Genomic DNA, 115,343 nt, shown 5'->3' with positions numbered 1-115,343 from the left:
TCAGCAAATAGCTTTGCCTTGGTATATCGGCTTATATCGTTTGTTACTGTAAATGTTCCAAACGCACCCCATCCCTTAGCATGAACGGTACGTTCTGGAATACGCTCTCTATTTTGATGCGCCAGTTTTTCGATTAACTGGTAATCTTCAACCAATAAGGGGCCTCTAGGACCTGCTGTAAGGCTATTTTGATTATCGGCGATTGGATTACCAGCTGTGGTGGTTAATGGACACTTGGTCATTGCTCGTTTCCTTCAAATAAAATTTAGAAACTAACAGCAAGAATTAAACCAAAGAAAAAATTCAATTTAAACAATTGGTTGAGTAATAGCTTAGTGGTGGGTGTGATTTTTACAGAGCAAAGTTTTCAAAAGCGTTGTAAGAGCTACGTAAGTGTGAGCTAGGATATTGCTCACCACTTACTCATCTTAGTTACTGAGATTCGGCAAATGCATCAAGTTCACTTTCCATTTGCTCTCGCATTTTGAACTTTTGTAGTTTGCCTGTGACCGTCATCGGATAATTTTCAACGAGCTTGATATGTTTTGGTACTTTGAAATAGGCGAGTTTATCTTTTAAAAAGATACGAATATCTTCCTCCGAAATATAATGATTGGGCTTAAGTTGAACCCAAGCACATACCTCTTCACCGTATTTGTCATCTTTAATCCCAAATACCGCAGCATCTTGAATATCATCATGATGATAAAGCACCTCTTCAATTTCTCTAGGATAAATATTCTCGCCACCGCGAATGATCATGTCTTTTATGCGGCCGACGATGCTAACGAAACCTTCGTCGTCCATTACCCCTAAATCGCCAGAATGTAGCCAGCCATCGTCATCAATGGTTGCTGCTGTTTTTTTAGGGTCTTGCCAATATCCTTTCATTACGCAATATCCACGGGCACATACTTCACCAGGCGTACCTATTGGGGCAATATGTCCGAGCTCATCAATAATTTTTACCTCGGTATGTGGCATAGCGCGACCAACTGTCTGTACGCGTTTCTCAACAGGCGAGTCTATTTCGGTAATATTGTTGATTGGGCTGCACTCGGTTTGCCCATAACCAATGAGTACATCGGTCATATGCATTTGGGTTTGAACTTGGCGCATGACCTTTTCTGGACAGGTCGAACCTGCCATCACTCCAGTGCGCAGCGAAGACAAATCAAACTGCGTAAAGTCTGGGTGTTCTAATTGTGCGATAAACATCGTCGGCACACCGTGAAGTCCGGTGCATTTTTCGCGTTCAACAACTTGCAAAGTGATAAGAGGATCAAAGCTATCGTTAGGGAATACAGCGCACGCTCCTTTACTGATACAAACGAGATTACCTAGCACCATGCCAAAACAATGATAAAGTGGTACGGGAATACAAAGCTTGTCTTGCTCCGTGAGCTTCATGGCATTGGCGACGAGTAATCCGTTATTGAGGATATTATTGTGGGTGAGGGTGGCGCCTTTTGGGTTACCAGTGGTACCTGAAGTAAATTGAATATTGATAGCGTCACTGGCTCTGAGGTTGGCAGCAATTGCAGTTGCCTCAAGATGGTGGGCATCGTTTGCTTTAGATAACAAGGTGCTGAAATTCATTAGACCGGGCTCACTATCCTCGTCAATCAGCACAATCTGCTTGAGCGATGGTAGACGCTTTGAACATAGTTCGCCAAACATGCTGTCATAGGACTCTGGAGCCAGCTCTCTTATCATGTCTACATAATGACTGTGTTTAAATGATTTCGCCATGATTAGCATTTTACATTCAACATTATTTAGCACGTATTCAAGCTCGCTCGGGCGGTAGGCGGGGTTAATGCACACCATGACCGCGCCAATTTTTGCGGTTGCGAATTGCACAAGACTCCATTCGAAATTGTTTGGTGACCAAATTCCAACTCTATCCCCTGGTTTTATTCCCACAGCTAAAAGGCTTGCGGCAAGTTGGTTGATTTTTTCGAGGTACTCACGATAATTTAAGCGAACTGATTGATGAGAAACAACTATGGCTTCTTTTTCAGGATAATTGTCGACAATGCGCTCTAAATATTGCCCTATAGTGAGTTGAGTTAATTGTTCTGCTTGGGGGCCTTTGAAGTAACTCTTTGTAAGTGTACTTGCATTTATTAATTGGCTCTCGGTTGTCATATCTTGTCCTTGCTGTTGATCTCTAGTTTTTATCATTATGCTTTATCAGTGATAACCTAATTGTCGACAAAATCAAGTGCGATTGGACGAAAAGCATGAAATTACGACTAATGGCTAGTGATAAAGTGTGTGATGGCAAGATAGTGGAAAGGCAGCAGTCGATTTATCTGAAATATAAAAAAACGCCTGAAAATTCAGGCGTTTTGTGGTTTAACTTAAGGGATGTTGTTAAGCTAATCCTTCATCTGTATCGACATGCTCATCTTTATGATGCTTCGCGATTTCATCTGAAAGTTCTTGCTTAGAACGCTTCTCTGACATCCGTCTTGCCATTAGCCAATAGAAGAATAGTGGCAAGAAGAATACTGCGAGGAAGGTAGCCGAGAGCATACCACCCATTACGCCAGTACCCACACTGTGTCTTGCTCCTGCGCCAGCTCCAGAGCTCATCACCAGTGGAACTACACCGAGTATGAAAGCAAGTGAAGTCATGATAATAGGTCTAAAACGCAGTCTTGCCGCTTCAAGAGCTGCGGTTGCCGGACTCCACCCTTCTTGATACTTCATGAGTGCGTACTCGACAATAAGAATGGCATTTTTACTGGCAAGGCCAAGTAGGGTAACCAAACCGATTTGGAAGTAAACGTCGTTGGTTAGCCCAGCGATCCAGATTGAGACCAATGCACCAAAAGTACCAAACGGCAGCGCTAACATAACTGAGAATGGCAATGACCAGCGCTCATAGAGTGCTGCAAGGATCAAAAATACCATGATCACAGCCATACCTAGAGCAATACCGGTTGTGCCAGAGTTTTGCTTTTCTTGGAATGCAGAACCCGTCCACTCGTACGTCATGTCTGGTGGTAGCACTTTGTTGGCGATACGCTCAAATTCTGCGATAGCTTGACCTGAGCTATAACCAGGTGCAGCTTCGCCCATTAGCTTCACAGCCGATAGGTTATTGTAACGATTCATGGTTTCTGGACCGCGACTATACTCAACATCCGTAAATGCCGAAATTGGTACCATTTCGCCGCGATTGTTTTTCACGTATATACGTCCAACATCTTCCGGTGTCATTCTAAACTCGGCTTCTGCTGACATAATCACCTGCCATGCACGACCAAACTTATTGAAGTCGTTGACGTAGTAGTTACCTAAATTGGCTGCAAGTGCGTTAAACGCAGAATTAATATTAACCCCCATGGCACGCGCTTGTTCACGATCCATATGCACCTTTAGCTGTGGTGCATCAGGACGCCATAGCGTTTGAATGCCAGTAAGGATAGGGCTCTTTTGCGCCTCTGCCATGATCATCTGCATACCTTGCTTCAATTTAGCGGGATCAGAGCCGCCTTTATTTTGCAAGAAGACTTCAAATCCGCCTGTTGTACCCAAGCCGAAAATTGGTGGTGGGTTAAACGCTAGCACTAGTGCTTCATTAATATGCGCAGTTTTCATAAATAACTCACCAACAAGTTCTTTCGCCGACACATCACGTTCATCCCAATGTGTCTGCGTCACGAACATAGTCGCAGCGCTATTTTTGAAGCCACCACCGATGAAATCCATCCCCGTAAACGCCACGACGTTTTCGTTAGCTGGGTTTGATTTTGCAGCAGCAATTACTTCATCTGCCACTTTAGCGGTGCGCTCTAGTGAAGAACCATCAGGCAAGAACACAGCAATCATGTAGTAACCTTGATCTTCATCAGGTACTAAAGAGCTTGGCGTTTTTTGCCATAAGAATACCGTAGCACCAATCATGGCTGCCATTAGTGTTAGGCCCACAAAACCACGGCGGACCATAAAGCTAACCGCGCCAACATAGCGTCCGGTTACACGATGGAACCAGTCATTGAACCACAAGAAAAACTTGGCATCTTGTTTGTGCTCGTGCTTAAGCAGCAATACACAAAGTGCTGGTGTCATCGTCAATGCAACCACACCGGATAAACTTACAGAGATGGAGATTGTGATCGCAAATTGGCGGAATAGTTCGCCTGTTAACCCGCCTAGGAAAGCGATAGGTACAAACACTGAACACAATACCAATACAATCGCGACTACGGGGCCGCTTACTTCCTGCATCGCTTTAACCGCTGCTTCTCTAGCCTGCAAGCCTTGCTCATGCATGATCCGTTCGACATTCTCAAGTACTACAATGGCGTCATCTACCACGATACCAATCGATAACACCATGCCGAACAGCGTAAGGGTGTTAATCGAGTAACCGAGCATATAGAGACCTGCAAATGTACCAAGTAACGAGACCGGAACTGCAAGCGTTGGAATTAGCGTTGCGCGCCAGTTTTGCAAGAACAGGTAAACCACTAAGAATACCAAGATCATTGCTTCACCAAGCGTTTTTAACACCTCTCGAATTGAGACTTCTACAAAGCGTGTGGTGTCGTAAGAGTTTACGTGAGCAAGACCAGTAGGGAACTGAGGTTTGATCTGTTCAATTTCAGCCTCTACTGCTTTAGCTACGTCAAGCGCATTCGCGCCCGGTTGCAAGAATACACCGAGTAATACCGCTTCCTTACCGTTAATAGTACCTTGGAAGTTATAGTCTTTTGAGCCAAGCTCTACGCGAGCAACATCCTTAAGGCGCAGTGTTGAGCCATCAGGGTTTGCACGAACGATGATATTTTCGAACTCTTCAGCCGTCGATAAACGTCCTTTTGCAGTAACACTGTAAACTAGCGATTGCGCGTCTTGAGAAGTTGGAGTGGCACCAATACTACCCGCCGCATATTGAGAGTTTTGCTCTCTAATTGCGCCTGAAATTTCATCTGCTGTGACTTGCAGTTGACTCATAATATCCGGACGTAGCCAAATACGCATGGCGTAGTCTTTGGCACCAAAGATTTGCACGTTAGTCGTCCCTGGAATACGCTTGACGCGGTCAAGAATATTCATGGTGACATAGTTAGATGTCCAGAGACTATCTCGAGTTCCATCTGGGGAATAAAACGCATGCACTTGCAAGAAGTTAGAAGAGGTCTTTTGAACCACCACGCCTTGGCGTCTTGTTTCTTCAGGGAGACGAGCTTCTACTTGCTTCACACGGTTATTAACATCGACAGCGGCCTGATCAACATCTGTTCCTATCTCAAAAGTTACTGCAATAGTTGTTACGCCTGAGTTAGTACTGGTTGATGTCATATACATCATACCTTCAACACCGGTAATCGCGTTCTCGATGGGGGTTGCAACAGTTTGTTCCAATACATCTGCTGATGCTCCTGGGTATACCGCACGTACTTCAACTTGAGGTGGTGCGATTTCGGGATACTGTGCAACTGGTAAACTGCGCATTGCAGCAAGACCTGCGAGCACTATCACGATAGAAATAACAAAGGCGAAAATAGGCCTGTTAATGAAGTATTTGGAGAACATCAGATTATTCCCCTTGCTCGCTCACAGACACCGGCATGCCAGGAAAAAAGATCCTCGCCATACCTTCAACAATAACGGGTTGTCCTTCTTTTAGGCCTTCGCGAATAACCCACATATTTTCACCATTAAGCTTGACCCATTCACCAACTTTGACAGGTGCGGGCAGAGCGACTGTTGTGCCTTGTTCATTTTTAGTGGCAATATACACAAATTTACCCGTGCCATTATCTAGTACCGCTCTTTGCGGCAGAACAATAGCGTTATTGCGTACTGCACCTGAGAGCTTAACTCGCACAAATTGGCCAGGCCTTAGTTCGCCGTTTTCATTAGGGATACGAGCTTGTAACTCACTGGTACCCGTAAAGCGGTTTACGCGAACGTCGCTAAAGTTTACTTTACCCGCTTGTCCGTAAAGCGAACCATCTTGCAGAATAATTGTGGTATCAAACTCATTATGTTCTGGCAGGGCTAAGGAGCCGTTTTCCACATCTTGGCGCATTGTCAATTGCTCACGCTCGGAAAAGCCAAATCGAGCGCGAATCGTGCTGATATCGGTAAGTTCGGTTAAAAGTACACTTGGACCAGAAACGTAGCTACCTTCTGACATCAGTTCGCGACCGACAATCCCAGATACTGGCGCTTCAACTTTGGCATATTCAAGATCCAGCTTAGCTTCACTCAACGCGACTTTTGCAGATTCTAAATTCGCAACTGCAATATCGTAAGCAGACACTGAATTGTCAAAGTCGCGCTTTGACACTGAACGTTCGTTCTTTAAACGCTCAAGTCTCTCACTTTCTCGCTTAGTTTGGTCAACGTTTGCTTTCGCTGCCTGAAGTGCTGCTTGCGCTTTATCTACAGCTAATTCAAATGGTTTAAGCTCAATGGTAAATAGCGAATGACCAGCTTTTACAAACTGACCTTCCTCAAAGTTGCGAGATTCGATGATCCCAGAAACCCGAGAACGAATTTCTACTTCTTTATCACCCGCGAGAGTGGCTGGAAGTTCGATATCGAAAGGCACTGATTGAGTAGTAACTTGTTGTACACTCACTTGCGCAGGTGGCATTGCTTGCCCTCCTTGCTGTGGTGCTTCTGAACACGCAGACAAAGTGCCTAACGTGAGCATTAAAAAAGATAGGTGTTTAACACGACTGCGTATTGATGCTGGATACATGAACACTCCAATTCCTATATTATCATTTTATGCTGCCCCGACTTTGACGGGGAACTACCTTGCAATTTGCCTTTTATAACGCACACTCAACTGGATGCAATCAGTCAAGTGAGTTCATTTCATACCTTAACCACACCAAAGTAAAGGCTATTTGTTCGACAATTAAACAAGTAAACGGTAGTGTATACTTAAAGAAATAAAAGGTAAACGGTTGCGTGTACTTTTCTTCGGTTTAGGTATACGATCATGTGTACTTTTTATTAACGACTTTATTGATTAAAATAAAGGGAATGTTGATTTATTACGAAGAAGGCTTATCTAGAGATAGAGAAGTAGTTCTTGGTATGCAACTGACCATGTGAGTAGCAGCTATCGATGGCTCGCTTTTCCCACTATTAATTAAAGACAGAATAAGTAGATGACGCAACTTTCACCAAAACAGCAGTCAATTTTATGTGCGGCGATAGAAGAATTCGCTCAAAAAGGCCTGCAGGCTACGACGATGGAGTCGATCAGTCAATCTGCAGAAGTTTCTAAGCGAACGCTGTACAAACATTACTCAACCAAAGACGAGCTATTTGATGCCGTCGTCGAGTTGTTGATTGAGCGGATAAAACCCATCACTGCGATACAGTTTATTCCAAACTATGACTTTGCAGTTCAGCTGCAACACCTTGCGAAAAGTGCAATGACTTTACTGAACGATGAGGATTATATGCGTTTATCGCGCATTGTGATGATTGAGTCGATGCGCAGCTTTGAGCAAGCACAAAACCTTAATGAGAAGTTTAGTAACTGCGAAGCTGCAATGAACCAGTGGTTTGAAGATGCGGCGAGGTCAGGCTGTTTGGGAAGTTTCAAAGGGGACTTTGCTGCTGCTTATTTCTGGGGAGCACTGAAGAAGCTAGGCTATTGGGAGCGTGCAATAAAATGGCAAGCTCCGCTTCCAGAAGCAGAGCTTGACATATTGGTTGAAAAAGCGGTCGCGCTATTTTGTAACGGTGTTACTCAACCCCAATAAACCCACCGGTTTGATGAGACCACAGTTTGGCGTATATACCATCTAAGGCTAGCAAGGATTGATGGCTTCCTTCTTCTACGATCCGACCTTCATCCATTACGATTAGCCTGTCCATTTGCGCAATTGTAGATAATCTATGGGCAATCGCAATAACGGTTTTATCTTCCATTAATGCATCTAAGCTCTCTTGGATAGCTTGTTCGACCTCTGAATCTAGAGCTGATGTAGCTTCGTCTAAAATTAAAATTGGCGCATTTTTTAATAATACACGGGCTATGGCGATACGTTGTCGTTGGCCACCTGATAATTTCACACCGCGCTCACCCACTTGAGCGTCAAACCCAGTATTACCGTGGCTGTCTTCCAAGTCTTGGATAAAATCATAAGCCTGCGCTTCTTTTGTTGCGGCAATTAGCTCGTCTTCTGATGCATCAGGGCGACCATAAAGAATATTATCACGCACGCTGCGATGGAGCAAAGAAGTATCTTGCGTCACCATGGCGATATGACGTCGTAAGCTTTCCTGTTTTACTTTAGCAATATTTTGACCATCAATTTCGATGCTGCCGTCGTCGGTATCGTAGAATCTCAGTAATAAGTTCACTAAGGTCGACTTGCCCGCACCTGAGCGGCCAACTACGCCAATTTTCTCACCGGGTTTGATATGCAGGTTAAGGTTGTCGATGACATTATGTTGTTTCGCCGCATCTTTACGCTTATAAGCAAAGGTCGTGTTACAAAAGTCGATTTTTCCGGCTTTAAAATCTAACTGCGGCGCTGTTTGTTGATCAACAATATCAAGCGGTCTTGAGAGCGTATTCATGCCGTCTGCAACTGTACCAATATTTTCGAATAGGCCGCTAATTTCCCACATTATCCACTGTGCCATACCATTTAAGCGTAAGGCTAATCCCACAGTAATTGCGATTGCACCAGCGGTTATCGCATTAAAAGACCATAAGTAGATTGAAAGTGCTGCGACGGAAAATACCAAAAGATAATTTAGGGCTTGAATGCTAACGTTTAAGCTAGTTGCTAGGCGCATTTGTTTATATACAGGTTGAATAAACACATCCATGCTGTCTTTGGCATATTCTTCTTCTCGTTTAGTGTAAGAGAAAAGCTTTACAGTTGAAATATTGGTGTAACTATCAACGATCCTTCCTGTCATTTCTGAGCGTGCGTCAGCCTGCTCACTAGAAACACGTTTTAGTTTAGGAACGAAATAGAATTGAAAACAGATATAGCAGCCAAGCCAGACAACCAGCGGGATCATCAAACGTATATCACTGCTTGCGACAAGCGCGAGCATTGCGGTGAAGTACACTAAAATATAAACCAGCACATCGAGTAACTTCATGACTGATTCTCGCACGGCTAGGGCGGTTTGCATCACTTTAGTTGCAATTCGTCCAGCAAACTCGTCTTGATAGAATGTCATAGACTGCTTTAGCAAGTAGCGGTGTGCCTGCCAACGAATAGCCATTGGGTAATTACCCAATAAACTCTGATGTAAAATGGCGCTGTGAAAAAAGACTAATAGTGGCAGCGCCACTAACGTGATCACAGACATTCTAATTAGCTCGGCTTGTTTGGCTTCAAATAGAGTTTGCGGTGTGTAAGTGGAGAGCCAGTCAACTAAATCACCCATAAAGCCAAATAATGTTACTTCCAAAATTGCGAGGATTGCAGCACTTAGCGACATAAATAATAAGGGTAATTCCATTCCCTTAGTATAGAAGCGACAGAAAGCCAACAAACCTTGTGGTGGCTGACCAACTTCTTGCTCGGGAAACGGTTTGGTAAAGCGTTCAAATACTCGATACATGGATGATCCCTAAATTTGTTCAGCAGCTAGTCTACCTTGATAGTATGAAATTCGCGAGTCACAGATTGGTGCTTAAATTGCACGAGTAATTATAATTGTTTTTTATTGAGTCGCTTTTGGGCGATTAGCTCACCTGTAATTGCATTGTAGCTAGTGAGCGTTAACGGGGCTGAGTAATGTTTTAAATGGACTTGCTCAAGCGGTTTTTCTATCGTTATTTTATCAATAGGAACGAGCTTATTAGATTCCTTAGTAAAAAAAGCCAGCTCTAGATAGCAAGGAAAAGTTTGTTTACAGATACTCAGTGGCTGTTTTTTCAGCCTAAAAGTAGATGATATCCAGCTTGGGCGGTTCTCGACATGAATGGTTTTTGGCCAAGTAACGGATAAATCAAAGCGTTCAGGATCAGAAGAGTAGTGTTGTGAAGTACTAGTTACTCGTTCAAGCAATAATGGTCCATCGCCAGTTTCAGAATGAACTTCAGATAGTCTAACTTGGTCTATCGTCAGTGGGTTGACCTGCAACTGCTGTTTTAACTCACTCGCTAATTGTTTTTGCTCGTCCAATTGTGAGAAACCAAGGTGGATCAGTAGCTTTGCATCGGGATTGCTATTAAATACTTTTTCCTGTAATTCTAACGCGGCAACTTTAGCTCTATTGTCTTGCGATTCTCTATCATAGCTAATAATTTCATAGCCAATTGTTTTTGCCTCAAATATTAAGCTGGCGAATGTCGCTTCCATCGTGTAGATACCATGGTCGTATGTGGTAAAGCCATGTTTATTTACCTGCTGCTCAACATCAGTTTGGGAGGACAATGCCTCTAACGCGAGGTAGCGATAACCTTGATCGTATAAAGGTTGAAGCAGGGCGATTGTTAACGCACGATGCTTGGCATTATGGTACGCTTCATTCACCATAGTGATACGAGTTTTCATCGATTTTTGCTTGATGACTTCCAGAGCAGGAACCAAGCGATAGTCATTTAATAACATGTCAGGGCTAATCACACCTGAAATGAGCTTTTCCGCTTCAAAATAGTTACCAACTATAGAATGGTAAGTCGCTGCATATTGAATACTGGCTGAGCTACTGTCTAAACTCCCACGGATAGGTAACTGAGCCTCAAGAGACTGTGTATTTTCGTACACACGTTTGTCTGTGTTGACGGCAAATATTAATGATGCTGGATTGCTATCTGAATTGGCAATTAGTTTTGTACTTAACAGGGAACATGCCAAAAAAATGGCTACCGTTGAACACTTTATACGTAACACCTGAATCCACTCCTTGCGGTTTATTACGGTTATATTAATAGCATAAAAGCGCGCAGGGCTGAATCAAATCAAAGCAAAATTTTTACAACAATTTTATATTTGAATTATTTACATAGTGGAGAGAAGTTGAAGCTAATAAAAAGGCCAGTAGCTAAGTAGCTGCTGGCCCTTGATATGATTATTCTTCTTTGCCGTATGTTTTACGAAGAATATAAACATAGGCATTAATGAAAGCTTGCTCTTGAAACTTTTTCAACCCAGTGTCTTCAAAGTCAACAGGAATTGGGTTTCTTTTTAATTGCTCTTTAACTTCAGTACCAGATAGTAACTGCACGTCCACGCCTGAAATTAACTGGATTGCTGCTTCCATTTTAAAACCTGCCGCACTACCTGCGAACTTACCTTTATGTGGGCGCTGACGAATGGCGATAGAATCTACGCCGTAATCTTCTACTAGTTTTGCAAAGTCGAATTGGAACTTGCGCATTTCATCAAGTTCTGTCCCTTGGTTACTTAACGTAAAGCGGCGCTGACGAATGTCTCTGATATCAAAAACGTCATCTTCTTTCGTTAGCATACAAAGCAGAGCTTCGCTGCCTGAAATTTCAACCCCAAGTGTTCTCATTTTCGTGTCCAGATTATGCAAAAATTGAATTATCTCACAGTGTTATTTCTATTGCTATCGCTGCATGGTCAGAATAGCAAATATCTTCGTCCATACGCTTTGGATCAAGGTGAGCATCGTAACTGTAGTAATGTAACGACTTCACCCTAGGCGCTTCTCGGTTGGGATTGAATTCTTTTGAACAAAGAATGTAATCAAGTACATTACCCTCACCTTGATAGTAATGACTGGCGGGCTTTTCTTTGTGGTTGTTGTCGGCATAAAGAAAACTGTCGAACAACCCGACACTGTCAAAGCCATTACTGGCAAGTACGGGTGGAAAGGCTTGCGTCATAAAAGATAGTGCCGGGCTGTCTAACGCATCATTGAAGTCGCCCATCACCAATGTTGCAGCCTGTTTCTCTCTTTGTGTCTTTAATGCATCGTAATAAATGATGGAAGCTTCGAGTGAACGTGAGATCTGCGACTGCATCGTACCTACGGTTTCGTGGAGCAATGTAAGTAGCGGATCGTCTTGATTGGAATCTCCTAGCATGTGGGCCATTGAATGCACGCGTTGAGACTTAAAGTGGACGGCATAACACGCCAGTAACCCAAAGCCTGGAATATCGAACTTACATTTTATCGGGGTACGATTGAATTTAAATTGATGTTGATTATTAAGGTATTCGAGTAATTCGGGGCAGGGCTCTAACGGTGCAAAAGATTTAAATGGTAGCTTCGATGCGATAGCGACTACTGGTTTAAACAGTACTGATGGATATACGTGATCAGGACTTGGCGCATCGACAGTGGCAAAGTGAACAAGGCCCAAGTCTTCGCACAGCATCTGTAAGCTATCAGGAGAGAAGACCTCTTGAAACACAATGACGTCGGGGTTTATATGCTGAATGAGTCCCGTGATGAACTGAGTTTTGGTTTGCCACTGTGTTTCATTATAGTGCTCATGAAGCTGATAAAAGGAATAAGGTGGTGCTGCAAAATTTAGTAGATTAAAGGTTGCAAACCGATAACGCTTTTTGGCCACGAATAATCCCAAAATAGTTTTTGTAAATTAATAGATTAATTTTAGCTCTAGGCTTGCACTTAGCCAAGTAACACGCGAGAATAGTGGCTCTTATTCGGAAGTCCTCGGATGAGCCGCGATAATTCGCGCAAGACAATGCTTATTCGTAAAAGCGTTGATAGGCACACTTTAAAATTAATTAAATACATGTGATGCATTGTAGGTGTCACCACTGTAAATAGGATTTATCATGCCAGTTATTACTCTCCCTGACGGCAGTCAGCGTATTTTTGAAAACCCTGTCACTACTTTAGAAGTCGCTCAAGACATCGGTCCTGGCCTTGCGAAAGCAACGATTGCTGGCCGTGTAAATGGCGTTCGTGTTGACGCTTGTGACCTCATCGAAAATGATTCAGCACTTGAAATCATCACTGCAAAAGACGACGACGGTCTTGAGATTATTCGTCACTCGTGTGCGCACTTGATTGGTCACGCTGTAAAACAATTGTTCCCAGAAGCTAAAATGGCGATTGGTCCTACCATCGACAACGGTTTTTATTACGATGTTGACCTAGAGCATTCGCTTACTCAAGAAGACCTTGAAGCGATTGAAAAGCGTATGTTGGAGTTGGCAAAGACCGACTACGATGTAGTAAAGAAAAAGGTGAGCTGGCAAGAAGCGCGCGATGCATTTGAAGCACGCGGTGAAACCTATAAGATGGAAATCTTGGACGAGAATATCGCGAAAGATGATCGCCCAGGTTTATATCACCACCAAGAATATGTTGATATGTGTCGTGGTCCGCACGTACCAAATATGAAGTTCTGTCACCACTTTAAGATTATGAAAGTGGCAGGTGCATACTGGCGCGGTAACTCAGAAAATAAGATGTTACAGCGTATCTACGGTACAGCTTGGGCTGACAAGAAGCAGCTAAAGGCTTACCTTAAGCGTTTAGAAGAAGCTGAAAAGCGCGATCACCGCAAAATTGGTAAAGCACTCGATCTGTGGCACTGGCAAGAAGAAGCACCAGGCATGGTATTCTGGCATAATGATGGCTGGAGCATTTATCGCGAGCTTGAAGATTTTGTTCGTGAAAAACTACGCGAATATCAGTACGAAGAAGTAAAAGGTCCGTTGATGATGGACCGTGGCTTGTGGGAAAAATCAGGTCACTGGGATAAGTATTCAGATGCCATGTTCACGACTGAGTCAGAGAAACGTGAGTATGCTATTAAACCAATGAACTGCCCGGGTCACGTGCAGATCTTTAACCAAGGTCTAAAGTCATACCGTGATTTGCCATTACGTATGGCTGAGTTTGGTTGTTGTCACCGGAATGAGCCATCAGGCGCATTACATGGCTTGATGCGCGTTCGTGGCTTTACTCAAGATGATGCGCATATCTTCTGTACAGAAGAGCAAATCATGGATGAAGTATCTGCCTGTATCAAAATGGTATACGACACATACTCGACATTTGGCTTTGAAAAGATTGTTGTAAAGCTTTCTACTCGTCCAGAAAAGCGCATTGGTGAAGACGAAATGTGGGACAAAGCGGAAGAAGCATTGGCCGAAGCGTTGAAAGTCAACAACATTGAGTTTGAATATCTGCCGGGTGAAGGGGCGTTTTATGGTCCTAAAATTGAATTTACGCTATACGATTGTTTAGAACGTGCGTGGCAATGTGGTACAGTGCAGTTAGACTTCGCATTACCTGGTCGTTTAGGTGCAACTTATGTTGCGGAAAATAACGAGCGTAAAACGCCGGTTATGATCCACCGTGCTATTCTGGGTTCACTAGAGCGCTTTATTGGTATCCTAACGGAAGAATATGCTGGTCAATTCCCAACTTGGCTTGCGCCGAAACAAGTTGTGATCATGAATATCACGGATAAACAAGCGGATTATGTCCACGAAGTTGTACAAAAGTTGAATAAACTTGGAATAAGAGCTTGTGCCGACTTGAGAAATGAGAAGATTGGTTTTAAAATCCGCGAGCATACTTTAAAACGTATACCTTATTTGCTAGTGGTGGGTGATAAAGAAGTCGAGCAACAAGAAGTTGCAGTAAGAACCCGTACTGGTGAAGATTTAGGTAAATTCTCGATTGATGATTTCATCGCGAAAGTTAGCGAAGAGATTAAAAATCGACTATAAATATAAACTTGCGTGTACTTCACTTTTTCTGGTGCACGCAATTACTTTTGAATTTTTTGGAGGAACGTACCATTAGAGGCGGCAAAAAAGGGCAAAATAACGCTCAGAAAAATCGTATTAACGAAGAGATTACAGCGAAAGAGGTTCGCTTAATTGACGCTGAAGGCGAGCAAGCTGGCATTGTCTCAACAAGAGACGCACAAAACATGGCGGATGAAGCAGGTCTAGATCTAGTTGAGATCAGTCCAAATGCTGAACCACCAGTTTGTAAAGTGATGGACTACGGTAAGTTCCTTTTTGAAAAAGCAAAAATCCAAAAAGAACAAAAGAAAAAGCAAAAGCAAATTCAGGTTAAGGAAGTTAAATTCCGTCCTGGTACTGATATTGGTGATTACCAAGTCAAGCTACGTAGCCTTCGCAAGTTTCTTGAGGGTGGCGATAAAGCTAAAGTCACAATTCGCTTCCGCGGTCGTGAGATGGCGCACCAAGAGATTGGTATTGATCTACTAGAACGTATCAAGACTGAATTGGAAGATATCGCATCAGTTGAGTCTTTCCCGAAAAAAGTAGAAGGTCGTCAGATGATAATGATGATGGCACCTATTGCTAAAAAGTCTTAATCTCGGCATAATACGCATCGAATTTAACGCAGGTCTCAAGTGCTAACGCCACCTGCGTTATCCGGTCTTAAAGTAAGGTATTGATCCTTCACCGGTTTTAGGTAGTAAGCTAGGCCTACAAGTGAGTTTATCTCCGCCTACTTACATTGTGTTAAAGCAATATCATTCGGAGTTATTGCAAATGGCTTATAAGCTAAAATCACACAGAGGTGCTGCTAAGCGCTTCAAAAAGACTGCTTCTGGCGGTTACAAGCGTAAACAGTCGCATCTTCGTCACATTCTGACTAAGAAATCTTCAAAGCGTAAATTACACCTTCGTGCTAAGTCTATGGTTCATAAGAATGACCTAGGCCTAATCGATCGTATGTTACCATTCGCTTAATAGAGGATATCAGAAATGGCAAGAGTTAAACGCGGCGTAGTTGCACGTGCACGTCACAAAAAAGTATTAAAGCAAGCTAAAGGTTACTATGGAGCGCGTTCACGCGTTTACCGCGTAGCTTTCCAAGCGGTAACTAAAGCTGGTCAATATGCTTACCGTGACCGTCGTGCTAAGAAACGTACTTTCCGTCAACTATGGATTGCTCGTATCAACGCAGCTGCACGTCAAAATGGTCTTTCTTACAGCCGTTTCATCAATGGCCTTAAAAAGTCATCGATTGAAATCGATCGTAAGATCCTAGCTGATATCGCAGTATACGACCAAGTAGCTTTCGCAGCACTAGTTGCTAAAGCAAAAGATGGTCTAGCTGCTTAATAAGCGGAACTAGAATTAGTCTTAGGACTAAAGCTGGTATTGAAAAGGAGCCTTTGGCTCCTTTTTTAGTTTTGTATTCGTTATAAATTCTAACGTTAGCGGTTTTTTATTAAGATTTTATCCAGCATCTTACTACTCAATATTCGTTTTAAGTATCCCATCAAATAGGTCGGAAACGTAACGTAATATCTCGGCTTTGCAATCTTCGCACTCAGTGCGTGTTGCAGCGCTTTATAAACAGCTTCTGGTCCTAAGGTAAATTTTTGCGGTGCTTCTTCTGAGCCTAAGCGGTTAAGCTGCGCTTGATATGCTTTGTGATGTACACTATTTTCGTGATCGATATTCGTTAAAAAGGCCAGTTTCGCGTTTTCTCTAAACTTAGATACGATTGGACCTGGCTCGATTAGACTAACTTGAATATTGCTACCGGAAAGCTCCATGCGCAGGGTATCGGTAAGTCCTTCAAGTGCAAACTTACTCGCGTTATAGGCGCCACGATATGGTAGGGCGACCAATCCTAACACGGATGAGTTATGAATAATGCGGCCAGCGCCTTGCTTACGCATTTGCTCAACTGCAAGACAGGTGAGCGTATGCCAGCCGAAAAAGTTAACTTCAAATTGTTGCCGTAACACGTCTGTAGGCAAGTCTTCTACCGCGCCTGGTTGCCCATAGGCTCCGTTATTAAATAGCGCGTCTAGCTGACCATTTGCGACAGTCAAAGCTTGGTTAAAACCATCTCTTATACTTTGCTCACATGCTAAATCTAACAAAATACATTGGATGTCTGTGCCTTCAAATATATTCAAGTCTTTTGCATTTCTAACCGAAGCAATGACTTGATATCCTGCTTTTGACAATTGCACTGCGCAGTAATAACCGATCCCGCTAGAACAACCAGTGATTAAAATTGATTTTTGTACGCTCATTTGATCCCTAAAGTAATGGTTAACTGCGATTAACTGCAAATTTTTGTTGAATCACCGCACATTGTAAGCTGATATCTAAAATATTGATATAATTGGCGGATAAAAGCAGAGGAATAGAGAAATATGATGAGTTCCAGCATTATTATGCTTACTGCAATGCTAGGTTTAGATGGTCATTTACCTCCTTTGATGGAGTGGCAAGGCAAAAGCGAACAACTATTACAACAACAAGGCCCATTGACGACTGATTTTGAGCTAAGCGGTGCGATAGATTCCCCTAATTATGCAGATACAATGGCGTTTGTTGATCGCCTTGTGGCCGCCAATCCTACCCAATTTAAGCTAGAGACAATTGGATTTAGTAATAGCAACCGTGCAATTAAGATGATTGTTGCTACCGAGCAAGGCGGCAATAAGTCAAACGTTATCAATAATGGCAAGCCAACAATTTTGGTGCAAGCTGGGATTCACGCCGGTGAAATTGATGGTAAAGATGCCATGTTTATGTTGCTTCGCGATGTTGCAACTGGTAAGCGCCGTGATATTTTAACGAAAGTAAATTTACTTTTTATTCCTATCTTAAACGTCGATGGGCATGAGAGGCGCAGTGAGTTTAACCGCATCAATCAACGCGGGCCGACCATTATGGGTTTTAGAACTAATGCCAATAACTTAAACCTTAATCGTGATTACACTAAATTGGATACGCCGGGAGTTAAGGCGGTCATGCAGGTGATTAATGACTATAACCCAGATCTCTATATTGATGTCCATGTAACGGATGGTGCAGACTACCAATATGATGTTACTTATGGTTTTAACCCCAGATTTGCAAGTGAATCTCCAGCGATAGCTGAGGTATTAGAGAGTCAGATTTCGCCACAAATTAATGCAGCGCTAGCCGGCCAAGGGCATATCCCTGGTCCGTTAGTATTTGCAATGGATAAGCGAGATTTTAAAAAAGGCTTAGCGGGCTGGGTGGCAACGCCTCGATTTTCGAATGGTTGGGGAGATTTAAAAGGATTACCAACAATATTGGTAGAAAATCACTCATTGAAGCCCTATAAGCAGCGCGTTCTAGGCACTTATGTGTTTATGGATGGTGTTATCAATGGCCTTTCAAGTAATATTCAGGCACTGCGAGAAGCGGTTCAAAAAGAGGCTGAATTCACACCTAAACAACTGGTTGTTGAACGAAGCTACGCAAAAGAGCCTGACTATATTCAATTCAAAGGCATCAAATACAAGCAGTTTGAAAGTGCATTATCTGGACACCTAGAAGCTAAGTATTTAGGTGAGCCACAAGAGTATGATAAGTTGCCTATTTATTGGCAAAAGGAAGTAAAAACAACGGTTAATGTACCTGAACAATTTTACATTCCACCTACATATCCGGAAGTGGTTGAAAAATTAAAACTGCACGGAGTAGCTGTTTCTAAACTACCAGCCGAGTCGATACTGGAAAAAGTAAGTCAAGCTTCAGTAAAAGACTACCAATTTGCTACTGCTCCTTTTGAAGGACGCTTTAGAGTGAGCGCGACTTTTGACATTAAGGAGCTATCAGATAAAGTGGACTTAAGTGGTTGGTATAAAGTCGCAACAGCGCAAAAATCTGGAGAGTTGGCGACCCACTTATTGCACCCGGCGGCACCAGATTCATTCTTTGCTTGGGGAGATTTTAATACTATCTTCCAACGTACAGAATATGTTGAAAATTATGCACTTGAACCTTTTGCGCGAAAAATGCTAAAACAAAATCCAGCGATGGCCTTGGCTTTTGATAAAAAAATACGTGAGGATAAGCAGTTTGCAAACGATCCAAAGGCGAGAATGGAGTGGCTTTATGCACGAACTCCGTTTTATGATAATGCGTATCTTAAATATCCCATTTTGATGTCGTTTGGAGCAAATTAACAATGCAAGTGTTCACTATTCCCGTTACCCCATTTATGCAAAATTGTCGTGTGATTGTGTGCCCAGAGACACAAACCGCGGCAATTGTAGACCCAGGTGGTGAACCGGAAAAAATTATTTCGCAGTTGAACACATTGGGGTTAGTACCAAGCATGATTCTGCTTACTCATGCGCACCTTGATCATGTGGGTGCGAGTACAGCATTAAGTGAGCATTTTAATATCGAGATAATCGGACCTCACCAAGACGACCAATTTTGGTTGGATGCTTTGCCTATGCAATCGCAAATGTTTGGCTTTCCAAATCATGCTGCTTTTTTACCATCACAGTGGTTAAAAGGTGGTGATAACATATGTTTAGGAAATCTAGAGCTCGAAGTCAGACATTGTCCGGGGCATACTCCGGGGCACGTAGTATTTTATGAGCCAAGTTCAAAGCAGGTCTTAGTGGGCGATGTGTTGTTCAAAGGTTCTGTTGGCCGTACTGACTTTCCAAAAGGCGATGCGACTGAGCTAAAACAGTCTATTGAAGATAAGCTGTTTACTTTGCCCGATGAGGTCATAGTACATTCGGGACATGGTGAAAATACCTCAATTGGCTTCGAAAAGGCGACAAATCCTTTTATGAGTGGCCGATTTGGCTAAATTATAGTGGAAGTGGCATAGTAGTGATGTGCATTTTTACCTACTATGCTTCAGGGAATAACAATCAGCATCGGTTAACTGACTGATGTGCTAATTAAACTAGAATTGATATGTCATTAAACCAAGTAGATCGCCAGATTCTGGCATTGTTACAGCAAGACGCAAGTCTTTCTACCGCAGAAATCGCTGATAAAGTGGGGCTATCTCAGTCACCTTGTTGGCGTCGCATCGCTAAATTAGAGCAAGATGGCTACATTAAAGGCAAAGTTGCATTGCTAGATGAGAAAAAGCTCGGGTTTGATATGTTGGTTTATGCGCATGTTAGACTCTCAAATCATGGCCGTAACAATCTCGCTGAATTTGAAAAACTGATCCTAAGCTATGATGAAGTGACAGAATGTTACTCTATGGCAGGTACAATGGACTTTATGCTGCGTATTATTTCGAAAGGCATTGAAGGCTATGAGCAATTTGTTCGCGACAACTTACTTAATTTAGAGTTCGTTCAAGAAGTACACTCAAATGTTACAATGACGTGCGTTAAGCGCAGTACTTCTTTACCTCTTTAATACAACCTGTTGCCCTGCTCCGTTGGGTAGGGCGTCCCGTCATCTTTTCTCCATTGTTCTATACTAAAATAGTGGCTTCTTTACCAAGCCGAGTATAGAAATGAGTTTTCAAAACAAGCTTGTATCTTATTTGTTAAAGGCGCTGCTTTTTGCTAAAATCCGCCGCCTTTGTGTTCATAGTCAATTCACACCAGAGGATATTGATGTTTAATCTTATCAGCAAAGCGCCTAGCTCTGCTAAAAACGATGTACTGTCTGGGCTGACAGTTGCTTTGGCACTTGTGCCAGAGGCTGTGGCTTTCGCTTTTGTCGCACAAGTAGATCCGTTAGTTGGTTTATATGCGGCATTTATTGTCGGTCTTGTGACCTCAATCTTTGGTGGTAGACCGGGTATGATATCCGGCGCAACTGGCGCATTAGCCGTAGTAATGGTGAGTCTCGTCATTGATCATGGTGTTGAGTACCTCTTCGCGACTGTTTTACTTATGGGCTTTTTACAGATCCTAGCAGGTATATTTAGGCTGGGTAAGTTTATCCGCATGGTGCCGCATCCTGTTATGCTAGGCTTTGTGAATGGTTTAGCCATCGTTATCTTTCTTGCACAACTTGGTCAGTTTAAAGTACTTAATGGTGAAGGTGAGTTGACTTGGATGCAAGGAGAAACTCTTTATGTGATGGTGGGTTTGGTAGCATTGACTATGGCCATCATTCACTTTTTGCCGAAGCTAACAACTGCAGTTCCATCTAGCCTTGCGGCAATTTTAGTGGTAACCGGCATTGTTATTGGTTTAGATCTGGATGCTCGTAATGTGCTCGATTATCTGAAAGATATGTCAGGTAACGCAGATGCAACGATTGCCGGTGGTTTTCCTGCTTTCCATATTCCAGAAGTACCTTGGACATTTGAAACATTTAAAATCATTTTCCCGTATGCGCTTATCCTAGCCGCGATTGGTTTGATTGAATCTTTATTAACCCTCACGTTAATCGACGAAATCACCGAAACACGTGGTCACAGTAACCGCGAATGTATTGGCCAAGGCGCAGCGAACGTAACTTGTGGCGTATTCGGTGCGATGGGGGGCTGTGCGATGATTGGGCAATCAATGATCAATATTAATTCTGGTGGTCGTAGCCGTTTGTCAGGTATCACAGCTGCATTATTACTACTTGTATTTATTCTGTTTGCAGCAAGCCTTATCGAGATGATCCCACTTGCTGCGTTAGTCGGTGTGATGTTTATGGTGGTATTAGGAACTTTTGAGTGGTCAAGCTTTAGATTAATTAGAAAGATCCCTAAATCAGATGCTTTTGTAATTGTCTTGGTATCGGGTGTCACCGTTCTCACGGACTTGGCTATAGCGGTTTGCGTTGGTGTCATCGTTTCTGCGCTTGTATTTGCGTGGGAGCATGCGAAACACATATACACTAATAACTATATTGACGAGCAAGGCTCAAAAGTATACGAATTACACGGACCACTATTTTTTGGATCGGTGAAAAATTTTGCCGAACTATTTGATGTTAACAATGACCCGGACGATGTTATTGTTGAGTTTAAACACAGTCGTGTAGCCGATCACAGTGCAATTGAAGCGATAGATGCGTTGGCTGAACGTTATAAAAAGACTGGTAAAACGCTACATCTTCGCCATTTAAGCCATGATTGCAAAGTATTGCTAAGTAAAGCTAAAGATTTAGTTGAACTAGACGGACAAGCAGATCCGACTTATAAAGTGGCATCTGACAAACTAGCTTAATAGCGATAGTTTGAATCGATGAATATAAATTAACGGGTTAATTTATTTCAAAAAAAGGCACTAAGGTGCCTTTTTTATTTGCGGCAAGGTGTGTAAAAACTGAGACCACCGGCAGTGAATAGAGACGACATGCTGAGATATAATCCAGTTAAGATAGAAGAGGTATGATCATTTTGAAGTGGCAATCACTGGTTGATAACAGGCAGAGATTTTTCTGGGTATTACAAATAGCTGGTTGGTTAGGCTACGCGTTAGTTAACTATATTGGCTCAAAAGTCTTTGAAATGCGTGACATTTATGTATTTGTCATCGCGTTAAATGCCTATGCAGGTTGCTTGATGACCGTACCGCTACGCTACCTCTATCGTAAAATTTGGAATGCAACGCCCTTGGTGTTGATATTCGCTGTGTTTACGGCGTCATATGTTACTGGGACATTATGGGCGGTAGTGCAGAAATTCAATCATTGGGAGATATATCGTCACGGGTATCGGCCGGATGAATGGTTTTATTACTTACAGCAGGGATTAGATTCTGTCTATATTATACTTTGCTGGAGCGGGTTGTATTTTGGTATTAAGTATTATCAGTTGTTGCAGAGCGAGCGTCAAAAGGCATTGAAAGCCAATACTATGGCCCATGAAGCGCAATTAAAAATGTTACGCTATCAGCTAAATCCGCATTTTCTATTCAACACTCTTAATGCAATTTCGACGCTTATATTGGTTGAAGAAAACAAAGATGCGAATCAAATGGTTTCAAGGCTCAGTGATTTCTTGCGTCATACATTAAATACAGATCCGATAAAAAAGGTACCGCTTGAGCAAGAGCTACACGCGTTAAAGTTGTACTTAGAAATTGAGAAAGTCCGTTTTGATGAACGCTTATCCATTGAGCTTGATGTGACAGAAGAAGCAGAGCAGGCGTTAGTACCAAGCTTGATTTTACAGCCACTCATTGAAAATAGTATTAAATACGCAATTGCCCATATAGAGCATGGCGGCAAAATTGAAATAAAAGCGCAGGTGTTTGCCAATGAACTACTCTTGGAAGTAGGAGACAATGGTCCTGGCGCCGAGCTAGAAGATGGGCAACTGAAAAGTGCACAGGGAGTGGGTTTAGCGAATACCAAAGACCGTTTAAAAACCTTGTACGAAAATAACTATTCATTTGTGCTCTCGGATAATGAGCCATCAGGGTTGAAGGTAAACATTCGCGTTCCATATGAAAGGGCGAAGAAGTAATGAGCAAAATTAGAACACTAATCGTAGATGATGAGCCGTTAGCGAGAAAAGGACTAGCGGTAAGATTAAGAGATTTTTCTGAAATCGAAGTTGTAGAATTGTGTGGCAGTGGTCAACAAGCAATCGATCTATGCAAATCTGAGGATATAGATCTGGTCTTTCTCGATATTCAAATGCCGAACATGAACGGTTTTGAAGTAGCGAGAGCGTTAAGTGAAAGTGTTAAACCATTGCCTGCTATCGTATTTGTAACTGCGTTTGATCAATATGCTGTAAAGGCATTTGAGATCCATGCGCTTGATTACATCTTAAAACCCGTTGATGACAACAGATTAAAACAGGCGGTGGAGAAAGTGCAAAGCTATTTAAAAACACAACAAGACAATGCGCATAAGAAAAAGCTAGCCAGCTTTGTTGCAGGGATCACTGGTAACAACTGTGAAGAAATCCTAAAAAAACTTGCAACAGGAGATACAATTGAAGATAAAAAATTCCCAGAGTCTTTAGCGGTAAAAGAGCAGGGTGAGATTATTCGAGTATCTACATCGTCAATTCAGTGGATTGATGCAGCTGGTGACTACATGTGCTTACATTGTAGCGATGGTCAGACTCATATTTTACGTAAAACAATGAAAGATCTAGAGCAAGAATTAGATCCAACGTTATTTGTACGTGTTCATCGCTCTGCAATCGTAAATACTAAGCAGATCAGTAAACTAGTTACACAAAGCAGTGGTGAGTATTTATTGGTGCTTGAGAATGGTCAAGAGCTTAAAGTAAGTCGTAGTTACCGTGACAAAGTAAAGGCCGCACTCGCAAGCTAATCCACTGAAAAAGCGAATACAATCGCGAGCTAAAGTGATTTGCACCGTGTTTAGCCTACGGTGACGTAGTGTATTTTATGTGCTTGTACACTTTAGGATATTCTAAGGAGAGATGAACTAGGCAGCAAGGCTACCTAGTTCAATGCTGTTACACAGTGACGATTTTCAGCGTGTTACTGGCGCCGATAGTTTCCATCTTATCACCGTGTGTGATGATCACTGTGTCGCCTTTTTCTAATGAGCCTGCTGCAACTAGCGTATCAAGCGCTTCGCGAACAGTTGAGTCGTCTGAGCATTGTGTCGAGTCAAATCTCACCGGATAAACACCGCGATAGAGCGACGCCTGCCCAAGTGTTGATTGATGACGAGACAGTGCGTAAATAGGTAACCCTGAACTGATACGGGACATTAATTTTGCGGTGTTACCTGATTCAGTTAGCGCAACAATCGCTTTTACTGAGTCCAAATGGTTTGCTGCGTACATTGCTGACAAGGCAATAGTTTCACAGGTATCAGCAAAACGGCTGTCTAAGCGATGTTTAGATATATGGATCTGCGGTTGAGACTCAGCACCTAAACACACACGTGCCATTGCTGCCACCGTTTGCTCTGGATAATCACCAGCAGCGGTTTCTGCTGAAAGCATTACCGCATCTGTGCCATCTAGCACTGCGTTGGCGACATCCATAACTTCAGCACGAGTTGGCATTGGGTTGTCAATCATTGACTCCATCATTTGGGTGGCAGTGATCACCGTACGATTTAGTGAGCGAGCACGGCTGATAATTTGCTTCTGTTTACCAACAAGAGCGGCATCGCCAATTTCTACGCCTAAATCACCACGGGCAACCATCACCGCATCAGAAGCCAGTACAATATCGTCAATCGCTTCTACGGTTTCCACCGCTTCTGCACGTTCGATTTTTGCAAGTAACTGCGCATTAGACCCCGCTTTTTCTGCCAGCCCCCTAACGTAGCGCATGTCGTCACCACTGCGAGGGAACGAAACTGCAATATAGTCCACGCCAATTTCTGTCGCTGTGATCAAATCTTCTCTGTCTTTGTCAGTAAATGCAGGTGCTGTTAAGCCACCGCCTAAGCGGTTGATCCCTTTATTGTTCGACAATACACCGCCAACTTTAACACTGGTGTGAACCAAGTGATCTTGTACTTCTTCAACAACAAGCTGAATAAGTCCATCGTTTAATAACAGTAAATCGCCTTGCTTCACGTCATTCGGTAATTCTTTATAGTCGATACCCACGGCTTCAACGTGACCTTGGCCTGGTTCCATTTTTGCGTCGAGCGTGAATTTTGCACCCACTTCTAGGAACACTTTGCCTTCTTTAAATGTTGAAACGCGAATTTTAGGACCCTGTAAATCTGCTAGGATCGCTACATTTACGCCTAAGCGTTTAGCAATTTCGCGAACGGCTTCGGCTCTATTTTTATGATCTTGAGCAACACCGTGTGAAAAGTTTAGTCTGACTACGTTGGTGCCGGCACGAATGATTTTTTCTAGGTTGTTATCTCTATCCGTCGCTGGCCCCAGTGTTGCGACGATTTTTGTGCGTCTAAGCATCAGATTCTCCTGTTAGCTTATCAAGGTAAGCAAAAACTCATGAATGTGTTAAAAATAAATCAAGATTGCTGTTTTTTTATACATGTCACATTGTAAAATCACGATTTAACTAATTAGAGCATAAAGAATTATGTAAAACCCTTTTTAACACTCTAATTAAGTTATATGATCTATATGTCATCATTATGACACCGGTGTCAGTGGCCGTCAATCTCGAATATTTTACCCTACAGCTTAGAGGGTAATTTGAGATTTATCATAAAATTGGTGAATTCGCGCCGCTGTCACTATATTGCTATACAGTGAATTGTGTTAGCTGCCATATTTGGGGGCCGCTCTGATATCAGTGAATTGTGTGTCTCGCTGGTCAATCATGGTCGCTCAGGTATAATGCACATACACGAACGCATAAAGTTTTGATGTTACCGAGGAGGAAACTAAATGCAGGTTGCATTAGTTGGTTTGGGTGTGATGGGTAAAAACCTCGCGCTAAATCTAATTGAGAAGGGGATGACCTTAGTCGCTTACGACAAGAACCCCGAAGTAGGTGCGGAATTATTGAGTTGCGCACAGTCGTTAGGTATGGCGGAGCGCTTACACATAGTGTCTGATCTCGGTGATATGATCAGAAGATTAGAGACTCCTCGCTCGATTTTATTACTCGTTCCAGCAGGTGAACTAGTAGATAAAGTTTGTAGCGATTTGGTTGAAGCTGGAGTTGAGAAAGACGATATCATCGTTGACTGTGGTAACAGTAATTACAAAGATGGTATTGCACGCAAATTGAAGTATCAGAATAAATTTGAGTTTGCCACTATGGGGATCTCTGGCGGTGCCGAAGGTGCACGTCATGGTCCCGCAATGATGGCAAGTGGTTCTGAAGGTGGCTGGGAGCGTATCGAGCCTTGGTTCGAAAAGGTTGCTGCGAGCTACAACAATGAATCATGTTTCGCGCGTGTTGGGCAATCTGCCAGCGGTCACTTTGTTAAAATGGTTCACAACGGTATTGAGTATGCATTGATGCAGCTCATTGCAGAGCTTTATCAATTGCTTCGACTTGGTACCGGTCGCTCTCCTAAAGAAGTGGCTGAGATTTTTGAGTCTTGGTCTGAAGGTAAACTAAATAGTTATCTACTTGCAATTTCTAGCCACATTTTAAGTCTTGAAACAGAGCAAGGTGAGTCTTTAGTCGATCTTATCGACAATAAAGTCGGGGCTAAGGGCACTGGCCTTTGGACGGCGCAAAACGCACTAGAGCTTGGAATTGCCGTACCTTCGCTTGTCGCTGCGGTACAAGCTCGCCACCTCACCAATACCATCGATACTCCAGCTGCAAAAGAAATGACGTATGCGAATAAATCAACGCAAACAATTGATGTTGATTTAGACGAATTAAAAGACGCATTCTATTTTGCAAGTTTGCTATGTTACCGCCAAGGTCTTGCACTGATTAAGGGCGCGTCACGAGCACATCAATGGAAAGTTGATCTTAATAAAACGCTACAAACCTGGCGTGCTGGCTGTATTATCCGAGCAGATTACTTGGATGATGTCGCTGAAGGTGTTGAATTTATCGATTCACTTGAGAAGCCTGCACTTGCACTACGTAGTATTACAGGTAAAGCTGTGGCGACTGGTTTGTCTTTCCCTGTGCTTGGCGCGACACAAACTTATATTGCAACATTGAGCACGCCAAGCAATGGGCATTTGGTGCAAGCTCAGCGTGATTACTTTGGTGAGCACGGTATAAAGACACACAGTGGTGAAACTTGTCACCTGACTGATCTTGTCGATATCGAAGCAAAAGTTAGATAATAATCGACGTTCAGAGCAGTTCGAGCTGATTGAAAAGCCGTGGCAACGATACCACGGCTTTTTCATTTTACCGCTATCGAGTTAGCTCACCGCGCAGATTGTCTTGCATCAAATGGCGGATTGTTTCAAGCTCAAGTTGCTGGCTAAAGAGATAGTGCAGCTTTGTTAAGCACGCTTCTAGTGTCATATCGTAGCCGCTGATCACACCACAGTTTAATAACGCATTTCCTGTCGCGTAGCCGCCCATATTCACTTTTCCTTGAATACATTGGGTGAGGTTGATAATCACCACTCCGCGATCGCTGATTGCTTTAAGCTCAGTTAAAAAATGTTCGTCTTGTGGCGCGTTACCAACACCGAAGCTCAATAAGATTAATGCTTTCATCTCGCTACGCATTAGATTCTTAAGGATTTCAGTTGAGATCCCTGGATACAAATGCATTACCGCGATAGGTTGAGGTGAGATCTTGGTGACTTGCAAGCTTTGCTCAACGTAAGGGCTTAGCTTCCCTTCGATCAGCTGAATATTGATCCCTGCTTGTGCCAGTGGCGAAAGGTTTGGAGAAGCGAATGCATCGAAGCCATCAGCATGAGCTTTGATTGCTCTGTTACCGCGGTAAAGTTTATTGTTGAAAAACAAACTCACTTCGGCGATAGGGTAGTTAGCAGCCAAATACATCGCGTTTAACAGATTCACTTGACCATCGGAGCGCAGCTGTGACAAAGGAATTTGAGAGCCTGTTACGATCACAGGTTTAGTTAAGTTCTCAAACATGAAGGATAGCGCAGAAGCAGTATAGGCCATTGTATCTGTGCCATGAAGCACCACAAAGCCATCATAGTCGTGATATTTTGATTGAATATCATCTGCGATAAGTTGCCAGTGATGCGGTGACATATCTGATGAATCAATTAACGGGCAATATTCATGAATATCAAATAACGGCATTTCATCGCGAGTAAACTCAGCATTATTTTTCACCGTATCTGTTAGATATCCTGCAACCGGAACGTAACCGCGACTGGATTGCTTCATACCAATGGTACCACCGGTATAGGCGATATATATTTTTTTTCTTTTCATAAAAAAGCCCAGAATAAAATCTGGGCTTAGTATAACAATTACAGCACCACAATTGCAGTGCTTAATCGATTTCACTCAGGTGAAACGTTACACACTAAGCAAAGCGTATAGACATGGTTAGGATCGTTAAGCTGCCCTAACATTTGAGTTTGTATTTCGATTGTATTACTAACGCTGTCTAGGGCGTTCAGTGCAGTTTTTGCGAATATCGATTGCTCAGGTACAAGGGCACTAATGGCGCTTTGCACCATTGATGCACCAAATAATTGCTGCATCAGCTTTTCTTGCTCGGTGAGTGTTTGTTCAATAGTGATAACATCATACATCTCTAAATTAGCAAGATTTGCGGCCGCTTCAATGGCATCGTTCTTGTTACCTAACTTATCAACTAAGCCAAAATCAAGCGCCTGAGTTGCTAGCCATACACGTCCTTGCGCAACATCATTAACGGCTGATTTATCAAGATTTCGCTCAGTCGCGACCATGGAAATAAACTTATCATAGGCATCTTCAACCCCCATCTGGATAAGGTTTTTATAGCCTCCGTCTATTCCTCTGAATGGGGATTGACCTTTCAATTCGGTTGTCGCAACACCATCAGAGTAAATTCCTAATGAGTTTGCTGCATTTTCAAAGGTCATGATCATGCCAAAGACACCGATGGAGCCCGTAATTGTACTTGGAGAAGCCCAAATTTCATTAGCTGATGCCGCAATCCAATAACCGCCAGAAGCTGCAACTGAACCCATTGATGCTATCACGGGTTTTCCAGCGGCTTTTAATGCAATAACCTCATTACGAATGGTTTCCGAAGCAAACATGCTACCACCGCCAGAGTCAATTCTTAATACAACTGCTTTTACCTTGTCGTTAAGGCGAGCCTTTTTAAGTAATGCAGCTGTTGAATCACCACCGATAGCACCCGCTTTACGCTTGCCATCAGAGATCTGACCTTTAGCAACAACCACTGCGACTTTTTCAGTAAATGGGTTTTCTGCAAACTCTTTAGGCGGCATTGTCGATAGATATTGATTGAACGAGACCTGTTTAAAAGATTTTCCTTTTGCATCGAGACCAACTTCATCGATCAGTTTTTGTGCAAATGCCTGATTGGTCGTTAATGCATCGACCCATTGGTTGTCGATAGCATATTTTGCTGAATCGCCTTGGGCGGCTTCCATTTTATCGGTTAATGCTGCGAAGGTTTCATCAAAATTAGCTGTATCAAAACCGCGGTTTTCGGCGACTTCTGTTTTGTATTGTGTCCAAAGTGGGTTGATCCACCCAAGGTTTGATTCTTTTGCTTCTGGTGACATGTCGCTGCGAATAAAAGGCTCAACAGCTGATTTGTAAGTGCCAACGCGGAAGATATGTTGCGTAACTTTCAGCTTATCAAGGGCTTCTTTGAAGTACAGCGGATACATACCAAACCCAGTGATATTAACTCCCCCATATGGATGTAAAGAAATTTCATCGGCTATCGAGGCGAGATAATATTGAGCTTGAGTGTAATAAGCGCCGTGAGCGTAGATTTTTTTGCCTGCAGCCTTAAACTGCGAGAGCGCGTCTTTAATATCTCGTAATTTGTCGAGATGGGCGCTATGAAGACGTTGTAAATCAAGGTACATCACTGTGATTCGGTCGTCTTTAGCCGCACTATTGATAACATCGATAATATCATCTAATAGAATTTCACTTGGCTCTTCTGAATCGCCAAAGGCGTCACTCATTGCTGCGTCAATAGGATCAACATAAGTCAATTGCTCGACTATGATACCGTTCAGGTTTAAGCGTAATACGCTTTTATTTTCGACCTTAACCTGATCTTCGTCCGATACAATACTTATCACTATGGCGATAAGAATGAACAAAAACAGCAGATTTAGAATCAATCGCCTGGAAAAGTTCAGTGTGGCCCAAATGCCCTTAAAAATATTCGCTATCAATTTCAAAATGATCCCTTATGCTTAACTTCAATACAACTCTATACGTTTATCATATATCAGAGCGAGTTTCATGAATAATAGAAAAACGTAACGAAGTATTTTCATGATTGAAATATCGCCAATGCTGCCAAATTCGTTAATTTCTTTCTTCTTAACACTTGCCAAATAATAAAAAAACGTTAATGTTCACAGGTAAGACCAGTTTTGTGGGGCGGCAAATGTTAGAACAAGAATTACAACTTAAACATACCAGTTTACGAAATCGCTTGGTTATGGGATCAATGCATACCGGGCTTGAAGAGGGGTGGCATAACCGAAAGCGACTCGCTGCATTTTATGAGGAGCGGGCAAAAGGCGGAGTAGGTCTTATTGTAACCGGAGGCTACAGTCCAAACTTGCGCGGTAAGTTGACACCAATTTCTTCTTCTTTTAACTCGTTATACGATGTAATTAAACATAAAGCATACACTGATGTAGTACATAAGCATGGTGGCAAAATTTGTCTACAGTTACTACATGCAGGGCGCTACGCTTATCATCCATTCAACACCGCACCAAGTGCGATTAAAGCGCCGATTAATCCATATAAACCAAAAGCAATGAGCGTAAGTGCTATTAAAGGCACGATTAAAGACTTTGCTCACTCAGCTAAATTGGCCGAAAAAGCAGGCTACGATGGTGTGGAGATCATGGGCTCAGAGGGTTATTTAATCAATGAGTTTATGGCGGAGCATACCAATAAACGCACCGATGAGTATGGTGGTAGCTTAGATAACAGAATGCGATTGGCAACAGATATTGTAAAAGCGGTTAGAGCAAAAGTGAGCGATAAGTTCATAATCGTGTTTCGTCTGTCGGTCATGGACTTAATCCCAAATGGCTCAACACCAGAAGAAGTAGTGCTGCAAGCCAAAGCTTTGGTCGCAGCCGGTGTAGATATTCTTAACACCGGAATCGGTTGGCACGAAGCGCGTGTTCCAACAATTGCGTCGATGGTGCCTCCAGGTGCCTATCGTGAAGCGTCACATAGATTAAAACAAGCCGTTGATATACCCGTTGTCGCGGTAAATAGGATTAACACCCCAGATCTTGCTAATGACATTTTAGCTAAAGGAGATGCTGACCTTATTTCTATGGCGCGTCCGTTACTGGCTGATCCTGAATTCTTTAATAAATATCAAGAGCAGCGCTCGGAGCAAATCAATATTTGCATCGGCTGTAATCAGGGGTGTTTAGACCATGTATTTAAGGGCAAACGAGCAACATGTTTGGTGAATCCACAAGCGGGATTTGAATTGGATTATCCACTTCAGAGCGCTCAAAGGAAAAAACAAGTACTCGTTGTTGGCGCAGGACCTGCTGGGTTGTCTGTAAGTTACTATCTCGCCAAAAAAGGCCACCAAGTTAAGTTAATTGATAAAGGTAGTGAATTAGGTGGCCAGTTTAATTTAGCGATGCGAATACCTGGTAAAGAAGACTTCCAACATACGCTTAAATACTATGTCAGCGAAATAAATCGCTTAGGTGTTGAGCTTTGCCTAAATACACCATACGAAGAAACAATGGCAAACGCGTTTGATGATGTGGTATTTGCAACGGGTGTAAGTCCGCGTATGTCGAAAATAGAGTGTGCAGATGGGAAACGTGTGTTTGCCTATGACGAAGTGATTAAAGGTGAAGTAAAACTGGGCAATAAAATTGCCATTTTAGGTGCAGGTGGTATTGGCTTTGACATGGTAGCGTTTTTAACAGAACAGCGAGAACAAACTATTCCTGATTTTAAATCACAGTGGGGAATAGAATGTGAAGCGCAACCATCACAAGAGCAAAGGCCAATTTATATGTTAAAACGCTCTGAAGGACGTTTTGGTAAAGACTTAGGTAAGACTACCGGCTGGATCCACAGAGCTGTTGCAAAACATCACAATGTTCAGCAAATTGCGGAATGCGAATATATAAGCTTTGATAATCAAGGTTTGACTGTGAGAGTGGCAGGTGAAGAACAACTGTTAGATGTAGATACGGTCATTGCTTGTATTGGACAAGTTTCCAACGATAGCTTGTTCGATAAAGAGGCACTTCCTGAGAATCAGCACGTTATCGGTGGGGCCAAACTGGCTGCAGCGATTGATGCTAAGCGAGCGATTGCAGAGGCACTTCAGGTAGCAAGAAAGATCTAACGAAATAATCCAACCCAATCTGCGGTCTATACTGATAATTCAAACATCAACTATGGACCGCATATGTTTACCAACCTACTAAAGCCGTATCGGCAACTACAACATTTATCTCAATATTTTTCTGGTCTTGCACCATTGCTTATGCGACTTATTCTCGCGCCTGTTATGATCATTGCAGGTTATAATAAGTTGAATTTGACCAATCCAGACGCGACATTTTTGCAAAGTCTCCTCGCCGATCCGAATATTGTTGCTTGGTTTGGTAATAGTGAATGGGGTTTAGGTCTGCCTTTTCCTGACTTGCTTGCCTTTCTAGCCGCATGGACGGAGTTTTTAGGTGGTTGGTTAATTTTATTCGGCTTGCTTACACGCTTAGTATCAATTCCGCTCATGGTGACTATGGTTGTTGCTGCCACTACGGTTCATTTGGAACACGGCTGGTTTTCGGTTACACCAACAAATCCTGATACTAGCGCGGCTAAAGTATTAGATTGGCTTGGCTTTGACGAAGCAAAAGTGAGCTTAAAAAATAGTGTAGATGCAAAGCAGCGTTTGGATTTAATTAAAGAGATTGTCGAAGAAAATGGCAAACCAAGTTATCTATACGAAAAAGGCAATATTGTGATTTTGAACAATGGAATTGAATTTGCAGCTACTTACTTTGTGTTACTGCTATCGCTATTTTTTACCGGTGGTGGACGTTATGTCAGTGTCGATTATTGGTTGAGACTACTTTTAGAAAGAAAACAACGTGATTTAGTCCCCGAATAAAAAATAGGTTATAGCAAGGATGCAACCATAAACCGTGATGTTGCGTGGTCGAATTTAAGGTAAAATGGTAGACTGTCACCATGTAACGGCAATTTGCTTAATTAGATAGCCTATTTCGAGGCAAGTATTAAGTTAAATTAGTATAATTCACGGCCATTTTGAAGGCACAACACGGGACGAGTTAATGGACGCCATAGAATTACTCTTAACACGCCAGTCAGATAGCAACCTGTCTTTTCCTGGACCCAACCCAGCTCAGCTAGAAATCATTAAAAAAGCGGCACTAAAAGTGCCTGATCACGGTGGTTTAACACCGTTTAAATTTATTATAGTAGAAGAAAAAGGTCGCGAAAAACTGGGCGAGATCTACTACCAAGCGGCGGTAAAAGAGCAACAAGAGCAACGGGTAATAGATAGAGCGAGACAATTGCCAGAGCGTGCCCCTATGTTGATCATCGCTGTATCTCCATATCAAGAACATCCAAAAGTACCTCGTATTGAGCAAATTCAAAGTGCAGGCTGTAGTGTACTTGCTATGCAGCAAGCGGCTTTTGCACAGGGATTGTCGGGTGTATGGCGAACTGGCTACTTTGCCCAGAGCCCTGAAGTGAAAAAGCAACTTGGTCTCAATGAAAAAGATGAAATCGTTGGTTACCTTTATTTAGGCACGCCTACAGTACAGTGTACTAAGCCTACAAGGCACAAACCTGAAGATTTCTTTTGCAGTTTATAAGGATACGTAGTCATGGCATTACATGTAATAGATCACCCGTTAGTTCAGCATAAACTTGGGCTGTTACGCGAGCAGGGCATATCAACTAAAAACTTTCGCGAAATTGTCTCGGAAGTTGGCAACTTACTCACTTACGAAGCAACAAAAGATTTGACGTTGAGCGATCAGGTCATCTCCGCTTGGGACGGTAACGAATTAACAGTTAAAAGGCTGACGGGCAAAAAGATCACCTTGGTGCCAATTTTAAGAGCTGGTTTGGGAATGCTAGATGGCATATTGCAGTTGATCCCAGCGGCTAAAGTGAGTGTTGTGGGTTTACAGCGTAACGAAGAAACGCTTGAGCCTGTGCCTTATTTCGAGAAATTGGTGGGAAATATTGATGCCAGACTTGCTTTGGTTATTGATCCAATGCTTGCGACTGGTGGCTCACTGATCGCTACTATCGACATGTTAAAAAAAGCAGGTTCAAAAGAGATCAGGGCGATTGTGCTTGTGGCAGCGCCAGAAGGAGTAAAACTGGTGGAAGAAGCACATCCTGATGTTGAAATTTATACCGCTTCACTGGATAGTCATCTAAATGAAAAAGGATATATTGTGCCAGGTCTAGGCGACGCCGGTGACAAAATATTTGGTACGAGAGCCTAAACAGTTATAGTGATTAACAGGTTTTGGTTTTTGATCTAAAACAATGATACAAAAAAATATCGTAGTAAAAATACGTCTTCCGCTCTATTTTTGTTAAAACAACAAAATAATATTAAGGATAGACCATGTATTTGCTACGTATTTTTTTGTGGCTAAGCTGCATTTCTGTTTCAGCAAACGAGCTCCCCAGTATTAAAAAAATAGAAATATTTGCAACCAACTATCATCTCGATCTCAACATACATACACAAACAAGCCGTTTATCTGGCAGCGCAACGATAACGGTTAAAAACCAAGGAACAACACCAACTAGCGTAATTCCATTAAGACTTTATCGCTTGCTTAGTGTTGTCGATATCACTTCGGAAGCGGGTAAGTCCCTCAACTATACACAGGGAGTAGTAAGTAATATTGATGACTCACTATTTCAGTCTAATTATATTAAATTATCGTTATCTGAGGCGCTACAACCCGATCAACAAACAACTTTTACTGTTAATTATTCTGGCCATATAAAGGGGTATGTAGAAACTGGGATGGCTTATATTAAAGATGACATCACCCCTTTGTTTTCTATTATTCGTATGGACGCATATGCTTATCCGCTCATCACTGTGCCTGATGATAGGGTCAATCGCGCGTCACGCTTTTGGCAGAAGCTGTATAACTACACCGCTAACATCGAAGTCGATAGTGGCTTAGTGGTAGCAAATGGTGGAATTTTACTAGGCGTAACAGAGACCGATCAAGGAAGAAAGGTTTATTCGTACAAAAACCAGAAACCCTCATGGAGAATGGACTTCATGGTCGCACCATATACCGTGACAAAAGGAGATGGCTTTAAGCTATTTACGTTACCGGGAAATAAATATGCAACTGACTATATGGAAAAGGCAAAACAAACCATAACGTTGTATGAAAGCTGGTTTGGTCAACGTCAAAGCACTGGTGAGTTTAGCTTTATAGAGATCCCAAAGGGGTTTGGTGCTCAAGCTGATGTTACCGCAATTATTCAAGACAGCGAGGGGTTTGTGGAGGTAACTCGTTTGTATCACGAACTGAGTCATCTATGGGACCCACGTTCGAATGAAAGCTACTCACCACGCTGGAATGAAGGTAAGGCTACCTTTTTAGAGTATTTAACGGATTCACGGCTGAATAAAAGGGTGTCTTTAAGCTCGCATATGACAAACGTACTAAAACGAGCAAAAAATCAGTTCGTTAAACAGCCTAAATATTTAACGACTGCGTTTGAAGAGTATGGAAAAGCAGGGCTTAATGCCTATTCGGTAGGGGCGCTATTTTTTGCGCTTTTGCATCATGAGCTAGGAGAGGAAAGGTTTACTCATTTACTACGTACTTTTTATGCAGCACATGTTAAAAGCGGAGCATCAACAGGCGACTTTATTCTTGCACTGCGTGATTTGAAAGATCCTAACATTGATTGGATATTATCTCGTTGGGTGAATAGCCATAGGTTCACGCTTGATATTTTAGACGCTACCAACTTTGAGAACTTCATCACGTTGAGTATAAGAAGTAGTAAAATATAAATAATCCAAATAAAAAAGCTACCCACAAGAGGCAGCTTTTTGGCTTCTATAAAAGAAAGGAATCGGTATTAAAAGTAGCCTCTGATACCAAGCTTGATATTACGACCTGGAAGTGGAGCTTGCTCTTTAATAAACGAGCTATGCACAAAGCCTAGCTCATCTGTTAGGTTATCAAGGTTAACATAACCAACTATGTCACTGCCCATAAACTCAAAGTCATAGTTAAACGACATATCCACTAACGTGTAGCCTTTAGTTTCACTTTCATAGCTTGCGATGTTGTCTTGCTTGAAGTAATGCGTCACCGTGAAATTAGCTGTTAAGTTCTCGTAACTGTGTTTGTAATCAAGACCTAGCTTGTTGCTTGGGATACGTGGTAAATATTCGTCGTTATCTAACTTCGCTGTTAGTGAGTCACCAAACACTTTAACGCGTGCAAAGTTGCTTAATTTGTAATGGGCATCAAACTCAAGACCATATAGTTTGGCGTCACTGCTTTCAAACTTAAACACTGGAACAGCGCCTTCATGTTCATGATCTGCCACTTCTAAACCGTGCTCTGGACTATAGATATAGTCTGTTAATGCCTGATAGTAGAAGTTTTCGATGTCGTTGTAGAAGAAGTTAACGGTATAACCAAAGTCACCTGAGAACTTTCTAAAGCTGATGTCTAAGTTGTTTGATGTTTCTTGTTCAATATCTTGTGGCTCAAAGTGTAAATGATCGCCTTCTAGCTTATAACCAAGTCCTAGTTCATAGGTGCTTGTTGCGATATGAATGCCATTTGAAAGCAACTCGGCGGTTAATGGTGCGCGCTCTGAGCGAGATAGTGAAACGGCAACGTTTTGACCTTCAACAAAGTCGTATACACCGCCAATGGATAAGCTTAGATTAGTCATTTCCAGGTCATAAGAAATAAACCCATTATCTAAGTTTCCACCATGGTCGTGGTCGTGATCATGGTCGTGTTCACCTTCGTGGTCATGATCTTCTTCGTACGCTTTCAGTTGATTACCTTTGCTTGATAACTGGTAGTCTTCAATACGAGCACCTAACTCAAGTGTGAAGTCTCCAAAACGACGTTCTTCAAGGATATAAAGTGCGTGCGTTTTGGTATTGGTCGATGGCGTGAAAGCTTCTGCACCGTTTGCGGCGTAATCGCTGTCGGAGAAATGATAACCAACAGTGCCGTGCCACTCTCCTAAGCGGTGTTCCGCCGTTAAGCGTAACTCAGTTGTATCATTTTCAAATACAGTGCCAATGTTTCCATCTTCAATTTCAGCGTGTTCATAATCTGTGTAACCCACGCGTAGACCAATAGATTCAAGCCAATCACTATGTACTGCATAATTTACAAGCCCTTGCCAACGATCTTGCTTTACTCGAGCAAATACGGATTCTTCTTCGTGGTCATGTCCTTCGTCTTCATGTTCGTGATCATGGTCATGACCAATATGAGAGTGAGCGGGTATGCCATAGTCCGTATCAACACGGCCATAAGAGAAACCAACAGTCAGATGATCGCCAACATAACTTGTACCTAAATTAAATTGCTCGGAGTCGATAAAGGTATTGTCGACGCGATTGGCGTACTCTGTTTCATGTTCTTCTGCTTCGTGGGCATGATCTTCGCCTTCATGTTCATGCTCGTGTTCTTCATGTTCGTCGTGCGGCAGCGCAAAATTTGGGGTTTCATAATCACCACCTTTACGCTTAACGCCATCGAAATGGAAGTTAAAGCCGTCAAAGCCGGATTCTAATAACATCGCAAAGGTATTGGTATTTGAGTTGGTATCATGGCTGTAGTCGGCAGCACCCTGGAGGCTATCGATTACGTCAGTAGGAATACGATTATCAACGACATTAACCACCCCACCGATTGCACCTGAGCCGTAGAGTAGGGTTGCAGGGCCCCTTAGCACTTCAATTTGCTGCGCGGCTAGCGAATCATTAGTGTTTGCGTGATCCGGACCAACGCGCGAGGCGTCGCTACTGTCTAAACCATTTTGCGTAATTTTTACGCGAGGACCATCTAAACCACGGATAATAGGACTTGAACTAACCGGACCAAAATAGCTGGCATTGATCCCAGGTTGGCCTTTTAGTGTTTCACCTAGCGTTGGTTTTGCATGATTTTTTAACTCATCACCACTTAACACACTGACAGGAGAAGTCATTTCCATGTTATTTTTGTGTAGAGCAGAAGAGTAAACAACAATGCTTTCGACAGATGTTGGTTTTAATTCGACTCGAACAAATCCTTGGGCTTCATCTACATCTACACGCTTATCAAGATAATTAGGCTTAGTAACGTGTAATTGAGAATCAGCATCTATTTCAATGGTAAATTGGCCATTCTTATCTGATTTAACTGACTTGCTTTTGCCATGTAGGTGGATGGTTACATTACTAAGTGGTTGGTTGTTTGCGTCAACAACTTTACCTGTTAGTTGTGCAGCATAAGCTGGCGCTGCACCGATAATTGAAATTAATGCGCTGGCGATAAGAGACTGCTTAAACATATTTTATTACCACGAGTTAGATTATGTATTGAACGAGTGAGCCTATTTGGCAACTAGGGTGATAATATAACACTACAAATATAGTGGATCAATAACGTTATACTATAACTTGGGTGTTGTTGAAATTGGAATTGCAGCTATAGTTAAGGAATAAGTCAAAATGGGCACAACATTATGAACAAGCCATTTGTTTTCAAGGCAAGGATTAAGGTTGCTGACTTATTTCATCATAGCCATCATGAAGAAGTTTTTACTACAGCTATGTTGTCAAAAGAAAGTAGCGAACACTTTGCGATGAAATTGCTCGGGATCTGTGCGCTGTCTTTTGATAAGCCTGCAAAGTGGAGTAAGACGGAGAAAAAGTATTGGCCTGATGTATGGCTCGAAGATGAAAACGAACAAATTGAAGTCGCTTTGTTTATTGGCACTTACGAGGTTGAAGAGATACTTAAGTATGAAAAGCTTTATACTAAGGTCGTGGTGTTGTGTGCCGACGGTGAGCAATGGTTTGAAGAGCGTCGAGTGCAGTTACAGTTTATTGGTTCGCTATCTGTGTTTAGTATTCCCGCTGTTTTTGTGGCTGATTTGTGTGAAATGCTGACACGAAGTTTGCATTGGGATGTGATTCTTGAAAATGGGGCGCTGAGTATTACTGATAACGAGCACTATATTCGTGCTCAAATTACCAAGCTGATTTAACGCAGTGATAAGGGACAACGGCTACGGCTAGAGAACAAAGTATTCTTTTGAATTCATGCTATCTAGGGCAACTCTATTTTAATATGGCTTGTGGGTCTGCTACAGCACAATAAAATTTCTCCATCTCTCACAAAAGCAAGTGGCTCGTTCGCGTATTGTGTTTGCCCTTCGATGAGCTTGGCGCGGCAGGCGCCGCAAAAACCCTCGCGGCATTGATAGGGGACTTCAATATTTGCGGCTTCAAGGGTTTCGAGTATCGAAGACGAAGAAGCCACATATTCCAGTGGCTCCTCAATATTCTCAACCTGAATTAGGAAGGGTGGCTTTTCAACCATTACAGGTCGAAGTCGCCAAAGTCAGAGGCATCGACTTCAGAGTCGATTTGTCCAACAAGGTATGAGCTGATCTCTGCTTCCTGTGGTGCAACCTGAACATTGTCAGACACAAGCCAAGCATTGATCCACGGAATAGGGTTTGATTTAGTTTCGAATTGCGTTGGTAAACCAACTGCTGACATACGAATATTTGTGATGTACTCGACGTATTGACACAAGATATCTTTGTTCAGACCAATCATCGAACCGTCTTTAAATAGATACTCAGCCCATTCTTTTTCCTGCTCAGCGGCCTCAACAAACATCTTAATTGCTTCTTCACGACATTGCGCTGCCACGATAGACATTTCAGGATCATCTTTACCTTCTTGCATGATATTCAGCATGTGCTGTGTACCAGACAGATGTAGCGCTTCATCACGTGCGATTAGCTTGATGATTTTCGCATTACCTTCCATAAGCTCGCGCTCAGCAAAAGCAAACGAACAGGCAAAACTTACGTAGAAACGGATTGCTTCTAAGATGTTTACAGACATGATGCAAAGATATAGGAGCTTTTTAAGTTCAAACAAGTTAATGACGACCGTTGTGCCGTTAATTTCATGTTTGCCTTCGCCGTACTGATTGTAAAGGCTCACTTTTTCAATCAGTTCGTCGTAGTACTTGGTAACTGCATCCGCACGTTCAACAATTTTGTCATTGCCCACGATGTCATCAAAGATCAATTCTGGATTTTGCGTTACATTACGAATAATGTGAGTGTAAGAGCGACTGTGAATAGTTTCACTAAATGCCCAAGTTTCGATCCAGGTTTCAAGCTCAGGAATGGAGACAATCGGTAAAAGCGCAACGTTTGGAGAGCGGCCTTGAACACTGTCTAGCAATGTTTGATATTTTAGGTTGCTCAAAAAGATATGTCTTTCGTGCTCAGGAAGTGCCTGAAAGTCCAACCTATCTTTACTTACGTCTACTTCTTCTGGACGCCAGAAAAACGATAGTTGCTTTTCAATTAGCTTTTCGAAAATAGGAAACTTCTGTTGGTCGTAGCGAGATACATTAACAGTCTGTCCAAAAAACATCGGTTCTTTTAATTGGTCGTTATGATTTCTGCTAAACGTAGAATATGCCATAAATGTGTTACTCAATACCTAAAAAAGCGGGTGAAGACCACCCGCATAAAAGTTATATCTTACAAGCGCCGCCTTCACAACCATCGTCTTCTGCTTCTGGTTTTAACTCATCTTGAGCATCTGAAGCACCGTCACGGGTGTTATGGTAGTAAAGCGTTTTAACACCAAGTTTGTATGCGGTGAGTAAGTCTTTGAGCAATAGCTTCATAGGAACTTTACCCGCTTCAAACTTACTTGGATCATAATTGGTATTTGCAGAGATAGTTTGATCGATGAACTTTTGCATAATACCAACTAATGCAAGGTAACCATCGTTAGATGGAATATCCCAAAGTAGCTCATAGTTATCTTTGAGGCGGTCGTACTCTGGTACTACTTGCTTCAAGATACCATCTTTACTCGCTTTAACACTGATATGACCACGAGGTGGTTCGATACCGTTTGTTGCGTTTGAAATTTGTGATGATGTTTCAGATGGCATCAAGGCAGACAACGTTGAGTTGCGCATACCGTGTTCTTGGATACTTGCTCTTAGTGAATCCCAATCCAGATGCAATGGCTCTTCGCATACTTTATCAAGATCACGCTTATAAGTATCTATTGGCATAATACCTTGTGAGTACGTCGTTTCGTTAAATTTAGGACAAGCGCCGCGCTCTTTTGCCAATTCATTCGAAGCTTTCATCAGATAGTATTGAATGGCTTCAAATGTTTTATGTGTTAGGCCGTTAGCGCTACCGTCGGAGTACTTAACGCCATTCTTTGCAAGGTAATAAGCAAAGTTAATCACACCGATACCCAGTGTACGGCGTCTCATCGTTGCATTGTACGCAGCAGGTACGGGGTAGTCTTGATAGTCTAATAAGTTATCAAGTGCGCGAACCGCAAGCTCAGCTAACTCTTCTAACTCGTCTAGAGACTTGATGGCACCCAAGTTAAATGCGGAAAGCGTACATAGTGCAATTTCACCTTCAGGGTCGTTTACGTGGCTTAGAGGCTTAGTCGGTAGTGCAATTTCAAGACATAGGTTTGACTGGCGGATCGGTGCAACCTTAGAGTCAAACGGACTGTGTGTATTACAGTGATCAACGTTTTGTAGATAAATACGACCAGTGCTCGCACGTTCTTGCGCAAACATTGAGAATAACTCAATCGCTTTAATGCGTTTCTTACGGATAGATTCATCTTGCTCGTACTTAACATACAGTTCTTCGAATTTATCTTGATCTTCAAAGAATGCGTCGTAAAGACCAGGCACATCTGATGGACTAAATAGCGTGATATAGTCATCTTTAATTAGGCGGCTATACATGGTTTTGTTGAACTGCACGCCATAATCCAGATGACGCACGCGGTTCTCTTCAACACCACGGTTATTTTTTAGTACTAATAGGTTTTCAACTTCAAGATGCCAAAGCGGGTAGAATAGGGTCGCTGCGCCACCACGTACACCACCTTGAGAACAGCTTTTAACAGCCGTTTGGAAGTGCTTATAAAACGGAATACATCCTGTGTGATACGCTTCACCATTTCTGATTGGGCTACCTAGCGCACGAATACGACCAGCGTTAATACCGATACCAGCGCGCTGACTGACGTATTTTACAATCGCAGAAGAAGTTGCGTTGATTGAATCTAGGCTATCAGCACATTCTATAAGTACACATGAGCTAAACTGACGTGTCGGCGTACGAACACCCGCCATAATTGGCGTAGGTAATGAAATTTTGAATGTTGAAACTGCATCGTAGAATCGCTTTATGTAATCTAGACGCGTTTCTTTCGGGTAGTTTGCAAACAGGCTAGCAGCTACAAGAACATATAAGAACTGAGCACTTTCGTAGATCTCACCTGTTACGCGGTTTTGTACAAGGTATTTACCTTCCAACTGCTTAACAGCTGCATAGCTGAAGTTCATATCTCGGCTATGATCGATGTAGTTGTTTAGCTCATCAAACTCTTCTTTTGTGTAATCGGTAAGAAGATGCTGATCATAGCGCTTGTCTTCAACCAGCTTTACCACATGGTCGTGTAAGTGCGGCGGCTCAAAACAGCCATAGGCTTTCTTACGCAAGTGGAAAATAGCCAAACGAGCGGCTAGATACTGATAATCTGGAGACTCTTTTGAGATCAGATCGGCTGCAGCTTTAATAATCGTTTCGTGGATATCACCAGTACGAATACCGTCATAAAACTGGATGTGTGACTTTAATTCAACCTGAGAAACTGAGACGTTATCTAGGCCTTCTGCCGCCCATGTAATGACACGATGGATCTTATCTAGATCTAACGGTTCTTTGCGACCGTTTCTTTTGCATACAGATAGCTGTTGGTTCATGTTATGTGCCTGTATTCCTTAGGAACGCGCTTTAGATATCGCACGAATATAAAATTGTTTAGCAAACCACCACTATATATGGTGCCCTAGTGGCTAGGGATCACAAGATAGTGGGGTTGACGTGAATTTGCAAGAGAACAACTCTGGCAGAATTGTGGATAAGTTTGGGATAATTTACTTATGTAAGTGTCCACTAACCTATGACAATCCACTTATCTGCTCACAAAGAAAAATCAACAGAAAGATGATGCTTTTCAGCAAAAATAAAAAAAAATTCTAACTGATTTTTTTCTACACAAATTCGTATCTATTATAGCAAAAACACAATATATGGTGTTTTATTTTTCTATCAACACTAAATATGCGATAGCGTGTCTAATGGGTTAGTAAGATAGAGATCCGCATGCCAAGACTTTGCTTCGGCTTCAGATGGAATGAACCCCCACATTGCTGCTGCACTAATCATTTTTGCAGATTTCGCAGCAATAATATCTCGCTCAGCGTCGCCAACATAAATACACTGCTCAGGTGAGACCCCCAATTTTGATGCCACTAACAGTAAAGGCTCTGGATGAGGCTTGGCCACCGCTAGTGTATCTCCGCATACTACTGTCTCGATCTTTGCAAGTTCAGGGATCTGCTTTAGTAGCGGAAGTGTTAAAAACTCAGGTTTGTTTGTCATGATCCCAACCTGAATCTCTTTTTCTGCAAGTGCCGCTAATAACTCACCAATCTGCGCAAAGCATTGGGAATGTACTGACAGGTTCGCAAGGTAGTAATCGAGTACCCCCTGACGTAATACCTGAGTATCGTAGCGCTGTAATGACTCACCAAACCCTACTTGCAACATCGCTGCTACGCCGTTTGAAATCGCACTGCTATATACTTGTTTTCCGACAGTAGGCATTTTGTTAGCAGTTAAAACGTGGTTTAGTGCAGCGCCCAAGTCATCACTGGTATCCAGCAAGGTGCCGTCTAGATCAAATAGTACCGCTTGGATCATACTAGCTTCTCAAAGTGTAGAATGTAGTTAACCGAAACGTCTTTAGTTAAGGTAAATGTTTTGCCGATAGGGTTGTAGTTAATCCCTGTTGCCGCTCTAACTTTGAGGTCGTACTTTTCAGCCCAAGCTATTAAGGTAGACGGGCGAATAAACTTATCATGCTCATGCGTGCCTTCAGGAACCATTTTAAGCAGTTTTTCAGCAGCGACAATAGCCAGTAAATACGCTTTTGTGGTCTTGTTTAAGGTAGAAAAAAATACATGACCGCCGGGCTTAACTAATTGTGAGACAGAACGAATAATGGATTCTGGATCTGGTACGTGTTCTAACATTTCCATGCAAGTTACTACATCGAATTCGCCATGGTGTAAGGCTGCGAATTCTTCTACTGGCACTTTCTGATAGTCTACTTTAACGCCGACCTCTAGCGCGTGAAGCTTTGCGACATTGAGCGGTTCTTGTCCCATATCGATACCGGTTGCATTTGCGCCCAGCTTAGCCATGCTTTCTGTTAAAATCCCACCACCACAACCGACATCCAATACTGTTTTTGCAAATAGGCCTTCACATTTATCGTTAATAAAGTCCAATCTCAATGGGTTAATATCGTGTAATGGTTTGAATTCTCCCTCTCGGTCCCACCAGCGCTCTGCTATTTCTTCAAATTTAGCGATTTCATTAGGGTCTACATTTTGATGTTCGGTCATAAAAAACTTCCTCGTCGAATTGAGCGCATTATAAAGGGGATTAGATAAAAATAGCACCTGTAAAACGGTAAAAAGTGTGTTAGCATGCTTGACGAATTTTATAATAAACAAAGCCCCCGCTGATACTCTGAGGCAATTCGGCTATTTTTCGAAGCGCGTTTAATTGGCGCTTCAGCAGAAAAAGCAATTTGATATTCAGATAGCATCTCAACACAAGTTGTAGTGTGACACAAAAGGGGTGGACACTGAAGGAAAGTGGAGTCAAATGTCTGATCTCGCCAATGAAATCCTGCCAGTCAATATCGAAGATGAATTAAAAAATTCATACCTAGATTATGCAATGAGTGTAATCGTAGGTCGTGCATTACCTGACGTACGTGACGGCCTAAAGCCAGTTCACCGTCGTGTATTGTTCGCGATGAATGAACTTAAAAATGACTGGAACAAACCATATAAAAAGTCAGCTCGTGTAGTTGGTGACGTAATCGGTAAATACCACCCGCATGGTGATAGTGCGGTTTACGATACTATTGTACGTATGGCTCAGCCTTTCTCTCTACGCTATATGCTCGTAGATGGACAAGGTAACTTTGGTTCTGTCGATGGTGACTCTGCAGCTGCGATGCGTTATACCGAAGTACGTATGGCGAAAGTCGCTCACGAGTTACTTGCTGACCTTGAAAAAGAAACCGTTGATTATGTACCAAACTACGATGGTACAGAGCAAATTCCAGATGTGTTACCAACTAAAGTGCCTAACTTATTGGTGAATGGTTCATCTGGTATTGCGGTTGGTATGGCGACCAATATTCCGCCTCACAACTTAACCGAGGTGATCAATGGCTGTTTGGCTGTGATCCAGAATCCAGACATCACTATTGAAGAGTTAATCGACTATATTCCGGGTCCAGATTTCCCGACAGCCGCCATTATTAGCGGTAAGAATGGCATCGAACAAGCCTATAAAACAGGCCGTGGTAAGATCTACATCCGTGCGAAAGCTGAAATCGAAGTTGATGAGAAGACTGGCAAAGAAACTATCATCGTTCATGAAATTCCTTACCAAGTTAACAAAGCAAGACTAATCGAAAAGATTGCAGAGCTTGTTAAAGATAAAAAGGTTGAAGGGATCAGTGCACTACGCGATGAGTCGGATAAAGACGGTATGCGTATCGTTATTGAGATCAAGCGTGGTGAAGTAGGTGAAGTTGTACTAAACAACCTATACGCTCAAACACAACTACAAACTGTGTTTGGCATCAATATGGTTGCACTAGACAATAACCAGCCTAAGTGTTTCAACCTGAAAGAAATGCTTGATGCGTTTATTATTCACCGTCGTGAAGTCGTAACGCGTCGTACTGTATTTGACCTGCGTAAGGCGAGAGACAGAGCGCACACGCTTGAAGGCCTCGCAATTGCGCTAGCCAATATTGACCCAATCATTGAGCTTATTCGTAAGTCACCAACACCAGCAGAAGCAAAAGCTGCGCTAACCGCGCGAGCTTGGGATCTTGGTAACGTTAAATCAATGCTTGAGCGCACTGGCGAAGAAAATGTTGCGCGTCCGGATTGGTTAGCGGAAGAATTAGGGATCCGTGATGGTCAGTACTATTTGTCTGAGCAACAAGCCCAAGCAATTCTAGACTTAAGACTACACAAATTAACGGGTCTTGAGCACGAGAAAATTCTAGCAGAATACAAAGAACTGCTCGATCTAATCGCTGAGCTACTGTACATCCTTTCTACTCCAGAGCGTTTGATGGAAGTGATCCGCGATGAATTAGTTGAAATCAAAGAAACGTATGGTGATGAGCGTCGCACAGAGATCACTGCTGCTGCGCACGATATTAGTTTAGAAGATTTGATCAACGAAGAAGACGTTGTCGTTACGCTTTCTCACGAAGGTTATGTGAAGTATCAACCTCTAAGCGATTACGAAGCTCAGCGTCGTGGTGGTAAAGGGCGATCTGCAACTAAGATGAAAGATGAAGACTTTATCGAACGTCTACTCGTTGCAAATACTCACGATACAATTCTTTGTTTCTCAACTTCCGGCCGTTTGTATTGGTTGAAAGTTTACCAGCTGCCGCTTGCATCACGTGCTGCGCGCGGTAAGCCAATTGTTAACTTGTTACCACTCGAAGCTGATGAGCGTATTACGACAATTTTACCAGTTCGTGAATACGAAGAAGATAAGTTTATCGTCATGGCGACGGCAAGTGGTATCGTTAAGAAAACACCTCTGACAGCATACAGTCGTCAGCGTGCAAGTGGTATTATTGCTATCAACTTGAACGAAGGCGATAGCCTGATCGGTGCTAACATTACTACAGGCGAAAATGACATCATGCTATTTACTGAGCATGGTAAAGTTGTGCGCTTTAATGAGAAGCAGCGAGATTCAGAAACAGGTGAAGTAAAGCGCGACCCTGAAACTGGCGAAGAAATGTTGGCGCTACGTCCGATGGGTCGTACAGCAACAGGTGTTCGTGGTATCAAGATGCCAGATGACGTGAAAGTGGTATCACTAATCGTACCACAAGGCGATGGTGCAATCTTGACCGTAACTGAAAATGGTTATGGTAAGCGTACGCCGCTTGAAGAGTACCCAGCGAAGAGCCGTGCAACACAAGGTGTCGTGTCAATCAAAGTAACTGAAAGAAATGGTTCTGTGGTCGGCGCGGTTCAAGTTGATGACAACGATGAAATCATGCTGATATCAAACCGTGGTACACTAGTTAGAACGCGTGTAAACGAAGTTTCTACGGTAGGCCGTAACACTCAAGGTGTTATTCTGATCCGTACAATGGAAGAAGAAAAGGTAGTTGGTCTTCAACGCATCGAAGAAATTGAAGTGGACGAGTTGCCTGAGGGTGAAATTGTTGAGGCTGAGGGTGAAGCGACACCTGCAGTTGATTCAGACACAGAAGAATAGCACAATCTTATCTGTAATATAAAAAGCGACTTCGGTCGCTTTTTTTCTTTATGTCAGTTTTTTCAATCTATCCCTCTATGACAATAGCTCGAACCCTGATAAATTAAGGCTACGAACTATCCAGCTTTTGCTTGGGCAACTCACTGTTCATTCAAAAAATATGATAACAATTCGTCGATAATTTGGATGGGCTAGTTTATTAGGAATGAGGAAAAATATGACGGTTTATAATTTTTGCGCGGGTCCTGCGATGTTACCTGTTGAAGTTATGAAGAAAGCGCAAAAAGAATTTTTAGATTGGCAAAATTTAGGCGTGTCGGTGATGGAAGTCAGCCATCGCTCAGCGCCTTATTTGGAGATGGCGAAGCAGTGCGAGGCCAGCTTACGTCGTTTGATGAATATCTCTGATGAATTTGAAGTGTTGTTTATGCATGGCGGTGGTCGTGGTCACTTTGCTGCTGTACCGCTAAATCTACATGTAGATGGTGTACCAGGTGTATATATCGAAAACGGTATCTGGTCTACTGGCGCGACAAAAGAAGGTGGGAAGTTTACGCAAACGCATGCAATTAATATTCGTACTGACGAAAATGGTCAATTCGATATTTTACCTGTCTCTGAGTGGAAGCTACCAGAGAACGCTTCATTTATTCACTATTGTCCAAACGAAACTATCGACGGTATCGAAATATTTGACGTTCCAAAACATTCAAGCGCACCGATTGTAGCGGATATGTCTTCCAATATTTTATCTCGTGAGATTAACGTCAATGACTTTGATTTGATTTATGCTGGTGCGCAAAAAAATATCGGTCCTTCAGGGCTAAGTATCGCTATTGTGCGTAAGACGTTATTGAAGCGTGAAGGGTTGCCAAGACCTGCCATTCTTGATTACGCCATTGAGGCTGATCAGCAAAGCATGTACAACACACCACCGACATTTGCATGGTATCTAGCGTTTGAGGTATTCAAGTATCTTGAAAGCATTGGTGGTGTTAAAGCCATGGAAGCGCACAATCAAGAAAAAGCGGCCATTTTGTACGATTACATCGATGGCTCTGGCTTCTATTCAAACAAAGTTGCAAAACATTGTCGCTCGTTAATGAACGTACCATTTTGGTTAAACGATGACAGCCTAAATGCAAAATTTTTGGCAGAGGCAGAACAAAACGGTTTAATTGCACTTGAGGGCCACCGTTTTGTCGGCGGTATGCGTGCAAGCATCTATAACGCTATGCCAATTGAAGGGATAAAAGCGTTAGTTGGATTTATGGATAAATTCGCACGGGAGAACAGTTGATGGAACAGTTGACACTCAAGCCTATAACTAAAGTCAGTGGCAGTGTGACGCTACCTGGCTCTAAAAGCTTATCAAATCGTATTTTGTTGCTTGCGGCATTGTGCGAAGGCAAGACAAAAGTGACGAACTTATTGGATAGCGATGACATCCGCCATATGTTAGGTGCACTGTCTCAATTAGGCGTTGAAGTGACGCTAGAAGACGACAACACGGTGGCACTTGTCAAAGGAAATGGTGGCAACTTTATTTCCCCCGTTGAGCCGTTATTTTTAGGCAATGCTGGTACGGCGTATCGGCCATTAACTGCTGTGCTTGCTGCTATATCCGGTGATTATGAACTGATTGGTGAGCCGCGAATGGAAGAGCGCCCAATTGGCCATCTTGTTGATGCCATGCAAACGCTTGGTGCAGATATTCAATATCTCAAAAACAAAGACTACCCGCCGTTAAAAATTGCAGGTAAGCAACTTGCTGGTGGAGAAGTTGAGATTGACGGCAGCATCTCAAGCCAGTTCTTGACCGCATTATTGATGGCTGCACCGCTTTTTAGTGGCGATACGAATATTGCGATCAAAGGTGAGCTGGTTTCAAAGCCTTATATTGATATTACCATTGGTGTGATGGCGCACTTTGGGGTTCATGTCGAAAACCATGATTACCAGCGTTTTGTGGTAAAGGCTGGGCAGCAGTATCAATCTCCTGGGACACTTATGGTCGAAGGGGATGCATCATCTGCCTCTTATTTCATTGCTGCAGCGGCAATTGCAGGTGGTGAAATTGAGATCAAGGGAGTGGGTAAACAAAGTGTGCAAGGTGATATCGGCTTTGCCAAAGTGATGGAACAAGTCGGAGCAAACATTGATTGGCATGACGAACGTATTGTTGTGCGAAAAGGTGAGTTAAATGGTGTGGATATCGATGCCAATGCTATCCCCGATGCGGCGATGACGCTTGCAACCGTAGCGCTATTCGCAAAAGGTAAAACCGCAATTCGTAATATCTACAATTGGCGTGTAAAAGAAACCGATAGATTAGCTGCGATGGCGACAGAGCTAAAGAAAGTAGGTGCAGAAGTGGTAGAAGGGCACGACTTTATAGAAGTTGCACCACCGGCTAATTTTAATTTTACGGATGTAGATACATACAATGACCATCGCATTGCGATGTGTTTTTCAATGGTGGCAGTAGGTGGCCAAGCTATAACTATTAATGACCCTAAATGTACGGCAAAAACTTTCCCAACCTATTTTTCAGTGTTAGAAAGCATTAGCCAGTATTAATCTCATCAAAGGTGTTGAAGATGTTCAGCACCTTAAAGCCCTCTCTAAAATAATCAATCATAACAAAGTCAAATACGCGTTTGGTTGGCTGAATTTTATTCAGTCAAAGCTAGTCTGCACCTGACATTTAGCATCTTTCGCTGTACTAATAATTTGAGATATAACAAAAAATGACAGGTAAATAAGGATATATTCAGCAAATTGACGTATACTATGCGCCGTCAAATTCAGGTGAGCATTTTTAGGAGGTCTAAATGCAGGCAGCTATGCCAGTTATCACCGTCGACGGCCCAAGTGGTTCAGGCAAAGGAACTGTTTGTCGCTTGTTAGCTGAAACATTAAATTGGGAAGTGTTGGATAGCGGCGCGATTTATCGCGTGCTTTCGTTAGCTGCATTACACCACCAAATAGCAACTGATAACGAAGAGGGCTTGGTCCCACTTGCAGCTAATTTGGATGTACAATTTTCTATCGATAAAGAAACTAAAAAAAGTAAAATTGTACTTGAAGGTGAAGATGTCACTAATACCATTCGCAATGAAGAAGTCGGCGCAGCAGCGTCAAAAATTGCGGCATTACCACGAGTCAGAGAAGCATTGTTAAGACGTCAACGTGCTTTTAGAACTGAAGTTGGCTTAATTGCAGATGGACGTGATATGGGAACAGTGGTGTTCCCTGATGCAGAGCTTAAAATTTATTTAACTGCAAGCGCTGAAGAACGTGCTCGCAGGCGGTTTGTTGAGTTGAATGAGAAAGGCCATGATGTTACACTAAGTGGTCTGTTAGAAGACATTAAAGCTCGCGATGATCGCGATATGAATCGCAAGGTTGCCCCATTAGTTCCTGCCAGCGATGCGGTAGTTGTTGATACAACTGAGTATAATGCTGAACAGGTATTCGAACAGGTTATGTCTTTTATTCAAGACGCCATTGTGGCAGGTAAGCTTCCAAAAAGTTGTTTACCTAAATAATTTTTAATGACACAGGCAGGAAGCTAGTGTTTATTTAACAACCCCATGCAGCATGGTTGCTAATTGGTAATTTAACTTTATAGAGACGTATTTAGTATGTCAGAAAATTTTGCGCAGTTATTTGAAGAAAGCCTACAGGGTTTTGAAGTTGAGCAAGGCTCAATCGTTAAAGGTACAGTAATCGCTATTGAGAACAACGTTGTTCTTGTTGATGCTGGCCTTAAGTCTGAAAGTGCAATCCCTGCAGAGCAATTCAAAAATGCTGCTGGTGAACTAGAAGTTGCAGTTGGCGACGAAGTAGATGTAGCACTTGACGCTATTGAAGACGGTTTCGGTGAAACTATCCTTTCTCGTGAGAAAGCGAAGCGTCACGAAGCATGGATCCGTCTAGAGAAAGCATGTGAAGAGCACGAAACTGTTGTTGGTATGATCAACGGTAAAGTTAAAGGCGGTTTCACAGTTGAAGTTGATTCAATCCGTGCATTCCTACCTGGTTCACTTGTTGATGTACGTCCAGTTCGCGACACAGCTCACCTTGAAGGTAAAGAGCTAGAGTTCAAAGTTATCAAGCTAGACCAGAAGCGCAACAACGTTGTTGTTTCACGTCGTGCTGTTATTGAATCTGAGAACTCACAAGAGCGTGAAGAGCTTCTTCAAAACCTTGTTGAAGGTCAAGAAGTTAAAGGTATCGTTAAGAACCTTACAGACTACGGTGCATTCGTAGACTTAGGTGGTGTTGACGGTCTTCTACACATCACTGACATGGCTTGGAAGCGTGTTAAGCACCCTTCAGAGATCGTGAACGTAGGTGACGAAATCAACGTTAAAGTACTTAAGTTCGACAAAGAGAAGACTCGTGTTTCTCTAGGTCTTAAGCAACTTGGCGAAGATCCATGGGCTGCTATCGCTGGTCGTTACCCAGAAGGTGCTAAGCTTACTGGTCGTGTAACTAACCTAACTGACTACGGCTGTTTCGTTGAAATCGAAGAAGGCGTTGAAGGTCTAGTACACGTTTCAGAAATGGATTGGACTAACAAGAACATCCACCCTTCAAAAGTAGTTTCACTAGGTGATACTGTTGAAGTTATGGTTCTTGAAATCGACGAAGAGCGTCGTCGTATTTCTCTAGGTCTTAAGCAGTGTAAAGCTAATCCTTGGCAAGAGTTTGCTCGTCTTAACAACAAAGGCGACCAAGTTTCTGGTAAGATCAAGTCTATCACTGACTTCGGTATCTTCATCGGTCTTGACGGCGGTATCGACGGTCTTGTACACCTATCTGACATCTCTTGGAACACTCCAGGCGAAGAAGCTGTACGTGAGTACAAGAAAGGTGACGAAATCACAGCTATCGTTCTACAAGTTGACCCAGAGCGTGAGCGTATCTCTCTAGGCGTTAAGCAAATCGACGCTGATCCATTCACTAACTACCTAGACGCCAACAAAAAAGGTGCTATTGTTAAAGGTAAAGTGACTGAAGTTGATGCTAAAGGCGCAACTGTTGAGCTGATCGAAGGCGTTGAAGGTTACATCCGTGTAGCTGATATCGCACAAGAGCGTGTTGAAGACGCGACAGCTGCTGTTTCTGCAGGCGACGAAATCGAAGCTAAATTTGTAGGTGTTGATCGTAAGAACCGTACTATCAGCCTATCAGTTAAAGCTATCTACGAAGCTGAAGAAAAAGAAGCACTAGAGAAGCTTAAGAAAGATGAGCCGGCGTTTGAAAACGCAATGGCTGCAGCTTTCAAAAATGCTCAAAAAGACTAATTAATCGGTCTTTAAACTAGGAAGGGCGTTTAGCCCTTCCTTTTACACTAAAGGAAACATTATGACAAAGTCTGAATTGATAGAACAACTTGCACTGCAGCACGCTCACGTTCCTGTTAAAGATGTAGAGAATGCGGTAAAAGAAATCCTTGAACAAATGGCTGGCTCATTATCAGACTCGGAGCGTATCGAAATCCGTGGCTTTGGTAGTTTCTCGCTTCACTTCCGTTCTCCTCGCACTGGCCGTAATCCTAAAACGGGTGAGACAGTAGAGCTGGATGGTAAATATGTACCACACTTTAAGCCTGGCAAAGAGCTGCGCGATAGAGTAAACGAAAGCTTAAATAATTAAGTCTAACGGAGCTAAACTTGGTTGCAGTATTGAAAAAAGGATTAGCTGTTGTTGCCATACTGATTGCATTTTTAGTTGGGACACAAAATCCACAAGTTGTTAATGTCAATTTTGTAATTGCAAGTGCAGAGTTACCACTGGCAACCTTAATGAGTATTTGCTTAGCTCTTGGGATAATTATTGGTTTACTTGTAACAGCGTCGGTTTTATCTAAGCTTAAATGGCAAAATCATCGCCTAAAAAAAAGTAATAGTAAGCTTAGCCAAACAGCCGAACGCTAGTTATGATCGAACTGCTGTTTTTATTATTACCTGTAGCCGCCGCTTACGGTTATGTTATGGGTAAAAATAGTGCTAAGAATCAAGCCTTAGAGCAAAGTCGACAAATTACCTCAGAATATAGTAAAGGCCTGAAATTCCTGTTGGATAGGGAAGAAGATCAGGGCCTTGAACATCTCACTAAATTACTAGAAGTCTCGGCAGACTCCGTCGATCATTATTTAACACTTGCATCGCTTTTTAGAAAGCGGGGAGAGTTAGATAGAGCGATAAAAATTCATGAATTACTACTTAAACAACCTAATCTAGATGAAGAAGTGGTTAAATCCTGCCGCTTAGAGCTTGCTCAAGACTACATCTTAGCAGGTCTGTTGGATAGTGCAGAGGAACACTTAGTCATCCTTGTAAAGCTAGGGTTTAATGATGCTCTCGATCCTATTTTAAACCTATACTCTCAAACTAGAGATTGGCGAAAGGGCGTTCATATGTATGAAGCGCATCCTGAGCTTTTTAAAAAGTCTTCTCATTGCGCCACGATTGCAAACTTTTACTGTGAAGCCGCAAATCAAGAAAAGAATCCGAGTCTATTCGAAAAAGCAACGTTACTTGCGCATGAAACAGTAAGACCCTTGTATGAAATGGGTAAAGATGCATATAAACATGATGATTACGTGAAGTGCATATATTATTGGCGAAAGCTCGTGAGCCAATTTGTATTTATGGCGCCACTTGTAATAGAAGACCTTGAATCCTGTTATGTTAAATTAAATATTCATGATCAATTCTTTGAGTTAGTCTCAGAGTTATTAGAAAAAGGAGGTGTGCTGATCAGAATTAAGTTTTGCCAAGGATTAGTCCAAAAAGGTCATATTTCTGAGGCAATAGAGTTTCTAACTGATAGTTTAAAGCGTGAACCATCAATTAGGGGCTTTAGTTATTTGCTGCAACTCATTAGCGGCAAAGATGCTAAAATAGACCACGTACTACAAGAAATAGATAAATTGGTGAAGTCTTATATTGCAACTAAGCCAAACTATCAATGTGGTCATTGCGGGTTTACAAGTCATACTATGTATTGGTTATGTCCCTCCTGCAAACATTGGGAGTCACTTGCTCCAAGCCGTGGGTTAGACGGTTTTTAAGTTTATAATTTGGCCAAATAGGGTAACTATGTCGACACAAGATTTAAAAAAGGTTTTGATTGCGCTTGATTATGATAATGAAGAAGCTGCATTATCATTTGTTTCTCAGCTCTCACCTGACGAATGCCGATTGAAAGTAGGTAAAGAGATGTTTACCTATTTTGGCCCTCAGTTTGTAAAAAAACTGGTAGATATGAATTTTGATGTATTCTTAGATCTAAAATTTCATGATATTCCAAACACGGTTGCAAAAGCAGTAACTGCTGCGGCTGAGCTAGGGGTGTGGATGGTAAACGTTCACGCCAGTGGTGGTCATGAAATGATGTCAAAAGCAAAAGAAGCGTTGGTAGCTTACGGTGATAAAGCGCCACTACTTATTGCTGTGACCGTACTAACTAGTATGGATCAAGGACAATTATTAAAGCTTGGAATTGAAAAAACGCCCCAAGAGCAAGTGCTATATCTAGCAAAATTAGCGAAAGAATCAGGCCTAGACGGCGTAGTTTGTTCTGCGCAAGAAGCCGAGCTGTTAAAAGCTCAACTCGGTGAAGAATTTAAACTTGTAACACCTGGGATCCGACCTGCAGGCTCTGATGCTGGCGATCAAAAACGCATTATGACACCTGAAAAAGCAGTTAAAGCGGGGAGTGATTACCTCGTGATAGGACGCCCGATCACTAAAGCTGAAGATCCTACTGCTATGCTAAAGGCGATTAACAGTAGCATAGCCGAGATTTAAGTTGCAAAGCCAACGTTATATTCACGTTGGCTTTAATTTATTGTCCAAGTCGTGTATCGCAACTATAAGCGAAGTAAAACTCCTCCGGAAGATATTGAGCATAGACCTTCGTCCTGTTGTGCTTATTGATATACCACTCACCCATGAACGTGTAATTTGGGTCATCGCTAGTTATGAAATTAAACTTCTCTAGCTTTGTTTTATTAGTCGCTCCAACTTTTAGCGTCAGGGAGTTGTCGTTAAGTTTGTAGTTTCCTCTTGCCAGAAAGTCATATCCTATATTACTCTCAGTTTGCTCAGTTGCTCTCGCTATTACTACATTCTTGTTTGTCCGTATACAAATTTCATAAAGAAGGGATTTATAACCATATTGTTCATATACAATTGATAAAATACCTTTTGTTAACTCATTCGTAGAATACGGAAATGCGGTACTAGATGAGTCACTAGTACCAAAAGAATCACTAGTACCAAAAGAATCACTAGTACCAAAAGAATCACTAGTACCAAAAGAGTCGCCAGTTCCAAAAGAGTCGCTAGTTTCAAAAGAGTCGCTAGTTTCAAAAGAGTCGCTAGTTCCAAGCGAATCAATCATGGTATTATTGGTTTGGGTTACACTTCCGTGTAACTCTTGACTAATTCCATCACTAATTGTTTCAGCAGCAGATGCAATTGATTGTACAGTGCTTGCTAAAACCACTGTAGTAGGTAAAACAGCAAATAAATTAAATTTCACGATCTGTCCTTACAATACTTAAAATTTCTGTTTTTATCTTTGTTACTATTTCACATAGTATAGGTTTTATATTTAAGAAATAATCCTCCTTTTTATCCTCAGGTATATGATTTGTATGGTTGAATACTCCAAAAATGATGTACTTAAAGCTGCCAGATAAGACGAGCATAACCTCTCTTTCATTTGGATTTGACTCTAAATCACTGATGAAATTAGAAAGTACTGATTTTAATTCATTTAATGTGCGAGTCTTTTTTAAATCCTTGATAACAAAGTTTAATATTTCACGGCATCTATCTAAATTTTTTTTAAAGGTAAAGCTTATATGATTAAGATTGTTTACTGCTTTGAAGCTGTTTTCAAATAGTGAAAAGGAAAAAGGAATTGAGTTTTGTTTCAATTCCTTTGTTGGTATTGCACCATTTATCAATGCGCCATTACTTATATTCTCAACACTCAGCTCAGGATTAACATGAATTAGCGACTCAACTGCTTTTCTTGATTCATTGAATATTCGAGTTGTTAACACTCTTTCTGTTTGGTTACCTTGCACATAATGTTGTCCAGTGAAGCGACATCGGCTAAGATCATCTCTTTCGTTATAGTATTGAGAGTGCTTACAATGATGCAGTTTCTCATCAACAAAGCCATAATCACACCCAGATAATACAAACTTTTTAACACCCAGACTTACGAGTGCAGACATAGCGGTATTTGTAACGGTTGGATTGCTATAGTAAAGCGGAGTTATAGCATGCTCTTTTGTAATAATCTCTGTTGTAATGTCATTTGCTTTAAAAAAAACTAACCTATTCTTGAATGCGCGTAGAGTTTTATGATAGACGGTGTTTAAAGTTATCAATAGCGTGTTTTTCAATAGGGGACTGTTTAGGTAATTCTCTTTAATATAATAACCATCTCTACTTCTCTCCATTTCTACATGTATATGTGGAACAATGTCTTTTTTAAGTAGGCTCGATAATGATGTTCCACATGATACAATAATCCCATTAAATTTATTTATATCATCAATTATAAGATCTAGCGATGGGCCATTTCCTACAATCAAAGCTTTATGACTTTCTAGAAAAGAAAAATCTGATTTTTTAAAATTTTTTAGACTTTTTATGTTTTGATAGGAATGTTTTAAACTTATCATCTCATCTTCCATAAAGCCCCATAGACTTACGAAGGAGTTTCTCCATTCCTTAAATGAGTCATATATTTTGTCAAATAACTGACAGTTATAATGCCTAAATAAACTGATATCACTAAATATTCCACAACTTCGCTCAGATGAGTAGGATGCTAAACTATCTAAAAAGTCACTATAGCTCTTACATTTAAAGAGCTTTAGATTACCGCCGCGTGCTTTACACTCATTTTTTATCGTTTCAAGATCGATGTTAAATCGGCCTAAGGCTTCAAGTTTTTGATCCTGCTCAATAATTATCACATCTATATAATTTAGCTTGTTAAGTAATGCGGGAACATGATAACCAGCACCTAAGCCCAGAACGACCAGTGTACTGGATGTAGGTTTCGAGTTTGGTTTAAACCCTAATGCTGACGCAATGTCATGTGATTTATTGATAAATTGTTGATGGTAGTATTGTGTTTCAGCGATAGATAAATTTAGAGAAAGATGAGTTGGTCTATTAAAAAAAAGTTCCACTTGCTCAATGCATTGAACTTTAGGGTCAATGCCATAAAATTCTAACTCTATAGACTTAGCATGTAATTTATCTTGAATCTGTGGGAAGTGAGATTTGTTCTGCGAAATTTGAAAACTTGCTTTCATATATTATTCTAGTCCTTGATATCTAATTACTCGATAAGTATTAGAATTGAGTACCTATTTTAGCATCAAACCTGAAAATTATCCTTCAATTAAATAGAGACGTTACCAAGCGAAGAGCAGCCATAGATGAAGGATTGTAATCTATTCTAGAAGTAGCAGATAACCTTGTAGTTTACTCATTATTTAGTGATACGTTAGCTGGGTATTAAGCAATAGTTGGCATTGGTTTGATCAGCCATACTTTTAGCATGGCCAATCGGGGGCAATATATTTGTCTTTTACTCTTCGTTATCAGCAGTTTCAAAGTTCAAACTAAATTGGCCACTACGCTGTACTGAGAAAATAGCCTTTTGCCAATTTTCTTCTTGATTTGATGTTGCATTTTCGAACAAGCTTAGAAAAAGAACAGAGATTTCATCACTTACTGGTATAACGTGTGCTTGTTTTGGTGTGCTGGTGTCATAGTAAAAAGCGGAACACCTAGGCATATTATCGTCATGGTAGTCCAGTACGAGCCGGGCTTCACTCCATGGCTCTTTAATTTGTTGATATAGATACTGGCCCAATTGTTGTGGGACTCGTCGGTTTTCTTCTCGCATTCTAACTCCTTGTTATTTTGGCGGTAAATGTTGGTCTGGTTTTACTGACGGCTTTTGGCTTTAGTATGCACTAAAAATTTGGGGACCCCAAAACCCACCAGTATAAATATGATCGACTGACTCGCAGCATTACCCATGATAACCTTAGTGTAAAATAGGCCTGAAAGTATAAACATAAAGATAAAAAACGAAAGCACCGATGTTAGTAACACAACGACTTTTACCCATAGTTGAACTAGCTATGTCTCTGTCTGCTAATCAATACAGCAACGATAAAACCGATCAAAGAAACCAAAAAACAATAAAATGCTGTTCCGTGGTGATCAGGTATTTCCTTATTCATAGATGAGTAAACTGCTTTATTCATTTTCTGTCGCTTTAAAGAGGAGTTTCATAAAGTGCTCGGCGGCTCAATTACTCCTTGCAATCATAGCAACTCAATAAAATCATGGCATTTAAGCCAATAAATTAACCCGTATTTTGGTAAGAGTCGGGTGAAAAAGTGTCGCTTTTTTCTAGCGCTTGTCTGTCTGCTGTAGTGTGGCCAGATCTTTAGTGACTTGCAATTTTATTCGGTCTTATGAATAGCCCACTTTTAATAAAATTGAGTTGATCAAAGATTGTACATTGATTTTTACAAAAAACTGGCATTTTTCTGTTTGTTTTAGTCGTCCGACCCTTGGCTTTAAAGTTAATTGACAAGCATAGGTATTCTCCAAAGTCGTCCGTTACAAATGTCAAAGCGTTCGGCCGTGAAAAAAGTACTCTGTTGACCTGAACAGATTGTTTCAAAAGTTACATCATTCCCAGCCAAAAGTTCGTCAGGAAGATCTGACTTTGATGCTAAAGTGCTATATTAAATAAAACTACCATTAATACAAGTAGTTAATTCAAAACTTGCTACATTGCTTGTTTAGCTAATACCGTAAATTGCGATCTCTGTGTGCACGATATTTAACCTTTGTTTGCTCGCAGGCCATCACAATAGTCTGCTGGTTTTGGTTAATCATATGTAAATGGTTATTTTGCGTGTAATTATCTGTTATTAATATAATTCATATAATAACAGAGGCTATTACATCGTTAGGCTGGAATGCAAGTGTGTTTTTTAAAGTGGTATAATATTAATTTGATATTATGGTTGATCTAAAAAATTCGTTTGTGTATCGTATGCGCCGTTCGAGAATGTACATCAAAAGTCCAGATGTTTAGTGTGGTTTTTGTTTTCAGGGAAGTGTCTATCTCAACAAGTCGTAAGAAAGCTTAATGCAAACTGAATTACTCATTAAGCTTTATGACTTCCTCTCTGAATGCCTATAAAAAGTAAAATCCCTTAAAAAAACATATGTTTGCATAATTTTGAAGAAGATTTTCGAATGTTAACTTAGTATTCAGTTACAAACTGCATACTTGGTCTATGTAATTTCTTGTTAAATAGTTAAATCAAATGTATTTTCACTATTGTACTGGAAATTAAAAAGATTAATTGTTTCCAATAATCTAATTTGGATGTCTTATAATTGAGGCGGATATGGCTAGGAATGCTTTATTTATAATGGTTTTGTTTTTAACTGGTTGTATGTCTACTTACGTTAAGTTAGACGTGACGGCTACTGATAACATAAATTTAAACCAGTTTAACGAACCACTACCTGTGGTATTAAAGGTATATCAACTAACTGATATTCAAGCGTTTAAAAATTCGACATTTGAGCAGCTTTGGAAATCAGACAAATCAATTCTGGCTAACACTTTGGTCACGGTGGAAGAGCGCACCGTAAACCCCTCAGATCGTATTAAAATCGAGTTTGAACAAGCTGAATCAGCCAAGTATGTTGCGTTTGTGGCCTTATTTAGAGACCGAACGGGTGGAAACTGGCGCGCATTTTATGACTTAAATGATTGGCCAGTACCCTTATCTACTTCTCTAGATATTGAAATTACCAGTAATTCTCTCCGCTTACCTGAAGTTGAGGAGGATAAGTAATGCAGCGCAACAACGTGTATAAGCCCGTTTGGGCTGAAGGGCTAATGCTCAGTCAGCAGCACTTGCAGCTATTTGATCAATATCAGCAATCTCAACTAGCGAGTGTACAGCAAAGCCTTAGAGAAAACGCATTTGGTTTGGATAGAGTTGTTTTTGATGAATCAGCATTGGCCAAAGGCGTAGTCAAACTGCAAAGTATTGCTGCAATTTTCAAAAGTGGTCGCCATATCCATCATATTTTTGCTGACAACGAAGCACCTATGTTTGAGCTCGAGGATAACAAAAGCGAATACATTATTAGTGTGGCGCTTGCGAATAATCATTCAGTAAGCAATATCCAAGGTTACCCGCAAACTGGGCAGCTCAGTGCTTATGATTGTGATTTTGTTGAAATGCAAGATGCACATGATCCAAACCGAAAAGCAGAAGTAATGGTTGCTAAGCCCAAACTTATGCTGGTTGAGTACAGTGCAAGTAATAGCTTTATTGAGCAACTCCCTTGCATCAAAGTGGTTCGTGGTGAGCATGGGCAGTTTGAAATTGACTCAAGTTATATTCCACCGTTATTAAATATCAAAGCCCTTGGATATTTAGCCGAGCGCGTAAATAAACTCGTCAACATGGTTGAAGCTAAGTACACGGCATTGTTTACCAATCGTGCCAGCATGGGAATTGTAGAAGACTTTGGTCCAACAGAGCTTAAACACTTTTTGTTATTACAAACGTTTAGCTCTATTTTTCCCGAGATTAAACAGCTTAGTAGCACAGCGAAAACTAGCCCAGATGCTTTATTTATGGCGCTAAATAAACTGATCTGTCAACTGATCAATTTTGAGCCAGAAGCCAGTAAGTTCGAGCTACCAGTTTATGACCATCAAGACCTAACGCGCAGCTTTGGTTTGATTGAATCTCACATTCAGACTCTGATTGGTTCGATAAGCGCAGCACGCTCGTCTGATTTAGTACTCAGTGCTATCTCTCAGTCTATTTTCGAAGTTCAAGACTTAGAAAGCACGACCTTGACTCGCGGTGAATTGTATATTGCAGCTTTCTATGAACATGAATCTACCCAGTGGATTGAGCTATTTGCAGAGCAGGTTAAGCTGGCAGCGCCTAGTCAATTGGAAATCTTAATTGCGTCAGCGCTTGGTGGTGTGAAGTTAACACACTGTCAGCGTCCACCGAATAGAGTATCGGTTAAAGGTGGTTATGAATATTTTAAAGTCGAACCACACGGAGCTGCTTGGGAACAAGTTGTACAGGAATTAGCGTTAAGAATTTTTGTGCCATTTAGCCTTCAAGGCGTGAAACTTGAAGTGGTTTCGGTGGCAAGTAAATAGTTAGTAGGTAAAGGTCATGGAAGCGTCGAAAAATAAATCTGAACTAGTCGCCTGCATTTCTCCGGTACTTGAGGTGCTTACCTCAATTCGCCAGGGTGGGGCTGATCATCAAGGAGTTGATGGTCTACGCAGTAAAGTCATGGATGCTTTTGATGAATACGAAAAAAGTTGTTATGACGCACGGATCAGTGCATCAGACATGCAAGAAGCCAAATTTGCATTAACCGCTTTGGTCGACGAGCAAATCATGACGGCGCAGAAGCCGTATAGTATGGAATGGATGGCGCGACCTTTACAATTAGAGTTGTTTGGCAATATGCGTGCGGGGGAAGCTTTTTTTGAAAAGCTTGAAAATATCCGCCGTGCAGCGGCACAGCAACGCACTTTATTAGAAGTCTATTTTGTTTGTTTACAACTTGGCTTTGAGGGTATCTATAAGATCAAAGGCGTGGAGCAACTCAAAGCGTTGATGCTGGACGTTAGAGCACAATTAGAAGAGCTCACGGGGCCGGCAAAATTACAGCTTTCTGATAATGCAAAACCACAAGAAAGTATGGTAACCAAGGTGGGAAGAAATCTCCCGTACTGGGTTATTTTATCAGTAACGCTCGCCCTACTTGCTAGTATGTATGTTGGTTCAACGTATTTTATTGAGAATCGCGCGAACCAGCAAGTGGTGCAAATTGATAAGCATATTGAAGTCCTAACGCAGTTAGAGAAAACAGGGAAAGCGAGGTAACATCATGTCAGGAGTGAATCGTAGCGGGCTAGTGCACCTAGTCTTAGGATTTTTGTCATCTCGTGCAACGGCTCATTGGGTCGGTATATTCGCAATTTTAACGCTAATTTGGTTTGCAGGTCGGTTTATTGGCCTTGAGGATCAAAATCATCGTTTAATGGTGATGGGTGCTGTATTTGGCTTGTTTTGTCTTACTTTATTAGTTCGTTGGCTGTGGGTGAAGCGTTCTGGCGACAAGCTAGCGAAAGAAATTGCCAACAATCACGCGGGAACAGAAGCCGAAGTCGAAGAAATCAAAGCCAAAATGGAAGAGGCGCTGTCGGCATTAAAAGCGTCTCACCTAGGTGCAGGCTATCGTGGCAACGCTGCGTTGTATGCATTGCCTTGGTACATGATCATTGGTCCGTCTGCTGCAGGTAAGAGCACATTATTTGCAAACTCTGGACTGCACTTCCCTTATTCAAAATCTAATCAACTGCATATCCAAGGTTTTGGTGGTACGCGTAATTGTGACTGGTGGTTTTCAGATCAAGCCGTTTTAATTGATACTGCAGGTCGTTATACCACTGAAGAGTCAGATAATGATCAATGGTTATCATTCTTAAAGCTATTACGCAAATACCGCTCTAAACAGCCAATCAATGGCGTGATGGTTGCGATTAGTGTTGCCGACATCTTGACTTCTGACAGCGAACAGATCCGCGACCACGTTAAACAGATCCGCGCTCGTATTGATGAGTTAATCAACCAACTAGGACTTATCTTTCCAGTATATGTGGTGTTTACCAAGTGTGATTTGATCAGCGGCTTTGAGCCTTTCTTCAATGAATTAAGTGAAGATGAGCGTAAGCAACCCTGGGGCGCGTATTTACTTGAGGAAGATGGCACCAATACCGGTGAAGTGGCAAGCGAGAACTTTTCAAAACATCTTACAGGCTTGTATGAGCGCTTATGTGATCAACGCCTAGTTAAAATGACGCGTGAACGTAACGCCCAACGTAAACAACTGATTTATGATTTTCCCAATCAGTTCAAAGCAGCGTCAGCTAAAGTCGAAGAGTTTATTGACACATTATTTAAAGAAAACCCGTACCAGGAAGTACCGTGGTTTGCTGGTGTGTATTTTACCTCTGGTACGCAAGAAGGTACACCTATTGAGCGCAGCGCAACGAGCAAACTGTCTACATTTAGATCAGTATTGTTTGAGTATCGCCAAGAAAGCATAACTTCTGCGTTCTTTATCAACCAAGTATTCAAAGATGTGTTGTTTAAATTACAAGACCTTACCAGAGGTAACCGTAAAAAGCGCCGCGTACAAAAATGGCTAAAAGGCTTTGCTGTATGCTTGTGTGTAACGTCGGTATTTGCACTTGCGGGCTTATTGGTTAACTCCTATACCCACAATCAGCAGCTTTTAACAACCAGTGATAAATTAACGACTGCTGTTGTTAATACACGTGTAGAAAATCAGCCGCTGGCGGAGCAATTTAACTCAACTTTGTCTCTTTTTGCACACTATCAAGAGCTGATCGGTTATGAGAAAAAGCTGCCTTGGTATTTCTTACTTGGTGTTTACAGTGCTGACAACACCATAAAGCCAATAGAGCAGGTATTACGTCAACGTGTACAAGCGCTCATTGGTGAACCAAGTTCGGAGCTTGTGCAACAAGCACTATTTGAAAGTCACCAAAACTGGATTGCGCTGCTAAGTACAGAAGAGCAGGTTGCTAAACGTATCGAGCCAAAACTACGTGATAAGTACTATCAGGCACTAAAGCTGCAGCTTATGATGAGTAACGAGTTTGAACGTTTAAATAAAGACTATGCCAAGTCTGAATTATTAGACTACACGGCGGATCGCCTAGAGCTAACGCTAAACGAAGACACGCAAGCATTAACAGAGCAACTGTCAGGACTAATCGATTTTTACTTAGCCCAATTAGCGGTTGAGCCTGCACCGCAGCAGCTAGCGATTTGGCAGAGTAATGATTTCTTAGTGAACCAGGCTCGTTCAGACTTAATGAGTGCGCCAGAGCCGATTGCGCTGTATGAGCAGATCAAAGCAAAAGTCACAGTATCAAAAGCCGCATTAACGCTTGATCAAATGATGCAGCAAAACAACAAAACCTTCTTGCAGTCCAAAATCAGTATTCCATACGTTTACACCAAAGAAGCGTGGGAAAACGAAGTATATGACGCCATTAAGGTTAGTGCGAGTAAAGCATTTTCTGGCGACTGGGTTATGGGAACCGAGAACTCAGAAAGCCAAGGCTCTGTTGATGAAGCAAAAGCAAGCGCTTTGGTTAAATCTATTCGTGCGCTGTATTTCAGAGACTATGCCAATGTATGGTTTGAATTTTTAAATTCAGTAGAAATAAGTCCATTCAATACTAGTAACGCGGCGAGTTTAACCCTGGCTCAGCTGTCATCACCAGAAGGTCCATTAGTTGATTTAATGGCCTCAATTGACGACAACGTAAATCTAATTGATTCGCCAAGCAAAGTGATAGAAACGGAAAAGCTAGCTGATCAAGCTAATGCACTACTTGCAAAGTCCAAAAATAACAAGGTTAAAGATGCGAAAATAGAAACCGCTGCGAGAAAGCGTGTGCCTGAACTGTCGAGCCGCTTTGCAGATCTGCGTCGCTACACCGCAAAAGGAGAAGACAACGCACGCTCCGATTATCTTGAGCAATATCTGGGTGCTTTGAGTGCTTTTCATTCGGATATCAAAACAATTGCAGCGAGTAACAATGATGACTATATGGCCATGTCTTTTACTCAAACACTGTTGAACGGTGACAGCAAAAACCATGCACTTCAAAGTGCTTGGGTGGTAGTGGAAAGTCAAGTAAGAGCACTTGACCCTGATACCAAGCAAGCACTTGAAAAACTGCTAAAAGCACCACTTTTGGCGAGTGTGCAGACGGTAATGAATGAAGCAAAAGTACAACTCAATGAGCGTTGGTCTAATCAAGTATTTTTAACATACAAAGAAAATATCCGTGGAAAATACCCGTTCAATACCAGTGGTCCAGATGCTGCGGTTGAAGATATTAGTGAGCTGCTGAACCAAGAGTCGGGTGTGTTTTGGCAGTTTATGGCTGAAAACCTTTCTCCTTACCTGCGTTTAAAGCGTGGTGAGTGGGTAGAGAAAACGTGGAATGGCATTGGCATTGGCTTCAAGCCCGGTGTACTAGACAAGCTAACTAAAGCGAGAAAGGTAACGCGTTCGCTATTTCCTCGAGACGGTTCTGAGGTGGGTATTAGCTTCCAAATGATGCCTGTGGCGCAAAAGGGATTAAAAGAAACGTATATTGGCTTTAGTGACCAAAATTACCGTTATAGAAACGAGCCTGAAGAGTGGCGTCGTTTTAATTGGCCTGCAAGATCTGGAACAGAAAAAGCGGTGGTATATGGTTTAGACAGTGAAGGTCGCAGAATCGAAATCGAGAAATCAGGCCCTTGGGCGTTCCTTAAAGTCTTGAATGAAGCAAATGTGCAGTGGGTTCGTGGCACCGAATTTATGGCAACGTGGCAACTGCAAAGGGAAGCTGAAGACACTGCTGAGCCAATTCAAGTTCAAGTCGCACTTAAGTCGAGCAGAAACAGTGGCATATTCAGTAAATATTTTATGACGTCGTTTGCACTGCCAGAATCTTTATTTGATACCAAAGTGAGCGTGGCTTCTAATGAAAACTTGGTGTTGAGGTAATACGGGCATGTTCGGTTTTTTTAATAATAAGAAAGTCGCCAAGGTACCAACGACTCAGCCATTTGGATTTATGGGTAAAAACCCAATTCAAGCGGACTTTATTAAGTTTAACGTTGACTCAAGAGAAGCAATTACACTTGAACGCTGGCTTCAAGAAGGGTTTGCAGACATGAGTCGCCAAGCTTTGGTAAGCGATGGCGCAGCTCAAAAAGAGCAATCAACGCTATTTTTTATTGCTTCAGGTCAGGACGAAAACTGTTTATTAGGGACATTGCAGCCGAGTGAAGATAAAAGCGGAAGACAGTACCTATTTTGCTCGTTTGTATTATCGAGTAATGCGGATTACAAACAAAACCCGGCGTTTTTGTTTAGCGAATGTGGTAGTGCGTTTAAGTCATTAAGTTTAAACCATGAACTTATCAGAAATTGCAGTAGCGTTGAGCAAATGCGCCATAGTGCGCAGGAGCTTAAGCAGGTAAGCGAGCTGGTTTCGCAACCTATCGATTTCGATAAGGCAATGTCTTCACTACGAGCTTCACCGATACAGCGTGTATGGGATGCGCTTGAACTAGAAGATCTAGATCAGCGAGCACAATTAATCAGTCAAGTGATGTCTGCGCTTAAAATGATCAAAACCCAGGGTTGTTTGCGTTGTCAGTTTGGGTTGAAGTTACCGATGCCACAAGTGGGTGAAGATACTCAGCTGTTAGGTGCATTTTGGCTGCATCTCATTACCAATATGGTGGCCGATCATCACTGGCAGCCTTGGTGTTTTTATAACTATGGTCAATTGAGCCAGAAAGCCTCGCTAGTGGTGTATTGCAGGCCTATGCCGGCCTCGTATTTTGCGTCAGTTTGGCTTGAGCACAATAGCTTGTCGACGACCATTAATCTAACAGGGACTTTGCCACAACATCCAGTAACACCACATATGTATGAATTGGCAAAAGCATCAAATATGAGTGTTTTCGATGCGCTAAGAAGTTGGAGTAAGTTATGAGTCAACCACATAAGTATCAGAGCTGGCAGCAGTGGCGTGAAAACTTATTAGCGCCTCTAGGCGGCATGCCATGCGGTGACGATTTAAAATACGAAGAGTCATTTAAATTACTAAAAGCCTCTTCGTCAGGTGTTGCTGAGCCAGACTTCAAAGCTAACTTTATTTTGGCATCAGAGCTGTTAGAAAAACAAACTAAAGATATTCGCATTGCGTCGTATCTAGCGTTGGCCGCGACTAATGAGTTTGGACTTGAAGGTTTGATCCAATCGTTAGATTTGTTTAATCAGCTTTTGCAGCAGTATCAGGCGCAGATCCACCCAGTGAAAGAACGTGCGAGGGCATCGGTTCATACTTGGTTCTTACAACAACAACAGCGATTACTTGGTGTTGCGACAGCGCATAGCGCGACAATGCCAGAACAATGGCCAGAGTTAAAGCGTGTACTTGAACAATATGCAGCAGACTCTGTTGCGATACTTGATGCAGACTCAGGACCTCTTGCTGATTTAAAACACTGGTGTGAGCAAGGTTTGGTATCACAACCTGTGATCGCAAAGCCCACTGTGATTGAACAAGAGCCCGTTGAAAAGCAACAGGTGGTCACAGCAGAGCAGCCTCAAGTACAGCAACCTGTAGCGGCAACTTCACAGCCTGCGGCTATTGCCTCCAAGTCCGTTTCTACGGTTGCTATTGCCGCGGAAGCACCACAGTCAGACTCGGCTTATACCGAGCAAGTTCGTAAATTACTGGCTTACGACAAAGAAAGCCAAAATTGGATGCGCGCAATTCGTTTGGCACGTGCAGTGAGGTGGGGGGCGCTTGCATTACCACCACACGATAATGAGTTGAAAACGCGCTTACCAGCCCCAAGGCAAGCGGCATTTGTGCCTATTGAAAACGCCTTAGCTGCACAAAACTTTGCCCAAGCGTTAGAAAAAGCAGAAGCCTTATTCATGGAAGGGGCGATGCATTTTAACCTTAATTTACAAAGGCTAACCATCGCTGCACTTGAAGGGCTCAAGTTATTTAAAGAAGCACAGTGGATCGATTTAGAGCTCGCCGCAATCGCTGATCAATACCCAACACTGCTCAGCCTTAAATATGAAGACGGAAGTGAGTTTTGCTCAGCAGCAAATCGCGAGCGAATTGGCGAACATAAATTACTAAGCCAAGGTGACGGTGCAAGCACTGATGGCAATCAGAAAGTTTGGTTAGATAAATTTAAAGAAGCGAAGGCGCTTGTTGATCAAAATAAACTTTCGCAAGCACTGCAGCTAATGGAAGGGTTTGCACAAGACAAGTTCGATTTAGCAAAGCAAAAATTATATCAAGCACGTTTATTGATGCGCAGTGAACGCGCGGATCTTGCCTATCCAATGTTTGAGCAGTTACTACAAGACATTGAACAGTACCGACTGGATTTATGGCATGAGTCGTTTGCTCTAGAGGTTTGGCGTTATGCCAAGCAATGTAATGAAGCAATATCCTTGGAGCAAGGGGATGAATTTGACCTACGAGCAACCGCGATAAAGCAGCAGATGCTCGTAACCAAAGTAAGCTCAGCGATTGACTGGGTTTGATTGTTAACCGCTGGGCTTGTAACGGCAGGCGCAACGACTGATTAAATAAGGAAAGACTATGTCTGATACGTTTCAAAAAGAGATCCCAAGGGCGCGGATTAATATAGCGCTTGAGCTGGAAACCGAAGGTGCAACGCAAAAGAGCGAACTACCAATGAAAGTTTTGGTGGTTGGTGATTATTCCAACGGCCAAAACGACAGTGACCTCGCAGAGCGAGAGCGCATTGCTATAAATAAAAATAACTTAGAGCAAGTGCTTAAAGACATGTCACCAAAGGCAAACTTTCAAGTATCGAACAAAATTGCGGGTGATGGTGAAATTGGTATTAACCTGACGTTTGATGATTTTAAGTCATTCGATCCAGAACAAGTTGCAGCCCAAGTGCCAGAGCTTAACAAGATGATGTCAATGCGTAACCTATTACGTGATCTGAAATCTAACTTGCTCGATAACTCAACGCTAAGAAAAGAGCTTGAGCGTATTTTGCAAAATAAACCAGAGCTTGATGAGTTAAAAGCACGCCTAAACGAGTTAGCGCCGCTTTTGTCTGAGCAAGAAAAACAACCGCAAGAGTAAGGACACGAACCGATGAATATGCAAGAAACGTTAAACGTTGAAGCGCGCAAAGAAGAGACGTTGACAGCTTCAGCTTATGAAACAATCTGTAATCTTGTGTCTATTGAGCCGGTTTCAAGCGAAATCAGCATAGATAACTTCCGTGATGCTAATAACCTTGCGGAAACCGACACCAATGAGCGCTTAACTGCTGCTATCAATGTCTTTTTAGATATGGCCACTAATGACAGCAAAGAAGTGTCGCGTATCGACAAGTTATTGCTTGATGACTACATCGCCAAAGTTGACAAAATTATTTCTGAACAGCTGGACGAAATTTTACATCACCCGCAGTTTCAAAAAGTAGAGTCGGCGTGGCGTTCACTGCGTTATTTGGTGAATCGTTGTCCAAATAACTCAAACGTAAAGCTTGAGCTACTTGATGTTGATAAAGAAACGCTACGTGATGACTTCGAAGAAGCACCAGATACCACGCAATCTGCGCTCTATAAGCAAGTATATACGGCTGAGTATGACACACCTGGGGGCGAGCCAATTTCGACTATGGTGTCAAACTTTGAATTTGATTGTTCAGCGCCGGATGTGTCGTTATTGCAAGAAATTTCAAGGGTATCTGCGGCAGCACATTGTCCTTTCTTAGGTAGTGTTGGTGCTAAATTCTTCCTAAAAGACTCGCTTGAAGAAGTGTCAAAAATTCAGGATTTAGGCTCTTATATGGAGCGTGCTGAGTTTTTACGTTGGAAGAACTTCCGTGAATCAGAAGATGCACGTTACATTGGCTTAGCATTTCCGCGCTTCTTGCTGCGTTTACCATATGGTGACTTAAATCCAATTCGCCACTTTAACTATCAAGAAGACGTTAGCAGTGAGCATCATGAACGTTATCTATGGGGTAACGCGACATTTGCGTTCGCGGCAAATATCGTTCGTAGCTTCCATCAAAATGGTTGGGCGGTAAATATTCGTGGTCCACAGTCTGGCGGTCGCGTTGAAAATCTACCTCTGCATTCTTTTGAGGCTGGTCGTGGTCAAGAAACTAAGATCCCAACGGAAGTGCTGATCTCTGAAACTAAAGAGCTTGAGTTTGCAAACCAAGGGTTTATCCCTCTGAGCTATTACAAAAACAGTGACTTTGCGTGTTTCTTCTCTGCAAACAGTGCGCAAAAGCCACAAATTTTTGAGACACCGGAAGCCACCTCTAACTCGCGGATCAATGCAAGATTACCTTACATCTATTTGGTATCGCGTATTGCACACTATATGAAGGTGATCCAGCGTGAAAATATCGGCTCCAGCAAACCTCGTCATGAGCTAGAACAGCAACTTAATGATTGGTTAGGTGCATTAGTTACTAAGATGAATAATCCAGACGAGTCTCTAATTGCTACGCACCCGTTAAAGGATGCCAACGTGACGGTTTCGGAGATCCCAGGTAACCCAGGTTATTACCGTGTGAATACGTATGTGGTTCCACACTTCCAAGTAGAAGGTATCGACGTACGCCTCGCACTCGTTGGGCAAATGCCTGGCGAAAAATGAAGGCCACCTGAAGAACCGATGAAGCGTATATAGGGCAGTGAAAGCTGCCCATTATTAAGAATGAAGCCTTAATATAATGAGGTTTAGAAATAGCGGTTTGGACTTTTGAGATGCCAGCTGAGCTTGCGTTCAATAGTAAGAAAAGAAAAAATTTTAAACCGTGTTAGATTGATAAGTTCAACGATTGAAAATTGGTTACTGGTAAAAAATAAAATTTAATATGATTGCTGGTATTAAATGGTGTATTTATGAATATAAAAGCGAGCCATTTTATTTGGAAGGTTATATTTTTAGTGCAGCTTTCCTTAACACTATTTTCAATATATGAAAATCAATTTTTAATCTTGTCTGAGATTAGGGTTTCACTTGTAGAAGTTGTCGTTCTTATTACTGATGGATTAGTGTTGGTAGCAAACTTACTGCTGATTTTACAAGTGCGTATGTTAAGCCAAAGAACATGGTGTTTGGTAGTTTTGGTATGGTGGTTTGTAAATATTTACAGTTTACTAAATGAATTTTACTTAGGCGGTTATACTTCGTCTGAAATGTTGTTTTTTGGAAATGTAATCTGGTTTTTAATTTTATTCTCCCTGCCTGTACTTAAGTACGGAAGCTTTATAGGAGAACCCATTAAAGCTGAGTAAAGTTAAAACGATTTATACTTCCATGATGCACTTTAGTGCATGCGTTAAACTGTGGAATTGACGTGCGTCTTAAGCTCGTTGGTCAAAAGCCAAGTATAAATAAAAGCCACTGATAAAAACGAATAAACATATCTAAGGCTGAGATAGCCCTAGAAAAAAGCGATAAGGCAATGGATTGTCATGTTTAAACGAAAAATATGTAGCTGGTTGATGGTGTTAAGTACAGTTCTAGTGACTAACTTTGCTTATAGTCAAGGGCTGACACCTGAGCTCTTTTTCGCAAAAAAGAAATTGCAAGAAGCTGCTATCTCTTATACTGCGGCGATGGAAACGTGTTTTGAGTATGCTCCACGAGTTACGCCAAGTCAGTTAAAAGTAGATAAATTGGAGACAGAATTAGTTGTAGAGGCTGTCAATTATCTGCATTACTTAACGCTTAATGATTGTATGCAAGACCATGATGTTTACTTTTTAAAGGCGGTTGAGCACTACAATCAAACGGCGCCAAAGGATGAGTTAATCACGGTAGACAGTTTTGTGACGCATAGATGGAATGAAGAGCTTCGAGCTGAATTCGAATTTAAACAGTTACCCGAAGCGGTCCAGCAGCACTTTTTGCAGCTGGATATACTAAAAACGCCATTTGATGCGGCGACGTTAGTGATGGAATTACGTGGTGACTTATAACATGTAGTGAAAGATTGCCCCAAGTTGGCTGCCACCAACTTGGGACATGTTCCCAAATTGGCATAAAGCGTGGCGCTTTGTTTGGGGATCAAACGTGAAAAACACGCGTTTGATCAATGCCTTTAATAATTAGGAAACATCTTATCTTAAAAGGAGAAATTAAAAATGGCAATTCCAGCGTATATGTGGTTAAAGGACGACCAAGGTAACGACGTTAAAGGTTCAGTAACTGTAGCTGAGCGTGAAGGTTCAATTGAGATTTTGCATTTCGATCACGAATTGCGTATCCCAACTGATAACGACACGGGCGAGCTAACAGGTACTCGTAAGCACGAGCCTTTTGTTATCACAAAAGCTGTGGATGCTGCTACTCCGTACATGTACAAAGCGTGTTCAAACGGTCAAACATTAAAGCAACTTGAGCTTAAATGGTACCGTATTGATGACACGGGTACTGAGCGTGAGTACTTCCGCCATACGCTTGAAGACGTGAAAATCACTTCAATCACGCCAACAATGCACAACGTTAAAGATTTGGATAAAGAGCGTTATCCTCACCTTGAAACAGTGCACATGCGCTACAAGCGCATCACTTGGACGTACCTAGACGGTAACATTGAGTTCTCTGACTCATGGACTGAAGGTCGTTAATTTCGAGTGTTGGAGGCCTGTTGGCCTCCTTTTCAAGCTTATACTAGTTCGTGCAATGAATAGAGAGCGTATTTTTCTATGGCCTTATTTGATTTGCTAGCTCAGCCATCACGCCAAGCCTATAGTGATAACAATTTATCACATCTAAGCGACAGCGTATGTAAACACCTAACGCAACTATTGAATGCGCGTAGGGGAGTGCTTGAGCATTTAGGCGATTATGGTTTACCGGATGTGGAAGATCTATATGAAGGGCTGCCTTATTCGCAGCAAACACTTGCCAATGAAGTAAAAAGAACCATAGAAAAGTACGAACCAAGAATTACCAACCTCATCGTTCGACCCATCGACATAAAAGAGGAAAACTGTGTGATTCGATTTGAGATAAGAGCGCAATTAAAAACCGGCGAGATAATCAGATTGAATACTAAGTTTGCGTCAGGTGGTAAAGCAAACGTCAATGCAGGAGGAGCAGACTAATGGATATGCAGCAATATTTTGATGCGCAAATGAGGCTGTTAACACAAGCAGGTAAACAATTTGCTCAGCAGTATCCTGAACATGCCGGTTTTTTAAATATTGACGCATTAAAGGATAGAGATCCCCATGTTGAGCGCTTGCTCGAAGGAGTCGCTTATTTAACGGCATTTACGCAAAAGCGATTGGACGAGACGCTACCTGAAGTGTCTGAGCAAGTACTCAGACAGATTTGCCCAATATTATTAAACTACTATCCGTCTACGACGGTGCTAGAGTTTGCGCCAAAACTCACCATGCAAGGGTTGGTGAGTGTGCCAAAAGGCGCGAAAATCTCTTCCCATAAAAGTGACAACGCTCCTGTGGCTTGTCACTTTACTACCACCGCAGAAACGAAAGTGCTGCCGTTTGAGATCTATTCTGTGGACTATCATGAGATCCACACTGGTGCGACGTTAAACTTGCACCTCAAGCGGTTAGGCCAAGGCAGTTTAGATGATTACGATCTCTCTAAATTGCGGGTGTATTTACGTGGTGACACGCCGCTTTGTGCCAGTCTTTATCAAATGATGAAGAACCCAAACGCAGCGATAGAGGTTGAGACTGGAAGGTTGGGAAGTACGACGCAATATACCTTGAACAAGTCAAAAATAGATGCAGCTTTTCATAAAGACAGCACCGGAATGCTGCCGAACAGCGAACAGAGTCATCCCGCTTATGCCTTGCTACTTGATTACTTTAACTCTCGTGAAAAGTTCTATTTTGTTGAACTAACGGGACTGGATACGCTAAATATTGATCCAGACACTAATACTATCAGCATCAAAATAGCCAGTGATATTAAATTACCGCCCGGTAACAAAGTAAACGCAGATAATATTCTGCTTAATTGTGTACCCGCGGTAAATATCTATCCGGTAGATGCCGAGCCTATCCGAGTCAGTGAAAACCAAACCGAATACCAACTACATCCAGTGCAAAATAAGCTTGGAGAGAGCTTTTGTTATAGCGTTAAGTCGGTACAAGGCGCAAGCAGTAGCACTGGGGAAGCCATCGACTTTGTTTCTCGATATAGCACGGTATATGAAGATAACGCCCATTTGTATTCACTGATAAGCCGCGATATTGGCGGGGTATCGCCACAGACGTACATTCAGCTTTCAATGCAAGAAGTGGGTGATATTACTACTTTATCGACTGAGCTGTTGGCACATAACGCGGCGTGGCCAAGGCAAACACTGCAAGAGGGTGATATCAATGCACAAAGCGCTGATGTACCGTCGGTACTTAGCGTTAAAAATGTCGTAAGACCGAGCAAGTTGCTTAATTCTCCTGATCAGGCTTTACATTGGCAGCTCATTAGCTTGTTGAATATGCGTTTCTCTCAACTTGCGGAACCAACCCAGCTGAAAAAGCTATTGGCGCTGTTTGATTGGTCGGAGCGATCTGAAAATCGAAATCGTATCGAGAGCATCCAAGGCGCTGAGTCTAAACCTATCTCATTGCTACAAAAGGGCGTGTTTGTTAAAGGAATAGAGATACATTTAACCCTAAACGAAAAGAGCTTTGTTTGTACAGCCGACGCTTACCATTTTTGCGATGTGTTGCATCAGTTCTTTAAACTATATGCACCAATCAACGAGTGCTTAAAAACCCGAGTAACGCTGCTGCCAAGTTACCACGAGTGGGAGTGGGATGTGACTGCAGGCGATAGTTATCAGGTGTAAATGATGGAGCAGCAAAACCAACCTATTTGGGCAAAACTGCCAGAGCCAATCGCTAAATTGATGGCAACACCTTGGCGTTTTAGTTTGTACAAGGCGCTAACGCTTATTGAACAGCACTGGGCTAGCAATAACGAGTTACAAAGTGGCCACAGTCATCGCGTTGAAATTGCCCCCTATAAGGAACTTGGATTTCCAGCTTCAGATGTTAGACGCTGCGAATTACAAGTAAAGCAACGAGGCAAGCTAAGGCTCGAAACATCATTCCTCGGTTTGTATGGCGTTGATGCTGCGATGCCGCACTACTTGTTAGAACAAGCCGCAGGAGACGAGGAGATAGGAGCTAGAACACGTGCATTTTTAGATCTCTTCAATCATGTACTGTATTGCCAGCTATTTCAAAGTTGGAAAAAGTCTCAGATTAATCTCGCCGGCATTGGCGCGCAGCAATTTGACCAGATAGTTGCTGCGGTATTTGAAAATAATCAGTCAGATAAAAGCAAACTAAACCTCATTAGTGCTAAACAAACCAGTGCTGCTGGGCTTGAACAAGTATTAAAGCAAGCGCTACAAGATGAAAGCTTAACGATTAAAGACAATATCGTTGAATGGGAAGGTATTACTGAAGCGGGCAAGCTAGGGTCAAAACATAGCGGTTTTTCATTGGGTGGCAATGGCGTATTGGGTAAACGCGTACTGGTTACCGGCAATCGTATTTGCATTGAGCTTGGTCCAATGGACGAGGCTGAGGCGCACCTATATGAGCCAGGTGGTGTAAAGGCGAAACGTTTATCACAATTATTAAATTGGCACACCTCCACCAAAATGAACTGGCAGCTGTTAGTACAGATCAATCGCCAAGCACGCGAGGGGACTCGATTAGGGGCTGGCAAGCTTGGGATAAGTTGTGCGATAGGTAAAGTTAACGCACGCGTAGAGAAGAAAATATATTCACAATCACAGTTTTAATGCGAACGGGAATAGCAAGGATTAAAAGATGGACGCAACAGGCATAAAGAATCTCATAGACAAACTCAATCATCACAGCGCGACAGCGTTAGAAGCTGCAGCAGGATTCGCAGCGAGTCGAAAGCATTTTGAAGTGCTACCAGAGCATTACTTATTAAAGTTAATGGAAGAGCACAATGACGGCGATGTTGCGAAGATTTTACCTTTCTTCGAAGTTGATCAAGACGCATTGTGGAATAGCGCGCTAGAATTTATCAATCAACAAGATGCTGGTAACCCGAGCAAGCCGGTTTTCTCCCGTCGCCTCTATGAGTGGTTAGAAAAAGCATGGCTCAGTGCAAATATGCGCCATCAAAATGATTGGATCACAGGAGCTGCGCTGATTGACTCGTTCAAAGACATGGCGATATACAGCCCTGCATTTGGACTGGCGCGCGAGTTCGACAAGATTGATACGCACTTCTTAAAGCAGAATTTAAACAAGATCTGTAAAGGCTCGACTGAGCGTCAAGTATTTAGTAAGCCAAATGCTGACAACACGGTGTCGAATAGCCGTTCACAAGGTGAAAGCGCGCTAGAATCATTTTGTGAAGACCTCACTGAAAAAGCACGTTCTGGTGCAATTGACCCGGTTCTTGGGCGCAACGAAGAAATCCGTCTCGCAATTGATGTGTTGTGTCGTCGCCGCAAAAATAATCCTATCTTTGTCGGTGAGCCCGGTGTTGGTAAAACGGCAGTGGTAGAAGGGCTTGCTCAGCGCGTTGTTGAAGGGCAAGTTCCGCCAGAACTCAAAGAAGTTAAGATCTGCGTACTGGATATGGGGCTGCTACAAGCCGGAGCCGGCGTAAAAGGTGAATTTGAGCGTCGTCTTAAACAAGTCATTGATGAAGTAAAGAGTTCAGCGACCCCTGTTATCTTATTTATTGACGAAGCGCATACCTTGATTGGTGCTGGTGGCGACGCTGGCATGGGAGATGCCGCAAACCTACTAAAACCTGCACTTGCTCGTGGAGAAGTAAGAACACTTGCAGCAACGACATGGAGTGAATATAAAAAATATTTTGAGCGCGATGCTGCGCTTGAACGCCGGTTTCAATTAATTAAAGTCGATGAGCCAACCGAGCAAGCCGCAAAGCTTATGCTCACGGGTCTTAAAGAGAAATACGAAAAGCATCATCAAATTCAAATCACAGACAGCGCAATTGAAGCCGCGGTTAGTTTGTCTGCACGATATATTACAGGTAGACAATTACCTGACAAAGCTATTGATGTACTAGATACTGCGGCTGCAATGGTCAGAATGGGACCGGCAACGTCGCCTGTGGTGATTGATAAAGCCAAAGAGCAGATCCGTTACTATCAAAGCAGAATCGAACGCTTGGCAATCGAGTCAAAGCTTGGGATTGCAGATCAAACTTGCATTCAAAGCCTCACTGATGCGCTTACACAAGCCCAAGAGCAGCTTGCTGAGCTTGAGCAAAGCCGTGAGCTGCAAATTGATACTTATAACGCCTTACACGGTGCGAGTGACGAAGAGAAACCTGCGATTAGACAAGCGCTTGCTGCGTTAAATCAAGATGATAATGCGATTTTCTCCGAAGTGACCAGCGATACGGTAGCGCAAGTGATCGCAAGTTGGACTGGGATCCCTGTTGGTAACATGGTGAAAGACGAGCTGGAGAACTTACTTAAGCTTGAGCAATCACTGGCACAAAGCGTTGTGGGTCAAAATGCTGGATTGACTGCGATTGCAAAAACCTTACGGGTTGCAAAAGCGGGTGTATCGGCCTCATCTGGCCCGCTGGGTGTATTCTTATTAGCGGGTCCTTCAGGGGTTGGTAAAACCGAAACCGCAAAACACATAGCCGAACTACTATTTGGTGGTGAAAAATTCTTAACCACAATAAACATGAGTGAATATCAAGAAGCGCACACGGTATCACAACTCAAAGGCTCACCACCGGGTTATGTGGGTTATGGTGAAGGCGGGGTGTTAACCGAAGCTGTGCGCCAACGTCCATATTCTGTGGTGTTACTTGACGAAGTGGAAAAAGCCCACGCAGATGTCATGAATATGTTTTACCAAGTGTTTGAAATGGGTGTAATGCGTGATGGTGAAGGGCGTGAAATCGATTTTAGAAACACGGTTATCATCATGACTTCTAATTTAGGGGCTGAGCAAATCATCAATGCTTGTACACCAGAAACCGAGCAGCAGGCCATGCAACAAATGGTGGATGGGATCATTCAGCAAGGCGTACCCGAAGACGAAGAAGCACAAGACAACAACGAACAAGAAACACCGTTTGAGAGACCGAGCTTTCAGCAGCTAGTCAGCTTAATTAAGCCAAACTTGCTCGCGCATTTTGCACCTGCGCTTTTAGCGCGTATGCAGGTTGTGCCTTTCTTCCCGCTAGATACCGATGTGTTAAAACATATCGTGGCACTAAAGCTTGAGAAGGTCGCGGCGCGACTTCATGACAATCACGCAATACAACTGCGCGTAGATCAAACAGCGCTAGATTATCTAGCCGATAAATGCGCTATGTCTGATAGCGGCGCACGATTGGTTAACGCAACAATTGAACAACAAATTTTACCTGGGATCGCTCGTTCAATTTTGGGCTTTATGAGCGAAGAAGATATGCCAGACCTGCTGACGCTGACACTGGATGAAAATGGTGAAATTGAAGCCGTATTCGCCGACTTAAGCTAACGGTAGATACGAGTAAGGAGACAAAAATGGAAATGCTAGCATCACTTGCCGATAAACTGCCTAAGGCAAACGAAAGTCACTTTGCAATCGAAATTGCGGGGCTATCAGGAAGTTTATTTAAAGTATTGAGTTTTGAATCACACAATGACAGCTTATGCAGTGACTATCGCTTCGATATTGAGGTGTTAAGTGAAGAGCTAATTGAGCCTGATCTGGTGATTGGTAAAGATGTTACATTTTCCATTACGTGGGCTATGTCTGACAGAACGGTTTCGGGAATTATTACCGAATATGTTTGCCATGGTCGCAGTCATCAAGGCTACGTGTATACCTTATCTTTTCAATCTCTTTTGGTGTTGCTCAAACATCAACGATCAAATCGTGTTTTTACCGACATGTCTGCGGATGCCATCGTGAAAAGTGTGTTAGACAAGGCAGGATTCCCGTCAGGAAAATTGCAACTAAAGGCATCATCGCCAACCCTTGCTATGACAGTGCAGTATGACGAAAGCGACTTTGACTTTGTGACGCGTCTAATGCGCCGCTACGGTTTTGTTTACGGCAGCACAGAGTCAACGGGCAGTCAAGCCAATCTGTCAGTGTTTGGCAGCAGCAGTGATTTTTCTTCAGAGATGGAAGAGATAACTTTGCCTTACGCGTCACCTACTGGACAGGTTAGGCCGAGCGAGTCTGTTTTTGCCTTTTCTAAAAAGGCGAGCCTACTAAATAGCGGCTTTAGACTGTATGACGAAGACTATGAAAAAGGCTGTGCACTGTCTGTTAATAGCAATAATCAAACAGAGGTGGGCGGCTTTGGTGAAGACAGCATATTTGCTGAAAACTTCATGACAAAAGGAGATGGCGATACGCTTACCAAAGTGCACCAGCAAAGCATTGATTGTCAGCGAAACCTTTTTGTTATCGATACCGACTGTCGAGCGCTTCGTCCGGGTGTCGCTTTAACCATAACCGATCACCTTAATTACAGCGGTCGTTACTTAGTGGTGTCTGTTGCTCATAAAGGCTGCCAAGGCGGAAGCGTCGAATACGGCTCCAAGGTAAAAGGCTTAACCTATAAAAACCAAGCGACGATTATCCCAATTGATGTGCAGTTTAAAGCGCCTGTTATTAAGCGCAAAAAGGTCTTTGCATCGTTTAACGCCACGATTGAACAAGGGGTGGATGACAAAGGGCGCTATATAGTTAAACTGCCGTTTAACCAAGATGGTGAAGGGGAAGAGAGTAAACCGACTCGACTTATGCAGCACTATGGTGGACCTGGCGGGCATGGCATGCACTTTCCTTTAAACAAAGGAACCGAGGTTATGGTGGCGGGCGAAAATGGTGACTTAGACAGACCGGTCATTCTCGGTGCGCTATTTAACGATGAAGCGCTAAGCCCGGTTACTGCTGAGAATGCGACTGAAAATAAATTGGTGACAAAGGCAGAAAACACCTTGTTGATGGATGATAAACAAGGCGAAGAGAAAATCCAATTGTTCACTAAAGCACAAGAAAATATACTCGAATTTAATGCCACCGAAGGCAGCGAATTTATCAAGCTTGAAACCAAAAAAGGTTACATCGATATTAAATCGAAAGAAGCGATGACGCTGCAATCACAAGCAAATATTGTGGCACAAGCCGACAAAGAAATAAGCATTCGCGCAGAAGATGCGGTGTATATCCAAAGTATTGAGTCCAATATTGAGATCAATGCCAAAGAGGCGGTTCAACTCACCGCAGACACCGACATTAAAATTCAGTCTGCTGACAGCAATATTCAATTCGAAGCGCAGCAATCCATCAATCTTGAGGCAGCGCAAGACATCAGTTACTTCAGCGTTGATGGTAATGTTGAGCTTGCGGCGCAAAATGGTAACTTGACCATTAATGCCGATAGAAACATTTCTATCGTTGGCCAAGGTAGCGGCTCAATTCAGCTCTCTCAAGGTGGCGGAAAAATAGAAATCGATGCGGCAGGTAATATTACTATCGATGCGAACAACTTGAACTTAAGCGCCAGCAATATTTCAGTGTCTGGCTCAGCAATTAGCCATAACTAAGCAGGGAGCAAAGTCTATGAAAACCAATGTTGTACAATTTCCTCCGTCGTTAAGCAACATCGTATGGCGTGTATCCGCCATTGATAAATTAGGCAAAGTGTTACAAGTGAAGTGTGACGAATCAAAGGTAGAAATGAAGGTTAAAGGTCAACTAGACAGCGTGACACGCGTAAGTATTGACGATGAAGTGTTGCTTCATAGTGTGGCAATGCCTATCGTTATTGGTCGCTTAGCTGCACCGCAAGATTTTCCGGCAGCGTCGGTAACAAATAACAACGGCACTGTGGTGCTAAATGGCGAGCAAAAAGTCTGTGTCAAAACCAAAAATGGCAGCATTGCGATCAACGGCAATGGTGAGATACAGCTTGAAGGTAAACTGTTAAACGCCGATATTGAGCAAGATCTCAGCCTCCAAGGCTGGCCAATTCGATTAAATTAAGCTGATACGGTGTGACTATGTTTTTAGCTGCAACCAAATTGGCCGTTCACCGTCAACAACTTAAGTCGCTTTGGCGTCATTATCAAAAGTTTAATGCACGACAAGTAGTTGAGACTGGGCGTTTACATGCCCTTGAAAAACAACTATTAAATCATGTGTATACCTTAGCTGCGACGGACGAAGAACACTGGATAAACCGCTCACAACTAGATTGTATCGCGCATGGGTCGATTGATGATGTATTTAAGTTAACTCAAGAGATTGACTCACCTCAGCTGTTATTACTCATTAACCATCTTTTTGGGACAAGAGCGCTTGAAGATCAAGCCAGTGAAATAATCACGGCTATTAATCGCGAGCCTGCGCTTGCCGAGTTACTCATTCATAACTTATCAGCATGGCGCATTGATTTTGGTGATGCACTCAGGCAGAGAATTTTATCAACCGATGAAAATTGGCCTACGAGCCTTATCTATTTAGCATTTAGTACGGCTAACTTGTCGCGCCACCAACTTATGGCTGCACTTGAACATAGCAACCCTGAAATTGCCTACACGGCATTGGTTAATATGTGGCTGTGTAATACAGAGCAGCTTTCAGAGCACTTAGTGAAGCGGTTTGCGATGACAGATGATGCCGTGCTAAAAGCAAAATTATTGCAGCTTGCAGGTTTGCTCGACGAGCCTAAATGGGATGAGCCATGTTTACTTTATTGTCAGCACAATCCAAGCTACATTGCTGAAGTATTTCCGTACTTTTCTCATACCCGTTCGTTACAAAATCTAGTTAAGTTACTCGAAGCCCCCAGTACCGCACGTCCGGCTTACGAGGCGTGGAAACAAATCACCGATCTTGACTTACCTGAAGATTTCGCAATAAGTGATGCGAAAACTGGAATTAAATCTCAAAAATCGCAAAAACTACCCAGTTTTAAGCAAGCAGAGTATGAACGCCAAGCCTTAATAACCGCAAATACCCAACATCAACTCGCGGGGCGTAAAGTCTCCGAGCCTGCAGCTTGGTTACAACAGGGATTGGCTGGCCTTGCGATACAGCGCAAGCTTTCCAAAATTTCCTCGCATGCACTTGGCGCTGCGCTTTTTTACATGCCGATGGCTTATCTTCAATGGCAATCAGTAAAGCAGGAGTTGAACCATGCTAGTGAATGAATCCGAGTGGCAAAGTGGCACGGTTGAGGCTTGGGATGAGGAAAAAGATCCCATCGTAGTCATCGCTGTGAAGCAAAACTTTGAATACGACGTAAAGGGTAATGTGTATCCCGATCCAACTGGAGCGCCTGTTGTACTTGCTGATGACTTCGACGGTGAAGGGCTTGAAGCCTGCTTAACCGCCGTTAGCGAAGTTCAGCCCTATAAAACCGGTTTTGAGGTATATGGCGAATTGACCTGCTTTCCACCAACCGACAAGCAAGCGCGAGTGATTGAAGTTGGACTAAAACTCGGCTGTAACGATAGGGTCTTTGTTGATAAATTACTTCGAGTTACTGGTGAGCGTGTGTGGAAGCGATCGCTATTCGGGCCTGTGGCGAGCGATCCACAAGTATTATCGTCCTGTGTATTAAATTATCAACTTGCCTATGGCGGCACGAGTCTGTCGGATGAAGAACAAGTTTCGACCCAAAACCCTCTTGGTCGTGGTTATAAGCTCAAGAATAAAGAAGCGAAAGGCCAGCCATTGCCACAAGTGGAGTATGCTAATCAGGTATTAAAAAAACCGAGTCACGACACTGCGGTTGCAAGCTTTGCAGCGATCCCACCATTTTGGTCGCCAAGGGGTGACAAACTCCCAGAGGTTGACGAAGCCCAAGCCCTCGCGGGTAAGTTTCCATTTAAAGAAGTAGTCCCTGCTGCGCATTATCAAGTCGCGCCGCAAGACCAACAAACTCCAAACCCGTTTAGTGATGGCTGGTGGATTGAAATGATGGGCTTAACGCCAGACTTACCTTATGGACAAAGCCTAAAGCTAATGCTGCCCAGAATCGTGCCTCGCTGTCGTTTGGTTAATGGCCCAGACGCCGCGCCTATTGATATGCAGTGTGATACGCTGGTAATTGACTCACAAACACAGCAGTTTTCATTAATTTGGCGAGGAAAGGTAAAAAAGAGCCAAACGGGCAGTAACAGCGTGTTCTTAGTCGAAGAGGCACAAACGCAAGGAGTGGCACATGCAGTTTGAATTAATCGCGCTAGAAACCCCCGCCGGTAACCATCCTAGTGCTTTATATACCGCGGTCGCAAATAACATGCGCTTTTGCACGCCAAGTAAAGCCATTGTTAGGTACGATATAAGCCTCGACGCGCCTTACTTGCGCGCACAAATCGAAGAGATCTCGGTCACGTTACGTAAAGACCGCTGTTTAACCATTCTTGAATCTTTATTAAATCAGACAAAACAACGGTTTGATGGCAGTGCCAACACATGGGACGGCACCATTAATCTAATTGCTGGCTACGCAAAAGCAGAAGAGCCATATATAGAAGTGTCTGATGTTAGGACGCTTTGTGACCATCTTGAGCTGAACGTTGACGATATTCAGTTGCATAAAACGCTTGATATTGATTCGCTCTCGCCAAATAGTCTCCATGTATTTGTAGATAGTTGCGTTGGTTATGATGAAGCGTCAAAACCAAACTGGGTAGGAAAGCTACAAGTTGTTGGCGGCCCTGAAGGTGTTGTATTAAGTGAAGGCGGTTGCGCATTGCTTGGTACAAGTGCTAATAAAAATGCATGCCAAACCAAAGCATACCAGGGTGACTTAGGTGAGCTATTAAAAGAGCTGCACGCAGAGGTAAGTGAGCCCTATATTTCGACCCGCTTACTTAGTGAGCAGTGGCAAAGAGAATGGCTTAATGCTAGCCGCGTCTTGTACCAAGAACACGACGCGTTAATAGAGCTAAATAACACAGCAAATACCATTGGTTATATTGGCGCTGGCCATAATGCAATGGGGCTTGCGGTTGCCAGCAGTTATTTACACAACCCGTTAAATAGCCACATTGAAAGAGTGTGGCTGATCACAGAGCAAGAAAAACCACAATTAATCTCAGTAACAAGGAGTGTGTTATGAGCTTTATCGCAGCAGTAAAGGGAAAAGAGCCAGATTCGATTCAGTATGATCAAGATGCCATGTCGGCAACGCTGAGAGTAGGCGGGAGTGTGTCGTGGCGACACAACAATCCAGCATTGTTAAAGCTTACTATCGCAGCGAAAAATAATGGTGCCATTGGCTGTGTAAATGGGATAGCCGTATTTCCTGATAAAGCAAGCGGTGAAAACGCATTTATAGATGAGATTGCGCGCGCTAAATATGGCGATATGATGCTAGGTGAAATGATAACCGAGTTTGCCAGTGACTATATTGTTCCACCGCCTAAGTGGGACGATGAAAAAAACGAGCCGATTTTACCTCATGAAGAACCAGAAACAGGCATGGATATGCATAAGCCAATTGATGACGCCAGAGCGTTTTTAGACTTAGTTGAACGCAAAATAGGATGGCAAGCTGGCAGCGAGGAACAAATCGAAAAAGACGTAGATAGCGAAGCGCAGCAAGTCGGCATCGTAAGCGGCCAAAACGTATTAATCAATGGTCGCACCGCAGTACATAAAGACAGTGGTGGCATGCTAAATACCATAGATGTTTGCTGGACTAAAATTGGTAAAGTTGTCGTGCCAATTCCTTATAGCAATCTCGCCAAATCTAAAGACGCGGCAAGTACGGCAAGCTCCGTAAAAGTCAATGGCAACCCTGCAGCCAACATCAAAAGTAACTTTTCAAAGAGTACAGGTGATCAACCCGGTAAAAAGAAAGGCATTGCCAGCGGCACAATCAAAGGCAAAGCCGAATTCATTCTTGGCTCTTTTGATGTGTATATCGAAGGAAAGCCCGCCGTACGCCAAGGAGATCTTATGATCTCTAACAGTAAAAATACGCCGCCTTCTCCCCTTAATCAACCGGGCGGTGCTACTCCTAGCTCACTGTCAGTGGCAAAAAGAGATGCAACCCCCGATAAATCAGGAAGTAAAAAGTTAAAAGTAAGCGTATCAGGTAAAGAGTATTACAAGGATGGAGTGAAACTAGGATGAGTGATTTTACAGTACCAGACTTAACGAATCTTGAAACCGCTCACAGAGAGCTGGTTTTTGAAGGGCTAGCAAACGACCAAGAGAAAGTGTCTTTGATGGTTGCTGATACTAACCCAGATCTTGGCACCTCGGGATACTACAAAATACCACTTGGTACTTCTTCGGCGAATGACACTGCACAAGATGCAGAAGTGGAGTTGGTCCATATTTATCCGTTGAGAATGGGGATAGAGGGAGAAGATCAGCTAAGAGAAGGATTTATCTATATTTACGTTGACGGACACTTATGGCGAGAGCTGGAAGTACTTCCAAGGGAAAATGGTGAGGGTGTCGCGTTTAAAGATGTCAATTTAGCCTTTCAAAAGGGTCATAGAGTTATTCGTGTTGCTGAATACTCGTATAAAAAAGATAACTATGGCAAAGAGTGTAGTGTAGACAATACAGAATTAGCACTTCAGATGGTCGACAAAGGGGAGCGGAAAGCCACCACAGAAGAATTAAGTACTATCATCGTCCCAAACAAGTTGTATGGCCAACAGTGTAGTGTAGAAATCGCCTATTCAGAAACGCAATGGAGCTGGAAGCAAATTGAAGCATTTGGCGGTATGGCTGAAACGGATCCGCGTTTAAATTATGGACCAAGTGTAAAGCCCGGTCTTAACGGAGACCAAGCGACCAACAGACGTGCCAACAGAATGCAAAAACTCGATAAGTTGGCAAGTTTTAAGCAGGGTTTCGATAATTCGACATTGCCCGAGCACCTAGTTTTACCCGTTCCAGATATGTCTGGTGTGTATGTACCGATACTAACCGACAGTTTAGGGTTAGCCCGTGACACCAGCGCCAGAGTTGCGATATACCGCAAGGAGTTGTTAAGCCTTCCCGTAGAATCAATACAACAAGATCCTGAATTTAAATCAGAGTCAAACACAGAACGTTTTGAACCTAGTCCAAACCAATTGGCAAAGCATTCGTTAGCAACTGCAGTTCAGAGCACCTTCTTTCAATATCCAAATGGAATCAAAAAGAAGAAGGCGCTCGGAGTGGAAGTTGATGAAGACGCCGAAGATCTTGCACAGCAATATCAGGAGTATGTAGAAGATAGCTTCAGCACCACTGAATTTAGAAAATATCTTCACACTGACCGCGCCTTAGAACTTGGTCTATTAATAAACCAATCAAAAGCGAAGCTCTTTGAGATTATTAGCGACGAGCAAAAAAACAATTCTTTTTATTACTCCATTGAAGACTATGCCTACTACGATGATATACGCCGGTGCTTACTATACGCAGTATGCTCCGATGTACTCGGCCCAATAAAGGACTTAACCATTACTCTGATCAGTCATTTTGCGGTGTCAGATGATGATTTCAAAAAGTTAGATGAATTGGATGCGAATGACTTAGGGCAAGAATGTTGGCTAAAAGCGATGGGGACGCATCCGACTGAAAGGCTAAGATTAATTGAGCTGCTCTATCCTAAAAAGATAAAGGATGAGATGACTGCGTATGAGTGCCGTCTTAAAGGTTCAAACGACGAATTTGACACGCGCTTTGATCTTACGCTTATGCAAGATAACTTGCAGCCCTTACATGACCAAGACTCATCATATACAGATGTGGTAAAACAAGTGCTCCGAAGAGCCTCACAGGCGATGTGGGGATTCTTGGTGATTGGTCTCGAGGTGCCAACCGGATTAAATGCAGCACAAGGGCAGGATATCAAATCGGTATACGGTAACCGTAAAGACAAAGCAGAGGCCCTAGCGCTTAAAAAAAATGAATTGGAAAAGAAAAACGCCAAGTTAAAACGCGATATCAAAACCAAGAAAGCAGAAATTAACGCTCGAACCAAAGAACGTAACCGTGCTTTAAGCGTGGCTTCTGTAGAAGGAATGAATCGAAATTCAGCGATAGCAACATTGGATTTAGAAATAAAGAAGCTAGAGCAGGCCTTACGTGATTTTAAAAAAAGTGCTTCTAACACTCAGTATCAGTTGATGAACGCAAGGCGAGAACTGAGCGCATTATCTGGATCTTTTGAAGTTTCTAAATCATTTAGATTTGAGAGCGTGAGTGTTCGCGCAGATGTATTCAGTCGAACCAAACAGTTAATAGATGTGACGACAAATGGCTTGATAAAACAGATAAATCTATCAATTGCAGACTATTTAGATGGCAACTTACCAGATGGCTTTTTACCTCTGGATTTTCAGTCAAAAGCTGAGCGAGCGTCCAAACGGCTAGATGGACTTGCAAAAGCAGCCGAAGCATTTGCTGACAGTCATAAAAAAAATCCTTCACATCCTTTGGTTAAAGCTTCTTTAGGCGAGACGAAGAATCTTCAACAACCAATAGACAAAATCTTATCTTTGGATGGCTCTTTGGATGATATTGAAAAAATACTTGAGCGGCAAAAAATAAAAGCCGAATTTGCGCAAAAACGATTGCGGCAAAAAGTATTGGTGTTGGATACAAGTAAGATAAAAAAACTCAAATACGAAGTCGGAGACATGGGCAAAGCTACTAAAAAACTTAGGGGCGAGATTGATGTCAATAGCTGGAAATTGGAGAGCATTAATAAAGAAGTCGATGCTTTGGAGCGACTATCTATGTTTGGTGCAAAACCTCAAGTATACAATATGTTACTAAATGGGGTATTGCCTATGGTTGCAGTATTAGAAGTAATAAATTTTTACGACACAATAACAAATGCTAAAGCAAGTGGGCTTGCAAAAGCGTCAGCAGTTCTTGATTTTGCCGACATTATGATCAACATCAGTGTTAATTTGGTAGAAAAAAAGGTAGGGTTACCAACCCCTAGGCAAGTCAACGCCATATTACGAAATTCGGCATCGCACGTTTCAGGTATGGTTGTATTAAGAGGAGTACTTGTTTTTACTGCAAATGCGATTTCGTTACTTGCTGCTGTTGTTAGCGCTTATGCTGCTTTTAAAGATGCAATGTCAGAAAAAGAGAGCGGAGATACCGCGTTATATTATGCCAATATGACGATGATGGTGGGTTTTTTGTCACTAACCGCTTCAGCAAGTTTAGTCGCTGCAACACATTTAATTTCCGCTTTAAGTGTTGGCGCAGTCGCAACATTAGGCACTATTGCATCTACGCTAGGATTATTGGGTTTGTTGGTTCTCTTAATTGGTGTTGGTTTATTGCTTATATTTCATGAATCAGAAATTGAGGCATGGCTAAATGCTTGCCCTTGGAGTAAAAAACAGCAGCAAAAATACGTAGATGATACTAATAAATATTCATCAGCCAGAGCATCTACGTGGCAACGTAAAATGGAAAATGCACTGATCGATTTTTATAGTATGTTATATTCTCCGGCAGTTAACATCGAATCATCTTTTATTGAAGTCGTGAAAGTGGAAGTTAGTGCACCTTTAATTAGTAAAAAAGAAGGGTTTTCTGCTCGTTTTTTTTGGTCTAAAAAGGGTGAGGATAAAATACAAGAACTAAATAGTCATCAACTGGCTGAGCTAGGCAGAGGCTGGATTATATACCCTAATCGAACAGGTTTTTACTTTGAGTTTATTGAAAGTAAACTTCGTGAACTACTAAACCTAAAAATTGGAACTACCATTGAGCTTGTTGTTGAGGTAGAAAGCTATCCAAATGGAAAAGGTAATAAAGTGATAGAAAGTGCGACCGAGCTGTATTCTTTACCAACAGTTATTACAAAAAGTGATGACGAGTATGTGATTGATAAAGGTATTAGGTATACTGAGACTTTAGTGCGATTAAATGAATTGAATCCTGAAACAATAACTGAATATTACATTGACTGAATGCAATGCGCTGTTTTTAAAGTAAATATTTAGAAAAATCTTTTAATTAAAATTTAGCTCCTCAACAAGGGTACTGGCATAAAAAGGGCACTAAATATGAAAGAGATAAAGGACATGACTCATGAAGAAGTACGTAATTATTTAGCAAAGAGGGCTAAAGAAAGAGAAGTGCTCTACCAAAAAGGAGCTACTGAAGAAGAGAAGCGAGAAGCAGAACTAGATGCATATGGCGATAGACTAATGGGGTATTGCCTAGGTGATGCATATTATGAAGAACTACCAAAAGATCATCTTCATAACTTAAGCTATAAGGAACGCTTAGCTAAGGCTGAAGAATTAAACGGCTGTAAGTTTAAAGACGCAAAACCCTGTAAAGACGCGTTTGCACCGAGAGACGACTTTAGCGGCTCGAGTTACCCAAGTCAATGTGATGGTCGAATTGTTTCTGTGCCGCGCTCTCCAGGGTTATGGTCTCTAAGACTGCATGGATTGGTATTAGGCCCTATTATTGGAATTTGTCTGTTAGTGGTTAGTATGACAGACGATAGTCTGCCAGTTTGGCATTCATGGCTGGGGCTGTTTTTACTGACTTTATTTCCTTTAATAATGTACAAAATAGGGAATGCAATTCGCATCGTGGATGCAATCGAGTTTAACCGCCATACCGGGCTGGTAAGAACGCCCTACACCTTATTCAGAAAGCCATTTTATATCCCCATAGAAGACCTAGAGTTTGTTGTCGGTCCAGAGATAAAAAATATGCGAGGCAGCGCATCGATGCAAACGGGTTACTTAAGTTGTAGAAAATACCCCGAGCACTATTGGTTTGGAAATCGTATTGGTATTGCAGGGGGCGGCGATACTCACGATTGGTCACAAATGAATAGGTTTATGGATATTACTCAACCAATTGACGAGTACTATCACAGTGCTATGGAGTATACGTTTAAAAAGAATAGGAATGCTCATGGCAACGGCCCATTTCCAGAGGTGATGAAAAAGTACTTTGATGCCGACGACTGCCAAATTAATCGTATGGAAGTGTGGTAGGGCGTTAATCATTACAAGTGCTTTCTAGTAGTCAGCTAAAAGGAGTTGTTGATGAAAAAGATTGAAGAGATGACTCAAGAAGAACGGGATATTTATTTAATAGAAAGGGCTAAAGAAAGAAGCAGAAAATACCGCGAAGAAGCTACCGAAGAAGAAAAAGAAGACTTTGCAAAAACTGACGCATATATAGATAGAGAAACAGGTTACCGTCTTAGCGGTATTTTTTATGAAGAACTACCAAAAGATCATCTTCATAACTTAAGCTATGAGGAACGCTTAGCCAAGGCTGAAGAACTAAACGGCTGTAAGTTTAAAGAAGCAAAACCCTGTAAAGACAGATTTGCGCCGAGAGACGACTTTAGTGGTGTAAGTTACTCGAGTAAATGTGATGGCCAGATTGTTTCTGTACCGCGCTCTCCAGGGCTATGGTCACTTAGATTGCTTTCATTGGTATGGGGTCCTTTGGCTGGAATAAGTTTATTAGTAGTTAGTATGACAGACGACAGTATGCCAGCTGGGTATTCATGGTTGGGGCTGTTTTTACTGACTGCATTCCCTTTAATAATGTACAAATTAGGGAATGCAATTCGTTTTATTGATGCAATAGAGTTTAATCGCCATACCGGACTGGTAAAAACGCCTTACACCTTATTCAGAAAGCCATTTTATATCCCCATAGAAGATCTTGAGTATGTTGTTGGTCCAGAAGTAAAGAACGCACGAGGTAGCGCATCGATGCAAACGGGTTACTTAAGTTGTAGAAAATACCCAGAACATTATTGGTTGGGAAATCGTATTGGTATTGCAGGAGGAGGTGATGTTCACGATTGGTCACAAATGAATAGGTTTATGGATATTACTCAACCGATTGACGAGTACTATCACAAATCTATGGAGATCCAGTTTAAGAATAACAGGAATGCTCACGGCAATGGCCCATTTCCAGAGGTGATGAAAAAGTACTTTGATGCAGATGACTGCCAAATTAATCGCATGGAAGTGTGGTAGGGCGTTAATCATTACAAGTGCTTTCTAGTGGTTGACTAAAAGGAATTGGTGATGAAAAAGATTGAAGATATGACTCAGGAAGAGCTAGATAGCTATTTGGCAAATAAAGCGAAGGAAAGAGTGCGCTATTACCGAGAGGAAGCAACAGAAGAAGAAAAGAAAAAGGATGCTGAAATAGACGCGTATTTTGATAGACAATTAGTTTATCGTCGAAGCGGTATTTTTTATGAAGAGCAACCAAAAGATCATCTCCATAATCAAAGCTATAAGGAACGACTCGTCAAGGCTGAAGAATTAAACGGTTGTAAGTTTAAAGACGCAAAGCCCTGTAAAGACGCATTTGCCCCAAGAGATGATTTTGATGGCCCTAAACGCCTCTTTGGTGCTTGGAATTGTGACGGTGAAAAAGTTGCGGTAGTTCGCCACCCAAGCCTAATACTTTTTAGAATGGTAATAACCATATTGTCCGCAATTGCTGGGTTTATGTTGATTGTACTGACACTGGTTGATGCATTTCCGGTAGACTATTTATACTTGAGTTTGGCAGGTCTTTTCATCACGCCTTTCTTGTTGTTTAAATTTTCTGACGCTTTACGGTTTATTGATAACATAGAGTTTAATCGTCACACTGGGTTGGTGCGAACGCCTTATACCTTATTTAGAAAACCATTTTATATTCCAATAGAAGATCTTGAATATGTGGTGGGCGTTGAGGTGAAAAGCGCAAGAGGAGGTGGCTCGTTCCAAACGGGTTATCTAAGTTGCAGAAAGTATCCAGAAAAGTTTTGGTTTGGCCATGCGATTGGACTTGGAGATGGTGGGAACCTAAACGATTGGGCTCAGATAAATCGGTTTATGGACACTACCCAACCGATAGATAGGTACTACTACGAAATCATGGAGTATCACTATAAGCTCGATAAGAACGCTCACTTTAACGGCCCATTTCCAGAGGTAATGAAAAAGTACTTTGATGCCGATGACTGCCAAGTAAACCGCTGGAAAGTGTGGTAGAGGGTTAGTATTACAAGTGCTTTAAGTAGTTAATCAAAAGGAGTTAATGGTGAAAGAGATAAAGGACATGACTCACGAGGAGATACGTAATTATTTAGCAAAGAGGGCTAAAGAAAGAGAAGTGCTCTACCAAAAAGGAGCTACTGAAGAAGAGAAGCGGGAAGCAGAACTAGAAGCATACAGTGATAGACGAGTAGGTTACTGCCTAAGTGAAGCTTATTATGAAGATCTAACTAAAGACCATCTCCATAACTTAAGCTATGAGGAACGCTTAGCCAAGGCTGAAGAGCTAAACGGCTGTAAGTTTAAAGACGCAAAACCCTGTAAAGACAGATTCGCGCCGAGAGACGACTTTAGTGGCGTAAGTTACCCTAGCCAATGCGATGGTAGGGTTGTTTCCGTACCGCGCTCACCGGGATTATGGTCTATTAGGCTACATGGGTTGGTATTAGGCCCTATCATTGGGATTTGTCTGTTAGGGGTAAGTATGACAGACGACAGTATGCCAGCTTGGCATTCATGGTTGGGGCTGTTTTTACTGACTGCATTCCCTTTAATAATGTACAAAATAGGGAATGCAATTCGTATTGTGGATGCAATCGAGTTTAACCGTCATACCGGACTGGTAAGAACGCCCTACACCTTATTCAGAAAGCCATTTTATATCCCCATAGAAGATCTTGAGTATGTTGTTGGTCCAGAAGTAAAAAATATGCGAGGTAGCGCATCGATGCAAACGGGTTACTTAAGTTGTAGAAAATACCCCGAGCACTATTGGTTTGGAAATCGTATTGGTATTGCAGGGGGCGGCGATACTCACGATTGGTCACAAAAGAATAGGTTTATGGATATTACTCAACCGGTAAACCGATATTACTATAAAGCTATGGAGTATACGTTTAAGAAGAATAGAAATGCTCACGGCAATGGTCCATTTCCAGAGGTGATGAAAAAGTACTTTGATGCCGATGACTACCAAATTAATCGTATGGAAGTGTGGTAATGACGAAAAGTCAAAGTAGGTACAAGCAAGGCGTTAGTAAAGCGGGTATTCATTTTAGGCCGTCTAGAGTGCATGTTAAGTTTTTGTGGCTAGCAGCTGCATGTACTAAATGAGCCAAAATTTAGGAGATTATATAATGGATAAAAAATGGTTGTTACCATCGTTATTGGCATCGAGTAGCCTTTTTTTGGTTGCTTGTGGGGGCGGAAGTGGAAGTGATACCGATCCGCAGCCTGGTGATAACACAGGAACTAAAGGTTCAATAAAAGTCATTGTGCAGGGTTTACCAGCTGGTGCAGATGCGGACTTAACGCTAACAGGCCCTGCTAGCTATAGCGAAGATATTACAAGTACGACAACTCTAAATGCTTTAGCAAATGGGGAGTATAAATTAACGGCTACTTCTCGCTCTGTGAATCAAGCACTCTATCAGCCAAATGAAAACTCGGTTACTGTCGATTTGAGTGGTAATGAAGAAGAAACCATCACCATTACCTACCGTACATCAGTAAGTGCACAGGGAACGGTAACTGGATTTGGCAGTGTGTACGTAAATGGTGTGCGTTATGAGACGACGCCAGATCAGCAAGCCAATCTTAAAGTGGGTATGCAGGTAAATCTGCAAGGTAAGCAAGGCGCAGATGGTGATTTTGCATTAGCTGACTCCATTAGCTATGACGCAACCGCTAAAGGTGTGGTTACGGCAGTCGACTACGCCAAACAAATAATCACTGTTTTGGGTCAAGAATTTAGTGTTGATAAACGTACGAAATTAGAGGTAGCTTTCACAGAAGTAACCACAGGTGATTTCGTGGAGATCAGTGCGTTGCATCAAGGGCAGGGTCAGTATGTTGCTACCCGCATCGATGTGGAAGAACAAAATGGCGAGTTTGAGGTTGAAGGCAGGGTTTCTGAACTAAACCTTGATGCCAAGACATTTAAATTAGGCGCGCTTATTGTTGACTACAGTCAAGCAACAGCGGTTGAAGGCACAATAGAAAATGATGCAATAGTAGAAGTAGAAGCATCAAACTTACCTGTAGAAGGCGTTTTACTTGCTGATAGCGTCGAAGTTGAAAGCGCCAATTCAGCGCCTTCGGGAGCTGTGGCTAAATTCGAAGGAATAGTAACGCAAGTCAGTGACGATGCTTTTGCAATTGGCGGCCATACTTTTACATTGAGCGATGAGACTGACTATAAGAAAGGCTACGATGACGACTTACAAGTCGGTATGCGTGTATTTGTGCTTGCAGTTGCAACTGAAGAAGGTTTAATCGCCAAAAAAGTACGCTTTGATAAGCACTCTGAAATCGAATTAACCGGTGTCATTGACGCAATTGATCTTGAAGCACAAACACTAACGGTATTTGGTAGCAATTATTTTGTAGATAACTATACCCAATTTGAAGATGAGTCAGATGCTGAGGACAAAGAATTAAAACTCGAGAAGCTTAATATTGGCGATGTCGTTGAAATCGAAGCTTTTGGCTTTGAAAGTGCTTATGTCGTGAGAGACTTAGAGCGCATCTCTGCGAGTGATTTTAATGATCAGCAAGAGCATGAAGTTGAAGGAAAAGTTACTGCTGTGAATGCAGCTGAGCAGACAATCACTGTTGGTAAACTGGTCTTTGCTATCAATGGAGCAACCGAACTTGAGCTTGAGAGTGATGTTGATCTAACGGTATTTTTTGAACAAGTGGCAGCAGGTGATATCGCGGAAGTTGACTATGTGATCCAAGGTGATGCACTTATTGCCACGAAAGTTGAGGTTGACGACAAAGACGACGACTTTGATGACCGAACTTTTGAATTATCAGGTAAAGTTTCGGACTTTAACCCTGTCGATGCAACTTTTAGCCTCAATGGTAAAACCGTGTTTTTTGATGAAAACACCGAGTTTAAAAACGGCATATTTGTTAATGACGACTTCGTTGAAGTCAAAGCGATTCAGCGTGCCGACGGCTCAGTTTTTGCGCTTAAAATTGAAATCGAATCTGAAGACGGCATTGAGCTTGAAGTTGAAGGTGACGTCACCAACTTTGTCTCAGCGTCTGAGTTTATGGTGAATGGCATTTCAATTACCACGGATAACAATACTGAGTTTAAAGATGGAAGCAGTGAAAACTTAGCTAATGGCGTCTCTGTTGAGGTCGAAGGGGTGTTAACCCAAGATAACGTACTATTGGCTAAGAAAGTTGAATTTGATGATGACGATGCCGAAGAAGTAGAGATTGCGGGGGTTATTGAAGACTTAGTTAAGGACTCTCCGTTTGATTATCAGTTCAATCTCGGCGCGCAGCGTGTTCAAGTTACCGCAAACACAGAGTTTAAGCATGGTAATTTTGAAAAACTAGATAATGGTTTAGAAGTGGAAGTCGAAGGATACACCATAGATGGCGTGACAGTGGTTGCTAAAGAGCTGAAGTTTCAAGCAATAAAGTACGTAGAAGTTGAGGGGGTAATCACGCAAGTTGATTCAGCAACCATGTTTTATGTGCTAGGCCAAAAAATTAAAGTGTCTGAGCAAACTCAGTTTGAAGATGGTAGTCAGTCTGATATTGCAACGGGTAAAAACGTTGAAGTGGAGGGCTATTTAGTAACCGAGGATGGTGAAACTTATATTCAAGCAGAAAAAGTAGAGTTCGAAGACTAAGTATTACTAAATGTTAAGTAAGCAATTAAAGCCTCCAATGTGGGGGCTTTTTTGTATATTTGTCACTTTAAAGTTAATTCACTTCTCCTGACTTAGTACCGTCATATTTCTAGCACCTAACTGCCATAAAATCTTAGCTTTCCTGACTTTTTTACCTCGTATAGTGACACCCGCCACGTAAAACGCAACGGTTTATACAGACACGCTGTGCTTCTAGGTTCAGCTTCTATGAAGTGGAATAAGAAGAGACGTGATTTGGTATTACTGAAATAACTAAAAGCATGCGCACGGGTATGCAAACAAAGTAAAGAAAGGACTTATGAAAACAAAACTACTTCCAATCGCACTACTGTGCGGTGCCACAAGCATTATTACTGGTTGCTCAGATTCAGATAACGATGTTGATATAAATGTGCCAAAAGGGCCTGATATTCCAAAAGAGGGCACTGCGGTATCTTTACGTTTACTAGAAACCACAGATTTGCATGCAAACGTATTGAACTACAACTACTTTTCAGACAAACAAGATGACAAAGTGGGTCTCGTGAAAACCGCAGCGTTAATCCATCAAGCGCGAAGCCAAGTTAAAAACTCCATGTTGGTAGATAATGGCGACTTGATCCAAGGTAGTCCGCTTGGCGACTATATGGCGAAAATCAAAAACCTCAAAGAAGGTGAAGTTCACCCTGTTTATAAGGCCATGAACACACTAGAGTACGATGTCGCAAACATTGGTAATCATGAGTTTAACTTTGGTCTAGCATTTTTAGAAGAAGCAATCGACGACGCGAACTTTCCCTATATTAGTGCAAACGTATTTAAGGTTGATGGTGACGAAGATGAAACAAATGATGTGCCATTATTTAAGCCTTACCTAATTCAAGAAAAGCAATTCTTTGATGAGAATGACAAGCTTCAGGTGATTAAAGTTGGCTTCATCGGGTTTGTTCCACCGCAAATCATGCAATGGGATAAGGCCAACCTTGAAGGTAAAGTGATCGCCAAAGACATCGTAAAAATGGCAAAACACTACGTACCTAAGATGAAATCTGAAGGCGCGGATATTGTCGTTGCTATTCCGCACTCAGGCCTTGATGTATCTGCCGATAAGCCAATGGCTGAAAACGCATCTTATGCCTTATCTAAGGTGGATGATATAGATGCCATTATGTTTGGTCACGCGCATGCAAACTTCCCAGGTTCGGGTTACGCAGACTTAGCGGCCCATGGTGTTGATAACGACAAAGGCACAATCAATGGTGTTGCGGCTGTAATGCCAGGTTTTTGGGGAAATCATCTTGGTGTGATTGACCTAGATATTCAATTTAAATCAGGTAAATGGGTGGTGGTTGACTCAAAGTCGACGCTGAAAGCTATTTATGAAACGGATGAAAATCGTAACACGGTATCATTGGTGGAGAGCGATGCCGCAATTGAAGCGGCGGTACATCGTGAGCATGCTGAAACTCGCGCATGGGTGAATGAGCCTTTTGCTAAAATCACCAACACAGTGAACAGCTATTTTGCATTAGTGAATGACGATCCATCAATCCAAATCGTGACTGACGCACAAGCATGGTATACGGCAAAAATCGTACAAGGTACCGAGCTTGACGGATTACCTATTTTGTCTGCGGGTGCGCCTTTTAGAGCTGGGCGTGGCGGGCCTGATGACTTTACCGCAATACCTGCAGGTGATATTGCCTATCGCAACGTTGCGGATATGTATATTTATCCTAACGTACTTAAAGTGCTAAAGCTCAAAGGCAGCGAAGTGCGCGAATGGCTTGAAATGTCAGCAGGACAGTTCAATCAAATCACACCAAATACTGAGGGCGTTCAAGCGCTGATCAATCCAGACTTTCCTTCATATAACTATGATGTCCTTGATGGCGTAACGTATCAAATCGATATCACCGAGCCCGCACGCTACGCGGCAAACGGTGAAAAAGTGTCAAACGGTAACCGCATTAAGGCATTAAAGTATCAAGGTGAGTTGGTGAAGGATGACCAAGTGTTCTTGGTTGCAACGAATAACTATCGTGCATCTGGTGGCGGTAATTTCCCAAATATTAAGGGAGATAAAATCGTTGTTGACTCACCAAATGAGAACCGTCAGGTCGTTGCTGACTATATTACTTTTGTTAGCGACCAAAATGGTGCTGCAGGACTTGATCCATCTGCAGATATGAACTGGTCATTTGTACCTGTGGTTGGCGCGAATATTGAGTTCTTTAGTTCAACCAGTGCGGATGCTGAAACCTATAGTCAGCAATTTAATCATATCTTGCCAACGGGTAAGACGAATGACAAAGGATTCGCGTTATACCAATTAGACTTAACGCAGCCTCTAAACTAAATCCGCATGTCAAAAAGTAGGCGAGGGGTTGAGAGCTCGCCTACTTATTTTTCTGCTATAGCGGCTATCCCATGGCAATTCCAACTTTCTTCCCCTATTACGCAGCACATTTTGTGTAGCTCAACTTGTTTAGATAGTAATGATTGCTATTTGTGTTAATGTGATGACATTTTAGCGACTTAATCTTGCATAAAATGGAAGCTAATTTATCTCTGTATAAGTAGCAAGATAGAGATTTAAGACACACTAAGCTAAGTAAAAATCAATACGTATCATTGACGGTCTACGTGTTGAATGAAATAGGTATTACAATTGGAACGAACGACATGAAATGCGCATTAATATTACTCTCCCTGTTATCTTTTAATCTCTATGCTGCAGCGGTCAACGTTGTGGTCACTGATGTAAAGCAACAACAGCTTGAACGAACATTGTCTTTAACGGGCTCAATTAGTGCAGCACAACACGCACAAGTGTCAAGTTTAACCGATGGTGTAGTAACTAAGATTTCAGCTGAAGCCGGTGATATTGTTGAAGCAAATGCTGTACTTTTAAGTCTCGATGCAGCTCTAGTAAAAGCTGAGCTGAAAAGTGTAGAAGCCGCACTTGAGCGCGCCAAGGTCGATCGCAACAATGCGATAAGGTTGGTAAAAGAAGCGCAGTCTCTATCGCAGCAAAAATTATTTGCGCAAACTGAGCTTGCTGACAGACAGGCTAAGTTACAAGTATCAGAAGCCTCTCTTCTAGAAGCACAAGCTAATATCGCATATCAGCGAGAACTTGTTAACCGCCATCAATTAAAAGCGCCTTTTACGGGGGTGATAGCAAGGCGCACAGTTAATTTAGGTGAGTGGGTGACTCGTGGACAAACGGTGTTTGAATTAGTGAGTAGCGATACCCTATGGCTCGATTTGCAAGTACCACAAGAATACTTTCAACTTATTAACCTCGGCCGTGTCGTTAATTTTAGTGTTGCAAGCGCGCCAAGCGTGCAGCATCAAGCTCATGTATTGGCAAAGCTTCCGGTCGTCGATAAAACCAGTCGCTCGTTTCTATTAAGATTGGCAATCCCAAAAGATGCACAGTTGCGTGTGGGCGCATCGGCTACGGCAAAACTGCCGCTAATACGAGCACAAGATCAAAGCGTGATTATTCCTAGCGATGCGATTTTACGTCATCCCGATGGTGGGTTTAGTGTCTTTGTGGCCGTTGACGGTCAAGCAAAGCGGTTAAACGTTCAAATTGGTGAGCGAATTAATGGTCATATTGAAGTTTTATCCGGCTTAGAGATAGGGCAACAAGTGGTGGTTGAAGGCAATGAGTTATTGCAAGAAGGCCAGGCATTAAACATTGTACCGGGTTTATAGGAGCGGGTGATGTTAAAAGCCAGTGTAAATCATGCCATTTTAGTTGCTGTCACAGTATTGATCTGTTCGATATTGGGTATTGTTGCCGCATTTAAAATACCGGTGCAAATGATCCCAGATCTTGAAGTAAGAACCATCACTGTGGTGACTAATTGGCCCGGTGCCACGCCACAAGATGTCGAGAAAGAGATACTGATTGAGCAAGAAAGGTATCTTCGCTCACTTGCGAATCTAAAGCGCATGTCTAGTTATGCAAATACAGGTGAGGCTGAGATAGAGCTTGAGTTTCCATTTGGTGTCGACGTCAACGAAGCGCTCATAAACGTGAGCAACGCGTTATCTCAAGTGCCAAACTACCCTGAAAACGTCGACCAGCCGGTATTATACAGCAGCGCGTTTTCGAGCAATGCCTTTATGTTTTTTAATTTAAAGCCGCAACCGGGAAACCCACTCAACCTTGATATCGATATGCTTCGCGATTACGCCGAAGACTTTATCCGTCCAGAAATGGAGAGAGTCAGTGGAGTATCTCAGGTTGGTGTGCGCGGTGGTGCACTCTATCAGGTGCAAATTTTGGTAGATCAAGAACAATTGGCGAGTCGTGGAATTAGCTTAGTTGACGTTAGAAATGCAATACGCAGTCGCAACCAAGATGCCTCTGCCGGCGATATAGACAGTGGTAAACGACGTTATTTGCTGCGTATGGTCGGCCGCTTTGAGTCAGCTAAAGCGCTAGAAGAGCTGGTAGTCAGTCACCGTGCAGGTATCACAATTAAGCTCAAAGACATCGCACAGGTAAAGCTTGATCATTATGAAGTGCGCGATATTGCTTATAACAATGGCGAACGAACATTAATGCTCTCGGTAAGACGAGAAAGCGGCTCAAACGTGATAGCGATTAAAGAAGAAATGATGGAGGTGGTGGCTCGCATCAATCGTGATATGCTCGCAAGTAATGGATTGCAACTGACGCTATTGAGCGATGATGTTCGTTACGTTAAAGGATCTGTTGAAAATGTTTGGACTAATTTAGCACTGGGTGCGGTGCTTGCGACTCTGGTGATGTTTTGGTTTTTAAAGAGCCCACGCTCGACCTTTATTGGTGTGATGGGCGTACCAATTTGTACCATCGCGGCATTTTTGGGTCTGTTGCTATTTGACAGAACGATCAACGTGATTTCCCTCGCCGGCGTTGCGTTCGCTATTGGCATGACGGTTGATAACACTATCGTTGTACTTGAAAACATAGAGCAAGCCAGACGCCGAGGTCTCGACAAACTTCAAGCAGCTATTACCGGTGTTCAAGAGGTATGGCCTGCGGTGCTCGCTTCAACCCTGACCACAGTGTTGGTATTCGCACCCATATTGTTTATTCAGCAAGAAGCCGGACAGCTTTATTCCGATGTCGCAATAGCGATTTCAGCTGCAATCATCGCTTCTATGTTGGTTGCCTTGTTTGTGGTACCTGCGGCAAATGCAAATTTTGCCTGTAAGGAGATCTCTAGTGGCATGTTGTCCACGCCTAAACTGCCAACGTTTATTCCGGCGATGTTATCAAGTCCGCGAGCTCGCATCGTGTGTATTGTATTGGGCAGTATATTGTTACTCGGTGGTGCATGGTTATTTATGCCTAAAGCTGAATATTTGCCTGAGGGAGAGGAGCCAAAAGCTTTCTCTATGATGATAGCGCCACCGGGCTATAACCTCAGCCATATGCAAAAGATCGGCGATGAACTACTTCCTTATTTAAACAAGCACTTGGAAAATGATGACAGCGATTTTGTATCGGGTAAAACGTCATTGCCACCTTTAAAGTATTATTCGATGTCTGTTGGTGTTGGCAGTATTTGGCTATTGAGTGAACCATATAACAGTGATCATATCGATGAAATGATGGAGGCAATCACGACCAAGTTTAGAGGCTACCCGGGAATGCGTGCATTCTCGTCTAGAGGCTCGATTATCTCAAGTAATGATGGCGGTTCAAGAGCGGTAGCATTGGATATTAGCGGTACAGATCAAACGGCGCTCTATCGGGCGGCAGATGCAGTGTATCGGTTAGCGGGAGAGGTCTTTGATAATCCACAAGTGGATTCAGCACCGTCTTCTCTGACACTCGACCAACCACTAATAGAGATTCAACCAAGGTGGCAACGGTTGGCTGAAGTGGGTATGAGTGCTGAAGAACTCGGCTATACGGTTGCAGCCCTGAGTGACGGCGCTTATGTTGATGAGTTGATCTTAAACGATGACAAAGTAGACGTCTTTTTATTTTCTGAGTCGGGTAATCAGCAAAGTCTTTCGCAATTAGCGCAATCTCCGGTTGTCACGAAAGCTGGGCTGATCCCGCTAAGCGCTTTGGCCGACCTACGAGAAAAAGCAGACAGTGATAGTTTGCGTCGAGTTGATGGTCGAAGAACCGTGACTGTATATATTATTCCACCAAAAAATGTCGCGCTAGAGGAAGCGCAGGAATTAGTAAGAACCGATTTATTACCGCAGCTTCAAAGGCAGGGCGATCTGCTCCCTGGTGTTAATGTAAGTATCGGTGGTGCTGCCGATCAGTTAGACAAAACTAAAGAAGCACTGGGCAGTAACTTTATCGTTGCATTAGCGCTGTGTTACTTATTACTTGTTGCAATCTTCAAGCATTGGGGCTATCCGCTATTTATTATGGCAACAGTGCCGCTTGGCATGGCAGGGGGATTACTTGGACTAATTGCGATTAATGGTATTGGTAGCATAACAGGCACCTTCCACCAGCCTTTTGATATGATCACTATGCTTGGCTTTTTAATCTTGTTAGGGACGGTGGTTAATAACCCTATTCTGATAGTGGATCAAAGCCGCAGAAATCTTGAGAGTACCGCGATGAGTGTATACGACGCGGTGATCTCAGCACTACAAACGCGATTAAAACCGATTGTGATGTCAACGATGACAACCCTATGTGGTCTTGCGCCATTAGTGTTTATTCCAGGAGAAGGATCTGAGCTTTATCGAGGCGTTGGCATGATAGTGCTTTGTGGTATTGCCATGGCAACTATCGTCACGCTCACCATTTTACCCGCGTTATTAGTCTGTTTTTTAAAACGACCAGTAGAAAGCTCAGTGAGCAAACTCTAACCACATATTAGTCACAATGTGGATGTTATGTATGAATGCCTTGCTTGAACGTTTCTGTTCAGCAGGGCATTTTTAATTGCTAAGTGCCATGAAAGCTTGAAATTTACGCTCTTTGCCCACAAAGAAATAAGATGTGTACAGGTTTACATGGCAAATAGAGCACAACATGACAAATAACATACGCTCTGCAATTATCGCGGAGGGCGGAGGTCAAAAAGGCATTTTTACAGCGGGCGTGCTTGATGCTTTTCTTGAGAAAAAATTTACGCCTTTTGATTTAAAAGTCGGTGTTTCAGCGGGCGCACAAAATCTCGCGGCTTACTGCGCTCGCGCAAGCCAATATGCGCAAACCGCTATCGAATCCCTGACAACAGAGCAGCAGTTTTTCCGTCCTGCCCGATTTTTTACCGGTGGGAACGTTATTGACTTGGACTGGTATTTTCAACAAGTAGAGCACAGTGGCAAAGTACGGTTTCCTACCGAGCCTAACTATCTCACACCTGAGAGCAATTTTTATGCGGTTGCAAGTCACCTCGACTCGCTTGAACCACATTATTTGCATACCTGGCACGATAATATGTTTACCCATTTAAAGGCTTCTAGTGCAATCCCTTTTTTATATCGTCCAGGCGTTAAAGTTGCAGGTCACGGTATGATGGATGGTGGCGTGGCCGACCCCTTACCTGTACGCTGGGCACACAGTCAAGGGGCAAAGACGATTTGGGTGATCAGAACCATAGAGGCACATGACGACGGCAAAATGCCAGTGCTTGAGCGCTTAAAGCCAATCATGCGGCGGGTTAATCAATCTCCTCGAATGTTCGAAATGTATCATCACTATCAAAGCCGCTATGCCGATGCGGTTAACTTTATGAATTCACCACCTGAGGATGTTAACGTCATTCAAATAGCGCCCAGTAGACCATTGGAATCCATGATTTTAGGCTCAAGCCCTGAAACCTTAAAATCTGATTATAAATTGGGATTTGAACTGGGATTAAAAGCAGTAGATAAATGGCGTGATATGCTTGAAGTAAGTGTAATGTAACAAGCAAGTCTCAGGTTGAGACTTGCTTGTTATTTGCTTGTGCTTAAGACTTGCGAATTGAAATAGAAGTCGCTTCGATATCAATTCGGCCATCTTTGAATAAACCACCGATGGCTTTTTTAAAGTTAGCTTTAGAGGTAGAGAAAGTACGCTTGATGGCGTCAGGATCTGACTTATCGCCCAGCGGTAAATAACCGCCACTTTCTTCGAGCTTGCTATAAATGATTTCCGCAAGGTCTTTTACTTTACCAATACCTGGCTTTTCTAACACGATATCAATCTTATCTTCGTCATGAACCGCTTTTACAAAGCCTTTCATGCGCTGACCGATATACATGCGCTTAAATACATCATTGAAAAAGACCAATCCAAAATGTTTTTCATTGACGATCACTTTGTAGCCAAGATCGGTTTTTGCCGCGACGATTAGGTCTACTTCTTCGAACTTTTCGTACTCGGCTTTTGATTTACCTAAAAACTTACCCAGCGCACTAGAGGCACAAATGCGTTTACTGGCGTTATCGAGATACAACTTCACTAAATAGCTGTAACCATCGCGCATTTTTGGTTTTTGTTCATTGTATGGGGCAAGCACGTCTTTATCTATGCCCAAATCCATAAAAGCACCAACCTTATTGATCTCTTTTACGCGAAGCAGGGCAAATTCGCCGACTTGTGCAAGTGGCTTTTTGGTTGTTGCCGTTGCGTGTCCCAAGTTATCTAAATAGATAAATACTTCGACAGAATCCCCTTCTTCGGTATGCTTTGGCACTTCTGTTCGAGGAAGAAACACATCACCAAGCTCACCACCGTTTAAATAAGCGCCTTCCGCGGTAAGCTCTTCAATGGTTAACATTTTGATTTGACCTAACATGGTTATTCCTCGTCAGTTTGTGGTTTTGGTTTACGACGCATCGGCATAGTACCGTCAATATCAATCGGTGGCGGGACCACTTTTCTCGGTTGTGATTTTTTCACCGGCTTTTTCTTAGGTTTACTTGTTTGCTTTGGTGTAGACGCAGCAGGGCGATTTTTACTCTGCTGTGGTTTTTGCTTAAGTCCTTTGAATTTACCAACAAGACCAGAGACTTCTTCAAAACGTAGTGGCTCATCAAGGTAGTTTTTGATTGCCACATAGCTATCCCAATCTTTAGGGCCAACAAATGAAATCGCAGTGCCTTTAAACCCAGCACGTCCTGTACGACCGATACGGTGGACATATTCTTCTGCCTGCTTAGGCAAGTCAAAATTCATAACATGGGTAACGGAGAGCAAATCGAGACCACGAGAGGCAACGTCTGTGGTAACCAGCACTTTATAGATCCCACGGCTGAAGCTTTCCATAATGTCTAACCGCTTATTTTGTGGCATATCGCCCGACAACGATACCGCTTTAATCGACATCTCATTTAGCAGTTTGCTTAATCGGTCTGTGTCGCCACGGGTTGCGGTAAAGATAATGCACTGTCCTACGTCATCCTGTGTGATGAAGTGTTTAAGCAGTGCTTCTTTATGATCTAAATGATCGGCAAAATAGAGCGCTTGCTTAATGTCTTCATGCTGCTGATGGGCATTGCTCAACATAATGCGCTTTGGCGATTTAAGTAATTGACGTGACGAAGCTTCTACTTGTGTATGATCTAGCGTAGCTGAAAATAGCAGCGTTTGTCTTTGGCGGTGATCTGCAGAGTCATTAATGACGTCTAACTGTTTTTCAAAGCCAAGGTCAAACATACGATCTGCTTCATCAAAAATAAGCAGCTCAAGACCACCTAAAAATAATGAGCGATTTTCAACGTGATCGGCAATACGACCAGGAGTACCCACCACAAAATGTGGGTCGCGGCGTAGCGCTTTTACCTGATCATTGTAGTTTTCACCACCCAAAATCTTACAGACTTGAATATTAGTGCCAGCACACAGTGCACGACACTCAGAGAACACTTGAGTCGCGAGTTCACGAGTTGGGGCTACGATAACAACGCGAGGATCGCGTTTGCTTAGCGCTTTTTGTTTCATTACACGCTGTACGGCAGGCAGCAAGAAGGCTAGGGTTTTGCCAGAGCCTGTTTTAGACTGCGCAAAAACATCGTGGCCAGCTAGAGCCGTTGGGATGGCATGCGCTTGGATCTCGGTCGGTTCCGTGATCCCTTGGTGAGCCAGTTGTTGTTCTAGGCGCGTATCTATCCCAAGTTCAGTGAATCTCAAGTCAATTTCTCCAAGTCTTGAATTTTAAAAACACGAGATTATACCAAAGCATAGACGCTATCGGATATAGAATTTGTGTTTTTTGCATTTTAATCAAAAATCCGTAAAATACGCGCCTCAGCGCCGGGTTTGCGACTCGGTTTTCGTGCTTTACACATCGTCATGCTTAATGTGTAAGCTAATCAAAGCTTAAATCTAGGAAAATACAATGTCAGAACAATACGTTGTTTGTGCTATGTACAAGTTTGTCTCTTTACCTAACTATCAAGAGATAAGACAGCCACTTCACGATGTGATGGAAGCGAATGAAGTTCGCGGTACGTTATTACTTGCAGAAGAAGGTATCAATGGTACCGTTGCCGGTAAACGTGAAGGCATTGACGCGCTACTGGCATGGTTATACAAACAACCAGGCCTTGATAACATCGTTTATAAAGAGTCGTTCGATGAAACTTGCCCTTTCTACCGCACTAAAGTAAAGCTTAAGAAAGAAATCGTGACCATGGGTGTACAAGGTATAGACCCAAAAGAAGTGGTTGGTACGTACGTAAAACCACAAGATTGGAATGCATTGATTTCAGACCCTGACGTTGTACTCGTTGATACGCGTAACGACTATGAAATCGAGATCGGTACGTTCAAAAATGCCATCGATCCTAAAACCAAGACTTTCCGTGAATTCCCTGAGTGGGCGCAAAATAACTTAAACCCAGAAAAACACAAAAAAGTGGCGATGTTCTGTACTGGCGGGATCCGCTGTGAAAAATCAACAGCGTATATGAAAGAGCAAGGCTTCGAAGAGGTTTACCACTTGGAAGGCGGTATTCTTAAATACTTGGAAGATGTGCCAAAAGAAGAAACCATGTGGGAAGGTGAGTGCTTTGTCTTTGATAACCGTGTTGCTGTTGATCATGACTTGAACAAAGGGTCTTATGATCAATGCCATGCTTGCCGTATGCCAATCACGGAAGCAGAGAAGCAACTTGAAGAATATATGGAAGGGGTGTCTTGTCACCACTGCCATAAAGACCTAACAGAAGAGCAAATTGCACGATTTGCTGAGCGTCAAAAGCAAATTGAGCTGGCTAAACAACGCGGCGAAGGTCATATCGGCCATGAAGCACAGGATGCTATTCGTAAGCGCAAAGAAGAAAAGCTAGCGCAAAAAGAAGCGCAACGTCAAAAGCGCTAAAGGCGCATTGTACTAAGAATACATAATAAAGGGACCGGTTGGTCCCTTTTCTCTGCCAAACCTTTCACTGCCAGCTGTTTGCGCAAGCGCCATTTGCTTTGCAAACTTTTCATATTAAGTGTGTAGCCTTTTCTAATTCCCGTTTTCAAATTCTTCGAAATCTAATTCTGCAATTAAATTAATTCATAATAATCAATGGGATATTCATTATTCTCAGATTGGTGCCTTCCTTGCTTATTCAAAGGCTATCGTTGTAAATCTACAAATTGATTTACGCCGTTAAACTTTTCGAAGGAGCTTTATGATGTCAAACACGGTAACCACAATTAATCCTGCGACAGAGCAACCCGTTAACGAATATACTTTAATGGGTTTGGATGAGGCGCAAAAGGCGGTGGACTTAGCCAATGACTGTTATTCATTTTGGAAGAAAACCACATTCACGCAAAGAGCGCAAAAGCTAAACAGGCTTGCTGATTTAATTGAGCAAAATAAATCCAAGTTAGTTTCACTGATGACCGAGGAAATGGGCAAAGTGACGGAGCAGGGTGAACAGGAAGTTTCCTTGTGTGCTGAAATTTGCCGATATACCGCCGAGCATGGCGAAAAAGAATTACAGGATGAGCATCGGGTATTTGAGCAGGGACATGCCATTATCACTTATCAACCAATAGGCGTGATCTTAGGAATACAACCTTGGAACTTTCCACTTTATCAGGTTATCAGATACAGTGTTTCAAACGTGATGGCGGGCAATACCACGGTCATGAAACATGCCTCAAATGTATTTGGTATGGCTAAATTAATTGAAGAGTTGTATTTAGAGGCAGGCTTTCCAAAAGGTTGCTACCAGTCACTATTAATTGACGGCGAGACAGCAAGCGAGTTGATAAAAAACCCACATATTCGCGGTGTTACATTTACCGGAAGCGATAAAGTAGGTAAACAAGTTGCCAAACAAGCTGCTGAGCTTTCTAAAAAAACTGTCCTAGAGCTTGGCAGTAACGATGCCTTTGTGGTGCTGGCAGATGCTGATATTAACAAAGCGGTGTCGGCGTGTATTCAAGGTCGTATTGTCAACAACGGTGAAACCTGTGTTGCCGCGAAGCGCTTTATTATCGTTGATGAGATTTATGATCAATTTAGAGAGGCTTTTGTGGCTGGCTTTAAGCAGCTTAAGGTGGGAGATCCTACCGCAGCAGACACCGACTTAGGGCCTATGGCGCGCAAAGACTTACGTGATGAATTACACCAACAAGTTGAAGCGTCCGTTGAGGCTGGAGCGACTTGTACGCTCGGTGGAGAAATTCCGAAACAACAAGGCTTTTATTATCCAGTCACCATTTTGGAAGACGTTAAACCCGGTATGCCAGCTTATGATGATGAATTGTTTGGCCCTGTGGCGTCGCTAATTCGTGTGAATGATGAGGCTGAGGCAATGATGGTAGCCAATGATTCACGCTATGGTTTAGGTGGCGGCATTTTTTCAGAAGACACCCAACGTGCAACAGAACTCGCTATTAAGGAGTTTGACACTGGCATGGTGAATATTAATGGCTATTCGCTGGCACAACCAAATTTGCCGTTTGGTGGTGTTAAAGACAGTGGCTATGGTAGAGAGCATGGTGGCTTTGGGATAAAAGAGTTTGTTAACGTGAAAACCGTAATGGTCGCAAGCGCTGAATAACGCAAACCGATCCTAGTTTTTATGCTGGAGCCAGTAATACTGGCTCTTTGCATTTTAAATTGGTTATAATTCGCGTCCATTTTTTACAGCGAGAAAGACACGTGGGCGAAGCGAGCTTAACAACCTTACATTTATTGGCAACTGATCCAAGCGCAGTGGCGCAAGCAGCTGAACTTGCACGTGATGGTCAACTTGTTGCGGTTCCAACAGAAACCGTTTATGGCTTAGCAGCAGATGCAAAGCAACCCGATGCGGTTAAAAAAATCTTTGCAGCAAAAGGACGCCCAGCTGATCACCCGCTAATCGTACACCTCGCTGACAAGTCTTTGGTCACTGAGTGGGTGGAAACATTACCTGACTATTTTGACGCTTTAGCTGATGCGTTTTGGCCGGGACCACTGACGATCGTTGCCAAAAAGCAAGCACATGTGAGCGACATAGTGACAGGCGGCCACCCAACCGTGGGTATACGTGTGCCAAATCATCCTGCAATGCTAGCATTATTACAGCACATTAACTCCGGGCTTGCTGCGCCTTCTGCTAACCCTTATAAAAAAATTAGTCCAACCACCGCCGAACAAGTATTGTTTGGATTGTCGGGAAAGATAGCAGCTGTGTTAGACGGCGGCCCATGTGAAGTGGGACTTGAGTCTACTATTGTCGATATATCTTCAGCCACACCGAGGATCTTGCGAGCAGGCCCTATTACTAAAGCTGCACTTGAAGCGGTGCTCAATATTGAAGTGGATGAGCCTGATGTACACACTGTAGCAGTCCCTGGTAACGTAAAAGCCCATTATCAACCAAGCAAACCGCTCACCCTGTTGTCAACGGAAGAGTTAGTTGCTCGCCTATGCGGCCAGTGCGAAGCGAATACCGGTGTATTGTATTATTCATCGCAAATTGAGCGAATGCTCTCTGAGAATTCAGCAAACAACGAGCTGGTGGATCTCAAACTTGGTGCTGACAAAGCCAAATATGCGCAGGGCCTTTATCACGGGTTACATCAGTTGGATCAATCAAGTGCAACCGAGATTTTGTTGGAAGCACCACCAACTGCGCCCGAGTGGCGCGATGTTAACGATAGACTGATGCGCGCGGCCGCACAATAGTCATGATTTGGCGCGGTAGTTTATCGCGCCTCACTCTCCCTCTCCCTCAATCTTTACATAACTTTACCTTACTTTACATGAGCTTATCTTGCCTTTGAAACGCTGCAAGGCATACTGCATCTCATCGCACTTATACTGTGTGTTATCGAATAGTTTATCTTGATGTGAGTGATTAACTGTTACACTCAAATATAGCTAAGAACAATGGAAATTATTAAGGTTAATATGTGTAAAGTAACGCGCTTGGTGGTTTTTACGGCCACTATGCTGATAACTAATGCCGCTTTGGCGAAACCTTCGCAAGTGATTGCAGAGCCTATTCAATTTGAAAGCAGTAGCCAGCAAATTCAGGCTGTAGGTAATGCTGAAGCTATTCAATCGGTTATTTTGTATCCCGCGATTGGTGATAGGGTGACTGCGGTACATTTTAAACCGGGCGATGAGGTTAAAGCGGGTACTTTGCTATTGGAGCTAGACTCACGCCGCCAAAAAGCGGCGCTTGAAGAAGCTAAAATTCGTCTTGCAGATGCGCAGCGCACCGTCGACCGCCTAACTGATAGTCAAAAGCGCGGTGCCGTCCCAATTAATGAATTAGATAAAGCGGTAACGGACAGAGACTTAGCAAAGGTCGCCTTGATCCAAGCTGAGAATGAATTAGAAGACCGCCAAGTGATCGCCCCTTTTTCTGGCGTAATGGGACTCACCGACGTTGAGGTTGGAGATCGCATTACCACCCAAACCGCGATTGCGAGTATCGATAATTTTGATAAGTTGTATGTTCAATTTGCGGCACCGGAATCGGCGTATGGCATGCTTAAATCGACCGATAGCGTGCTACTGACACCTTGGAATGATAATTCAACACGGATAGACGCAAAGATAGCGCAAATGGACTCTAGAATAGACCCAACAGCCCGCACACTAAAAATCAAAGCCATCTTTGAAAACCGCAATGATCGTTTTTTGCCTGGAATGAGCTTTAGAGTATCGCTAACGGTATTAGGTGAAGAGTTTGCCGTTATTCCTGAAGCTGCATTACTTTGGGGCGCAACAGGTCCTTATGTATGGAAAGAAGTAGATGGTAAAGCTAAGCGTATTGATGTGAAAATCCAACAGCGTTTGCCGGGTAAATTGCTGGTATCAGGCGATTTGGCTGCAAGAGAGTTATTAGTTGTAGAAGGGGTGCAACGTCTTCGTCCTGGGCAAGAAATTGCGGTGACGAATGCACTGGCGAAGGAATAAATCGTGACTAAACCGGAGTTACCACAGTTACAAGATTTACCGTCGATGGCAATTCGCCGTCCGGTATTAATCGTTGTATTAAATTTATTGATTATTATTGCAGGTATTGCTGCTCTTGCCGGCGTTGAAGTTCGTGAACTGCCCGATGTAGATAGGCCGCGTTTAACGGTGTCCGCATCGTTTCCTGGCGGCTCGCCTGAAACTGTCGACACCGAAGTCACGAGTAAGTTAGAAGGCGCAGTCGCGCGCGTCAGTGGTGTAAAGAGCATTCGTGCACAAAGTGAAGAAAATAATGCGAGGATTGTTGTTGAATTTCGTCCGGGCATCAATTTAGATGATGCAGCCAACGAAACACGCGAATCCGTTTCTCGAGTACAAAGAGAGCTACCTGAAGAAGTTGAACGGGTGTCCATTATTAAAGCGGATAATGATGCAGAAGCCGTGGTGTCTTTAACTGTAAGTAGTGCCTCTTTAACACTTGAAGGATTGACCGAGCGAGTAGAAAAAGACTTAGCGCCGCAGTTTTTAACTATTCCAGGCGTGGCCGATGTGCGCCTGAACGGCGATAGAGAGCGGGTGCTGCGCGTAAGACTTGATCCCTTAAAACTGACAAGCTTTAATCTAACCGTTCCAGATGTAGCTGCGGCGCTAAGACAAGCCCCGTTTGATGTGCCCGCCGGCAGTTTAAAGTCGAACGATCAACAGCTGATTGTCCGTGCCGATGCCACTTCTGTAACCGCTGAGCAGGTGAGTGATATCATCATTCGTGGTGAGACTCGGGTGGGGGATATTGCCTCTGTGTATTTTGGACCGGCCGATCCTCGTTCTATGGTGAGACTCGACGGAGAGCCTGTAATTGGGCTTGAGATCATTCGCCAAGCACAGTCCAATACCATTGAAATCTCAGACGAAGTGCTGCAGCTAGTTGATAAGATAAAAGTACGCTTTCCAGATCTGGAGCTATTCGTCACCTCCGATGATGCACAGTTTATTCGCTCATCCGTAGATGAAGTCTTGAGCTCCTTAGTGATAACCATATTGCTGGTGGTATTCACGCTTTGGGTATTTATTGGCTCGTGGCGTGCGACGCTTATTCCAGCTTTTGCGATCCCGGTCGCGCTTATCGGCTCTTTGGCGCTTATCTGGGCGCTTGGCTTCTCTGTTAACATTTTAACCTTGCTAGCACTGGTGTTGGCCACTGGACTTATCGTCGATGATGCGATTGTTGTTAGTGAGAATATTCAGCGTCGTCGTGGCGAAGGGATAGGTCGTCGCGCTGCGGCAGTACTTGGGACAAGAGAAGTCTTCTTTGCTGTAGTTGCGACAACCGCAGTACTTGCTGCGGTATTCGTACCGATCGCCTTTTTACCCTCAACTGCGGGCCGACTGTTCAGGGAGTTTGGTGGCGTGTTAGCTGGTGCCGTGATTATTTCTTCATTTGTGGCACTGTCATTGGTGCCAGCATTAACGTCTAAGTTAAAAGTAAAGCAAGATAGCAAAAAGCACTTGTTTTCGAGTATTGGTGTGAAACTCGCAGAAATGTATCGCGGTACGATCCACTGGGTGCTTGACCATGCATGGCTAACTTTTGGTGTATTTGTGGTTATTGCGAGTTTATCTGGTGCGCTCTATTCGCAATTGGATAATGAACTTTTGCCATCTGAAGACAGAGGTAAAATTCGCATTTTCGCAAGAGGGCCTGACGGTGTTGGTCTTAACTTTATGGATAGACAGGCCAAACAAATGGAAGACATTTTATTACCCTTTGTAGAAAGCGGAGAAATAGAGTCAATCTATACGGTTGTTGGTCAGTGGGATCCCAATATTGTATTTATCACTGTGCCATTAAAGCATTGGGATGAGCGTCATTTCTCGCAACAGGAAATTATCGATAAGATCAGAGGACCGCTTGGTAATATACCCGGTGCGCCTGCGCGTGCCTTTGGAGCAAATAGCTTAAACCTAAGAGGCCAAGGTGGTGGTATCGAGCTTGCGCTACTTGGTAATGACTATTTAGAGATTTTTAAAGCAGCGCAACAATTTGCGGCTTTGGTTGAAAAAGAAATGCCAGACGTGGCTCCGGTACAAATCTCTTATCAACCCTCACAACCTCAGCTGCGCGTAAACATTGACCGCAGAAGAGCAGAAGAGCTTGGCGTTAGTTTGAGTGATATCTCAACGACGCTTAGGGCGGCGATTAATGGCGATGATGTTGCTGATTTGAATGTTGGCGACCAATCCATACCAATTATGCTGCAGGCTCAAAACCATACCATCAGAGATCCAAGTGATTTGGCTAACCTTTATGTTGGCAGCCGCACTGGTGCGTTAGTTCCGCTAAGTAGCCTCGCCGTTATTGTCGAAGAGGGCGTAGCTGCTGAGCTTGAACGCCACGCACAGCGTCGTAGTATCGAGCTGGATATGAAACAGCCAGAAGACATGCCTATGGCAGAAGTGGTTGAAAAATTACGAACGCTGGCAGATCAGAGTTTACCTGACAGCGTGACGCTGGCGTTTAAAGGGGAAGCCTTAACGTTTGAAGAAACGGCCAATGAAGTGTTACTTACTTACGTGCTGGCGTTCTTGATTGTGTTGCTCGTACTTGCTGCGCAATTTGAAAGTGTAAACAGTGCCGTTGTCGTGATGATCACAGTTCCGTTTGGGATCACCTCTGCCATATTGGCGCTGTATCTTACTGGAACTTCGCTAAACATATATTCGCAAATCGGCTTAGTGATGTTGATTGGCTTAATTGCTAAAAATGCCATTTTGTTAGTTGAGTTCGCAGATCAATTACGTGATAAAGGACGGTCAGTAAGACAAGCTGTTGAAGAAGCCGCGGTGATCCGTTTGCGTCCTATCATGATGACCTTGGTATCTACATTACTCGGTGCTTTACCGTTGATTTTATCGGTTGGCGCAGGTGCAGAGTCGAGAAATGCAATCGGCTGGGTTGTATTTGGCGGTTTAGGCTTAGCGGTTTTCTTTACGCTTTACCTCACACCTGTCGTTTATCTCGGTTTAGCGAGATTTACGAAACCGAGGGCGGATGAAACCAAATTATTAGTGGATGAACTTGATAAAGCTGAAAGTTAAATTCCCCCGTTAAAAATAAAGTAAGTTGAGCGCAGCAATAGCTGCGCTTTTTTTATACAACGATTAATGTTGTGGTAACACATTCTTTGATACTTTTTGTTGAACTTTTCATTATTTAAACTGTCACAACCGATGTGGTTGTTTTATAGCCATTATGTTTGCTACTCTAAGACAGTAAATCCTGTTTTCTATAACAATAATAAAAATAACAAGCTAATTGAAAGAAGATGTGTCATGGGTAATTTATTTTTAAAAGAACGGGAAAATTGGACCGCCTGGATTATTTGGAGCTTGATAGGATGCACGGCAACCGTTGCATTATCGAGTTATACCAGTGAGATATGGATGGGGCTATTAGCGCCTATCTTGGTATTAGGATTACTAACAACATGGATGAGTTACACCAAGCGATTTGATTTTTCCAGAGCATTCAAAGTGCTCAGTACCGTAGTGTTGTTTTCATCTATTCCGGTTATCATTGAAAAAGTGCTGCCTGCAAAAAATGCAGTCATTGGCATGATTGATTCAGGGATAATCGTGATAGCAATGGTTATCGC

87 protein-coding genes (2 of these 87 running past the window's edge) are annotated in these 115,343 nt (G+C 42.6%); 64 read left to right on the top strand and 23 right to left on the bottom strand.

The window, feature by feature from the left end; all coding sequences use genetic code 11:
* The 4 genes from DRB05_RS18410 to DRB05_RS18395 form a co-directional block, all read right to left on the bottom strand.
* A protein-coding gene (locus DRB05_RS18410) for a catalase (RefSeq protein ID WP_128728214.1) crosses the window boundary here: on the bottom strand, nucleotides 1-242 show its 5' portion. It extends 1,201 nt beyond the left edge of the window; 242 of the gene's 1,443 nt are visible here — the first part of the coding sequence; its start codon is at nucleotides 240-242; the stop codon falls past the left edge of the window.
* Between the two features lie 190 nt (nucleotides 243-432).
* Nucleotides 433-2,151, bottom strand: a complete 1,719-nt coding sequence (locus DRB05_RS18405; RefSeq protein WP_128728213.1) for an AMP-binding protein — start codon at nucleotides 2,149-2,151, stop codon at nucleotides 433-435.
* Between the two features lie 228 nt (nucleotides 2,152-2,379).
* On the bottom strand, nucleotides 2,380-5,553 hold the full coding sequence (locus DRB05_RS18400; RefSeq protein ID WP_128728212.1) for an efflux RND transporter permease subunit: 3,174 nt from the start codon (nucleotides 5,551-5,553) through the stop codon (nucleotides 2,380-2,382).
* Between the two features lie 4 nt (nucleotides 5,554-5,557).
* Nucleotides 5,558-6,730: an efflux RND transporter periplasmic adaptor subunit gene (locus tag DRB05_RS18395; protein ID WP_128728211.1), complete on the bottom strand. Its 1,173-nt coding sequence runs from the start codon at nucleotides 6,728-6,730 to the stop codon at nucleotides 5,558-5,560.
* A gap of 418 nt (nucleotides 6,731-7,148) precedes the next feature.
* Between DRB05_RS18395 and DRB05_RS18390 the strand changes: the two genes are divergently transcribed.
* Nucleotides 7,149-7,751 (top strand): TetR/AcrR family transcriptional regulator, encoded by a 603-nt coding sequence (locus DRB05_RS18390; RefSeq protein ID WP_128728210.1) that lies wholly within the window; start codon nucleotides 7,149-7,151, stop codon nucleotides 7,749-7,751.
* On the opposite strand, the gene DRB05_RS18385 is transcribed toward DRB05_RS18390, so the two are convergent.
* From DRB05_RS18385 to DRB05_RS18370, 4 genes are all read right to left on the bottom strand, one after another.
* Nucleotides 7,735-9,579, bottom strand: coding sequence for an ABC transporter ATP-binding protein (locus tag DRB05_RS18385; RefSeq protein WP_128728209.1), 1,845 nt, complete (start codon nucleotides 9,577-9,579; stop codon nucleotides 7,735-7,737). The two genes, DRB05_RS18390 and DRB05_RS18385, sit on opposite strands and share 17 nt — an antisense overlap.
* 89 nt (nucleotides 9,580-9,668) lie before the next feature.
* On the bottom strand, nucleotides 9,669-10,856 hold the full coding sequence (locus tag DRB05_RS18380; protein ID WP_128728208.1) for a hypothetical protein: 1,188 nt from the start codon (nucleotides 10,854-10,856) through the stop codon (nucleotides 9,669-9,671).
* Nucleotides 10,857-11,034: 178 nt separating this feature from the next.
* On the bottom strand, nucleotides 11,035-11,481 hold the full coding sequence (locus tag DRB05_RS18375; protein ID WP_128728207.1) for a DUF3010 family protein: 447 nt from the start codon (nucleotides 11,479-11,481) through the stop codon (nucleotides 11,035-11,037).
* A 34-nt stretch (nucleotides 11,482-11,515) separates the two neighbouring features.
* Complete coding sequence (locus DRB05_RS18370) at nucleotides 11,516-12,508, bottom strand: endonuclease/exonuclease/phosphatase family protein (RefSeq protein ID WP_128728206.1); 993 nt, start codon at nucleotides 12,506-12,508, stop codon at nucleotides 11,516-11,518.
* Nucleotides 12,509-12,737: 229 nt separating this feature from the next.
* On the opposite strand from DRB05_RS18370, the gene thrS reads away from it, so the two are divergent.
* The 4 genes from thrS to rplT all read left to right on the top strand — a co-directional run bounded on the left by thrS (nucleotide 12,738) and on the right by rplT (nucleotide 16,025).
* Nucleotides 12,738-14,648, top strand: a complete 1,911-nt coding sequence (gene thrS / locus DRB05_RS18365; RefSeq protein ID WP_128728205.1) for a threonine--tRNA ligase — start codon at nucleotides 12,738-12,740, stop codon at nucleotides 14,646-14,648.
* A gap of 56 nt (nucleotides 14,649-14,704) precedes the next feature.
* Nucleotides 14,705-15,268 carry a translation initiation factor IF-3 gene (gene infC / locus DRB05_RS18360; RefSeq protein ID WP_128728403.1) on the top strand — a complete coding sequence of 188 codons (564 nt, stop codon included), beginning with the start codon at nucleotides 14,705-14,707 and terminating at the stop codon, nucleotides 15,266-15,268.
* Between the two features lie 181 nt (nucleotides 15,269-15,449).
* Nucleotides 15,450-15,650: a 50S ribosomal protein L35 gene (rpmI, locus tag DRB05_RS18355; RefSeq protein WP_010604868.1), complete on the top strand. Its 201-nt coding sequence runs from the start codon at nucleotides 15,450-15,452 to the stop codon at nucleotides 15,648-15,650.
* Nucleotides 15,651-15,665: 15 nt separating this feature from the next.
* Entirely contained in the window at nucleotides 15,666-16,025 is a 360-nt protein-coding gene (rplT, locus tag DRB05_RS18350) for a 50S ribosomal protein L20 (RefSeq protein ID WP_010376973.1), read from the top strand.
* A gap of 95 nt (nucleotides 16,026-16,120) precedes the next feature.
* Here the strand turns inward: rplT and DRB05_RS18345 are convergent, their stop codons facing one another.
* Nucleotides 16,121-16,954, bottom strand: coding sequence for an SDR family oxidoreductase (locus tag DRB05_RS18345; RefSeq protein ID WP_128728204.1), 834 nt, complete (start codon nucleotides 16,952-16,954; stop codon nucleotides 16,121-16,123).
* A 126-nt stretch (nucleotides 16,955-17,080) separates the two neighbouring features.
* Here DRB05_RS18345 and DRB05_RS18340 point away from each other — a divergent pair, with 126 nt between their 5' ends.
* From DRB05_RS18340 to DRB05_RS18315, 6 genes are all read left to right on the top strand, one after another.
* Nucleotides 17,081-18,868 (top strand): M14 family metallopeptidase, encoded by a 1,788-nt coding sequence (locus DRB05_RS18340; protein ID WP_193554587.1) that lies wholly within the window; start codon nucleotides 17,081-17,083, stop codon nucleotides 18,866-18,868.
* Between the two features lie 2 nt (nucleotides 18,869-18,870).
* Nucleotides 18,871-19,512: an MBL fold metallo-hydrolase gene (locus DRB05_RS18335; protein WP_128728202.1), complete on the top strand. Its 642-nt coding sequence runs from the start codon at nucleotides 18,871-18,873 to the stop codon at nucleotides 19,510-19,512.
* A gap of 110 nt (nucleotides 19,513-19,622) precedes the next feature.
* Entirely contained in the window at nucleotides 19,623-20,081 is a 459-nt protein-coding gene (locus DRB05_RS18330) for an Lrp/AsnC family transcriptional regulator (protein ID WP_010376979.1), read from the top strand.
* A 203-nt stretch (nucleotides 20,082-20,284) separates the two neighbouring features.
* Nucleotides 20,285-21,841 carry a SulP family inorganic anion transporter gene (locus DRB05_RS18325; RefSeq protein ID WP_128728201.1) on the top strand — a complete coding sequence of 519 codons (1,557 nt, stop codon included), beginning with the start codon at nucleotides 20,285-20,287 and terminating at the stop codon, nucleotides 21,839-21,841.
* Between the two features lie 173 nt (nucleotides 21,842-22,014).
* Entirely contained in the window at nucleotides 22,015-23,085 is a 1,071-nt protein-coding gene (locus tag DRB05_RS18320) for a histidine kinase (RefSeq protein ID WP_128728402.1), read from the top strand.
* Nucleotides 23,085-23,909 (top strand): LytTR family DNA-binding domain-containing protein, encoded by an 825-nt coding sequence (locus tag DRB05_RS18315; protein ID WP_010376983.1) that lies wholly within the window; start codon nucleotides 23,085-23,087, stop codon nucleotides 23,907-23,909. The genes DRB05_RS18320 and DRB05_RS18315 overlap by 1 nt, the downstream gene beginning before the upstream one ends.
* A gap of 148 nt (nucleotides 23,910-24,057) precedes the next feature.
* On the opposite strand, the gene pyk is transcribed toward DRB05_RS18315, so the two are convergent.
* On the bottom strand, nucleotides 24,058-25,491 hold the full coding sequence (gene pyk, locus DRB05_RS18310; RefSeq protein ID WP_128728200.1) for a pyruvate kinase: 1,434 nt from the start codon (nucleotides 25,489-25,491) through the stop codon (nucleotides 24,058-24,060).
* Nucleotides 25,492-25,932: 441 nt separating this feature from the next.
* Between pyk and gndA the strand changes: the two genes are divergently transcribed.
* Complete coding sequence (gndA, locus tag DRB05_RS18305) at nucleotides 25,933-27,306, top strand: NADP-dependent phosphogluconate dehydrogenase (RefSeq protein ID WP_128728199.1); 1,374 nt, start codon at nucleotides 25,933-25,935, stop codon at nucleotides 27,304-27,306.
* Nucleotides 27,307-27,379: 73 nt separating this feature from the next.
* On the opposite strand, the gene ansA is transcribed toward gndA, so the two are convergent.
* The gene (ansA, locus tag DRB05_RS18300) at nucleotides 27,380-28,390 is read right to left on the bottom strand and encodes an asparaginase (RefSeq protein ID WP_128728198.1); all 1,011 of its coding nucleotides are present in this window, start codon (nucleotides 28,388-28,390) and stop codon (nucleotides 27,380-27,382) included.
* A gap of 71 nt (nucleotides 28,391-28,461) precedes the next feature.
* Nucleotides 28,462-30,342 (bottom strand): signal peptide peptidase SppA, encoded by a 1,881-nt coding sequence (gene sppA, locus DRB05_RS18295; protein ID WP_128728197.1) that lies wholly within the window; start codon nucleotides 30,340-30,342, stop codon nucleotides 28,462-28,464.
* A 212-nt stretch (nucleotides 30,343-30,554) separates the two neighbouring features.
* Here sppA and DRB05_RS18290 point away from each other — a divergent pair, with 212 nt between their 5' ends.
* The 5 genes from DRB05_RS18290 to DRB05_RS18270 all read left to right on the top strand — a co-directional run bounded on the left by DRB05_RS18290 (nucleotide 30,555) and on the right by DRB05_RS18270 (nucleotide 36,218).
* A complete protein-coding gene (locus tag DRB05_RS18290) occupies nucleotides 30,555-32,516 on the top strand; it encodes an NADPH-dependent 2,4-dienoyl-CoA reductase (protein ID WP_128728196.1) in 1,962 nt (653 codons plus the stop codon).
* Nucleotides 32,517-32,579: 63 nt separating this feature from the next.
* Nucleotides 32,580-33,287 (top strand): DoxX family protein, encoded by a 708-nt coding sequence (locus tag DRB05_RS18285; RefSeq protein WP_128728195.1) that lies wholly within the window; start codon nucleotides 32,580-32,582, stop codon nucleotides 33,285-33,287.
* A 184-nt stretch (nucleotides 33,288-33,471) separates the two neighbouring features.
* A complete protein-coding gene (locus DRB05_RS18280) occupies nucleotides 33,472-34,020 on the top strand; it encodes an NAD(P)H nitroreductase (RefSeq protein WP_128728194.1) in 549 nt (182 codons plus the stop codon).
* A gap of 12 nt (nucleotides 34,021-34,032) precedes the next feature.
* On the top strand, nucleotides 34,033-34,665 hold the full coding sequence (upp, locus tag DRB05_RS18275; protein WP_017217310.1) for a uracil phosphoribosyltransferase: 633 nt from the start codon (nucleotides 34,033-34,035) through the stop codon (nucleotides 34,663-34,665).
* Between the two features lie 125 nt (nucleotides 34,666-34,790).
* On the top strand, nucleotides 34,791-36,218 hold the full coding sequence (locus tag DRB05_RS18270; protein ID WP_128728193.1) for a M1 family aminopeptidase: 1,428 nt from the start codon (nucleotides 34,791-34,793) through the stop codon (nucleotides 36,216-36,218).
* A gap of 68 nt (nucleotides 36,219-36,286) precedes the next feature.
* Here DRB05_RS18270 and DRB05_RS18265 read toward each other — a convergent pair whose 3' ends face one another.
* The gene (locus tag DRB05_RS18265) at nucleotides 36,287-38,740 is read right to left on the bottom strand and encodes a TonB-dependent receptor (protein ID WP_128728192.1); all 2,454 of its coding nucleotides are present in this window, start codon (nucleotides 38,738-38,740) and stop codon (nucleotides 36,287-36,289) included.
* A 174-nt stretch (nucleotides 38,741-38,914) separates the two neighbouring features.
* On the opposite strand from DRB05_RS18265, the gene DRB05_RS18260 reads away from it, so the two are divergent.
* Nucleotides 38,915-39,439 carry a YaeQ family protein gene (locus DRB05_RS18260; RefSeq protein WP_128728191.1) on the top strand — a complete coding sequence of 175 codons (525 nt, stop codon included), beginning with the start codon at nucleotides 38,915-38,917 and terminating at the stop codon, nucleotides 39,437-39,439.
* Between the two features lie 62 nt (nucleotides 39,440-39,501).
* Here the strand turns inward: DRB05_RS18260 and yfaE are convergent, their stop codons facing one another.
* From yfaE to ubiG, 5 genes are all read right to left on the bottom strand, one after another.
* On the bottom strand, nucleotides 39,502-39,774 hold the full coding sequence (gene yfaE / locus DRB05_RS18255; RefSeq protein WP_128728190.1) for a class I ribonucleotide reductase maintenance protein YfaE: 273 nt from the start codon (nucleotides 39,772-39,774) through the stop codon (nucleotides 39,502-39,504).
* Nucleotides 39,774-40,904, bottom strand: coding sequence for a class Ia ribonucleoside-diphosphate reductase subunit beta (gene nrdB / locus DRB05_RS18250; protein ID WP_102056861.1), 1,131 nt, complete (start codon nucleotides 40,902-40,904; stop codon nucleotides 39,774-39,776). Before nrdB ends, yfaE begins: the two co-directional genes overlap by 1 nt.
* A gap of 52 nt (nucleotides 40,905-40,956) precedes the next feature.
* A complete protein-coding gene (gene nrdA / locus DRB05_RS18245; RefSeq protein ID WP_128728189.1) occupies nucleotides 40,957-43,242 on the bottom strand; it encodes a class 1a ribonucleoside-diphosphate reductase subunit alpha in 2,286 nt (761 codons plus the stop codon).
* A 355-nt stretch (nucleotides 43,243-43,597) separates the two neighbouring features.
* Nucleotides 43,598-44,245 carry an HAD-IA family hydrolase gene (locus tag DRB05_RS18240; RefSeq protein WP_128728188.1) on the bottom strand — a complete coding sequence of 216 codons (648 nt, stop codon included), beginning with the start codon at nucleotides 44,243-44,245 and terminating at the stop codon, nucleotides 43,598-43,600.
* On the bottom strand, nucleotides 44,242-44,952 hold the full coding sequence (ubiG, locus tag DRB05_RS18235) for a bifunctional 2-polyprenyl-6-hydroxyphenol methylase/3-demethylubiquinol 3-O-methyltransferase UbiG (RefSeq protein ID WP_128728187.1): 711 nt from the start codon (nucleotides 44,950-44,952) through the stop codon (nucleotides 44,242-44,244). The genes DRB05_RS18240 and ubiG overlap by 4 nt, the downstream gene beginning before the upstream one ends.
* Nucleotides 44,953-45,217: 265 nt before the next feature.
* Here ubiG and gyrA point away from each other — a divergent pair, with 265 nt between their 5' ends.
* From gyrA to pyrF, 9 genes are all read left to right on the top strand, one after another.
* Nucleotides 45,218-47,890, top strand: a complete 2,673-nt coding sequence (gyrA, locus tag DRB05_RS18230; RefSeq protein WP_128728186.1) for a DNA gyrase subunit A — start codon at nucleotides 45,218-45,220, stop codon at nucleotides 47,888-47,890.
* A 217-nt stretch (nucleotides 47,891-48,107) separates the two neighbouring features.
* Nucleotides 48,108-49,190, top strand: a complete 1,083-nt coding sequence (gene serC, locus DRB05_RS18225; protein ID WP_128728185.1) for a 3-phosphoserine/phosphohydroxythreonine transaminase — start codon at nucleotides 48,108-48,110, stop codon at nucleotides 49,188-49,190.
* Nucleotides 49,190-50,470: a 3-phosphoshikimate 1-carboxyvinyltransferase gene (gene aroA / locus DRB05_RS18220; RefSeq protein ID WP_128728184.1), complete on the top strand. Its 1,281-nt coding sequence runs from the start codon at nucleotides 49,190-49,192 to the stop codon at nucleotides 50,468-50,470. Before serC ends, aroA begins: the two co-directional genes overlap by 1 nt.
* Before the next feature lie 254 nt (nucleotides 50,471-50,724).
* Nucleotides 50,725-51,441: a (d)CMP kinase gene (cmk, locus tag DRB05_RS18215; protein WP_128728183.1), complete on the top strand. Its 717-nt coding sequence runs from the start codon at nucleotides 50,725-50,727 to the stop codon at nucleotides 51,439-51,441.
* A gap of 96 nt (nucleotides 51,442-51,537) precedes the next feature.
* Entirely contained in the window at nucleotides 51,538-53,205 is a 1,668-nt protein-coding gene (gene rpsA, locus DRB05_RS18210) for a 30S ribosomal protein S1 (protein ID WP_128728182.1), read from the top strand.
* A 61-nt stretch (nucleotides 53,206-53,266) separates the two neighbouring features.
* Nucleotides 53,267-53,557: an integration host factor subunit beta gene (ihfB, locus tag DRB05_RS18205; RefSeq protein WP_010377033.1), complete on the top strand. Its 291-nt coding sequence runs from the start codon at nucleotides 53,267-53,269 to the stop codon at nucleotides 53,555-53,557.
* A 17-nt stretch (nucleotides 53,558-53,574) separates the two neighbouring features.
* Nucleotides 53,575-53,838: a LapA family protein gene (locus DRB05_RS18200; protein ID WP_128728181.1), complete on the top strand. Its 264-nt coding sequence runs from the start codon at nucleotides 53,575-53,577 to the stop codon at nucleotides 53,836-53,838.
* Between the two features lie 2 nt (nucleotides 53,839-53,840).
* Nucleotides 53,841-54,977, top strand: coding sequence for a lipopolysaccharide assembly protein LapB (locus DRB05_RS18195; RefSeq protein ID WP_128728180.1), 1,137 nt, complete (start codon nucleotides 53,841-53,843; stop codon nucleotides 54,975-54,977).
* A 28-nt stretch (nucleotides 54,978-55,005) separates the two neighbouring features.
* Nucleotides 55,006-55,716 carry an orotidine-5'-phosphate decarboxylase gene (pyrF, locus tag DRB05_RS18190; RefSeq protein WP_128728179.1) on the top strand — a complete coding sequence of 237 codons (711 nt, stop codon included), beginning with the start codon at nucleotides 55,006-55,008 and terminating at the stop codon, nucleotides 55,714-55,716.
* Nucleotides 55,717-55,753: 37 nt separating this feature from the next.
* Here the strand turns inward: pyrF and DRB05_RS22680 are convergent, their stop codons facing one another.
* The 3 genes from DRB05_RS22680 to DRB05_RS18180 all read right to left on the bottom strand — a co-directional run bounded on the left by DRB05_RS22680 (nucleotide 55,754) and on the right by DRB05_RS18180 (nucleotide 58,852).
* A complete protein-coding gene (locus DRB05_RS22680) occupies nucleotides 55,754-56,452 on the bottom strand; it encodes a hypothetical protein (protein ID WP_161568701.1) in 699 nt (232 codons plus the stop codon).
* Complete coding sequence (locus DRB05_RS18185; protein ID WP_128728178.1) at nucleotides 56,442-58,253, bottom strand: 6-hydroxymethylpterin diphosphokinase MptE-like protein; 1,812 nt, start codon at nucleotides 58,251-58,253, stop codon at nucleotides 56,442-56,444. The genes DRB05_RS22680 and DRB05_RS18185 overlap by 11 nt, the downstream gene beginning before the upstream one ends.
* 278 nt (nucleotides 58,254-58,531) lie before the next feature.
* The gene (locus DRB05_RS18180) at nucleotides 58,532-58,852 is read right to left on the bottom strand and encodes a hypothetical protein (RefSeq protein ID WP_128728177.1); all 321 of its coding nucleotides are present in this window, start codon (nucleotides 58,850-58,852) and stop codon (nucleotides 58,532-58,534) included.
* Between the two features lie 1,531 nt (nucleotides 58,853-60,383).
* On the opposite strand from DRB05_RS18180, the gene tssJ reads away from it, so the two are divergent.
* From tssJ to DRB05_RS18015, 31 genes are all read left to right on the top strand, one after another.
* Complete coding sequence (tssJ, locus tag DRB05_RS18165; protein WP_096040868.1) at nucleotides 60,384-60,839, top strand: type VI secretion system lipoprotein TssJ; 456 nt, start codon at nucleotides 60,384-60,386, stop codon at nucleotides 60,837-60,839.
* A complete protein-coding gene (gene tssK, locus DRB05_RS18160; protein ID WP_128728176.1) occupies nucleotides 60,839-62,179 on the top strand; it encodes a type VI secretion system baseplate subunit TssK in 1,341 nt (446 codons plus the stop codon). Before tssJ ends, tssK begins: the two co-directional genes overlap by 1 nt.
* Nucleotides 62,180-62,195: 16 nt before the next feature.
* Complete coding sequence (icmH, locus tag DRB05_RS18155; RefSeq protein ID WP_128728175.1) at nucleotides 62,196-62,918, top strand: type IVB secretion system protein IcmH/DotU; 723 nt, start codon at nucleotides 62,196-62,198, stop codon at nucleotides 62,916-62,918.
* Between the two features lie 4 nt (nucleotides 62,919-62,922).
* Entirely contained in the window at nucleotides 62,923-66,633 is a 3,711-nt protein-coding gene (gene tssM, locus DRB05_RS18150; RefSeq protein ID WP_128728174.1) for a type VI secretion system membrane subunit TssM, read from the top strand.
* Between the two features lie 7 nt (nucleotides 66,634-66,640).
* Nucleotides 66,641-67,633 (top strand): type VI secretion system-associated protein TagF, encoded by a 993-nt coding sequence (gene tagF / locus DRB05_RS18145; RefSeq protein WP_128728173.1) that lies wholly within the window; start codon nucleotides 66,641-66,643, stop codon nucleotides 67,631-67,633.
* A complete protein-coding gene (locus DRB05_RS18140) occupies nucleotides 67,630-69,213 on the top strand; it encodes a TssA family type VI secretion system protein (protein ID WP_128728172.1) in 1,584 nt (527 codons plus the stop codon). Before tagF ends, DRB05_RS18140 begins: the two co-directional genes overlap by 4 nt.
* A 58-nt stretch (nucleotides 69,214-69,271) precedes the next feature.
* Entirely contained in the window at nucleotides 69,272-69,790 is a 519-nt protein-coding gene (tssB, locus tag DRB05_RS18135; protein WP_128728171.1) for a type VI secretion system contractile sheath small subunit, read from the top strand.
* Nucleotides 69,791-69,802: 12 nt separating this feature from the next.
* Entirely contained in the window at nucleotides 69,803-71,329 is a 1,527-nt protein-coding gene (gene tssC / locus DRB05_RS18130; protein ID WP_010377056.1) for a type VI secretion system contractile sheath large subunit, read from the top strand.
* Nucleotides 71,330-71,577: 248 nt separating this feature from the next.
* Complete coding sequence (locus DRB05_RS18125) at nucleotides 71,578-71,973, top strand: hypothetical protein (protein WP_128728170.1); 396 nt, start codon at nucleotides 71,578-71,580, stop codon at nucleotides 71,971-71,973.
* Nucleotides 71,974-72,153: 180 nt separating this feature from the next.
* A complete protein-coding gene (locus tag DRB05_RS18120) occupies nucleotides 72,154-72,660 on the top strand; it encodes a hypothetical protein (RefSeq protein WP_193554584.1) in 507 nt (168 codons plus the stop codon).
* Between the two features lie 165 nt (nucleotides 72,661-72,825).
* On the top strand, nucleotides 72,826-73,311 hold the full coding sequence (locus tag DRB05_RS18115; protein WP_010377064.1) for an Hcp family type VI secretion system effector: 486 nt from the start codon (nucleotides 72,826-72,828) through the stop codon (nucleotides 73,309-73,311).
* 78 nt (nucleotides 73,312-73,389) lie between these two features.
* Nucleotides 73,390-73,791, top strand: coding sequence for a type VI secretion system baseplate subunit TssE (tssE, locus tag DRB05_RS18110; RefSeq protein WP_039495807.1), 402 nt, complete (start codon nucleotides 73,390-73,392; stop codon nucleotides 73,789-73,791).
* Nucleotides 73,791-75,515, top strand: coding sequence for a type VI secretion system baseplate subunit TssF (tssF, locus tag DRB05_RS18105; protein WP_128728169.1), 1,725 nt, complete (start codon nucleotides 73,791-73,793; stop codon nucleotides 75,513-75,515). The genes tssE and tssF overlap by 1 nt, the downstream gene beginning before the upstream one ends.
* Nucleotides 75,516-76,481, top strand: coding sequence for a type VI secretion system baseplate subunit TssG (tssG, locus tag DRB05_RS18100; protein WP_239965775.1), 966 nt, complete (start codon nucleotides 75,516-75,518; stop codon nucleotides 76,479-76,481). It begins immediately after the preceding gene.
* Nucleotides 76,482-76,509: 28 nt separating this feature from the next.
* A complete protein-coding gene (gene tssH, locus DRB05_RS18095; protein ID WP_128728168.1) occupies nucleotides 76,510-79,197 on the top strand; it encodes a type VI secretion system ATPase TssH in 2,688 nt (895 codons plus the stop codon).
* A 26-nt stretch (nucleotides 79,198-79,223) separates the two neighbouring features.
* Nucleotides 79,224-81,263 carry a type VI secretion system tip protein TssI/VgrG gene (tssI, locus tag DRB05_RS18090; RefSeq protein WP_128728167.1) on the top strand — a complete coding sequence of 680 codons (2,040 nt, stop codon included), beginning with the start codon at nucleotides 79,224-79,226 and terminating at the stop codon, nucleotides 81,261-81,263.
* 16 nt (nucleotides 81,264-81,279) lie between these two features.
* Entirely contained in the window at nucleotides 81,280-81,702 is a 423-nt protein-coding gene (locus DRB05_RS18085) for a hypothetical protein (protein WP_128728166.1), read from the top strand.
* Between the two features lie 17 nt (nucleotides 81,703-81,719).
* On the top strand, nucleotides 81,720-82,871 hold the full coding sequence (locus DRB05_RS18080; RefSeq protein WP_128728165.1) for a hypothetical protein: 1,152 nt from the start codon (nucleotides 81,720-81,722) through the stop codon (nucleotides 82,869-82,871).
* The gene (locus DRB05_RS18075) at nucleotides 82,858-83,898 is read left to right on the top strand and encodes a DUF2169 domain-containing protein (RefSeq protein WP_209319032.1); all 1,041 of its coding nucleotides are present in this window, start codon (nucleotides 82,858-82,860) and stop codon (nucleotides 83,896-83,898) included. The genes DRB05_RS18080 and DRB05_RS18075 overlap by 14 nt, the downstream gene beginning before the upstream one ends.
* Nucleotides 83,888-84,790: a hypothetical protein gene (locus tag DRB05_RS18070; RefSeq protein ID WP_128728164.1), complete on the top strand. Its 903-nt coding sequence runs from the start codon at nucleotides 83,888-83,890 to the stop codon at nucleotides 84,788-84,790. Before DRB05_RS18075 ends, DRB05_RS18070 begins: the two co-directional genes overlap by 11 nt.
* Nucleotides 84,787-85,809, top strand: coding sequence for a DUF4150 domain-containing protein (locus DRB05_RS18065; RefSeq protein ID WP_128728163.1), 1,023 nt, complete (start codon nucleotides 84,787-84,789; stop codon nucleotides 85,807-85,809). Before DRB05_RS18070 ends, DRB05_RS18065 begins: the two co-directional genes overlap by 4 nt.
* Nucleotides 85,806-89,621, top strand: a complete 3,816-nt coding sequence (locus DRB05_RS18060; RefSeq protein ID WP_128728162.1) for a toxin VasX — start codon at nucleotides 85,806-85,808, stop codon at nucleotides 89,619-89,621. The genes DRB05_RS18065 and DRB05_RS18060 overlap by 4 nt, the downstream gene beginning before the upstream one ends.
* Before the next feature lie 96 nt (nucleotides 89,622-89,717).
* Nucleotides 89,718-90,671 carry a hypothetical protein gene (locus DRB05_RS18055; RefSeq protein ID WP_128728161.1) on the top strand — a complete coding sequence of 318 codons (954 nt, stop codon included), beginning with the start codon at nucleotides 89,718-89,720 and terminating at the stop codon, nucleotides 90,669-90,671.
* A 51-nt stretch (nucleotides 90,672-90,722) separates the two neighbouring features.
* The gene (locus DRB05_RS18050) at nucleotides 90,723-91,679 is read left to right on the top strand and encodes a hypothetical protein (protein ID WP_128728160.1); all 957 of its coding nucleotides are present in this window, start codon (nucleotides 90,723-90,725) and stop codon (nucleotides 91,677-91,679) included.
* A 51-nt stretch (nucleotides 91,680-91,730) separates the two neighbouring features.
* A complete protein-coding gene (locus DRB05_RS18045) occupies nucleotides 91,731-92,693 on the top strand; it encodes a hypothetical protein (RefSeq protein ID WP_128728159.1) in 963 nt (320 codons plus the stop codon).
* A 49-nt stretch (nucleotides 92,694-92,742) separates the two neighbouring features.
* Nucleotides 92,743-93,696, top strand: coding sequence for a hypothetical protein (locus DRB05_RS18040; protein WP_128728158.1), 954 nt, complete (start codon nucleotides 92,743-92,745; stop codon nucleotides 93,694-93,696).
* Between the two features lie 136 nt (nucleotides 93,697-93,832).
* The gene (locus tag DRB05_RS18035; RefSeq protein ID WP_128728157.1) at nucleotides 93,833-96,349 is read left to right on the top strand and encodes a DUF5666 domain-containing protein; all 2,517 of its coding nucleotides are present in this window, start codon (nucleotides 93,833-93,835) and stop codon (nucleotides 96,347-96,349) included.
* A 319-nt stretch (nucleotides 96,350-96,668) separates the two neighbouring features.
* Nucleotides 96,669-98,708, top strand: a complete 2,040-nt coding sequence (locus tag DRB05_RS18030) for a bifunctional 2',3'-cyclic-nucleotide 2'-phosphodiesterase/3'-nucleotidase (protein ID WP_128728156.1) — start codon at nucleotides 96,669-96,671, stop codon at nucleotides 98,706-98,708.
* Between the two features lie 326 nt (nucleotides 98,709-99,034).
* On the top strand, nucleotides 99,035-100,075 hold the full coding sequence (locus DRB05_RS18025) for an efflux RND transporter periplasmic adaptor subunit (RefSeq protein ID WP_128728155.1): 1,041 nt from the start codon (nucleotides 99,035-99,037) through the stop codon (nucleotides 100,073-100,075).
* 9 nt (nucleotides 100,076-100,084) lie between these two features.
* Nucleotides 100,085-103,201 (top strand): efflux RND transporter permease subunit, encoded by a 3,117-nt coding sequence (locus DRB05_RS18020; protein WP_128728154.1) that lies wholly within the window; start codon nucleotides 100,085-100,087, stop codon nucleotides 103,199-103,201.
* 166 nt (nucleotides 103,202-103,367) lie between these two features.
* Nucleotides 103,368-104,249, top strand: a complete 882-nt coding sequence (locus tag DRB05_RS18015; protein ID WP_128728153.1) for a patatin family protein — start codon at nucleotides 103,368-103,370, stop codon at nucleotides 104,247-104,249.
* Nucleotides 104,250-104,292: 43 nt separating this feature from the next.
* On the opposite strand, the gene DRB05_RS18010 is transcribed toward DRB05_RS18015, so the two are convergent.
* Nucleotides 104,293-105,123: a S1-like domain-containing RNA-binding protein gene (locus DRB05_RS18010; protein WP_128728152.1), complete on the bottom strand. Its 831-nt coding sequence runs from the start codon at nucleotides 105,121-105,123 to the stop codon at nucleotides 104,293-104,295.
* A 2-nt stretch (nucleotides 105,124-105,125) separates the two neighbouring features.
* Complete coding sequence (locus DRB05_RS18005; RefSeq protein WP_128728151.1) at nucleotides 105,126-106,457, bottom strand: DEAD/DEAH box helicase; 1,332 nt, start codon at nucleotides 106,455-106,457, stop codon at nucleotides 105,126-105,128.
* A gap of 208 nt (nucleotides 106,458-106,665) precedes the next feature.
* Between DRB05_RS18005 and DRB05_RS18000 the strand changes: the two genes are divergently transcribed.
* From DRB05_RS18000 to DRB05_RS17975, 6 genes are all read left to right on the top strand, one after another.
* On the top strand, nucleotides 106,666-107,649 hold the full coding sequence (locus DRB05_RS18000; RefSeq protein ID WP_128728150.1) for a rhodanese-related sulfurtransferase: 984 nt from the start codon (nucleotides 106,666-106,668) through the stop codon (nucleotides 107,647-107,649).
* Between the two features lie 304 nt (nucleotides 107,650-107,953).
* Nucleotides 107,954-109,336 (top strand): NAD-dependent succinate-semialdehyde dehydrogenase, encoded by a 1,383-nt coding sequence (locus DRB05_RS17995; RefSeq protein WP_128728399.1) that lies wholly within the window; start codon nucleotides 107,954-107,956, stop codon nucleotides 109,334-109,336.
* A gap of 101 nt (nucleotides 109,337-109,437) precedes the next feature.
* Nucleotides 109,438-110,448 carry an L-threonylcarbamoyladenylate synthase gene (locus DRB05_RS17990; protein WP_128728149.1) on the top strand — a complete coding sequence of 337 codons (1,011 nt, stop codon included), beginning with the start codon at nucleotides 109,438-109,440 and terminating at the stop codon, nucleotides 110,446-110,448.
* 204 nt (nucleotides 110,449-110,652) lie between these two features.
* Nucleotides 110,653-111,690: an efflux RND transporter periplasmic adaptor subunit gene (locus DRB05_RS17985; RefSeq protein ID WP_128728148.1), complete on the top strand. Its 1,038-nt coding sequence runs from the start codon at nucleotides 110,653-110,655 to the stop codon at nucleotides 111,688-111,690.
* 45 nt (nucleotides 111,691-111,735) lie between these two features.
* A complete protein-coding gene (locus DRB05_RS17980; protein ID WP_193554586.1) occupies nucleotides 111,736-114,786 on the top strand; it encodes an efflux RND transporter permease subunit in 3,051 nt (1,016 codons plus the stop codon).
* A gap of 234 nt (nucleotides 114,787-115,020) precedes the next feature.
* Nucleotides 115,021-115,343, top strand: the 5' portion of a protein-coding gene (locus DRB05_RS17975) for a hypothetical protein (RefSeq protein WP_010379077.1). The gene runs 49 nt beyond the window's last position; 323 of the gene's 372 nt are visible here — the first part of the coding sequence; the start codon lies at nucleotides 115,021-115,023; its stop codon lies off the right edge, out of view.

This window comes from Pseudoalteromonas sp. A757, from assembly GCF_004103285.1.
GTDB classification, from domain to species: Bacteria; Pseudomonadota; Gammaproteobacteria; order Enterobacterales; family Alteromonadaceae; genus Pseudoalteromonas; species Pseudoalteromonas galatheae.
This window is presented reverse-complemented; position numbering and strand designations above follow the sequence as displayed.

Bases quoted from the DNA above. Each gene is read 5' to 3' on its own strand.
- DRB05_RS18405 (WP_128728213.1), bottom strand. From the start codon at position 2,151: ATGACAACCGAGAGCCAATTAATAAATGCAAGTACACTTACAAAGAGT.
- DRB05_RS18400 (WP_128728212.1), bottom strand. From the start codon at position 5,553: ATGTTCTCCAAATACTTCATTAACAGGCCTATTTTCGCCTTTGTTATT.
- DRB05_RS18395 (WP_128728211.1), bottom strand. From the start codon at position 6,730: ATGTATCCAGCATCAATACGCAGTCGTGTTAAACACCTATCTTTTTTA.
- DRB05_RS18390 (WP_128728210.1), top strand. From the start codon at position 7,149: ATGACGCAACTTTCACCAAAACAGCAGTCAATTTTATGTGCGGCGATA.
- DRB05_RS18385 (WP_128728209.1), bottom strand. From the start codon at position 9,579: ATGTATCGAGTATTTGAACGCTTTACCAAACCGTTTCCCGAGCAAGAA.
- DRB05_RS18375 (WP_128728207.1), bottom strand. From the start codon at position 11,481: ATGAGAACACTTGGGGTTGAAATTTCAGGCAGCGAAGCTCTGCTTTGT.
- thrS (WP_128728205.1), top strand. From the start codon at position 12,738: ATGCCAGTTATTACTCTCCCTGACGGCAGTCAGCGTATTTTTGAAAAC.
- rpmI (WP_010604868.1), top strand. From the start codon at position 15,450: ATGGCTTATAAGCTAAAATCACACAGAGGTGCTGCTAAGCGCTTCAAA.
- rplT (WP_010376973.1), top strand. From the start codon at position 15,666: ATGGCAAGAGTTAAACGCGGCGTAGTTGCACGTGCACGTCACAAAAAA.
- DRB05_RS18345 (WP_128728204.1), bottom strand. From the start codon at position 16,954: ATGAGCGTACAAAAATCAATTTTAATCACTGGTTGTTCTAGCGGGATC.
- DRB05_RS18340 (WP_193554587.1), top strand. From the start codon at position 17,081: ATGAGTTCCAGCATTATTATGCTTACTGCAATGCTAGGTTTAGATGGT.
- DRB05_RS18335 (WP_128728202.1), top strand. From the start codon at position 18,871: ATGCAAGTGTTCACTATTCCCGTTACCCCATTTATGCAAAATTGTCGT.
- DRB05_RS18330 (WP_010376979.1), top strand. From the start codon at position 19,623: ATGTCATTAAACCAAGTAGATCGCCAGATTCTGGCATTGTTACAGCAA.
- DRB05_RS18325 (WP_128728201.1), top strand. From the start codon at position 20,285: ATGTTTAATCTTATCAGCAAAGCGCCTAGCTCTGCTAAAAACGATGTA.
- DRB05_RS18315 (WP_010376983.1), top strand. From the start codon at position 23,085: ATGAGCAAAATTAGAACACTAATCGTAGATGATGAGCCGTTAGCGAGA.
- pyk (WP_128728200.1), bottom strand. From the start codon at position 25,491: ATGCTTAGACGCACAAAAATCGTCGCAACACTGGGGCCAGCGACGGAT.
- gndA (WP_128728199.1), top strand. From the start codon at position 25,933: ATGCAGGTTGCATTAGTTGGTTTGGGTGTGATGGGTAAAAACCTCGCG.
- ansA (WP_128728198.1), bottom strand. From the start codon at position 28,390: ATGAAAAGAAAAAAAATATATATCGCCTATACCGGTGGTACCATTGGT.
- DRB05_RS18290 (WP_128728196.1), top strand. From the start codon at position 30,555: ATGTTAGAACAAGAATTACAACTTAAACATACCAGTTTACGAAATCGC.
- DRB05_RS18285 (WP_128728195.1), top strand. From the start codon at position 32,580: ATGTTTACCAACCTACTAAAGCCGTATCGGCAACTACAACATTTATCT.
- DRB05_RS18280 (WP_128728194.1), top strand. From the start codon at position 33,472: ATGGACGCCATAGAATTACTCTTAACACGCCAGTCAGATAGCAACCTG.
- upp (WP_017217310.1), top strand. From the start codon at position 34,033: ATGGCATTACATGTAATAGATCACCCGTTAGTTCAGCATAAACTTGGG.
- DRB05_RS18270 (WP_128728193.1), top strand. From the start codon at position 34,791: ATGTATTTGCTACGTATTTTTTTGTGGCTAAGCTGCATTTCTGTTTCA.
- DRB05_RS18265 (WP_128728192.1), bottom strand. From the start codon at position 38,740: ATGTTTAAGCAGTCTCTTATCGCCAGCGCATTAATTTCAATTATCGGT.
- DRB05_RS18260 (WP_128728191.1), top strand. From the start codon at position 38,915: ATGAACAAGCCATTTGTTTTCAAGGCAAGGATTAAGGTTGCTGACTTA.
- yfaE (WP_128728190.1), bottom strand. From the start codon at position 39,774: ATGGTTGAAAAGCCACCCTTCCTAATTCAGGTTGAGAATATTGAGGAG.
- nrdB (WP_102056861.1), bottom strand. From the start codon at position 40,904: ATGGCATATTCTACGTTTAGCAGAAATCATAACGACCAATTAAAAGAA.
- nrdA (WP_128728189.1), bottom strand. From the start codon at position 43,242: ATGAACCAACAGCTATCTGTATGCAAAAGAAACGGTCGCAAAGAACCG.
- DRB05_RS18240 (WP_128728188.1), bottom strand. From the start codon at position 44,245: ATGATCCAAGCGGTACTATTTGATCTAGACGGCACCTTGCTGGATACC.
- ubiG (WP_128728187.1), bottom strand. From the start codon at position 44,952: ATGACCGAACATCAAAATGTAGACCCTAATGAAATCGCTAAATTTGAA.
- gyrA (WP_128728186.1), top strand. From the start codon at position 45,218: ATGTCTGATCTCGCCAATGAAATCCTGCCAGTCAATATCGAAGATGAA.
- serC (WP_128728185.1), top strand. From the start codon at position 48,108: ATGACGGTTTATAATTTTTGCGCGGGTCCTGCGATGTTACCTGTTGAA.
- aroA (WP_128728184.1), top strand. From the start codon at position 49,190: ATGGAACAGTTGACACTCAAGCCTATAACTAAAGTCAGTGGCAGTGTG.
- cmk (WP_128728183.1), top strand. From the start codon at position 50,725: ATGCAGGCAGCTATGCCAGTTATCACCGTCGACGGCCCAAGTGGTTCA.
- rpsA (WP_128728182.1), top strand. From the start codon at position 51,538: ATGTCAGAAAATTTTGCGCAGTTATTTGAAGAAAGCCTACAGGGTTTT.
- ihfB (WP_010377033.1), top strand. From the start codon at position 53,267: ATGACAAAGTCTGAATTGATAGAACAACTTGCACTGCAGCACGCTCAC.
- DRB05_RS18195 (WP_128728180.1), top strand. From the start codon at position 53,841: ATGATCGAACTGCTGTTTTTATTATTACCTGTAGCCGCCGCTTACGGT.
- pyrF (WP_128728179.1), top strand. From the start codon at position 55,006: ATGTCGACACAAGATTTAAAAAAGGTTTTGATTGCGCTTGATTATGAT.
- DRB05_RS18185 (WP_128728178.1), bottom strand. From the start codon at position 58,253: ATGAAAGCAAGTTTTCAAATTTCGCAGAACAAATCTCACTTCCCACAG.
- DRB05_RS18180 (WP_128728177.1), bottom strand. From the start codon at position 58,852: ATGCGAGAAGAAAACCGACGAGTCCCACAACAATTGGGCCAGTATCTA.
- tssJ (WP_096040868.1), top strand. From the start codon at position 60,384: ATGGCTAGGAATGCTTTATTTATAATGGTTTTGTTTTTAACTGGTTGT.
- tssK (WP_128728176.1), top strand. From the start codon at position 60,839: ATGCAGCGCAACAACGTGTATAAGCCCGTTTGGGCTGAAGGGCTAATG.
- icmH (WP_128728175.1), top strand. From the start codon at position 62,196: ATGGAAGCGTCGAAAAATAAATCTGAACTAGTCGCCTGCATTTCTCCG.
- tssM (WP_128728174.1), top strand. From the start codon at position 62,923: ATGTCAGGAGTGAATCGTAGCGGGCTAGTGCACCTAGTCTTAGGATTT.
- tagF (WP_128728173.1), top strand. From the start codon at position 66,641: ATGTTCGGTTTTTTTAATAATAAGAAAGTCGCCAAGGTACCAACGACT.
- DRB05_RS18140 (WP_128728172.1), top strand. From the start codon at position 67,630: ATGAGTCAACCACATAAGTATCAGAGCTGGCAGCAGTGGCGTGAAAAC.
- tssB (WP_128728171.1), top strand. From the start codon at position 69,272: ATGTCTGATACGTTTCAAAAAGAGATCCCAAGGGCGCGGATTAATATA.
- tssC (WP_010377056.1), top strand. From the start codon at position 69,803: ATGAATATGCAAGAAACGTTAAACGTTGAAGCGCGCAAAGAAGAGACG.
- DRB05_RS18125 (WP_128728170.1), top strand. From the start codon at position 71,578: ATGAATATAAAAGCGAGCCATTTTATTTGGAAGGTTATATTTTTAGTG.
- DRB05_RS18120 (WP_193554584.1), top strand. From the start codon at position 72,154: ATGTTTAAACGAAAAATATGTAGCTGGTTGATGGTGTTAAGTACAGTT.
- DRB05_RS18115 (WP_010377064.1), top strand. From the start codon at position 72,826: ATGGCAATTCCAGCGTATATGTGGTTAAAGGACGACCAAGGTAACGAC.
- tssE (WP_039495807.1), top strand. From the start codon at position 73,390: ATGGCCTTATTTGATTTGCTAGCTCAGCCATCACGCCAAGCCTATAGT.
- tssF (WP_128728169.1), top strand. From the start codon at position 73,791: ATGGATATGCAGCAATATTTTGATGCGCAAATGAGGCTGTTAACACAA.
- tssG (WP_239965775.1), top strand. From the start codon at position 75,516: ATGATGGAGCAGCAAAACCAACCTATTTGGGCAAAACTGCCAGAGCCA.
- tssH (WP_128728168.1), top strand. From the start codon at position 76,510: ATGGACGCAACAGGCATAAAGAATCTCATAGACAAACTCAATCATCAC.
- tssI (WP_128728167.1), top strand. From the start codon at position 79,224: ATGGAAATGCTAGCATCACTTGCCGATAAACTGCCTAAGGCAAACGAA.
- DRB05_RS18085 (WP_128728166.1), top strand. From the start codon at position 81,280: ATGAAAACCAATGTTGTACAATTTCCTCCGTCGTTAAGCAACATCGTA.
- DRB05_RS18080 (WP_128728165.1), top strand. From the start codon at position 81,720: ATGTTTTTAGCTGCAACCAAATTGGCCGTTCACCGTCAACAACTTAAG.
- DRB05_RS18075 (WP_209319032.1), top strand. From the start codon at position 82,858: ATGCTAGTGAATGAATCCGAGTGGCAAAGTGGCACGGTTGAGGCTTGG.
- DRB05_RS18070 (WP_128728164.1), top strand. From the start codon at position 83,888: ATGCAGTTTGAATTAATCGCGCTAGAAACCCCCGCCGGTAACCATCCT.
- DRB05_RS18065 (WP_128728163.1), top strand. From the start codon at position 84,787: ATGAGCTTTATCGCAGCAGTAAAGGGAAAAGAGCCAGATTCGATTCAG.
- DRB05_RS18060 (WP_128728162.1), top strand. From the start codon at position 85,806: ATGAGTGATTTTACAGTACCAGACTTAACGAATCTTGAAACCGCTCAC.
- DRB05_RS18055 (WP_128728161.1), top strand. From the start codon at position 89,718: ATGAAAGAGATAAAGGACATGACTCATGAAGAAGTACGTAATTATTTA.
- DRB05_RS18050 (WP_128728160.1), top strand. From the start codon at position 90,723: ATGAAAAAGATTGAAGAGATGACTCAAGAAGAACGGGATATTTATTTA.
- DRB05_RS18045 (WP_128728159.1), top strand. From the start codon at position 91,731: ATGAAAAAGATTGAAGATATGACTCAGGAAGAGCTAGATAGCTATTTG.
- DRB05_RS18035 (WP_128728157.1), top strand. From the start codon at position 93,833: ATGGATAAAAAATGGTTGTTACCATCGTTATTGGCATCGAGTAGCCTT.
- DRB05_RS18030 (WP_128728156.1), top strand. From the start codon at position 96,669: ATGAAAACAAAACTACTTCCAATCGCACTACTGTGCGGTGCCACAAGC.
- DRB05_RS18025 (WP_128728155.1), top strand. From the start codon at position 99,035: ATGAAATGCGCATTAATATTACTCTCCCTGTTATCTTTTAATCTCTAT.
- DRB05_RS18020 (WP_128728154.1), top strand. From the start codon at position 100,085: ATGTTAAAAGCCAGTGTAAATCATGCCATTTTAGTTGCTGTCACAGTA.
- DRB05_RS18015 (WP_128728153.1), top strand. From the start codon at position 103,368: ATGACAAATAACATACGCTCTGCAATTATCGCGGAGGGCGGAGGTCAA.
- DRB05_RS18010 (WP_128728152.1), bottom strand. From the start codon at position 105,123: ATGTTAGGTCAAATCAAAATGTTAACCATTGAAGAGCTTACCGCGGAA.
- DRB05_RS18000 (WP_128728150.1), top strand. From the start codon at position 106,666: ATGTCAGAACAATACGTTGTTTGTGCTATGTACAAGTTTGTCTCTTTA.
- DRB05_RS17995 (WP_128728399.1), top strand. From the start codon at position 107,954: ATGTCAAACACGGTAACCACAATTAATCCTGCGACAGAGCAACCCGTT.
- DRB05_RS17985 (WP_128728148.1), top strand. From the start codon at position 110,653: ATGGAAATTATTAAGGTTAATATGTGTAAAGTAACGCGCTTGGTGGTT.
- DRB05_RS17980 (WP_193554586.1), top strand. From the start codon at position 111,736: ATGGCAATTCGCCGTCCGGTATTAATCGTTGTATTAAATTTATTGATT.